This window comes from Burkholderia sp. MS455, from assembly GCF_016899445.1.
Classification (GTDB): domain Bacteria; phylum Pseudomonadota; class Gammaproteobacteria; order Burkholderiales; family Burkholderiaceae; genus Burkholderia; species Burkholderia pyrrocinia_C.
The window spans coordinates 1,753,030-1,868,372 of sequence record NZ_CP041779.1; the positions used below are offsets into that span (position 1 = coordinate 1,753,030).

Annotated in this window: 95 protein-coding genes, 1 pseudogene and 3 riboswitches (2 of these 99 only partly in view); of the genes and pseudogenes, 59 read left to right on the forward strand and 37 right to left on the reverse strand. The window is 69.3% G+C overall.

The window, feature by feature from the left end; all coding sequences use genetic code 11:
• From FPJ27_RS27220 to FPJ27_RS27260, 9 genes are all read left to right on the forward strand, one after another.
• A protein-coding gene (locus tag FPJ27_RS27220) for a non-ribosomal peptide synthetase (protein ID WP_204426320.1) crosses the window boundary here: on the forward strand, nt 1-5,871 show its 3' portion. Its footprint begins 3,795 nt before the window's first position; the window shows 5,871 of its 9,666 coding nt (coding positions 3,796-9,666); its start codon lies beyond the left edge, outside the window; it ends in the stop codon at nt 5,869-5,871.
• 9 nt (nt 5,872-5,880) lie between these two features.
• Nucleotides 5,881-10,875, forward strand: a complete 4,995-nt coding sequence (locus FPJ27_RS27225) for a non-ribosomal peptide synthetase (protein WP_204426321.1) — start codon at nt 5,881-5,883, stop codon at nt 10,873-10,875.
• The gene (locus FPJ27_RS27230) at nt 10,865-11,899 is read left to right on the forward strand and encodes a GNAT family N-acetyltransferase (protein WP_204426322.1); all 1,035 of its coding nucleotides are present in this window, start codon (nt 10,865-10,867) and stop codon (nt 11,897-11,899) included. The genes FPJ27_RS27225 and FPJ27_RS27230 overlap by 11 nt, the downstream gene beginning before the upstream one ends.
• Nucleotides 11,900-11,931: 32 nt before the next feature.
• Complete coding sequence (locus FPJ27_RS27235) at nt 11,932-13,308, forward strand: lysine N(6)-hydroxylase/L-ornithine N(5)-oxygenase family protein (protein WP_204426323.1); 1,377 nt, start codon at nt 11,932-11,934, stop codon at nt 13,306-13,308.
• Between the two features lie 22 nt (nt 13,309-13,330).
• Nucleotides 13,331-15,583 (forward strand): TonB-dependent siderophore receptor, encoded by a 2,253-nt coding sequence (locus tag FPJ27_RS27240; protein ID WP_204426324.1) that lies wholly within the window; start codon nt 13,331-13,333, stop codon nt 15,581-15,583.
• A gap of 87 nt (nt 15,584-15,670) precedes the next feature.
• Nucleotides 15,671-16,510, forward strand: coding sequence for a formyltransferase family protein (locus tag FPJ27_RS27245; RefSeq protein WP_072441434.1), 840 nt, complete (start codon nt 15,671-15,673; stop codon nt 16,508-16,510).
• The gene (locus tag FPJ27_RS27250; protein WP_204423269.1) at nt 16,510-17,526 is read left to right on the forward strand and encodes a GNAT family N-acetyltransferase; all 1,017 of its coding nucleotides are present in this window, start codon (nt 16,510-16,512) and stop codon (nt 17,524-17,526) included. The genes FPJ27_RS27245 and FPJ27_RS27250 overlap by 1 nt, the downstream gene beginning before the upstream one ends.
• 250 nt (nt 17,527-17,776) lie before the next feature.
• Nucleotides 17,777-18,040, forward strand: a complete 264-nt coding sequence (vapB, locus tag FPJ27_RS27255; RefSeq protein ID WP_047901212.1) for a type II toxin-antitoxin system VapB family antitoxin — start codon at nt 17,777-17,779, stop codon at nt 18,038-18,040.
• Nucleotides 18,037-18,453 (forward strand): PIN domain-containing protein, encoded by a 417-nt coding sequence (locus tag FPJ27_RS27260; RefSeq protein WP_027787436.1) that lies wholly within the window; start codon nt 18,037-18,039, stop codon nt 18,451-18,453. Before vapB ends, FPJ27_RS27260 begins: the two co-directional genes overlap by 4 nt.
• Nucleotides 18,454-18,501: 48 nt before the next feature.
• Here FPJ27_RS27260 and FPJ27_RS27265 read toward each other — a convergent pair whose 3' ends face one another.
• Together FPJ27_RS27265 and FPJ27_RS27270 are read right to left on the reverse strand one after the other, a co-directional pair.
• Entirely contained in the window at nt 18,502-19,407 is a 906-nt protein-coding gene (locus FPJ27_RS27265; protein ID WP_204423272.1) for a nucleotidyl transferase AbiEii/AbiGii toxin family protein, read from the reverse strand.
• Nucleotides 19,376-20,449 (reverse strand): type IV toxin-antitoxin system AbiEi family antitoxin, encoded by a 1,074-nt coding sequence (locus FPJ27_RS27270; protein ID WP_204426358.1) that lies wholly within the window; start codon nt 20,447-20,449, stop codon nt 19,376-19,378. The genes FPJ27_RS27265 and FPJ27_RS27270 overlap by 32 nt, the downstream gene beginning before the upstream one ends.
• Nucleotides 20,450-20,791: 342 nt before the next feature.
• Here FPJ27_RS27270 and FPJ27_RS27275 point away from each other — a divergent pair, with 342 nt between their 5' ends.
• Entirely contained in the window at nt 20,792-21,955 is a 1,164-nt protein-coding gene (locus FPJ27_RS27275; protein WP_204423274.1) for a M20 aminoacylase family protein, read from the forward strand.
• Nucleotides 21,956-22,190: 235 nt separating this feature from the next.
• Here the strand turns inward: FPJ27_RS27275 and FPJ27_RS27280 are convergent, their stop codons facing one another.
• On the reverse strand, nt 22,191-23,540 hold the full coding sequence (locus FPJ27_RS27280; RefSeq protein WP_226263835.1) for a transposase family protein: 1,350 nt from the start codon (nt 23,538-23,540) through the stop codon (nt 22,191-22,193).
• A gap of 211 nt (nt 23,541-23,751) precedes the next feature.
• Here FPJ27_RS27280 and bamE point away from each other — a divergent pair, with 211 nt between their 5' ends.
• A complete protein-coding gene (gene bamE / locus FPJ27_RS27285) occupies nt 23,752-24,291 on the forward strand; it encodes an outer membrane protein assembly factor BamE (protein WP_072441363.1) in 540 nt (179 codons plus the stop codon).
• Between the two features lie 36 nt (nt 24,292-24,327).
• Here bamE and FPJ27_RS27290 read toward each other — a convergent pair whose 3' ends face one another.
• The 5 genes from FPJ27_RS27290 to FPJ27_RS27310 form a co-directional block, all read right to left on the reverse strand.
• Nucleotides 24,328-25,632, reverse strand: a complete 1,305-nt coding sequence (locus tag FPJ27_RS27290; protein ID WP_204423276.1) for a cobyrinate a,c-diamide synthase — start codon at nt 25,630-25,632, stop codon at nt 24,328-24,330.
• 2 nt (nt 25,633-25,634) lie between these two features.
• Complete coding sequence (gene cobO / locus FPJ27_RS27295) at nt 25,635-26,237, reverse strand: cob(I)yrinic acid a,c-diamide adenosyltransferase (protein WP_034184156.1); 603 nt, start codon at nt 26,235-26,237, stop codon at nt 25,635-25,637.
• Nucleotides 26,238-26,271: 34 nt separating this feature from the next.
• A complete protein-coding gene (locus FPJ27_RS27300) occupies nt 26,272-26,649 on the reverse strand; it encodes a cobalamin biosynthesis protein (RefSeq protein WP_204423277.1) in 378 nt (125 codons plus the stop codon).
• Nucleotides 26,646-27,395, reverse strand: a complete 750-nt coding sequence (cobA, locus tag FPJ27_RS27305; protein WP_072441366.1) for a uroporphyrinogen-III C-methyltransferase — start codon at nt 27,393-27,395, stop codon at nt 26,646-26,648. The genes FPJ27_RS27300 and cobA overlap by 4 nt, the downstream gene beginning before the upstream one ends.
• Nucleotides 27,396-27,564: 169 nt before the next feature.
• Nucleotides 27,565-27,802, reverse strand: a riboswitch (cobalamin riboswitch).
• 85 nt (nt 27,803-27,887) lie between these two features.
• Nucleotides 27,888-29,750, reverse strand: coding sequence for a DUF3857 domain-containing protein (locus tag FPJ27_RS27310; protein WP_204423278.1), 1,863 nt, complete (start codon nt 29,748-29,750; stop codon nt 27,888-27,890).
• A 1,166-nt stretch (nt 29,751-30,916) separates the two neighbouring features.
• A riboswitch (cobalamin riboswitch) is annotated at nt 30,917-31,181 on the forward strand.
• A gap of 187 nt (nt 31,182-31,368) precedes the next feature.
• On the opposite strand from FPJ27_RS27310, the gene FPJ27_RS27315 reads away from it, so the two are divergent.
• From FPJ27_RS27315 to FPJ27_RS27350, 8 genes are all read left to right on the forward strand, one after another.
• Nucleotides 31,369-32,427: a HoxN/HupN/NixA family nickel/cobalt transporter gene (locus tag FPJ27_RS27315; protein ID WP_072440977.1), complete on the forward strand. Its 1,059-nt coding sequence runs from the start codon at nt 31,369-31,371 to the stop codon at nt 32,425-32,427.
• A gap of 25 nt (nt 32,428-32,452) precedes the next feature.
• A complete protein-coding gene (cobW, locus tag FPJ27_RS27320; protein WP_204423279.1) occupies nt 32,453-33,541 on the forward strand; it encodes a cobalamin biosynthesis protein CobW in 1,089 nt (362 codons plus the stop codon).
• 6 nt (nt 33,542-33,547) lie between these two features.
• Nucleotides 33,548-37,357 carry a cobaltochelatase subunit CobN gene (gene cobN, locus FPJ27_RS27325; protein ID WP_204423281.1) on the forward strand — a complete coding sequence of 1,270 codons (3,810 nt, stop codon included), beginning with the start codon at nt 33,548-33,550 and terminating at the stop codon, nt 37,355-37,357.
• Complete coding sequence (locus tag FPJ27_RS27330; RefSeq protein WP_204423283.1) at nt 37,354-38,439, forward strand: ATP-binding protein; 1,086 nt, start codon at nt 37,354-37,356, stop codon at nt 38,437-38,439. The genes cobN and FPJ27_RS27330 overlap by 4 nt, the downstream gene beginning before the upstream one ends.
• A 68-nt stretch (nt 38,440-38,507) precedes the next feature.
• Nucleotides 38,508-39,116 (forward strand): VWA domain-containing protein, encoded by a 609-nt coding sequence (locus tag FPJ27_RS27335; protein WP_204423287.1) that lies wholly within the window; start codon nt 38,508-38,510, stop codon nt 39,114-39,116.
• A gap of 91 nt (nt 39,117-39,207) precedes the next feature.
• Nucleotides 39,208-39,660, forward strand: a complete 453-nt coding sequence (locus FPJ27_RS27340; RefSeq protein ID WP_034184162.1) for a YaiI/YqxD family protein — start codon at nt 39,208-39,210, stop codon at nt 39,658-39,660.
• A 173-nt stretch (nt 39,661-39,833) separates the two neighbouring features.
• Entirely contained in the window at nt 39,834-40,406 is a 573-nt protein-coding gene (locus FPJ27_RS27345) for a DUF1993 domain-containing protein (protein WP_204423289.1), read from the forward strand.
• A gap of 32 nt (nt 40,407-40,438) precedes the next feature.
• Entirely contained in the window at nt 40,439-40,765 is a 327-nt protein-coding gene (locus FPJ27_RS27350) for a low molecular weight protein tyrosine phosphatase family protein (protein ID WP_204423292.1), read from the forward strand.
• A gap of 21 nt (nt 40,766-40,786) precedes the next feature.
• Here the strand turns inward: FPJ27_RS27350 and FPJ27_RS27355 are convergent, their stop codons facing one another.
• Nucleotides 40,787-41,209 carry an NUDIX hydrolase gene (locus FPJ27_RS27355; RefSeq protein ID WP_072441002.1) on the reverse strand — a complete coding sequence of 141 codons (423 nt, stop codon included), beginning with the start codon at nt 41,207-41,209 and terminating at the stop codon, nt 40,787-40,789.
• A 149-nt stretch (nt 41,210-41,358) separates the two neighbouring features.
• Entirely contained in the window at nt 41,359-41,616 is a 258-nt protein-coding gene (locus FPJ27_RS27360) for a hypothetical protein (protein WP_204423294.1), read from the reverse strand.
• 275 nt (nt 41,617-41,891) lie between these two features.
• On the opposite strand from FPJ27_RS27360, the gene FPJ27_RS27365 reads away from it, so the two are divergent.
• The 4 genes from FPJ27_RS27365 to FPJ27_RS27380 all read left to right on the forward strand — a co-directional run bounded on the left by FPJ27_RS27365 (nt 41,892) and on the right by FPJ27_RS27380 (nt 46,560).
• A complete protein-coding gene (locus tag FPJ27_RS27365) occupies nt 41,892-43,055 on the forward strand; it encodes a CoA transferase (RefSeq protein WP_072441005.1) in 1,164 nt (387 codons plus the stop codon).
• A 127-nt stretch (nt 43,056-43,182) separates the two neighbouring features.
• A complete protein-coding gene (locus FPJ27_RS27370; protein WP_204423297.1) occupies nt 43,183-44,484 on the forward strand; it encodes a citrate:proton symporter in 1,302 nt (433 codons plus the stop codon).
• A 112-nt stretch (nt 44,485-44,596) separates the two neighbouring features.
• Complete coding sequence (locus tag FPJ27_RS27375) at nt 44,597-45,763, forward strand: acyl-CoA dehydrogenase family protein (RefSeq protein ID WP_204423299.1); 1,167 nt, start codon at nt 44,597-44,599, stop codon at nt 45,761-45,763.
• A gap of 53 nt (nt 45,764-45,816) precedes the next feature.
• A complete protein-coding gene (locus tag FPJ27_RS27380; RefSeq protein WP_204423302.1) occupies nt 45,817-46,560 on the forward strand; it encodes an IclR family transcriptional regulator in 744 nt (247 codons plus the stop codon).
• A gap of 177 nt (nt 46,561-46,737) precedes the next feature.
• Here FPJ27_RS27380 and FPJ27_RS27385 read toward each other — a convergent pair whose 3' ends face one another.
• The 5 genes from FPJ27_RS27385 to cobG all read right to left on the reverse strand — a co-directional run bounded on the left by FPJ27_RS27385 (nt 46,738) and on the right by cobG (nt 53,042).
• The gene (locus tag FPJ27_RS27385; RefSeq protein WP_204423303.1) at nt 46,738-48,093 is read right to left on the reverse strand and encodes a chitinase; all 1,356 of its coding nucleotides are present in this window, start codon (nt 48,091-48,093) and stop codon (nt 46,738-46,740) included.
• 519 nt (nt 48,094-48,612) lie between these two features.
• The gene (gene cobJ / locus FPJ27_RS27390; protein ID WP_204423304.1) at nt 48,613-50,322 is read right to left on the reverse strand and encodes a precorrin-3B C(17)-methyltransferase; all 1,710 of its coding nucleotides are present in this window, start codon (nt 50,320-50,322) and stop codon (nt 48,613-48,615) included.
• Entirely contained in the window at nt 50,319-51,053 is a 735-nt protein-coding gene (locus FPJ27_RS27395) for a precorrin-2 C(20)-methyltransferase (RefSeq protein WP_034184173.1), read from the reverse strand. Before FPJ27_RS27395 ends, cobJ begins: the two co-directional genes overlap by 4 nt.
• A complete protein-coding gene (locus tag FPJ27_RS27400) occupies nt 51,050-51,676 on the reverse strand; it encodes a precorrin-8X methylmutase (protein WP_105390176.1) in 627 nt (208 codons plus the stop codon). The genes FPJ27_RS27395 and FPJ27_RS27400 overlap by 4 nt, the downstream gene beginning before the upstream one ends.
• Nucleotides 51,669-53,042 carry a precorrin-3B synthase gene (gene cobG, locus FPJ27_RS27405; protein WP_239483396.1) on the reverse strand — a complete coding sequence of 458 codons (1,374 nt, stop codon included), beginning with the start codon at nt 53,040-53,042 and terminating at the stop codon, nt 51,669-51,671. The genes FPJ27_RS27400 and cobG overlap by 8 nt, the downstream gene beginning before the upstream one ends.
• 107 nt (nt 53,043-53,149) lie before the next feature.
• Nucleotides 53,150-53,341, reverse strand: a riboswitch (cobalamin riboswitch).
• Nucleotides 53,342-53,543: 202 nt separating this feature from the next.
• Here cobG and cbiE point away from each other — a divergent pair.
• From cbiE to cobM, 4 genes are read left to right on the forward strand one after another with little or no spacing between them, the layout of a single operon-like run.
• Nucleotides 53,544-54,779: a precorrin-6y C5,15-methyltransferase (decarboxylating) subunit CbiE gene (gene cbiE, locus FPJ27_RS27410; RefSeq protein WP_204426359.1), complete on the forward strand. Its 1,236-nt coding sequence runs from the start codon at nt 53,544-53,546 to the stop codon at nt 54,777-54,779.
• On the forward strand, nt 54,779-55,867 hold the full coding sequence (locus tag FPJ27_RS27415) for a cobalt-precorrin-5B (C(1))-methyltransferase (RefSeq protein ID WP_204423306.1): 1,089 nt from the start codon (nt 54,779-54,781) through the stop codon (nt 55,865-55,867). Before cbiE ends, FPJ27_RS27415 begins: the two co-directional genes overlap by 1 nt.
• Nucleotides 55,864-56,595: a cobalt-precorrin-6A reductase gene (locus tag FPJ27_RS27420; protein ID WP_204423309.1), complete on the forward strand. Its 732-nt coding sequence runs from the start codon at nt 55,864-55,866 to the stop codon at nt 56,593-56,595. The genes FPJ27_RS27415 and FPJ27_RS27420 overlap by 4 nt, the downstream gene beginning before the upstream one ends.
• Nucleotides 56,596-56,638: 43 nt before the next feature.
• Nucleotides 56,639-57,367, forward strand: coding sequence for a precorrin-4 C(11)-methyltransferase (gene cobM / locus FPJ27_RS27425; RefSeq protein ID WP_204423310.1), 729 nt, complete (start codon nt 56,639-56,641; stop codon nt 57,365-57,367).
• A 286-nt stretch (nt 57,368-57,653) separates the two neighbouring features.
• On the opposite strand, the gene FPJ27_RS27430 is transcribed toward cobM, so the two are convergent.
• Entirely contained in the window at nt 57,654-58,832 is a 1,179-nt protein-coding gene (locus FPJ27_RS27430; protein ID WP_204423311.1) for an MFS transporter, read from the reverse strand.
• Nucleotides 58,833-58,961: 129 nt separating this feature from the next.
• Here FPJ27_RS27430 and FPJ27_RS27435 point away from each other — a divergent pair, with 129 nt between their 5' ends.
• Complete coding sequence (locus tag FPJ27_RS27435) at nt 58,962-59,486, forward strand: MarR family transcriptional regulator (RefSeq protein WP_072441029.1); 525 nt, start codon at nt 58,962-58,964, stop codon at nt 59,484-59,486.
• A gap of 121 nt (nt 59,487-59,607) precedes the next feature.
• On the opposite strand, the gene FPJ27_RS27440 is transcribed toward FPJ27_RS27435, so the two are convergent.
• The 3 genes from FPJ27_RS27440 to FPJ27_RS27450 all read right to left on the reverse strand — a co-directional run bounded on the left by FPJ27_RS27440 (nt 59,608) and on the right by FPJ27_RS27450 (nt 64,683).
• Nucleotides 59,608-60,312: a glutathione S-transferase N-terminal domain-containing protein gene (locus FPJ27_RS27440; protein WP_204423312.1), complete on the reverse strand. Its 705-nt coding sequence runs from the start codon at nt 60,310-60,312 to the stop codon at nt 59,608-59,610.
• A gap of 198 nt (nt 60,313-60,510) precedes the next feature.
• Entirely contained in the window at nt 60,511-61,635 is a 1,125-nt protein-coding gene (locus FPJ27_RS27445; protein WP_204423313.1) for a porin, read from the reverse strand.
• Between the two features lie 354 nt (nt 61,636-61,989).
• Nucleotides 61,990-64,683, reverse strand: coding sequence for a LuxR C-terminal-related transcriptional regulator (locus tag FPJ27_RS27450; RefSeq protein WP_204423314.1), 2,694 nt, complete (start codon nt 64,681-64,683; stop codon nt 61,990-61,992).
• 250 nt (nt 64,684-64,933) lie between these two features.
• Here FPJ27_RS27450 and FPJ27_RS27455 point away from each other — a divergent pair, with 250 nt between their 5' ends.
• From FPJ27_RS27455 to FPJ27_RS27525, 15 genes are all read left to right on the forward strand, one after another.
• Complete coding sequence (locus FPJ27_RS27455) at nt 64,934-65,851, forward strand: universal stress protein (protein WP_204423317.1); 918 nt, start codon at nt 64,934-64,936, stop codon at nt 65,849-65,851.
• An 18-nt stretch (nt 65,852-65,869) separates the two neighbouring features.
• Nucleotides 65,870-66,850: a quinone oxidoreductase gene (locus FPJ27_RS27460; protein WP_204423318.1), complete on the forward strand. Its 981-nt coding sequence runs from the start codon at nt 65,870-65,872 to the stop codon at nt 66,848-66,850.
• Nucleotides 66,851-66,860: 10 nt separating this feature from the next.
• Nucleotides 66,861-67,709 carry a TauD/TfdA family dioxygenase gene (locus FPJ27_RS27465; RefSeq protein WP_204423319.1) on the forward strand — a complete coding sequence of 283 codons (849 nt, stop codon included), beginning with the start codon at nt 66,861-66,863 and terminating at the stop codon, nt 67,707-67,709.
• A gap of 128 nt (nt 67,710-67,837) precedes the next feature.
• Complete coding sequence (locus FPJ27_RS27470) at nt 67,838-68,893, forward strand: 3-keto-5-aminohexanoate cleavage protein (RefSeq protein ID WP_204423320.1); 1,056 nt, start codon at nt 67,838-67,840, stop codon at nt 68,891-68,893.
• Between the two features lie 156 nt (nt 68,894-69,049).
• The gene (locus FPJ27_RS27475; RefSeq protein WP_204423321.1) at nt 69,050-70,378 is read left to right on the forward strand and encodes an MFS transporter; all 1,329 of its coding nucleotides are present in this window, start codon (nt 69,050-69,052) and stop codon (nt 70,376-70,378) included.
• Between the two features lie 17 nt (nt 70,379-70,395).
• Nucleotides 70,396-70,971, forward strand: coding sequence for an alpha/beta hydrolase (locus FPJ27_RS27480; RefSeq protein ID WP_204423322.1), 576 nt, complete (start codon nt 70,396-70,398; stop codon nt 70,969-70,971).
• Nucleotides 70,972-71,278: 307 nt separating this feature from the next.
• The gene (locus FPJ27_RS27485) at nt 71,279-72,454 is read left to right on the forward strand and encodes an extracellular solute-binding protein (protein WP_204423323.1); all 1,176 of its coding nucleotides are present in this window, start codon (nt 71,279-71,281) and stop codon (nt 72,452-72,454) included.
• Between the two features lie 49 nt (nt 72,455-72,503).
• Entirely contained in the window at nt 72,504-73,583 is a 1,080-nt protein-coding gene (locus FPJ27_RS27490) for an ABC transporter ATP-binding protein (protein WP_204423325.1), read from the forward strand.
• 37 nt (nt 73,584-73,620) lie between these two features.
• The gene (locus FPJ27_RS27495) at nt 73,621-74,490 is read left to right on the forward strand and encodes a sugar ABC transporter permease (RefSeq protein WP_072441054.1); all 870 of its coding nucleotides are present in this window, start codon (nt 73,621-73,623) and stop codon (nt 74,488-74,490) included.
• Nucleotides 74,490-75,413, forward strand: coding sequence for an ABC transporter permease (locus tag FPJ27_RS27500; RefSeq protein WP_204423329.1), 924 nt, complete (start codon nt 74,490-74,492; stop codon nt 75,411-75,413). Before FPJ27_RS27495 ends, FPJ27_RS27500 begins: the two co-directional genes overlap by 1 nt.
• A 150-nt stretch (nt 75,414-75,563) precedes the next feature.
• Complete coding sequence (locus tag FPJ27_RS27505; protein WP_034184197.1) at nt 75,564-76,001, forward strand: hypothetical protein; 438 nt, start codon at nt 75,564-75,566, stop codon at nt 75,999-76,001.
• 669 nt (nt 76,002-76,670) lie between these two features.
• Nucleotides 76,671-77,804, forward strand: a complete 1,134-nt coding sequence (locus FPJ27_RS27510) for an ABC transporter substrate-binding protein (protein WP_239483321.1) — start codon at nt 76,671-76,673, stop codon at nt 77,802-77,804.
• A gap of 45 nt (nt 77,805-77,849) precedes the next feature.
• The gene (locus FPJ27_RS27515; RefSeq protein ID WP_204423331.1) at nt 77,850-81,542 is read left to right on the forward strand and encodes a response regulator; all 3,693 of its coding nucleotides are present in this window, start codon (nt 77,850-77,852) and stop codon (nt 81,540-81,542) included.
• Nucleotides 81,543-81,600: 58 nt separating this feature from the next.
• On the forward strand, nt 81,601-84,183 hold the full coding sequence (locus FPJ27_RS27520; RefSeq protein WP_204423332.1) for an EAL domain-containing protein: 2,583 nt from the start codon (nt 81,601-81,603) through the stop codon (nt 84,181-84,183).
• Between the two features lie 167 nt (nt 84,184-84,350).
• A complete protein-coding gene (locus FPJ27_RS27525) occupies nt 84,351-84,563 on the forward strand; it encodes a hypothetical protein (protein WP_031400819.1) in 213 nt (70 codons plus the stop codon).
• A 237-nt stretch (nt 84,564-84,800) separates the two neighbouring features.
• Here the strand turns inward: FPJ27_RS27525 and FPJ27_RS27530 are convergent, their stop codons facing one another.
• Nucleotides 84,801-85,775: a D-2-hydroxyacid dehydrogenase gene (locus FPJ27_RS27530; RefSeq protein WP_204423333.1), complete on the reverse strand. Its 975-nt coding sequence runs from the start codon at nt 85,773-85,775 to the stop codon at nt 84,801-84,803.
• A 269-nt stretch (nt 85,776-86,044) separates the two neighbouring features.
• Here FPJ27_RS27530 and FPJ27_RS27535 point away from each other — a divergent pair, with 269 nt between their 5' ends.
• From FPJ27_RS27535 to FPJ27_RS27555, 5 genes are all read left to right on the forward strand, one after another.
• Nucleotides 86,045-87,235: a CoA transferase gene (locus FPJ27_RS27535; protein ID WP_204423334.1), complete on the forward strand. Its 1,191-nt coding sequence runs from the start codon at nt 86,045-86,047 to the stop codon at nt 87,233-87,235.
• 29 nt (nt 87,236-87,264) lie between these two features.
• Nucleotides 87,265-88,227 carry a hydroxymethylglutaryl-CoA lyase gene (locus FPJ27_RS27540; protein WP_072441073.1) on the forward strand — a complete coding sequence of 321 codons (963 nt, stop codon included), beginning with the start codon at nt 87,265-87,267 and terminating at the stop codon, nt 88,225-88,227.
• Between the two features lie 23 nt (nt 88,228-88,250).
• Nucleotides 88,251-88,634, forward strand: a complete 384-nt coding sequence (locus tag FPJ27_RS27545) for a VOC family protein (RefSeq protein ID WP_034184203.1) — start codon at nt 88,251-88,253, stop codon at nt 88,632-88,634.
• A 255-nt stretch (nt 88,635-88,889) separates the two neighbouring features.
• Nucleotides 88,890-89,717, forward strand: a complete 828-nt coding sequence (locus FPJ27_RS27550) for an alpha/beta hydrolase (protein ID WP_072441075.1) — start codon at nt 88,890-88,892, stop codon at nt 89,715-89,717.
• 95 nt (nt 89,718-89,812) lie between these two features.
• Nucleotides 89,813-90,706 (forward strand): LysR family transcriptional regulator, encoded by an 894-nt coding sequence (locus tag FPJ27_RS27555; protein ID WP_096470941.1) that lies wholly within the window; start codon nt 89,813-89,815, stop codon nt 90,704-90,706.
• Between the two features lie 70 nt (nt 90,707-90,776).
• Here the strand turns inward: FPJ27_RS27555 and FPJ27_RS27560 are convergent, their stop codons facing one another.
• Nucleotides 90,777-92,240, reverse strand: a complete 1,464-nt coding sequence (locus FPJ27_RS27560; RefSeq protein WP_204423335.1) for an MFS transporter — start codon at nt 92,238-92,240, stop codon at nt 90,777-90,779.
• Nucleotides 92,241-92,684: 444 nt separating this feature from the next.
• Here FPJ27_RS27560 and FPJ27_RS27565 point away from each other — a divergent pair, with 444 nt between their 5' ends.
• From FPJ27_RS27565 to FPJ27_RS27575, 4 genes are all read left to right on the forward strand, one after another.
• Nucleotides 92,685-93,785, forward strand: coding sequence for a nitronate monooxygenase (locus FPJ27_RS27565; RefSeq protein WP_204423337.1), 1,101 nt, complete (start codon nt 92,685-92,687; stop codon nt 93,783-93,785).
• A gap of 184 nt (nt 93,786-93,969) precedes the next feature.
• Nucleotides 93,970-94,341 carry a GFA family protein gene (locus tag FPJ27_RS27570; RefSeq protein ID WP_204423340.1) on the forward strand — a complete coding sequence of 124 codons (372 nt, stop codon included), beginning with the start codon at nt 93,970-93,972 and terminating at the stop codon, nt 94,339-94,341.
• A complete protein-coding gene (locus FPJ27_RS36845) occupies nt 94,338-94,466 on the forward strand; it encodes a hypothetical protein (protein ID WP_256260697.1) in 129 nt (42 codons plus the stop codon). The genes FPJ27_RS27570 and FPJ27_RS36845 overlap by 4 nt, the downstream gene beginning before the upstream one ends.
• Nucleotides 94,467-94,594: 128 nt before the next feature.
• On the forward strand, nt 94,595-95,050 hold the full coding sequence (locus FPJ27_RS27575) for a MarR family transcriptional regulator (protein ID WP_072441084.1): 456 nt from the start codon (nt 94,595-94,597) through the stop codon (nt 95,048-95,050).
• A gap of 48 nt (nt 95,051-95,098) precedes the next feature.
• On the opposite strand, the gene FPJ27_RS27580 is transcribed toward FPJ27_RS27575, so the two are convergent.
• From FPJ27_RS27580 to FPJ27_RS27605, 6 genes are all read right to left on the reverse strand, one after another.
• Nucleotides 95,099-95,815: a GNAT family N-acetyltransferase gene (locus FPJ27_RS27580; protein ID WP_204423343.1), complete on the reverse strand. Its 717-nt coding sequence runs from the start codon at nt 95,813-95,815 to the stop codon at nt 95,099-95,101.
• A gap of 246 nt (nt 95,816-96,061) precedes the next feature.
• A complete protein-coding gene (locus FPJ27_RS27585) occupies nt 96,062-96,391 on the reverse strand; it encodes a DUF4148 domain-containing protein (RefSeq protein ID WP_204423346.1) in 330 nt (109 codons plus the stop codon).
• A gap of 74 nt (nt 96,392-96,465) precedes the next feature.
• The gene (locus tag FPJ27_RS27590) at nt 96,466-96,792 is read right to left on the reverse strand and encodes a DUF4148 domain-containing protein (RefSeq protein ID WP_204426361.1); all 327 of its coding nucleotides are present in this window, start codon (nt 96,790-96,792) and stop codon (nt 96,466-96,468) included.
• 58 nt (nt 96,793-96,850) lie between these two features.
• Nucleotides 96,851-97,177: a DUF4148 domain-containing protein gene (locus FPJ27_RS27595; protein ID WP_204423347.1), complete on the reverse strand. Its 327-nt coding sequence runs from the start codon at nt 97,175-97,177 to the stop codon at nt 96,851-96,853.
• Nucleotides 97,178-97,243: 66 nt separating this feature from the next.
• Nucleotides 97,244-97,663: an organic hydroperoxide resistance protein gene (locus FPJ27_RS27600; protein WP_072441379.1), complete on the reverse strand. Its 420-nt coding sequence runs from the start codon at nt 97,661-97,663 to the stop codon at nt 97,244-97,246.
• Between the two features lie 276 nt (nt 97,664-97,939).
• Nucleotides 97,940-98,404, reverse strand: coding sequence for a RidA family protein (locus FPJ27_RS27605; protein WP_204423348.1), 465 nt, complete (start codon nt 98,402-98,404; stop codon nt 97,940-97,942).
• A 213-nt stretch (nt 98,405-98,617) separates the two neighbouring features.
• Here FPJ27_RS27605 and FPJ27_RS27610 point away from each other — a divergent pair.
• Nucleotides 98,618-99,582: pseudogene (locus FPJ27_RS27610) on the forward strand (LysR substrate-binding domain-containing protein).
• 31 nt (nt 99,583-99,613) lie between these two features.
• Here FPJ27_RS27610 and FPJ27_RS27615 read toward each other — a convergent pair.
• The 4 genes from FPJ27_RS27615 to FPJ27_RS27630 form a co-directional block, all read right to left on the reverse strand.
• Nucleotides 99,614-100,321, reverse strand: a complete 708-nt coding sequence (locus FPJ27_RS27615; RefSeq protein WP_204423349.1) for an SDR family NAD(P)-dependent oxidoreductase — start codon at nt 100,319-100,321, stop codon at nt 99,614-99,616.
• Nucleotides 100,322-100,827: 506 nt separating this feature from the next.
• The gene (locus tag FPJ27_RS27620; protein ID WP_204423352.1) at nt 100,828-101,391 is read right to left on the reverse strand and encodes a shikimate kinase; all 564 of its coding nucleotides are present in this window, start codon (nt 101,389-101,391) and stop codon (nt 100,828-100,830) included.
• Complete coding sequence (locus FPJ27_RS27625) at nt 101,388-102,035, reverse strand: hypothetical protein (RefSeq protein ID WP_204423354.1); 648 nt, start codon at nt 102,033-102,035, stop codon at nt 101,388-101,390. Before FPJ27_RS27625 ends, FPJ27_RS27620 begins: the two co-directional genes overlap by 4 nt.
• 28 nt (nt 102,036-102,063) lie before the next feature.
• Complete coding sequence (locus FPJ27_RS27630) at nt 102,064-102,474, reverse strand: acyl-CoA thioesterase (protein ID WP_034184218.1); 411 nt, start codon at nt 102,472-102,474, stop codon at nt 102,064-102,066.
• Between the two features lie 382 nt (nt 102,475-102,856).
• On the opposite strand from FPJ27_RS27630, the gene FPJ27_RS27635 reads away from it, so the two are divergent.
• Nucleotides 102,857-103,969 (forward strand): 3-deoxy-7-phosphoheptulonate synthase, encoded by a 1,113-nt coding sequence (locus FPJ27_RS27635; RefSeq protein ID WP_204423356.1) that lies wholly within the window; start codon nt 102,857-102,859, stop codon nt 103,967-103,969.
• 16 nt (nt 103,970-103,985) lie between these two features.
• On the opposite strand, the gene FPJ27_RS27640 is transcribed toward FPJ27_RS27635, so the two are convergent.
• Together FPJ27_RS27640 and FPJ27_RS27645 are read right to left on the reverse strand one after the other, a co-directional pair.
• Nucleotides 103,986-105,356, reverse strand: a complete 1,371-nt coding sequence (locus tag FPJ27_RS27640) for a glutamate--cysteine ligase (RefSeq protein WP_204423358.1) — start codon at nt 105,354-105,356, stop codon at nt 103,986-103,988.
• Nucleotides 105,357-105,476: 120 nt separating this feature from the next.
• Nucleotides 105,477-106,313, reverse strand: coding sequence for a helix-turn-helix transcriptional regulator (locus tag FPJ27_RS27645; protein ID WP_204423359.1), 837 nt, complete (start codon nt 106,311-106,313; stop codon nt 105,477-105,479).
• Nucleotides 106,314-106,416: 103 nt separating this feature from the next.
• On the opposite strand from FPJ27_RS27645, the gene FPJ27_RS27650 reads away from it, so the two are divergent.
• The 5 genes from FPJ27_RS27650 to FPJ27_RS27670 all read left to right on the forward strand — a co-directional run bounded on the left by FPJ27_RS27650 (nt 106,417) and on the right by FPJ27_RS27670 (nt 112,137).
• On the forward strand, nt 106,417-107,916 hold the full coding sequence (locus tag FPJ27_RS27650) for an efflux transporter outer membrane subunit (protein ID WP_204423360.1): 1,500 nt from the start codon (nt 106,417-106,419) through the stop codon (nt 107,914-107,916).
• A 9-nt stretch (nt 107,917-107,925) separates the two neighbouring features.
• A complete protein-coding gene (locus tag FPJ27_RS27655) occupies nt 107,926-109,293 on the forward strand; it encodes an HlyD family efflux transporter periplasmic adaptor subunit (protein WP_239483322.1) in 1,368 nt (455 codons plus the stop codon).
• Nucleotides 109,290-110,828, forward strand: a complete 1,539-nt coding sequence (locus FPJ27_RS27660) for a DHA2 family efflux MFS transporter permease subunit (RefSeq protein ID WP_072441108.1) — start codon at nt 109,290-109,292, stop codon at nt 110,826-110,828. The genes FPJ27_RS27655 and FPJ27_RS27660 overlap by 4 nt, the downstream gene beginning before the upstream one ends.
• A gap of 59 nt (nt 110,829-110,887) precedes the next feature.
• Nucleotides 110,888-111,316: a hypothetical protein gene (locus FPJ27_RS27665; protein WP_072441384.1), complete on the forward strand. Its 429-nt coding sequence runs from the start codon at nt 110,888-110,890 to the stop codon at nt 111,314-111,316.
• Between the two features lie 86 nt (nt 111,317-111,402).
• Entirely contained in the window at nt 111,403-112,137 is a 735-nt protein-coding gene (locus FPJ27_RS27670) for an autoinducer binding domain-containing protein (RefSeq protein WP_204423361.1), read from the forward strand.
• On the opposite strand, the gene FPJ27_RS27675 is transcribed toward FPJ27_RS27670, so the two are convergent.
• The 4 genes in view from FPJ27_RS27675 to FPJ27_RS27690 are tightly spaced (at most 35 nt apart) and all read right to left on the reverse strand, a layout consistent with a single transcriptional unit that may run on beyond the window.
• Nucleotides 112,060-112,842 carry a glutamine amidotransferase gene (locus FPJ27_RS27675; protein ID WP_204423362.1) on the reverse strand — a complete coding sequence of 261 codons (783 nt, stop codon included), beginning with the start codon at nt 112,840-112,842 and terminating at the stop codon, nt 112,060-112,062. The genes FPJ27_RS27670 and FPJ27_RS27675 overlap by 78 nt on opposite strands.
• Nucleotides 112,843-112,863: 21 nt before the next feature.
• Complete coding sequence (locus FPJ27_RS27680) at nt 112,864-113,508, reverse strand: glutathione S-transferase family protein (RefSeq protein WP_072441112.1); 645 nt, start codon at nt 113,506-113,508, stop codon at nt 112,864-112,866.
• A complete protein-coding gene (metC, locus tag FPJ27_RS27685) occupies nt 113,502-114,695 on the reverse strand; it encodes a cystathionine beta-lyase (protein WP_204423363.1) in 1,194 nt (397 codons plus the stop codon). Before metC ends, FPJ27_RS27680 begins: the two co-directional genes overlap by 7 nt.
• 35 nt (nt 114,696-114,730) lie before the next feature.
• A protein-coding gene (locus FPJ27_RS27690; RefSeq protein ID WP_204423364.1) for a pyridoxal 5'-phosphate synthase crosses the window boundary here: on the reverse strand, nt 114,731-115,343 show its 3' portion. The gene runs 41 nt beyond the window's last position; the window shows 613 of its 654 coding nt (coding positions 42-654); its start codon lies beyond the right edge, outside the window; it ends in the stop codon at nt 114,731-114,733.

Sequence of the window (115,343 nt, forward strand, 5' to 3'; positions counted from 1 at the left end):
GCGATGGTGTCGACCGTCGCCGCCGACCTTGGCCACACGACGCTGTTCGGCGCGCTGTGCGCGGGCCGCACGCTGCACCTGCTGCCGGCCGCGTGTGCGTTCGACCCCGACCTGTTCGCGGACGAGATGCGCGGCCGCGACGTCGGCGTGCTGAAGATCGTGCCGAGCCACCTGCAGGCGCTGCTCGACGCGCGCGTGCCGGCCGACGTGCTGCCGCGCCACGCGCTCGTGACGGGCGGCGAAACGCTCACGTGGGCGCTCGTCGCGCGCCTGGCCGCGCTCGCGCCGGCCTGCCGCGTGATCAACCATTACGGGCCGACCGAAGCGACGGTCGGCGCGATTGCGTGCGACACGGCGTCGATCGCCGCCGATGTGCGTGACCCCGCGAGCGGCGTGCCGCTCGGCCTGCCGCTGCCGAATGCGCGCGCGCTCGTGCTCGATGCGTTCGGCGCATGCGTGCCGCCCGGCGCGACGGGCGAGCTGTATCTGGGCGGCCCGGGCGTCGCGCGCGGCTACCTCGGGCGTCCGGCGCAGACCGCCGAACGCTTCGTGCCCGATCCGTTCACGCCCGGCGCGCGGCTGTATCGCACCGGCGACCGCGTGCGGTTGCGTGCGGACGGCCGTCTCGCGTTCCTCGGCCGCATCGACGACCAGGTGAAGATCCGCGGCTACCGCGTCGAACCGGGCGAGGTGAGTGCAGCCGTGCGCGCGGCCGGCCCGGTCGCGCAAGCCGAAACGCTCGCGATCGAGCACGACGGCCGCCTGCGGCTCGCGACCTTCGTCGTGATGCGCGACGGCGCGGCGTTCGACGAGGCCGCGATGCGCGCGGCGCTCGCCGCGACGCTGCCCGACTACATGGTGCCCGCACAGTTCGTCGTGCTCGCGCGCCTGCCGGTGACCGCGAACGGCAAGATCGATCGCGCGGCGCTGCGCGAACTGGCGGCCGAGCCGGTCGCGATCGCGTCCGGCGACGCGCCGCAGGGCGCCGTCGAAACGGTGCTCGCCGAAGTCTGGCAGGCCGTGCTGAAGGCGCCGCGGGTCGGCCGCGACGACAACTTCTTCGAACTCGGCGGCGATTCGATCCTCGTGCTGCAGGTGATTGCCCGGGCGCGCAAGCGCGGCGTGCGTTTCACGCCGAAGCAACTGTTCGACGGCCCGACGGTCGCCGAACTCGCGCGTATCGCGAAGACCGAGGACGTGACTGTTGCTACGCAGCCTGCAGCCGCAACCTCAGTGGCGACACCGGCTGCCGCGCCAATCCTGACGCCTGCGCAGCAACGCTTCTTCGCGCTCGACGTCCCGCATCGCGGCCACTGGAACCAGTCGGTCGCGTTCGACGTGCGCGGGCCGTTCGACGCGGACGCGTTCGCGCGCGCATTCGATGCGTTGCTGACGCATCACGACGCGTTCCGCCAGCGCTTCGCGCTTGGGGCGGACGGCACGTGGCACGCCAGCGATGCCGCCAAGCCGTATGACTCGCTGCCGTTCGTCGAAGTCGCCGCACGCGACGAAGCCGACGCGCTCGCGCGTTTCGACGCATTGCAGCGCCGTCTCGATCTCGGCCGCGGGCCGCTCGTGTGCGCGTGCGCGGCACGGCTGCCGGACGGCTCGACACGGCTTTATCTGGCGATTCACCACGCGATCGTCGACGGCGTATCGTGGCGCATCCTGCTCGACGACCTCGACTCGGCTTACCGCGCCGCATGCGACCGCACGCCGGTCCGGCTGTCGCCGCCGGGCCTGCGCGCGGATGCATGGGCCGCACGACTCGCGCGCGCCGCGACGGAACCGGCATCGCCTTTTGTAGCCGAGGCCGCGTACTGGGCCAGGATGGCGCAGGGCGATGACCTCGTGCCCGATCATCCGGACGCAGCGGCGACGAATGCCGATGCAGCCGTCGTCGTGCAGACGATCGACGCGGCGCTGACCCGCGCGGCACTGACCGATGCGCATGCGGCCTATCGCACGCAGACGATCGAACTGCTGGGCGCGGCGCTCGCGCTGGCGCTGTCCGGCGCACGCGGCGGCGCCGCATCGTGCCGCGTCGAACTGGAAGGGCACGGTCGCGAGGCGCTGTTCGACGATGCGGACGCGAGCCGCACGATCGGCTGGCTGACGAGCCACTACCCGGTGACGCTGCCGGTCGAGGCGACCGCGAGCGACACGCTGTGCGCGGTCAAGGACACGCTGCGCGCGGTGCCGCACAAGGGGCTCGGCTTCGGCGTGCTCGCGCATTACGGCGATGCGGCGACGCGCGCGGCGCTGGCCGCCGTGCCGCGCCCGCGCGTCACGTTCAACTATCTCGGCCAGTTCGACGCGCCGCGCGACGCGACGCTCGTGCCGCGTTTCGGCGGCACCGGCGTCGAGCGCGACCGTCAAGGGCCGCTCGGCAATACGCTCGCGATCCACGCGTACCTCGATACCGACCGCGACGGCGCACGCACGCTGAAAGTGCACTGGGTCTATGGCGCGCCACAGTTCGAGCGCGCGACGATCGACGCGTTCGCCGAACGCTTCGCGGCCGCGCTGCGGGAACTGGTCGAAGCCTGCGCGTCGCGCGTCGCGCATCGCGGCGGCGGCGCGACGCCGGGCGATTTCCCGCTCGCGCAGGCTGCCGGCCTCACGCAGGCCGCGATCGAACGCACGCCGCTCGACTGGCGCACGATCGACGACGTGTATCCGCTGTCGCCGATGCAGCAGGGCATCCTGTTCCATGCGCTGTTCGCGCCCGGCCACGCGAGCTACGTGAACCAGCTCGTCGCGACCGCGACCGCACTCGATGCCGAACGTCTCATTAATGCGTTCGACGCATCCGTCGCGCGCCACGACATCCTGCGCACGAGCGTGATGCCCGACGAAGCCGCGCCGCTGCAGTGCGTGCATCGCCACGCGCAGATGCCGGTCGAGCAGCTCGACTGGCGCACGCGCGGCGACACGCTCGATGCCGATTTCGATGCGTGGCTCGCCGCCGACCGCGCACGCGGTTTCGACTGGCGCGAGCCGCCGCTGATGCGGCTCACGCTGATTCGCGTGACGGACGACGCGTGGCGCGTCGTGTGGACACGTCACCACGTGCTGCTCGACGGCTGGAGCACCGCGCGCCTGCTCGCGGACGTGCTGCGCGACTATCGCGACCCGGACGCCGTGTCGCCGTTCGCGAGCCGCCCGGCGCTGCGCTATCGCGACTTCATCGCGTGGCTCGGCACGCGCGACCGCGATGCCGACGAACGCTTCTGGACCGAGCGCCTCGCGCGGCTCGACGCGCCGACGCTGATCGCGGAACGCGCGGCCGACCGAGCGGATGCCGACATGGTCACATGGCGAGCAACGATCGATGCGGACGCGATGACGCGCGTCGCGCAGACGGCGCGCGCGCTGAAGCTGACGGTCAACACGCTGGTGCAGGGTGCGTGGGCGCTCGCGCTGCAGCGGATGACGCACCAGCCGGCCGTCGCGTTCGGCGCGACCGTCGCGGGCCGCCCCGATGCGCTCGCGGACATCGACACTGTGCTCGGTCTTTTCATCAACACGCTGCCGGTGATCACCGCACCTGCACCGCAGCAACGCGCGGCCGACTGGCTGCAAACGCTGCAGCGCGAGAATGCGGCGGCCGCCGAGCATGCCCACACGCCGCTCGCCGACATCCAGCGCTGGGCGCGCGGCGCGGGCGGCGCACTGTTCGACACGCTGGTCGTGTTCGAGAACTACCCGGTGGACGACACGGCGCGCGACGCCGATCCGCGCGCGCTTGCGCTGAGCGGCGTGCGCGGCATCGAAGCGACCGATTTCGCGCTGACGCTCGTGATCGAGAGCGGCACCGAACTGACGATCGACTACGGCTACGACACCGCGCGCATCGACGCTCGGCAGGTCGAGACCTGGCACCGTGCGTTCGCGTGCGCGCTCGATGCGCTGGCCCGCACGCCGGATGCGCTGCTCGGCGCGCTGTCGATCGCGGACGACGCAACCCGAGACGCACTGGCGCTTGCGCAGGACACCGCAAAGTCATGGCCGGTCTCGCAACGTCAGCCGCTGCACCTGCAATTCGCCGATGCGGCGCGCGCGACGCCCGACGCGATCGCGCTCGAATACGCGGACGTTCACGGCGGCGTGCATCGCGCGACCTATCGAGAACTCGACGTCGGCACGTCGCGCATCGCGGCCGCTCTGCGCCGGTGCGGCGTGCGGCCCGACACTCCGGTCGCGCTGTGCGTCGAGCGCTCGTTCGACATGGTGATGGCGCTCGTCGGCGTGCTGAAGGCCGGCGCCGCCTACTTGCCGGTCGATCCCGACTATCCGGCCGAGCGCATCGCGTACCTGCTGCGCGACGCGCGGCCGGCCGTCGCGATCACGCAGGCCCATCTGCGCGAGCAGGTCGAGGCCGCGCTTGGCGACGGTTCCGCGACGCAGTTGCTGACGGTTGCTGACCTGCTCGCCAATGAAGCGGAGGAAGGTGAAGAAGCACCTGCGGGCATCGCCATCGACGACGCGCGACTCGCATACCTGATCTACACGTCGGGCTCGACCGGCAAGCCGAAGGGCGCCGGCAACACGCACGGCGCGCTCGCGAACCGGATCGCGTGGATGCAGCACGCATACCGTCTGACGCGCGACGACGTCGTGCTGCACAAGACGCCGTTCGGCTTCGACGTGTCGGTCTGGGAATTCGTGTGGCCGCTGGCGATCGGCGCGAAGCTCGCGATCGCCGCGCCCGGCGACCATCGCGATCCGGCGCGTCTCGCGGCCGCGATCCATGCGCACGGCGTGACGGTGCTGCATTTCGTGCCGTCGATGCTCGCCGCGTTCGCCGCGTATCTCGACGATTTCTCGGCCGCCGCGCAATGCGACAGCGTGCGCCTGATCGTCGCGAGCGGCGAAGCACTCGCGCCCGAACTCGTCGCGAAGATGGCGCGGCTGCTGCCGAACGCGACGCTCGTGAACCTGTACGGGCCGACCGAGGCCGCGATCGATGTGTCGCACTGGACTTGCGGCCCCGGCGACGCGAATGCGGCCGCGGTGCCGATCGGCCATCCGATCGCGAACCTGCAACTGCACGTGCTCGATGCCGCATGGCAGCCGGTGCCGGCCGGCGCGACCGGCGAGCTGTATCTCGCGGGCGCGGGCCTGGCGCGCGGTTATCTCGGCCGCCCGGCGCTGACCGCCGAGCGCTTCGTGCCCGATCCGTTCGTGCCGGGCGCACGCATGTACCGTACGGGCGACCTCGCACGCCGGCGCGCCGACGGTGCGCTCGACTACCTCGGCCGCGTCGACACGCAGGTGAAGCTGCGCGGCCAGCGGATCGAGCCGGGCGAGATCGAGGCGCTGCTGCGCGCGGCGCCCGGCGTGAACGACGCGGTCGTGATCGTGCGCGACGAGCAACTGGTCGGCTATGTCGCGCGCGGCGACGCGGGTCCGCTCGACCGTGCGGCGCTGCTCGACACGTTGCGCGCGCAACTGCCGGCCTACATGGTGCCGTCGCAACTGATCGAGCTCGACGCATTGCCCGTCACGCCGAACGGCAAGTGCGACCGCCATGCATTGCCCGCGCCGGTGCGCGAAGCGGCCGAAGCCGTCGAACTCGCGACCGACACCGAACGCGCGCTCGCGAATATCTGGCAACGCGTGCTGCACGTCGATGCGATCGGCCGCGACGGCGACTTCTTCCTGCTCGGCGGCCACTCGCTGCTCGCGACACAGGCCCACGCGCAGGCGAACCTGCACTGGGGGCTCGCGCTGCCGCTGCGCACGCTGTTCGACACACGCACGCTCGCGCGCTGCGCGCAAGCGATCGACGCGGCCTGCGTGGCGCGCGGCGCGACCGATGCGGCGAGCGCGATCGACGCGCTGCTCGGCGAACTGGAAACCCAATAAGGACGACGGATGACGAAGGTTCAACCCGACTGGCTCGCGCTCGCGACGCGTTTCGCGCAGCTGCCCGACGCGCAGCGCGCGGTCTTCATCGACAAGCTCGGCGCGGCCGGCATCGACTTCCGCGTGCTGCCGATCCCGCCGCGCACGCCGCGCAGCGATTGCGTGCCGGCGTCGTTCGCGCAGACGCGGCTGTGGCTGCATGCACGGCTGATCGATGCGCCCGACGCGTATCACATCACCGAGCGCCTGGCGCTGACGGGTTCGCTCGACACGCATGCGCTGCGTCTTGCCTGCGACGCGCTGATCGCGCGCCATGAAGCGCTGCGCACGACCTTCGACGAAGCGCAGGACGGTGTTGCGCAAACGATCCATGCGCCGCTGCGTTGCCCGTGGCGCGAAACCGATCTCGAAGCGTTGCCGGACGCACAGCGCACCGCGCGAGCGGAGGCCGTCGCGACGGCCGACGAAGCCGAACCGTTCGATCTCGGTGCGGCGCCGCTCGTGCGCGCGCACCTGGTCCGCTTCGACGCGACGCATCACTGGCTCGCGTTGACCGTGCACCACATCGTGTCGGACGGCTGGTCGTCGGGCGTGATGCTGGAAGAGCTCGCGGCGTTCTACCGCGCGTATGCGTCCGACCAGCCGGTGCCGCTCGCGCCGCTGCCGATCCAGTACGCCGACTATGCGCTGTGGCAGCGCCGCTGGCTCGACGCCGGCGAACGCGATCGCCAGCTCGCGTTCTGGCGCGAACGGCTCGATCCGCAGCGCGGCGTGCTGACGCTGCCGGGTGCGGCCGCACGGCCGGCGCGCCGCAGTGCGCGCGGCGCGCGTCATGTGTTTTCGCTCGACGCGCGCGTCGGCGCGCAACTGCGTGCGTTCGCGGCCGTGTCGGGTGCGACGCCGTTCGCGGTGCTGCTCGCCGCGCTCGATGTGCTGCTCGCGCGCGCGACCGGCGATGCGCGGATCTGCGTCGGCGTGCCGGCCGCGAACCGCGAACGCGCGGAAGTCGCCGGCCTGATCGGCTTCTTCGTCAACACGCTGGCAATCGACGTGGACGTGCCCGCACACGGCGATTTCTCGTCGCTGGTCGCGCGCACGCAGCGCGCGCTCGTCGACGCACAGATGCACCAGGACGTGCCGTTCGAGCAGGTGGTCGATGCGCTCGGCGTGCCGCGCAGCGCGAGCCACCATCCGCTGTTCCAGGTGATGGCAGCCTACGGCGAGCGCCGCGCGCTGCCGGCGCTCGGCGCGGCGACGGCCGCGTTGCTGCCGTCCGGCACGCCGTCCGCGAAATTCGATCTCACGCTCTCCGTCGAGGCAACACCCGACGGTACGTTCGACGCCGCGTTCATCTATGCGCTCGACCTGTTCGATGCCGACGCGATCGCGCGGCTGGCCGCGCGCTTCGTCACGCTGCTCGCCGATGCGCTCGCGCGGCCTGACCTGCCGGTCGGCGATCTCGACTGGCTGCCCGCCGGCGAGCGCGCACAGCTCTTTGCGTGGAACGCGCCGGCGGGCGCGACCGAAGCCGAACCGTTCGTGCCCGTGCATGCACGCATCGCCGCGCATGCACACGCGCGGCCCGATGCACGCGGCGTTGCCGATATCGATCGTGCACTGACGCGCGGCGAAGTCGATGCACGCGCGGCGCGCCTCGCGCGTCATCTGGTGGCGGCAGGCGTGCGGCCCGAGATGCGCGTCGGCGTCGCTTTGCAGCGCTCGGTCGACCTGCTCGTGGCGCTGATCGCGGTGCTGAAGTCCGGCGCCGCGTTCGTGCCGCTCGATCCGGCCCATCCGCGCGAACGGCTCGCGCAGATCGTCGGCGACGCGAGCATCGCGCACGTGCTGACCGATGGCTCAAGCGCCGCGTCGTTGCCCGAGCTGCCGGAACTGCGCGTGTGGCGCGCCGATGAAATCGATGCGCTCGACGAAGCCGCGGACGTCGCGCTGCCCGACGTGCTGCCGGGCCATGCGGCCTATGCGATCTACACGTCGGGCTCGACCGGCAAGCCGAAGGGCGTGATCGTCGACCACGCGTCGTTCGCGCTGCACTGCGCGGCGATTGCCGAGCGCTACGGCACGGGCGAGAACGACGTGTTCCTGCTGTTCCAGTCGGTCAACTTCGACGGCGCGCACGAAGGCTGGTTTTCGCAATACATGTCGGGCGCCGCCGTATCCGTGACGGCCGACGTGCTGTGGCCGCCCGCGCAGACCTGCGCGATGATGGTCCGCGACGGCGTGACGATGACCTACGTGCCGCCCGGCTGTGCCGCGCAGCTCGCCGAATGGGCGCTCGCGCACGGCGCACCGCCGACGCTGCGTTCGCTGACCGTCGGCGGCGAAGCGACGTCGCGCGAGGCGTTCGCGATGCTGCGCCGCGCGCTGCCGAACGTGCGCGTGGTCAACGGCTACGGCCCGACCGAGACGGTCATCACGCCGACGCTGTGGATGTTCCGGCCCGGCGACGATCTCGCGAAGCTTGGCGACGCCGCATATCTGCCGATCGGCACGCTGGTCGGCGCGCGCACCGCGCACGTGCTCGACGAGCGGCTGCATCCGCTGCCGGTCGGCGTGATCGGCGAACTGTATCTGGGCGGCGAGGGGATCGGCGTCGCGCGCGGTTATCTCGACCGCCCGGCGCTGACCGCCGAGCGTTTCGTGCCCGATCCGTACGGCGCAGCGGGCGCGCGCCTGTACCGCACCGGCGACCTCGTGCGGCGCCGCGCGGACGGCGTGTTCGACTTCATCGGCCGCGTCGATCATCAGGTGAAGCTGCGCGGATTGCGCATCGAGCTCGGCGAAATCGAGGCGCAACTGGCCGCGCACGATGCGGTGCGCGAAGCGTGCGCGGTGGTGCACGGGCAGGGCGCGCTTGCGCAGCTCGTCGCGTATGTCGAACTGACCGCCGATGCACAGGCGGCCGCGCAGCCCGTCGAAGCCGCGATGCTCGACGCGCACCTGCGCCGCACGCTGCCCGACTACATGGTGCCCGCGCAACTGATCGTGCTCGACGCGTTGCCGCGCAACGCGAACAGCAAGGTCGACCGGGCGAGGCTGCCGGCGCCCGTGCGCGTCGAACGTGCGTACGAGGCGCCGCGCGACGGCGATGAAACCGCGCTCGCGGCGATCTGGTGCGACGTGCTGAATCTCGAGCGCGTCGGCCGCGGCGATCACTTCTTCGATCTCGGCGGTCATTCGCTCGCCGCCGTGCGCGTCGCGACGCGCGTGGCCGAACGGCTCGGCCGCGACGTGCCGGTGCGCGCGCTGTTCGAGGCACCCGTGCTCGCGCAGTACGCGCTGCAGGTGGCCGACGCGCCGCGCGCCGCGCATGCCGGCGCCGCGGCGCCTGGCGTCGCGGTGGCCAAACCCGATGCGAACGGCGTGTGGCCGCTGTCGCCCGCGCAGCTCGGCCTGTGGTTCCTGTGGCGCGCGCAGCCGGACAGCGCCGCGTACAACATTCCGGTCGCGCTGCGCGTGCGCGGCCCGCTCGACATCGATGCGCTGCGAGCCGCGTTTTCGTATACGGCGGCCGTGCATCCGGCGCTGCGCGCGCGGCTCGTCGCTCGCGACGGCGCGCTGCCGGGCCAGCGGATCGACACGACAGCGCCGGTTGCGCTGCCGGTCGTCGACTTGTCGGCGCAACCCGATGCGCTTGCCCGCGCGGCGGCGTTGACCGACGAGGATGCCCTCACGCCATTCGACCTCATCGCCGATACGCCGCTGTGGCGTGCACGCGTGCTGCGGCTCGGTGCGGACGACCACGTGCTGTCGGTGACGATCCATCACATCGTGTCGGATGGCGAATCGATCGAACTGTGGCTCGATGCCGTTCGTGCACGCTACGTCACCCGCGTGCGCGGCGGCGACGTGCCGGTCGACGAAGTCGTCCAACTGGCCGTCCAACTGGTCGTACCGCTCGTGCTGCCCGCACCGTGCCATCCGGCCCGCGTCGCGTACTGGCGTGACGCGCTGGCCGAGCTGCCGTCGCGCGTGCTGCCGCAGCGCGCGGACGCGCCGGCCGTGCCGCAATGGCGCGCGGCACGCATCGCGTTCGAATTCGACGCGTCGCTGATTCGCGCCGCACGCGACGCCGCGTCGGCCGCGCACGCGACGCTGCCGATGCTGCTGCACGCGGCGCTCAACACCGCGCTGTTCCGCGCGACGGGCGCGGCCGACCAGCCGGTCGGCGTGCTCGCGTCGACACGCGAGCTGACGGGCGATGCGGCACGCGCTGCGCTCGGCCTCTTCATCAATTCGGTCGTCGTGCGCACGCGGATCGACCCGGCCGCGAGCCGTGCGGACGTGCTCGCCCAGGTGCGCGACACGGCGCTCGCCGCGTATGCGCATGCCGACGTGCCGTTCGCCGACGTCGTCGCGGCGCTGCGCGCGCCGCGTGCCGCGCAGGCCAATCCGCTGTTCCAGGTGATGTTCAACTACCTGCGCCCGACGGGTGCGGTCGCGCGCGACTGGGCCGGCCTGTCGCTTGCCGAATTCGACGACGTGCGCCATCGCGTCGTGTTCACGCTGGAGCTGGACGTCGTCGAGCATCCGGACGGCCGCGTGAGCGCCGCGTTCTCGTATGCGGACGAACTGCTCGACCGCGGTTTCGTCGATGCGCTCGTCGATGTCTATCACGACGAAGTCGCGCGCTTTGCCGGCGCGTCGGAGGCGGCGCTCGGCACGCCCGATACGCGTGTGGTCGCGGATGCGGCCTTCAGCGTGCAAGCAAGCGGGGAAACACGGACCGACGCGCCGTCGCAGGCGGCTGCCGAGCTCGCGGCGCTGTGGTCGGACACATTCTCGACGGCCGCTCCCGAGCCCGGCGCGGACCTGTTCGAAGCCGGCGCGACGTCGTTCGACGTCGTGCGCTTCGTCGACGCGGCCGGCCGCGCCGGTCACGCGCTGACGGTTGCCGACGTGTTCGCGTCGCCGACGCTCGCCGCACTCGGCGCACGGCTCGATGCACGCGCGGAAACAGGACAGGAGGAACGCCATGCTGGCTGAAGTGCGTCCCGACGGTTTCACGATGCCCGATACGTGCCGCCTCGCATTCGCGGACGGGCTGTTCGCCGCGCGCGACGGCACGGAGATCCGCGTCGCGCAGGGTCACGGCATCGGCGCGCAGTTGCTACGCGCGCAACTCGCCGACGACGGCACGCTGCGCCTCGTCGCATACAACCATCGTGCGGCGCCGGCCGACCAGCGGCGCGCGCTGCTGGCCGCGTTGTCCGCGGCGTTTTCGGACGGCGCGCACCATGCGGCGATCCGGCTCGACCCGGCCGCGTGGCCGGCGGTCGCGCTCGACGCGCTGCGCGCGAGCGGCGTGCTCGCCGACGGCGGCCGCTGCATGCGCGACGGCTGGGCGCAGCAGGCCGATCTGTGGCTCGTCGGTACGCACCTGCCGTGCGCGACGCTGCCGATGCTCACCGACGGCCGGCGTCATCCGCGCCGGCCGCCGGCGCCGCGCGGCGACGTCTACGCGCGCGACCTGCCGGCGCTCGGCGTGCGCTTCACGCTGCGCGGCTGGCAGCCGGCGGAAGACACCGTGCGGCTCGCGCGCTGGTTCGACGAGCCGCGCGTGCGCGACGGCTGGCCGGGCGCGCAGCCCGGCGCGGACAGCGCGCAAGGGGCCGCACCCGACGCCGATCCGCACGTGACGCCGCTCGTCGGCTGCTTCGACGGCGAGCCGTTCGCGTACTTCGAGGCGTTCTGGCTGAAGGAAGACGCGCTCGCGCCGCACGTCGCGGCGCGCGACTACGACCGCGGGCTGCGGATGCTGGTCGGCGAATCGCGCTGGCGCGGCGCGCATTGCGTGGCGGGCTGGCTGCCGTCCGTCGTTCATTACCTGTTTCTCGACGACCCGCGTACCGAAGCGGTCGGCTGTGCCGTTCCGGCCGGCCACGCGCGGGTTGCCGACCATCTCGCGCGGCATGGCTTCGCGCGGCAGCGCCGTCTCGCGCTGGCCGACGCGCAGCCGCTGTGGATGCGCACGCTGCGCGAGACGTTCTTCTCCGGCCGTCACGTCTGACGGGCCGGATTCACCGACAAGGGAGCTGAGACATGCAGAGAGAAACCGTTTTCGACCTGATCGGCGTCGGCTTCGGGCCGTCGAATCTGGCGCTGGCCATTCGCCTCGCGGAGCGCGCCGGCGCACGCACGTTCGCCCATTGCTTCGTCGAGCGCCAGCCGGAATTCGGCTGGCATCGCGGGATGCTGCTCGACGACTGCCGGATGCAGATATCGTTTCTGAAGGATCTCGTCACGATGCGCGATCCGAAAAGCCGCTACACGTTCATCAACTACCTGTTCGAACGCGGCCGCCTGAACGAATTCGTCAACCTGAAGAACTTCTATCCGACCCGCGTCGAATTCCACGACTACCTGAGCTGGGTCGCCGATGCATTCGACGACCGCGTCCATTACAGCGAGACCGTGCTGGCGATCGAGCCGGTGCGCGGCGACGGCGCGCGGATCGACGCGCTGCGCGTGCTGTCGCGCGATGCCGCGGGCCGCGAGCGCCAGCGCGTCACGCGCGCGCTGTCGGTCGGCGTCGGCGGCACGCCCGCGATTCCGGACGCGTTCGCCGCGCTCGGCCGCGACCGCGTGATCCATTCGTCGTCGTATCTGACCGACATCGACCGGCTCGTCGCGTCGCCGGACGGCGAGCGCCGGCGCGTCGCGGTGATCGGCGCGGGGCAGAGCGCGGCCGAGGTGTTCATCGACCTCGCGCGCCGCTTCCCGCACGTCGACGCGAGCCTCGTGATGCGCGCAGGTGCGCTGAAGCCGGCCGACGACAGCCCGTTCGTCAACGAGATCTTCAGCCCCGAGTTCACCGACGTCGTTTATGCGCAGCCGCACGACGCGCGCCGCGCGCTGCTCGAGCGCTATCGCGATACCAACTACGCGGTGGTCGACCGGCCGCTGATCGAGCAGATCTACGAAATGCTGTACCTGCAGCGCATCGAGGGCACGCCGCGTCATGCGCTGCTCGCGAACAGCGCGATCGAGGCCGCGGTGCGCATCGCCGACGGCCGCATCGAGCTGACGCTGCGCGACCGGATGAGCGGCGCCACGCGCGTCGAACGCTTCGATGCGCTCGTGCTCGCGACCGGCTACCGCCGCGATACGCATTCCGCGCTGCTCGAAGGGCTCGCGCCGCACCTGGGCGATGCGCTCACGCGCGGCGACGTGACGCGCGACTACCTGCTCGCGACGCCCGAGCACTTCGCGCCGCGCATCTACCTGCAAGGCTGCTGCGAAGACAGCCACGGATTGTCCGACACGCTGCTGTCGGTACTGGCGCGTCGCGCGGACGAGATCTGCGCGTCGCTCGAAGACGGGATCGCGCCCGGCCATGACGATGGCGCGGCCCGGGAGTCGCACGAAAAACGACACGAAAACGGGGTGAGCGCGGGCCGGATGGCTTTCGCTCTTTGACAAAGGCGCGGTCGGAAACCGCATGAAACAAGTGGAGCAGAGAAAGATGGAGTGGGCAACAGGCACGCGTTTGCGTGCGATCGCAGCCGCGGCGAGCGTGGCGTTCGGTGCGGCTGCGGCGGGGCAGGTTTACGCCCAGACGGCACCCGCCGTAAACGCTGGCGCCGCGGCGTCGGCCAGCAGTGCGCAGAACGGCACGCCGAATAGCACGCCGAATGGCACGCTGCCGGCGATCACCGTCAACGCGGCCTCGGAAGGCGACGGCACGGTCGGGCTCGTCGCGAAGCGCAGCAGGACCGGCACGAAGACCGACACGCCGATCAACGAGATCCCGCAGACGATCAACGTCGTCACCGCGCAGCAGATCGAGATGACCGGCGCGACCGACGTGAACGCGGCGCTGCGCTACGTGCCGGGCTTCTCGTCGTACGGTTCGGACAACCGTTCGGACTGGTACGCGGCGCTGCGCGGCTTCACGCCGACCGCCTACGTGAACGGGCTGCAGGTGCCGAACACGATCAACCTCGCGAGCTGGCGCGTCGATCCGTACATGATCGACAGCATCACCGTGCTGCGCGGGCCGACCTCGGTGCTGTACGGCGCGGGCGACCCCGGCGCGATCATCGACGTGCAGACCAAGCTCGCCGACGGCGAGCGCGTGCGCGAAGCCGGGGTGCAGATCGGCAACTACGCGCGCAAGCAGTTCATGATCGACGTCGGCGACAAGCTCGATGCGGACGGCAAGTACGCGTACCGGTTCGTCGGCGTCGCGCGCGACGGCAATGCGCTGACCGGCCCGAACAACGACCAGCGCGTCGCGCTCGCGCCGTCGTTCCGCTGGCGCCCGAACGCGGATACGTCGCTGACGCTGTCCGCGACCTACCTGCAGGACTGGGGCGACATCTCGTCGAACTTCCTGCCGGCGCAGGGCACGGTGCTGCCGAACCCGAACGGCCAGATCAACAAGGACGTGTACGAAGGCGACCCGAACTTCAACTACTACCGCAAGAAGCAGTGGTCGGTCGGTTACCAGTTCGAGCAGAACCTGAGTTCGGCGTGGAAGTTCCGGCAGAACGTCCGCCTGATGCACCTGTCGCTCGACAACGGCTCGGTGTTCGGCAACGGCTTCGTCGAGGGCAGCACGACCGACGTGTCGCGCTGGGCCGGCGTGTTCCAGATGAACTACAGCCGCTTCGACATCGACAACAACGTGGAAGGCCGCTTCGCGACGGGCCCGCTCCAGCACACGCTGCTGCTCGGCTTCCAGTACAACCGCCAGACCGCGACCGACAGCGAATGGCTCGCCGCGGCGCCGCCGCTGAACATCTACAACCCGGTCTACCTGCCCGTCACGACGGCGGTGTTCACGCCCGACTCGACGATCCGCACCAACACGTACACGACGATGAACACGTTCGGGCTGTACGCGCAGGACCAGATCAAGTGGAACCGCTGGACGCTGACGCTCGGCGGCCGCGAGGACTGGGTCAACATGCGGATGGACGACCGCGCGGGCGGCACGTCGACGAAGGCGGACGTGACGGCGTTCACCGGCCGCGTCGGCCTCACGTACCAGGGCGACTACGGGTTGTCGCCGTACGTCAGCTACGCGACGTCGTTCAATCCGCTGATCGGCGTGAACCTGCTCGGCGGCGGGCTGCCGCAGCCGACCCGCGGCAAGCAGATCGAGGCCGGCCTGCGCTGGCAGCCGCCCGGCAAGAACCTGATGCTGAACGCGGCGATCTACCAGATCAACCAGACCAACGGGATCACGCCGGCGCTGCCGAGTCAGGACACGACCGGTACGAAGTCGGTGCAGACCGGTGAAGTGCGTTCGCGCGGGATCGAGCTGAGCGCGACCGGCAAGGTCACGCGGAACCTGTCGCTGATCGCGTCGTACGTGTACCAGGACGTGAAGAACGTGAAGGCGAACGACGTGTCGCTGAACAACTGGCCGGTCGACATTCCGCGGCCGCGCCAGATGGCGTCGATGTGGGCCGACTGGACGTGGCACACGGGGCCGCTCGCCGGTTTCGGCCTCGGCGGCGGCGTGCGCTACCAGAGCGCGTCGGCCGGTGCGGCCGACAACTCGCTGACGGTGTCGAGCGTCACGCTGTTCGACGCGGGCGTGCATTACGACACGCGTAACTGGCGCTTTGCCGTGAACGGGACGAACCTGGCCAACCGCCACTACATCAGCGGCTGCCAGTCGGCCAACGTCTGCGTTTTCGGCACCGACCGCACGGTGATCGCGACCGCGAAATACAACTGGTGACGTCGCGCGCCGCGGCCCGCCGGCCGGCCTTCGTGGCCGGCGCGGGACGGCCGCGGCGCCTTCGTCCGCTTTTTCCACGACGCATCCATGCCGAAGAAAAATCTCGTCTACATCCAGTCGCTGCGCAACGGCGCGGCCGATCGCGCCGGCCAGCCGGTCGCTTATCAGGGCGGCACGCGCTACATGAAGGCGCCGCTTGAATTCCTCGTCGAGCGCCTGAACGACTCGCCGCTCGGCGAGCGCTACACGCTCAAGGGCGTGATCGTCGACGACGACGACGGTTCGCCGGCCGACCGCGCGAAGGTGGCCGACTACGGCTTCGCGCGCACGCCGGGCCGGCCGTGGATCCTGCCGGAAGGGTTGACGGTGCAGGGCCGGCCGGTCGACGAACTGTTCTGCTCGATTCCGTCGACGTACCGGCGGCTGCCGCGCGACGCGCGCGAACGGGTGGCAGGCAAACAGGCGTTCGAGCGCCGCCTGCTCGAACGCCTGCTCGAACTCGACGCCGACGTCGTCGTGCTCGACGGGCTGCTCGTGATCCTCGACGAACTCGTGCGGCCCGGTGCGCGCTTTCACCGACGCATCGCGAACATCCACCCGGGCATCACGGCCGACGATTCGCCGTACCAGCGGCGCGGCGCGTGGGCGACGCTCGACGCGCTGCACGGCGCGCGCGGCGAACGGGTCGACTGGGCGAGCGGCGCGACGTCGTCGGTCGAACCCGTGACGATGACGGGCGCGTCGTTCCACTACGTCGACAACGGCATCGATTCCGGCGAGGTGATCTGCGACGTGCTCGATACGCCGATCGCGCCGGACGACACGATTCTCGAACTGCGCTGGAACAACTTCCAGCGCAGCCTGTTTCCGGCGCTCGAGCGGGGGCTTCACGTGCTCGCCGACCGCCACGACGCGGGAGCACTGTGATGGAAGACACGCTGACGAAACCGGCCGGCGCCGCGGATGCCGTCGAAGGCGAGGTGGCGGCCGCGCTGGACGGCGCCGCGCATGGCCGGGCGACGCAGGTCGCCGAGCACACGCTCGACGCATGGCATCCCGACGACTCGCCGGACTGGCTGCTCGCGGCGTTCGTCCCGTTGTTCAACACCGACACGCGGTACGACGCGGCAACGATCTCGGTGCCGCTCGGTGGCGCCAGTGCGGCGGCCGTCGCGTCGTACGTGGCGCGCGCGGTGCGCGAGGGCGTGATCGACGGCGCACAGGTCGCCGGCGACACACTGCGCCTGAACGTGTCGCGCACGACGTTCTGGCAGAACCCGCGGCCGTGGCTGAGGGCGCCCGCGTCGAGCGGGATGCCGCTGCGCTACGCGATCACGAACGGCCACCGTCATCCGGTGCGGCCGCCGTCGCCGGCCGGCGAGATCTACGCGCGCACCATGCCGCAGGTCGGGATGACGTTCAGCCTGCGCACCGTCGATATCGATGCGCACGCGGACCTGTTCAGCGGCTGGATGAATCTCGATCGCGTCGCGCAGTTCTGGGACCAGCGCGGTACGCGCGACGAGCATGCGGCGTATCTCGCCGAGCGGCTCGCCGATCCGCACATGCACCCGATGATCGGCTATTTCGACGACACGCCGTTCGGCTATTTCGAGTTCTATTGGGCGAAGGAGGACCGCCTCGCGCCGTTCTACGACGCGCACGACTACGATCGCGGGCTGCACCTGCTGATCGGCGACTCGCGCTTCCAGAGCGCGGGCAAGCTGCATGCGTGGTGGAGCGGGGTGCTGCACTACATGTTCGTCGACGAACCGCGCACGCAGCGGCTCGTCGGCGAGCCGCGCGTCGATCACGTGCGGCACATCGCGTACATGCACCGGCTCGGGTTCCATACGCTGAAGGAATTCGACTTCCCGCACAAGCGCGCGGCGCTCACCGTGATCGAGCGCGATACATTCTTCGACACTTTCCGGTTGCCGTGACGGGGCGGGCGCGCAGCGTCGGCGCGACGCTGCGCGCGGCCGTGCATCGCGCCTGCATTGGCCGTTCGGGATATGGACCGCGCGGCCTGCGTCGTGAAGAATGAATCGCTCTCATCATCGACGACAGGCCGACAGCATGGCAAAAACACCCGCGACAGCATGGGGCGCGACGTCCGATCAGCGCCCCCTGAAATTGACATATGCCGACATATGTCTAAAATGGGCGCATCGTACTCCCATGGAGTGGCTCATGCGCACCGTTTCCATTTTCAAGAACGCCCGTAACCAGGCAATCCGTATCCCGAAGGACATGGAGTTCGAGGGGGTGACGGAACTCGAGATCCGCCGCGAGGGCGACACGCTGCTGCTGCGCCCCGTGCGCCCCACGTGGCTGTCGTTCGCGAACGAACCGCTGGCCGACGCCGACTTCCTCGCCGAACGCCCGGCCGTCATCGAATCCGGTCGCTTCGACCTGTCCGGCGATGCCGGCGCGCCGACGGAGTCCGGCCGGTGACCACGCTCTACATGCTCGATACGAACATTTGTTCGTTCATCATGCGCGAGCGGCCGCCCGTGGTGCTGTCCCGGTTGCAGTCGTGCGTCAACGCTCAGCACCGGATCGTCGTGTCGGCAATCACCTATGCCGAAATGCGGTTCGGGGCCGTGGGCAGGAAGGCGTCGCCGAAGCATGCGGAACTCGTGACGGCGTTTGTTTCGCGGCTGGATGGCGTGCTGTCGTGGGATACGGCGGCCGTCGACGCAACGGCCGCGATTCGCGCGGATCTCGCCGCGCGCGGCACGCCGATCGGCGCGAACGATGCGTCGATCGCTGGGCACGCGATCGCGGCCGGCGCGGTGCTCGTCACGAACAACGGCCGCGAATTCGGCCGTGTTGCCGGGTTGTCGCTCGAAGACTGGGCGGCCTGAGCGCAGTGCGGCGAAAGCGCGATAACGCTGCAGTTTCGCAGCGGCGCGTCACGCGTGCGGCGCGGGAGGATCGACGAGGAACGCGTTGCGGAACGCGTCGAGATACCGGTCGGCGTCATCGATGAATTCGCCCGGCAACTGCGCGAACGCGCGTGCCAGCAGATCCTGGCCGAGCGCCGTGTAAGTCGCTGCGTCGGACAACAGCGCGCGGATGGCGTCGCGCGTGTGCGGCGAAGCAATCCGCTTCGCATCCCGCGCGAGCAGCGCGGCGGCGGCGAGGCCCGGCTGGAACGCATGCGTCTCGAGCAGGTCCGGCGCGGCCTCCCAGATGCGCTCGCGATTGCCGGCGTCGTGATAATTGCGCAGCAGGAACAGCAGGTCGTACGCGTCGCTGTTCTGGCGCGCGCGCCGGTCCTTCCATGCGAGCAACTTCAGCAGCGCGAGCGCCGGCAGGCTGGCCACCGGCACCACGGTGCGCGCGTCGATCGACACCGGCAGCGCCGTGTCGACCGCCTCCTGGAACCCGAGCACGTTCAGCACGAATTCGCCGCCCGGCGGCCACGCGATCTCGCCCGGCGGCGTTTCGAGCGGCCCGAACGGCACGAGATCGAGCTCCGTGCGAAAACCGTGCGTTCCGCTTTCGAACAGCAGTTTCTGCTGCTGCTTCGGCGCGCGCGTGAATTGCCCGGTCGCGACGAGCGCATCGACGAGCTGTTCGTGGAACGGCCAGCTCACCGCGCACACCGCGACGTCGACGTCCCGCGTCGCACGCACCGGCCGGATGCCGTGGACATGCCACATCAGGATGTCGCGCGCGGTTGCGCCGGCGACGACGAACGCCGCGTCGAGGCGCGCGCAGGCGCTGCCGACCGCTTGCAGCAGCGCGACCGCCGCCGGCTCGAGCGGCCGGCGCGCATCGACTTCAAGCGGGCGGATGGGCGAGGTATCGGTCATGGATCCGTTCGGCGGCGGCAAGATTGCGGCTGTCTCCGGACGAGACGAGATCCGCGTAGATCAGGAGCGGCGGCACGAGCGGCACATCCTCCTCGCGCCAGTCGAGCGCAGGCGAGCGCGGCCAGAACGCTTCGAGGATTTCGACGTCGCCGCGCTCATCCGGACGCAGGCGGGCCTGGAGCAGCAGGCGGTTCGACACCGCGCCGTGCGTATAGACGGTGATCGCGGCCGGCTTCAGGTCGTGCGTCAGCAGGTCGGCCGCCGGCTCGCCGCCGAGCCGCGCATCGAACGACGCGAAATCGAAGCCGCGCCACCAGTCGGGTGCGAGGCTGGCAAACCGGCGGCTCGACAGTTTCGCGCGCAAGCGGCTCGGGTACAGCGCGACCCATTCCTGCACGAAGCGCGGCCAGTCGGGAATCAGGCGCTCGCCGTTGCGGCGTTGCCCGACGAGGCCGCGCGCGATCAGATCGTCCATCGCGAGATTGACCGTGCCGAGCGCGACGCCCGACGCGGCGGCAATCGCCCGATACGGCTGCGCGACGAGGTTCGGCTGCGTCGCGAGTGCGAACATGACGGCCAGTCCCTTCGGCGTCGTCGCGCGCGACGCCTGCCGGCGCGGTGCGCGTGCGGGCTTCGGCCGGCCCGCGATCATCACGGTCGCCTCCGGCTGAATCAGGCATGCGTTGCCGGCGGTGTCGAGAAACGGGATGCCCTGGTCGGTCAGGCCGGCGGCCAGTTCGGCCGAAAGATGCGGCGCGATCAGCATCAGCGGCCGTTCGCCGGGCATCGGGGTAGCGCCGCCGCGGCGGCGCAATTCCGCGAGTGCGCCCGGCAGCGATTCGATGCGCAGGATCACGGCGGCCGGCATCTCGAAGGCCTGCCCGGCAACGTCGAAGCGGATCATCGCGTCGGCACGCGCCTTATACGCGGCCGGCACGCGCATGGGCCGCGCCCTGAAGCGCCGGGTCGCGCGTTCGAACGCGGCGCAGGCTTCGTCGAGCACATGCTGTTCCGACATCGGGAGGGGGGCATTCTCGGGCATCAGGGGCGATCGCTTGTTCACTTCTTTGTCAGCGTACACAAAAAATGTACAAACGTCAAAAAGTGAACAAATATCCGTAATGCTTTGATCCATAGGAGTTATTTTTGATGTTTGAACGGTCATCGCCGGATCCTCATGCACGTTAATTCGATGCGGAGCGCACAGTTTCGCGTGTCCGGATCATCTGCGGCAGTCATCCGGATGGCCGGCTTGCGCTTGCCGCGCACCGCGCCCGCTACGGCAACTGCCAGTTGCTACCACGACGACTTTCCGTCTGCCCGGTTGCCGGTGAACCGAATATCCTTGGCTGCACATTCCCCACCGGACACAGGAGACGATACCGTGACGCACAGCGTGATTCCCGCAGGCCTCGCCGACGAAATGATCGAGATCCGGCACCGCATCCATGCTCATCCCGAACTGGGCTTCGAGGAATTCGCGACGAGCGACCTCGTCGCGGAGCAACTGCAGTCGTGGGGCTACACGGTGCATCGCGGGCTCGGCGGCACGGGCGTCGTCGCGCAGTTGAAGGCAGGCAACGGCATGCAGCGCCTCGGCCTGCGCGCGGACATGGACGCGCTGCCGATCCACGAGGCGACGGGCCTGCCGTACCAGAGCACGATCGCCGGCAAGATGCACGCGTGCGGCCACGACGGCCACACGGCGATGCTGCTCGCCGCCGCGAAGCATCTCGCCCGGGAGCGCCGCTTCTCCGGCACGCTGAACCTGATTTTCCAGCCGGCAGAGGAAGGGCTCGGCGGCGCGAAGAAGATGCTCGACGAAGGCTTGTTCGAGCTGTTCCCGTGCGACGCGATCTTCGCGATGCACAACATGCCGGGCTTCCCGACAGGCAAGTTCGGTTTTCTGCCGGGGCCGTTCATGGCGTCGTCGGATACCGTGGTCATCGACGTGCAGGGCCGCGGCGGCCACGGCGCCGTGCCGCACAAGGCGATCGATCCCGTCGTCGTGTGCGCGCAGATCGTGCTGGCGTTGCAGACGATCGTGTCGCGCAACGTGTCGCCGCTCGACATGGCGATCGTCACGGTCGGCGCGATCCACGCGGGCGACGCGCCGAACGTGATCCCCGATCGCGCGCAGATGCGCCTGTCGGTGCGCGCGCTGAAACCGGAGGTGCGCGACTTGCTCGAGACGCGCATCAAGGAAGTCGTGCACGCGCAGGCGGCCGTGTTCGGCGCGACCGCGACGATCGACTACCAGCGCCGCTACCCGGTGCTCGTCAACGATGCGCAGATGACCACGTTCGCACGCAACGTCGCGCGCGAGTGGGTGGGCGATGCGAACCTGATCGACGGGATGGTGCCGCTTACCGGCAGCGAGGATTTCGCATTCCTGCTCGAGAAGCGGCCGGGCTGCTACCTGATCATCGGCAACGGCGACGGGGAGGGCGGCTGCATGGTGCACAACCCCGGTTACGACTTCAACGATGCTGCGTTGCCGACGGGCGCGTCGTACTGGGTCAAGCTGGCCGAGGCGTTCCTGGTTTGACGCAGCGGCGTGGCGACGCGACGGTCACCGCACGGTATGCGCAAGCGCGGCCGCGTCCCCGAAATGGGACGCGCGCGCTCTACAGTACTTTCCAAAACCGAAAGGAGCCTGGAGGGAGCGGAGTACTTGGGGTTGGATGGTCGTTAAAGGGAACTGCATTTTAGGGTATGGGGAGTCTCGGTTGCGAGGGGAAGCTGTGACGGGCATAGCCCATAGCGGCTTGCATCCTTGCGGGCTATGCGCGGCGTGCCCGAGCCAGGCTCCATACATCGGGGTACCGAGGCCGGGTTTGGTCGGCAACCTTGCCCATCAGACGTTCCCGCGCCTGGCGAACCTGACGGGCGACTTCGACATCTGTCTGGCTGCGCGCGTGCTGCTTCAGTTGATCGATCGTGATGTCCTTGCGCAGGAAATCATCCACGTCCGGCAGGCTGGCTAGCTTCTCAAGCGGCGTCATCACATCTTCGGCTCGGTGAACGCGTCGCATGCGGCCCGGCTTCCTGGGATCAGGGACTTCGGTGCCGAAAAGGCAGGGTCGGTGCATGTTCAAAAACGGATTAAGCAGATCTACGCAAAAGGCGTTGAACTGCTTCGCCCACTCGGCCGGTATGTGCGCGTAGCCGAATTGCTTGCGCACGACATTGCCGTTCTTGGATTCGGCCAGGGCGTTGTCGTTACAGCGTCGTGGACGTGAGCGGGTGAACTCGATGAGTTGTTCCTTGAGCATCTTCGCGACCTCGTGATTGATGTACTCCGAACCGCCATCGCTGTGAAAGCCAAGAATACGGAACGGAAACTGGTCAATCATGTCGCGCAGTACCGGCAGCATGTGTTCCCGCTCCAACGATGGCACGGTCGCGACGACTTCCCACTGGGTTACGCAGTCGACGGCGTTGATGTGATACACGCCGCGCTGTTCGTCGATGTTGCCCTGATGAACGCTGTCGATGCGGATGAAGCCGGGGCGGTTCTCTGGCGCGGGAGCCCGGCGCACGGCGATTGCCGCGCCTCTGGGATTGGCCTGAGTCTTCGTGTAGACCGTGTGATGCAGACGATAAGCCTGCGAACGTCGCAGGTTGTACAGGTGAGATGCTGAAAGGTGCTGCAGGCGCTCGTAGCGCTCATCGTTGTAGACCTGATACATCCGGCGCAGCACCACGACCATCGCCGGTCCGGAAAGCCTGCCGTACTCGCGCTCGGTCTGGGCGAGCGTGAAGATGTCCTCATCGGTGTAGCGGCGGGCGAAGGCATTCGCGGGCGTGCCCTTCAGCCACGCGAGCCTTTGCCCTTGCACCCAGCGTTGTACCAGCCGTGTCATGTGAGCTCGGCTGAAGCCGCTAAAGCGGCGCAGATAGCGCAGCACGAGCCCCCGGTGAGTTCGCTTGAGCCGGTCGTAGCGAAAGCGCCGTAGCACGGAGGCGACCCATTCGCGCCGTTCGTGAGGGCACGCGGCGGGTGCGAAGTCGAGCGTCTGTGTGCCGTCGAGGACGGCACGCACTTGGTCCAGGGCGCGGATTTGCGATTCGTTCAAGTTGATGATCATCCGGTAAATGATCATCCACCCCGGTGCTCCGATGTCGGTCAACTCGTGCGTATCGGGCCAACAACAGGCTCATTTGCATTGGAAACGCGCCAAAGGCGCTACACAAGAACCAGCGAAGACCCTCGCCCAGGCTCCTGTTCCATTGGAAAGCGCTCTACACGTTGATTTGACGCTCCTTGACATCGGCGCGACAGGCCGCGTGCTACGCTGCGCGCGACGCCGGATCGGCTCGATGAATACAGGTGTGGACGAAATGCGAAAACAGCTTCTGGCCGTGCTGACGGCCTGTGCGGTCGGCGTTCTGGCGGCCGGGTGCGACGACCAGAAGATCGCCGATGCGGTCAATGCGATCAAGCCCGATCCGATGGCGTTCGGTAACCTGCAGCCGGGCGTCTCGACGACCGAGGACGTGCTCCGTCAGGCGGGCAAGCCCGAGATGGTCAGGCAGGGTGACGACGGCTCGCAGCGGTTCGAGTATCCGCGCGGCCCGTACGGCACGAGCACCTACATGCTCGATTTCGGGCCCGACGGCCGGCTCGTGTCGATCACGCAGGCGCTGACGGCGGCGAACATCGCGAAGGTCGTGCCCGGGATGTCGAAGGACGACGTGCGTCAACTGCTGGGCAAGCCGACCGAGGTCGCGCAATACGCGTTGAGCCATGAAGAGGTGTGGAGCTGGCACTGGGCCGAAGGCGGCGTATCGGGCGATGCGATGTTCAACGCGCATTTCTCGCCCGACGGTACCGTGATCCGGACTTCGCGTTCGGAAGCGCCGGGCCGCGAAAAACCCTGACATCGCGGCGTCGCGGCGCTTCACTGGGTTTTGCCGTCAGAACGCCGTGCCGCCGAACAGCGCCGCTGCCATCTCCGGATTCGACGGCCAGTACATATGCATGTACGTCGCGACGATCGCGCCGCGGCGATAGACGGCTTCGCCGCTGCCCGGCGCGCCGTCGGGGCGCGCGGCGTTCGCGACCGGTTCCAGCGGCGTCGCGAGCCGCGAATAATGAAACGTATGGCCGCGCATCGGGCCGGTGCGCGTATCGAGCTGCTGCATGCCGAGCGCCGCGAACCGGCGCTGCATCGTCGCCTGGCCCGGCAGCAGGCCGAGCATCGGCGTCGTTGCGCCGTCCACGTCGGTCAGCGATTCACACAGATACACCATCCCGCCGCATTCCGCGACGATCGGCCTGCCTGCAGCCGCATGCGCGCGAATCGTCCGCGCGGTTTCGGCATTCGCCGCGAGCGTTACCGCATGCAGTTCCGGATAGCCGCCCGGCAGGAACAGCGCGTCGCAATCGTCCGGCACCGGTTCGCCGGCGAGCGGCGAGAAGAACCGCAGCTGCGCACCGAGCGCATCGAGAAGCGCGAGATTCGCCGGATAGATGAACGAGAACGCCGCATCGCGCGCAACCGCGATCCGTTTGCCGGCGAGCGCACGCGGCAGCGGCGCCGCGATGTCCGGTTCCGCGAACGCGACGGCAGGCGGCAATTCGGCGAGCGAAGTTTGCGCGAGCACGTCGGCCGCGCGTTCGAGCCGCGCCTCGAGATCGTCGATGTCGGCCGGCTGGTGCAGGCCGAGATGCCGCTCCGGCAGCGCGATGCCCGCATCGGCCGGCACGTGGCCGAGCCAGCGCAGGTCGCCGGGCAGTGCCTGTTGCAGCAGCTCCGCATGCCGGGCCGAGCCGACGCGGTTCGCCAGCACGCCGTGAAACGGCAGCCCAGGCCGGAACCGCGCGAGCCCGAACGCGATCGCCGCGAAGGTCTGCGCCATCGCCTTCGCGGAAATCACCGCGACCACCGGCACGCCGAACGCGGCCGCGAGGTCGGCACTGCTCGGCGTGCCGTCGAACAGCCCCATCACACCTTCGATCAGGATCAGGTCCGCATCGCGCGCGGCATCGGCCAGCAGCGCACGGCAGCCGGCCTCGCCGACCATCCCGAGGTCGAGCGCATGTACGGGCGCGCCGCTCGCGCGTTCGAGCAGCATCGGATCGAGAAAATCAGGCCCGGTCTTGAATACGCGCACGCGGCGGCCGAGCCGGCGGTGCAGCCGCGCGAGGCCGGCCGTCACCGACGTCTTGCCCTGGCCGGACGCGGGCGCGCTGACGAACAGCGCGGGGCAGGCCGGCACGCTCAGAACTCCACGCCGCGTTGCGCCTTCACGCCTTGCTCCTTGTACGGATGCTTGACGAGCCGCATTTCGGTGACGAGATCGGCCGCGTCGATCAGCGCGTCGGGCGCGTGCCGCCCGGTGACGACGACATGCACCGACTCCGGACGCGCGACGAGCGTCGCGAGCACTTCGTCGAGCGGCAGGTATTCGTACTTCAGCACGGTGTTCAGCTCGTCGAGGATCACCATCCGGTAGTCGCCGCTTTCGATCATCCGGCGCGCCTCGTCCCAGCCCTTGCGCGCGGTCGCGATGTCGGCGTCGCGATTCTGCGTGTTCCACGTATAGCCGTCGCCCATCGTCACGAAGTCGCATTCCGCGACCGCGCCGAGGAAATCGCGCTCGGACGTGTGCAGCGCGCCCTTGATGAACTGCACGACGCCGAGCCGCATGCCGTGGCCGAGCACGCGCACGGCCATGCCGAACGCAGCGGTGCTCTTGCCCTTGCCGTTGCCGGTGTGGACGATCAGCAGGCCTTTTTCATGGGTGGCGGCGGCCTGCTTCTTCTCGTGGCCGGCACGGCGGCGCTCGGCCATCCGCTGATGGGATTCGGAATCGGTCTTCATCGGGAATCGTCCTGTCGAAAGCGAAACAAAGGGTTCAGAGCGGGCCGGCGAGTGCGACCGTCACGCCGTCCCGGATGGATTTGGGGCCCAGCAGCCGGCCGTGCGGCGCCGCGAGCCGCGCGCACGGCTCGGCCACGCCCGCGACGCCGAAGCGTGCGAGCGCGGCGTCCGACGGGCTGCTCGCGGCCAGTTCGGGACGGCTCGCGAGTTGCGCCGCGTCGAACGCGACGAGCGGCCAGCCGCGTCGCGCGCACAGCGTGCGCAGCGCGCGGGCACGCGCCTTGTCGGCGAGCGTCGCGACGAGCGCCGGTTCGGCGGCCGGGTAGAGCGCCAGCGCCGCGCGGATCGCGGCATCGAGTTGCGCGGCCGTCACGCCCGCGCGGAACCCGACGCCGAGTGCGACGCGCATCATGCGCCGCCGCCGAGCGCCGCACGAACCGACGGATCGTCGGCAAGCGCCGCGACGCGGCCGATCACGACGATCGCCGGCGAACCGATGCCGGTCGCGCCGACGCGTTCGACGACGGTGTCGAGCGTCGCGAGCACGTGCCGCTGTTCGGGGCGGGTCGCGTTCTCGATCGCCGCGCACGGCGTATCGCCGGGCAGGCCGCCGTCGCACAGCGCCGCCGCGATCGCGTCGAGCCGGCGGATGCCCATGTAGATCACGATCGTCATGCGCGTGGCCGCCAGCGCGCGCCAGTCGGGCTCGTCGGCGCCCGCGCCGTGGCCCGTGACGAAGATCACGCCCTGCGCGTCGCCGCGCTGCGTGACCGGAATGCCGAGCGCGGCCGGCGCGGCGATGCCCGCGGTGATGCCGTTCACGACCTCGACCGGAAAACCGGCCGCGCCGAGCGCGGCCAGTTCCTCGCCGCCGCGGCCGAACACGAACGGATCGCCGCCCTTGAGCCGCGCGACGCTGCGACCCGCGCGCAGGTGCGCGAGCATCGCGGCGACGATCGCCTCCTGCGGCGTCGACGCATGGCCGCCGCGCTTGCCGACATGCTCGATGTGCGCGCCGGCGCGCGCATGGCGCAGCACGTCTGGGTTCACGAGATCGTCGACGAGCAGCACGTCCGCCGCGCCGATCGCGCGCACGGCCTTGAGCGTCAGCAGCTCGGCGTCGCCGGGGCCGGCGCCGATGAGCCAGGCGCGGCTCATCGCGTGCGGCACGGCGCGCACCGTGTCGAGACAGTGGAATGGGGAAGGCGGGCGGCACATCGGCGGCCGGCGAACAGGCAATGCATGACGGATCGGACGAAGCCCGCGCGAACGCGGGTGGAATGCGCACCCCATCCGTCCCCCGCGGATCGGGCGTTCGGCGAGCGTCGGGCTCGCCCCTTGCGTCGGCCGGTATCCGGGCTGGCCGCTTGCCAGGCCGCGGCCTTCCCGCCCGGCTGAAGGGCAGTGGCATCGTGGGCGGCATGGGCGCGTGCGCGGGGAAGCGCGTCGCGCGGGCGGCGTACCGTTGCGGGGACAGCACAGGCCGGGCGGTCGTCCGCCTCCTGTTTCCCGTTTAACTGCATGCGCGGAATGCGCATGCGAGCACCGAACGCGGCGCTACGATAGCACAGCGCGCCGGCGCAAACGCATGCGGGGCCGGCACCCGACGGCCGGCGACGGTGCGTGATGCGCAGGCCGTCGCGGCTTCGGTTACCGATACAGGATTTGGCGCTTCAGATCCTTCGAGATGCTGCGCGCGGCGTCCGCCCATTCGGCGAGCTTCGCGCCGCTGCATACGTTGCCGCCGAGGTCGCGATCGAGCACGCGCGTCACGTCGACCGTCCGGCCGTCGCGGCGATAGGTCGAACGGTACGCGATTTCGCCCGCGCGGACGTCGACGTCGGGCGGTATCGCGAGTATCTCGACGTCGGCCGGCAGCGTGATCCGGTAGCGTTCCTCGAGCCGCGTCCCGGCACAGACGCCTTCGAAGCGCTTGTCCTTTTGCCGAAGGACGAAGTCGGCGAACTCGCGGATCCTGCCGAAATTCGGCAGCGACGGCACCGCGAACGCCGCAGGGCCCGGCATCAGCGACAACTGGTTCAGCGTGCCGCGCAGCGCGATCGAGAAGGGCTGGTCGAGTGCGTCAAGATGATGCGGGGTCATCTTCAGTTCGCCGGAGAGGCCGGAACGGCGCAGCATCTCGTCGGCCAGCCGTTTCGGCTGAACGTAGACGAACATCTGCCGCGCATGCTGGACGGCCTGGCCGTCGAGCGCGATGTCGCCCGTCATCGTCGCGTTGCCGTCGCGGTCGAGATCGAGCGCGTAGGCGAGCAGCGAACGGCTGTTGCGGCCGTTTTGCGGCGGCGTGCGGATCACGTTGCCCGTCGCGGTGTCGAGCGCGGGCTTGCCGCTCGCCTCGAACGGCAGCGTGCCGAATGGCAGCACCCCGGCCGTCGTATCGGCAAATGCGTCGAATTCGGGCAGCCACGCGATCGCGTGATTGAACGTCAGCACGTCCGGCGCGTCGGGCAGGCGGTAGCGATCGCCGAGGTTGACCAGTATCGTGCGGCTCTCGATGCCCTTTGCCGCGAGCAGCGCGGACAACAGCGTCACCTGGTCCTTGCAGTCGCCGTAGCGGTTCGCAAGCACGGCGTCGGCTCGATGCGGGACGACGGGCCCGGCGCCGAAGTACACGCCGACATAGCGGATGTTGCGGGCAACCCACGCGTACAGCCGCATCGCCTGTTCGCGACGGTCGTCGACATCCGCGGTGATCTGGTTCGCGAGCGCGCGGATCGCGTCCGCGGGCGCCTGTTTGTCGGCGGCGCGTGCCTGATACGCACGTGCGATGTCCGCATAGCCGGAGAAATTGCTCGCGATGAAGACGGGGCCGACGTCCGTCCACGCGACCGTGTTCGCCTGTTCTTCGATCGGGCCTGGCGCGGGCGTTTCGTAGTGGTAAGCGCGGATCCGGCGCCCGTTGCGCGTCGTATCGGAAGTCGCGCGCATGGCCCTCGCTTCGATCGCGACGGCCATGCCGCCCGGCGTATCGAGCGTGACGTTCGCGGCGCGGTAGTCTTCGGTCGGCGGAAACGCGAGTTGCACGCTGAATTTGCCGGGGAACAGCGTATTCGTGTCGGTCAGCGTATACGAAAGCCGGATCGAGTCGCCTTTCGCGAGCGCGGGAAACGCGACGATGCGCAGGTGTTCGGTGCTGAATTGCGGCGCCGCAGCCGCGACCGGTGCCGGCCGGTCGAAGATGCCGTGCCGGATATCGACCGGTACGGCCGAGCCGTCGGCGTGCACGGTCTGTGCAGTGTCGATGTCGAGCTTCTGGAGCTGCGCGTTGTACGGCAGCACGTACTGGCCGAAGCGGGCGATCGCGGCGTCCGTCAGCAGCTTGATCGACAGATCGACCTGCGCGGTGCGCCTGCCGGATGCGTCGACCTTGATCGTGTTGTCGAGTCGTTCGACCTGGTAGTCGGCGGCGAAAGAAGTGGAGAGCCTGAGCGCCAGCAGTACTGCGATACCGGAGCGGATTATGCGCAAGTAACGAACGTGATGTTGTGTCATTGATTTACTGACGCCTGGAAGCGAGACGACGATCGGCGTAGGGCGCCCGTCGTCGGTCTTTGCGACGCTCGGCGAACATGTCGCCGAGCAAATGAGGGCCATGCCCGGATCCCGCGAAGCGCGGCGGCGCACGGTCGCCGGGTGTTTCAAGCAAGGCTTCAGCAACCGCCCGCGCCGCAGGATCCACCGCCGCCTGAACCTCCGGACGAGCCGGAATTGCCGCCGATGCCGCCGCGATTCGGGCCACAGACCGCCGCACCGGCCAGTGCGCCGACGGCCGATGCAGCTCCGTTTCCGAACCCGAGTGCGCCAACACCGGCGCCAAACAGGCCGCCTATTGCAAGCCCGCAACCGGCAGTACCGCCAGCTGCGGTAGCGCCCCCCATTCCATTTAGCGCACCGCTGGCCGCTGCCGAAATCGCTCCGACGAACCCACCGGCCATGATGCTGCCTCGATTGGCCTGTGCGCCAATGCTCGCGACGTGGACGGCCCCGTCTCCGCCACTTACCCGATTCATTTCACTCACAGTGAGTTTTCGCATGTTGAACCTCCTTGGATTGACGATTACCGATGCCGATTGCGAAACATGTGCGATATACGCGATCGGCTCTTTGTCGCAGCAGGCTACTTCACAAGCACCGCTTCGATTCCCGTAGCGTTTGCAGAATGCAGTACGACCACATCAGTACTTTCGCGACCGTTGCGACGGGGGAATCCATCCCCTTCAGGGCAAACGGAAACAAGAGCGCCATCGACAGCCATACGACGATGGCAACATACAACCGGGCAATATTCATGGTCTGAACGAATGTGTCGCAGTGGTTTATCTCGATCATCGAAAACTGTCTGGATCGGACAATCGAATATCGGCCGCGCAACGTCAATCAACCGAATCTCCGGAGAGAATGAACGTTTCTGCGCGCAACCCCACCCTGCACTTGCGGCGGCGCTAGCCTTGCTATTGCGGACAACGTAAACAACCGTCAATCCTGAAAAACCGCTTCGGATGGCGAGCCGTACTACTTCGCGTTCGATCCCGCACGGGTTGCCGGGCGCGTCAGACAGTCGGACGATGCCCCCGGAATACCCGCGCCGGATCCGGTGCCCGCCGGTTCATCCGGCCGACCTTGCCACTCGCCGCCTTGACGCTCCCGCCCCCGGCGCCTACACTCGCACGCGTTTTGGTGCTCGCGCGCGCCCTCCGGTGCGCGCAGTTAAACGGGAAACAGGGAGCCTGCCTGCGTCGCAGTCGAGCCAACCTGTGCTGCCCCCGCAACGGTAAGCGAACGCATCGTGCCCGCCGCGATGCAGCGCCGCTTCGCCGCATGCCGCGCGCATGCGGACGACCGCCACTGGATGCCCTGCGCATCCGGGAAGGCGAAGCGGCGTGTTCGTCAGCCCGGATACCGGCCTAAACGTTGGGGTTCAGCGCCGCGGGGAGGCGGCGCATCGTCCACGGCCGCAGCGTGCCCGACACCCGAGCGTTTCCCGATTCCCGTCGTCCGACCGCCCGCGCGAGCGCGCATGATCCGGCCCGATGAAGGGCCGGACCGCGCGGGGCCGCGCAGCGACGGCCGTGTTGGCATTCTTCATGTCGACCGTTCGCAAAGGAGCGTCATGCTCGATTCGCTGTTTCGCCTGTTCAACGACAGTCCGTCCGGGCTGCGCGGCAAGATCGTCGCGATCTACGCGCTGCTGATCGCCTTCAACGCAGGTGCGTGGATCTGGGCGTTCGCCGCCTTCCACGGCCAGCCCGTGCTGCTCGGCACCGCGCTGCTCGCGTACGTGTTCGGGCTGCGCCATGCAGTCGACGCCGACCACATCGCGGCCATCGACAACGTCACGCGCAAGCTGATGCAGGAGGGTCGCAGCCCGCTCGGCGCGGGCCTGTTCTTCTCGCTCGGCCACTCGACGGTCGTGATCGTGATGTCGGTCGTGGTCGCGTTCACGGCCGCGTCGCTCGCGCGCTTCGAGAGCATGAAAGCGTGGGGCGGCGTGATCAGCACGAGCGTGTCGGCGTTCTTCCTGCTGGTGCTCGCGATCGCGAACCTGCTGATCCTGATTTCCGTCTACCGGACGTTCCGCGCGGCGCGGCGCGGCGAGCCGATCGTCGACGCCGATCTCGACCTGCTGCTGAACCAGCGCGGCGTGCTCGCGCGCCTGTTCCGTCCGCTGTTCCGGCTCGTGTCGCGCAGCTGGCACCTGTATCCGGTCGGGTTCCTGTTCGGCTTCGGCTTCGATACGGCGACCGAGATCGCGCTGTTCGGCATCTCGGCGGCGCAGGTGCAGGGCGGCCTATCGTTCTGGTCCGTTATGGCGCTGCCGATGCTGTTCACCGCCGGCATGACGCTGGTCGATACGACCGACGGCATCCTGATGATGGGCGCGTATCGCTGGGCGTACGTGCGGCCGATCCGCAAGATCTACTACAACATGACGATCACCTTCGTGTCGGTGCTGGTCGCCGCGCTGATCGGCGGCATCGAGGTGCTCGCGCTGCTCGCGGACAAGCTGTCGCTGCAAGGCCCGGTGTGGGACTTCGCGTCGATGGTGGCGTCGCACTTCGGCATGCTCGGCTACGTCGTGATCGGCCTGTTCCTCGCATGCTGGCTCGTGTCGGCCCTGATCTACCGGTTAAAGCGCTACGACGAGATCGACGTGACGATCTCGGCCTGACTTCCCTTACGACCCTGGATATTCCATGACCCTACGCAAGCTGCCCGTCACGATCGTCACGGGCTTTCTCGGCAGCGGCAAGACGACGCTGATGCGCCACATCCTGCAGCATGCCGAAGGCCGCCGCATCGCGGTGATCGTCAACGAATTCGGCGAACTCGGCATCGACGGCGAAATCCTCAAGGGCTGCGGCATCGGCTGCGAGGATGCCGAAGGCGCGCAGGGCGAAGCGTCGGGCCAGCTTTACGAGCTCGCGAACGGCTGCCTGTGCTGCACCGTGCAGGAAGAGTTCTATCCGGTGATGGAAGCGCTCGTCGAGCGCCGCGCGGACATCGACCACGTGCTGATCGAGACGTCGGGGCTCGCGCTGCCGAAGCCGCTCGTGCAGGCGTTCAACTGGCCGACGATCCGCAACAGCTTCACGGTCGACGCGGTCGTGACCGTCGTCGACGGGCCGGCCGCCGCGAGCGGCCAGTTCGCGGAAAACCCGCAGGCCGTCGACGCGCAGCGCCGCGCCGATCCGAACCTCGACCACGAATCACCGCTGCACGAGCTGTTCGCCGATCAACTATCGTCCGCCGATCTCGTGATCGTGAACAAGGCCGATCTCGTCGGCGACGCGCAGTTCGCGCAGATCGAAACCGCGATCCGCGACGAGATCCCGCCGCAGGTGAAGATCGTGCGCGCGACGCGCGGCGAGCTCGACCTCGCGATGCTGCTCGGGCTCGAATCGGCGTCGGAGGAAACGATCCACCTGCGCCACGACCATCACGGCTCGGCCGACGACGGCGATCACGACCACCATCACGACGACTTCGACTCGGTGGTCGTATCGGGCGACGCGGGCACGCGCGAAGCGACGATCGCGGCGCTGCAGCGCGTCGTCGAAGCGCACACGATCTACCGCGCGAAAGGCTTCGCCGCGCTGCCCGGCGCGCCGATGCGGCTCGTGATCCAGGGCGTCGGCCGCCGCTTCGACAGCTACTTCGACCGTCGCTGGCAGGACGGCGAAACGCGCGCGAGCCGGTTCGTGCTGATCGGCGAGGATCTCGACGCGGCCGCGCTGCAACGCGCGTTCGACGCCGCGTGCGCGGCCGAACCGCAACAGGCGTAACGCACGATGCATCTGCTGCGCACCACGCCGGGCGGCTTCGTCGACGATACACAGGGCGTCGTCCGGATCGACCAGCAGCCGGCCGACATCGTGATCCTGAGTTCGGCCGACACGACGCTGTCGCTGCTCGCGAGCGTCGTGCCGCAATTGTCGGCCGGCTTCCCGAGCGTGCGGCTCGCGAACGTCACGTTCCTGCGGCAGCCGGCGTCCGTCGATTTCTATGTCGACGACGTGCTGCGCCACGCGAAAACCGTCGTGATCGATCATCTCGGCGGCGAAGCGTACTGGCCGTACGGGATCGAGCAGGCCGTGTCGCTCGCGTCGATGCGCGCCCAGCAACTCGCGATGTTCTCGGGCGACCTGCAGGAAGACCCGAACCTCGTCGCGAAAAGCACGGTCGCGCCGGACCTGTGCCGGCTGTGGTGGCGCTACCTGCGCGAAGGCGGTGTGCACAACGCCGAAGCGCTGTTGCGCAGCATCGCGTTCCATACGCTGGGCTTCGGCGACGAACCCGAGCTGCCGCGCCCGCTGCCGGCGGCCGCGCTGTATCACCCGGCGCGCGACCGCGCGAGCGTCGACGACTGGCGGCCGCGCTGGACGCCCGGCGCGCCGGTCGTCGCGATCCTGTTCTATCGCGCGCACTGGCAGGCCGCGAACACGGCCGTGTTCGACGCGCTGGCCGACGCGCTCGTTCGGGAAGGGCTGAATCCGCTGCCGATCGCGGTGACGTCGCTGAAGGACGCGGTGAGCCGCGAGGTCATCACGCAGCTCTGCGACACGCACGGCGTCGCGCTCGTGCTGAACACGACCGCGTTCGCGGCCGGCGCGATCGATGCCGCCGAGCCGGAGGTGCTCGCCGGCGACGCGCCGGTGCTGCAGGTGATCCTGTCCGGCGGCAATCGCGACGCGTGGGTCGCCGACAACCAGGGCTTGCATGCGCGCGACATCGCGATGCACATCGCGCTGCCCGAGGTCGACGGGCGCATCGTCACGCGCGCGGTGAGCTTCAAGGGGCTCGCGTATCGCTGCCCGCACACCGAGGTCGACGTCGTGCGCTACCAGCCGGATACGGAGCGGATCGCGTTCGTCGCGGCGCTCGCGCGCGGCTGGTGCCGGCTGCGCACGCTCGACAACGCGAGCAAGCGCATCGCGCTGATCCTCGCGAACTATCCGCAAAGCGAAGGGCGGATCGGCAACGGCGTCGGGCTCGACACGCCGGCATCCGCGCTGCGCGTGCTCGCTGCGCTGCGCGATGCGGGCTACGCGCTGGCCGACCTGCCGCCCGACGGCGACGCGCTGATCGCGCGGCTCACCGAAGGCGTGACCAACGACGCGGCCGTGCATGCGCTGCGTCCGGCGTTCCAGAGTTTCGCGCTGGCCGACTACGTCGCGCATTTCGCGCGGCTGCCTGCGGCCGTGCGCGATGCGCTGAATGAGCGCTGGGGCCCGCCCCAAGCCGACCCGACGCTGCGCCACGGGCGTTTCACGATCGCGGGCTGGCGCGCGGGCAACGTGTTCGTCGGCATCCAGCCGTCGCGCTCGCGCGGCGAGAACGACTACGCGAGCTACCACGACGCGGATCTCGTGCCGCCGCATGCGTATCTCGCGTTCTATTTCTGGCTGCGCGATGCGTATCGCATCGACGCGATCATCCATCTCGGCAAGCACGGCAACCTCGAATGGCTGCCGGGCAAGAGCGTCGCGCTGTCCGACGCATGCTGGCCCGACCTGACGCTCGGGCCGCTGCCGCACCTGTATCCGTTCATCGTCAACGATCCGGGCGAGGGCAGCCAGGCGAAGCGGCGCGCGCAGGCCGTGATCGTCGATCATCTGATGCCGCCGCTCACGCGCGCGGAAAATTACGGCCCGCTGCAGGATCTCGAGCGGCAGGTCGACGAATACTACGAAGCGCTGATGGTCGATGCGCGGCGCGCGAAGCTGCTGAGGAAGACGATTCTCGCGACGATCGCCGAACACCGGCTGCACGACGAACTGAGCGTATCGCCGCCGCGCGACGCGGGCGACGAGGATGCGCTGCTGACGCGCGTCGACGCGTGGCTGTGCGAATTGAAGGAAGCGCAGATTCGCGACGGGCTGCATGTGTTCGGCGCGTCGCCGGCCGATCGCCAGCGGCGCGACACGCTGCTTGCGCTCGCGCGCTTTCCGGTCGGCGACGGCAAGGGCGCGCGCGCCGGGTTGATCGGTGCGCTCGCACGCGACCTGATGCTCGGCGACGATTTCGATCCGCTGTCGGCCGACTGGGCCGCGCCGTGGGCCGGCCCGCGGCCGGCGATCCTGCAGGCGCTCGACGCGTCGCCGTGGCGTCATGCGGGCGATACGCGCGAGCGGCTCGAACGGCTCGCGCAGCAATGGCTGGACGGGCTGTGCGCGGCCACCGGCGGCAACCCCGGCGCCGATACGACGCCGCCCGGCGAATGGCCGCATACGCTCGCGGTGATCGAACGCGTCCGCTCGACGCTGATGCCCGCGCTCGACGCATGCGGCGGCGAGGAAATGCGCCAGCTGCTGCGCGGGCTCGACGGCCGCTTCGTGCCGCCGGGGCCGAGCGGCTCGCCGTCGCGCGGCCGCCCCGACGTGCTGCCGACCGGGCGCAACTTCTACTCGGTCGACACACGCGCGGTGCCGACGCAGGCCGCGTGGTCGCTCGGCCTGAAATCCGCGCAGCAACTGATCGAGCGCCATCTGCAGGATCACGGCGACTATCCGCGCGCGATCGGCCTGTCCGTGTGGGGCACGGCGACGATGCGCACGGGCGGCGACGACATCGCGCAGGCGTTCGCGCTGCTCGGCGTGCGGCCGAAATGGGCGCACGGCAGCCATCGCGTGACCGATTTCGAGATCCTGCCGATCGAGATTTTCGACCGGCCGCGCATCGACGTAACGCTGCGCGTGTCGGGCTTCTTCCGCGACGCGTTCCCGAACCTGATGCACCTGTTCGACGCGGCCGTGCAGGCCGTCGCCGCGCTCGACGAGCCCGAGGAGCTGAACCCGGTCCGCGCGCGCATCGAGCGCGAACGCGCGAAATGGATCGCGCAGGGCGTGCCGCCCGACGAAGCGCGGCGCCGCGCCGGCTGGCGCGTGTTCGGCGCGCGGCCGGGCAGCTACGGCGCGGGCCTGCAGGACCTGATCGACCAGCGCCGCTGGCAGACCGACGCCGATCTCGCCGATGCGTACCGCCAATGGGGCGGCCATGCGTACGCGCAGAACAGCGCGGGCGACGCCGCGCCCGACGTGTTCGGCGAGCGGCTGGCGACGATCGACGTCGTCGTGCAGAACCAGGACAGCCGCGAGCACGACATCCTCGATTCGAACGACTATTACCAGTTCCAGGGCGGGATGACGGCGGCCGTGCGGCACTTGTCCGGGCAGCAGCCGAGCATTTACCACGGCGACCATGCGAACCCGGCCGCGCCGAAGATGCGCACGCTGCGCGAGGAGATTGCGCGCGTGATCCGCTCGCGCGTCGTCAACCCGAAATGGCTCGACGGCGTGAAGCGCCACGGCTACAAGGGCGCGGCCGAGCTGGCCGCGACCGTCGACTACCTGTACGGCTATGACGCGACCGCGCGCGTGCTGTCCGACCACCAGTACGCACTCGTCGCCGACGCATACCTGTTCGACGACGACACGCGCGCGTTCCTCGAACGGCACAACCCGAAGGCGCTGCACGGCATCTGCGAACGCTTCGTCGAGGCGATGCAGCGTGGCCTGTGGCAGCAGCCGGGCGATTATCGCGAGCGGATCGAAGCGGTCTGGCTCGAAAGCGAACAACTCCAGGAAGGAGGACGGCGATGACCGATCCGACGCTGCACCGCGCGCGCGCGGTCTTTCCGTTTGCGGCGCTCGTCGCGCAGGACGCGTTGCAGCAGGCGCTGCTACTTGCCGCGATCGACCCGTCGCTCGGCGGCGTGCTGGTGAGCGGGCCGCGCGGCACCGCGAAATCGACCGCCGCGCGGGGCCTCGCGGAGCTGCTGCCCGAAGGGCAGTTCGTCACGCTGCCGCTGTCGGCGAGCGACGAACAGGTGACCGGCACGCTCGATCTCGCGCATGCGCTGGCTGAAAACGGCGTCCGCTTCCGGCCTGGCCTGCTGGCGCGCGCGCATCTCGGCGTGCTGTATGTCGACGAAGTGAACCTGCTCGCCGACGGCCTCGTCGATACGCTGCTCGACGTCGCCGCGAGCGGCGTGAATATCGTCGAGCGCGATGGCGTATCGCATGCGCACGACGCGCGCTTCGTGCTGGTCGGCACGATGAATCCGGAGGAAGGCGAGCTACGCCCGCAGTTGCTCGACCGCTTCGGGCTGATGGTCGAACTCGAGAACTGCTTCGATGCCGCGCAGCGCGAGCGGATCGTGAAGGCGCGGCTTGCATTCGATCTCGATCCGGATGCGTTCCGCGCTCGTCATGCAGCCGCGCAGCGCGAACTCGGCGACCGGATTCATGCGGCGCGAGCGCGGCTGGCGATGCTCGATTTCGACGATGCGGTGCATGCGCGCGTCAGCGCGCTGTGCATCGACGCGGCCGTCGACGGGCTGCGCGCCGATCTCGTGATGCTGCGCGCCGCGCGTGCACTCGCCGCGCTGGAACGGGCCGATGCGGTGACGGTGTCGCATGTGGAGCGCGTGGCCGAAGCGGTGCTGCGGCACCGGCGCCATGCGGGTGCGCCACCATCTTCCGGCGCGTCGCAGCCGGACCGCGAACGTGATGAACGTGACGATCGCTCGCCGCCGGATGCGCGCCAGCGGCCGGAGAACCAACCGGGAGCGACGAAGAACGACACGGCCGCATCGCAGGGCGACTGGGGCTACCTGCCGCCCGAACCGGCCGGGCTGCGCGACGTGAAAAGCGTCGTGCCGCTGCCGCTAAAAAAACGCTGAGCCATCGAGCAAGTGCCGCCGCGAACGCCGTTCGCGGTCCTCGATGGCAATCAGGCGCAGCCGCGCGCGTGCCGGGCACGGCGCGCGCCGGCACGGCCGTTGCGTGGCCCGCGACGCTCGCCGCGAAACGCGGCGATTCGCTGCGCCTCGGCCATCTGCGCTTCCGGAAACGGGCCGGCACGCCGCATGCGCTGCATTGCTTCGTGCTCGACTGTTCGGCGTCGATGCTGTCGCACCACCGGCTCGCGCTGGCGAAGGGGCTGATCGTCGCGTATTTCGATCGCGCCGCGCGCGACCGCGTCGAAACCGCGCTGATCTGCTTCGGCGGCAACGGCGCCGCGCGGCGCTTCGGCCCGGCCGTGCCGCGCTGGTGGAACGCGCGTTGGCTCGAACCGGTCGACGGCGGCGGCGGCACGCCGCTCGCGGACGGCATCGCGGCCGCCGCGCAGTTGCTCGCGCGCGAAGCGCGGCGCGAGCCCGGCAAGCAGCGCTGGCTGTGGGTGCTGTCCGACGGGCGCACGCGCGAAGCGCCGGCGAAACCCGCGGCGGCCGATCACGTCGTATTCGTCGACTTCGACGATGCGGCCGTGCGGATCGGGCAGGGTGCACGGCTGGCCGATGCGTGGGGCGCGCAGTGGGTGACGGCCGATGCGCTTTGCGTGGGCCTCGCGGGTTGATCGGGCTGAGCGGGCGGTATGTCGGCCCAGGGCCGCGGCCGGTGGTGCGCTATCATCGCCGCTTCTGCTTCAGCCCATTGGAAAACCCGCCATGCAAGTACTGGTCGATGCCGACGCGTGTCCCGCCGTCATCAAGGACATGCTGTTTCGCGCCGCGCGTCGTGCCGAAATCCGCGTGACGCTGGTCGCGAACCAGTTTCTGCGCACGCCGCCGTCGCCGTTCATCAAGGCGGTGCAGGTACCGGCCGGCTTCGACGTGGCTGACGCGCGCATCGTCGAGCTGGCCGAGGCCGGCGACCTCGTGATCACCGCCGACATCCCGCTGGCTGCCGCCGTGCTCGACAAGGGCGCGCATGCGCTCGACCCGCGCGGCAACTGGTTCAGCCGCGAGAACATCGAGGAACGCCTGTCGACGCGCGCGATGATGGAGCAGTTGCGCAGCACGGGCATCGACACGGGCGGGCCGGCGCCGTTCAGCGCGCGCGACGGCAAGACGTTTGCATCGCAACTCGACCGGTTCCTGGCGCGATACGGCAAGCCGTAAGGCCGCGTTTCGGCCGCGTGGCGCAATCGATCGTTCCGCATACGGAAACGCTCGCACGCGCCACGCGTGCCATGCGCAGGATCCGCATCGGAACGTGTGCTTCGCCCTGGTCCGGATGCAGGTTTTCGCCGACGCTGCTATCGTGGCGCGAACCACTACACAGGAGCGCACACGTGTCGCCGACCCAACTTCTCGTTCCGACGTTTACCCAGATGCTGCGCGCGCAGTCCGCGTGGCTCGACAAGGCTGCCGCACACCGGCAGGCCGCGGGCGGCGAGCCCGATGCGGCGATGACGCTGAAGCTGGCGGCCGACATGTATCCGCTCGCCGCACAGGTGCGCTTCTCGTGCTTCCAGGCAATGGAGCCGGTCTACCGGCTGCGCGGCGAGCCGCTGCCGGCCGCGCTGCTGGCATTGCGCGAAGCCGGATGGAACGCGGATGCGCAGCCCGGCTCGCTGAGCGACGCGCAGGCGATCATCGCGGGCACGCTCGCGTTTCTCGGCGAACTCGCGCCGGATGCGCTCGATGGCGGCGCCGCGCTCCCGATCGCGCTCGAAATGCCGAACGGGATCGCATTCGACATGACGGGCGAACAGTACGCGCGCGACTGGGCGCTGCCGCAGTTCTACTTCCATGCGATCGCCGCGTACGCGATCCTGCGCCATCACGGCGTCGAACTCGGCAAGGCCGACTACGTGCCGCACATGCTCGCGTACGTGCGGCCCGGCACGATTCCGCAAGGGTGATTGGCGAGCGGGCCGGCAGGCAGCGAAGCGGCATGACACGGGCACTGTTCATCTGCAGCCGCAACCGGCTGCGCAGCCCGACGGCCGAAGCGGTATTCGCCGCGTGGCCGGATGTCGAGACCGACTCCGCGGGCCTCGCGCCCGATGCGGATACGCGCCTGTCCGCCGAGCAGCTCGATTGGGCGGACATCGTCGTCGTGATGGAGCGCGCACACAAGGCGAGGCTGTCGGCACAATTCGGCGCTCACCTGAAGCACAAGAAGATCGTCTGCCTCGATATCCCCGACCGTTACGCGTTCATGCAGCCCGAACTCGTCGTGCTGCTCGAACGCAAGGCCGGCCCGTTCCTGCGCGCGTGACCGGCGCGGGCGACATCGACGTCAGCGCGGCGGGCCGTTCGCGATTTCCGAGAAGCAGTCGAGGCGCAGCAGCTCGATGATCTTGCGCGTCGGCACGCTCGCCCGGAGCGATTCGAGCCGGTCGACGGCGAACCACTTGCAGCGGGCGATCTCGTTGCTCGCGCGCGGCGTCAGGTGCGCCGGCACGTCGGCCACGAACACGTGATGCAGCTTCGTCAGTCCGCCGAATTGCACCGCGTAGTCGAGCGCAAGCCCCTCCAGCCGCGTTTCCTCGGCGAGCTCCCGCTGCGCGGCCTCGAGCGGCGTCTCGCCGCGCCGGATCGTGCCGCCCGGCAGCGACCAGCGCGACGCGGTGCGGGCGACCAGCAGCACGCTGCTGCGCTGGCAGCACACGATGGTGGCGCGTTCCTTGATGACGGCGAGGGTGTCCGGCCCGGTACTCATGTTCGGCAAAACAGGTGCTGAATCGTGGAGAAAATGCGTCGGCGGTTCGTTATCCGGCAGCGGGCCGCGACGGGCATGCAGGCAGCCGCAGCGATCATACCGGCCGTTCGTGACAGTTCCGTGCACGGCATCGCGCCGCCTGCGCCAGGTTACGCGTGCGTGTAGATCCCGCTGCGCGTCGGCTTCACGTGGCGCGAATGGCGGCGCGTGTGAACGGCGCGCCGGTGATGGGGCGGCACCGTCACGTGCCGGCGCGCGGGCGCGGGCCGTGCGGCTGGCGCGGCGGCCTGCGGTGCCGCGGCCGGCATCTGCGTCTGTCCTTCGCCGAAATGGAAAGTCCGGGTTTGCGCGTGTCCGACACCGAGCGTCGACGCCAGCATGAAGGCTGCCAGCAGGATCCGTTTCATGAATATTCCGCCTTGCTTTTTCGAGATGAACGTTGCCCGCCAGCTTAACGAAGGGCGGGCTGGTGCCGCAACCGGCGCGGATTCGGTGTCGTCTCCAGTTGCGCCCGGCTGTGTTATCCGCGCTTCGGCCGGATGCATCCGGGCTTGACAACATAATTCCTGAGTGTGAATATAAATTCACATACAAGAATTATTCGCCGAATCCGGAAAGTCGCGCCGCAGGCGCCGGCCGCCGGAACCGGCAGTCCGATCAACCGGAACCAGGAGCGGGACACATGGCGGAACGGGAGCAGCAGGGCGCGCTGGCGGGATTGCGCATCGTCGATCTGTCGCGGGTGCTGGGCGGCCCGTACGCGACGCAGATCCTCGCCGACCACGGCGCGGAGGTGATCAAGGTCGAACCGCCGTCCGGCGACGAGACGCGCACGTGGGGCCCGCCGTTCGACGGCGACACCGCGTCGTACTTCCTCGGCGTGAACCGCAACAAGCTCGGCGTCGCGCTCGACCTGACACAACCGGACGACCGCGAGCGGCTGCTCGGCCTGCTCGAACACGCGGACGCCATCGTCGAGAACTTCAAGATCGGCACGATGGAGCGCTGGGGGCTCGGCTTCGACACGCTGCATGCGCGGTTTCCGCGGCTCGTTTATTGCCGCGTATCGGGCTTCGGCGCGGACGGCCCGCTCGGCGGGCTACCCGGCTACGATGCGGCCGTGCAGGCGCTTGCGGGGCTGATGAGCGTGAACGGAGAAGCGGGCGGCGCGCCGTTGCGCGTCGGTGTTCCGATCGTCGATCTCGTGACCGGACTGAACGCGGCGCTCGGCGTGCTGATGGCGCTGCGCGAGCGCGACGCGAGCGGCCGCGGCCAGTTCGTCGAATCGACGCTGTTCGACTGCGCGCTGTCGATCCTGCATCCGCATACGCCGAACTTCTTCCATTCGGGCAACGCGCCCGTGCGCACCGGCAACGCGCATCCGAACATCACGCCGTACGACAGCTTTCCGACGGCCACCGTCGACATCTTTCTCGCGGTCGGCAACAACGGGCAGTTCGCGGCGCTGTGCGACGTGCTCGGCACGCGCGACTGGCCCGACGATCCGCGTTTCGCGGACAACCGCGCGCGCAGCGCGAACCGCGCCGCGCTGCGCGCGCTCGTCGAAACGGCGCTGGCCGGACACGACGGCGCGGCGCTCGCCGAGCAACTGATGCGCCGCGGCGTGCCATGCGCGCCCGTGCTGGGGCTCGATGCGGCGCTCGACCATCCGCATGTCGCGCATCGGCAGATGAAGGTCGAGCTGGGCCGGCATCGCGGCATCGCGTCGCCGATCAAGCTCGGCCGCACGCCGGCCACGTACCGGCGGCCGCCGCCCGCGCTGAACGAACACGCGGCGCAGGTTTTTGCCGACGCCGATAATGATCGCGCCAACCGCCGGGACTGACCGGCAGCGCGGCCGCCGGCCGTGCCGCGCGCCCGACGGCGGCGCACGGCCGAGCGGGCCGTACGCCCCCAATTCGGACACCACGCCGGCCCGCGCACGTACGCACCGGCTGAAGAGGAGACGCATCATGCTCGCATGGATCGGCGCGATCGCCATCGTCGCGCTGTTCGGCCTGATCATCACGAAGCGGCTGTCGCCGCTCGTGGCGCTGATCGTCGTGCCGGTGGCCGCGTCGCTCGCGGCCGGTTTCGGGCTGACGACCGGCAAGTTCATCGTGCATGGCGTACAGAACATCGGCCCGATCGCCGGGATGTTCGTTTTTGCGATTCTATTTTTCGGCATCCTCACCGATGCGGGGATGCTCGACCCGATCATCGCGGGCGTGCTGCGCGTGATCGGCTGCCATCCGCCGCGCATCGTGATGGGCTCGGCGCTGCTCGCGCTGCTGATCCATCTCGACGGTTCGGGCGCCGTCACGTTTCTCGTCACGCTGCCCGCGATGATGCCGCTCTATACGCGGCTCGGGATGGATCGCCGCATCCTTGCGTGCGTCGCGTCGATGGCGGCCGGCGTCAACTTCCTGCCGTGGGTCGGGCCGATGCTGCGCGCGTCGGCGGCGCTGCACATTCCCGGCTCGGCGATCTTCATGCCGATGATTCCGGTGCAGATCGTCGGGCTCGCGTTCGTGTTCGGCACCGCGTACGTGCTCGGCGCGCGCGAGGCGAAACGGCTCGGGCTCGATCGCGCCGGCGCGGCATCGCTCGCAATCGCGCCGCGCGAGCTGACCGACGCCGAACGCGCGCTGCGCCGGCCTGGGCGCTTTCGCATCAATCTTGCGCTGACGCTCGTCGTGCTCGGCACGCTGGTGTCGGGCATCGTCGACCCGATGGTGATGTTCATGCTCGGCACGGTCGCCGCGCTCGTGATCAACTACCCGGACGTGCAGGCCCAGCGCGAACGGATCGACGCGCATGCGAAGGCCGCGCTGATGATGGCGAGCGTGCTGCTCGCGGCCGGCGCGTTCACCGGCATCATGTCCGGCACCGGGATGCTGAAGGCAATGGCGGAAGTCGTCGTCGCGCACGTGCCGGTCGAGCATGCGCGCCACATGCCGTTCGTGCTCGGGCTGCTGTCGATGCCGCTCAGCCTGCTGTTCGACCCCGATTCGTTTTATTTCGGCGTGCTGCCGGTGCTCGCGGAAAGCGGCAAGGTGCTCGGCGTGCCGCCGATCCAGATGGCGCAGGCCGCGCTGCTCGGCCAGATGACGACGGGCTTTCCGGTGAGCCCGCTCACGCCCGCGACGTTCCTGATCGTCGGGCTGACCGGCGTCGAGCTCGCCGAGCACCAGAAATTCACGATTCCGTTCCTGTTCGCCGCCACCGTGCTGATGGTCTTCGCCGCGGTCGCGACGGGCGTGTTTCCGTTATGAGCGCCCCCGGACCTGTCGCTTCGCGCCAGGTCCCCCGACGGGACTTCCTTCGGGCGGCCCGGCGTTTTCTTGAGAACGGCGCGGCCGTTCACGTTTTCCGGGAGAGCAGTCCATGCAATTCGACCTGACCGACGACCAGCGCGCGATCGAAAGCGCGATCGAGAAAATTTGCGCGCGCTTCGGCGACGACTACTGGCTCGAACGCGACCGCGCGGGCGGGTTTCCGGCCGATTTCCACGCGGCGCTCGCCGAGGCCGGCTGGCTCGGCATCGCGATGGACCCGGCTTACGGCGGCGCCGGGCTCGGGATGACCGAGGCCGCGCTGATGATGCGCACGATCAGTGCGTCGGGCGCCGGCCTGTCCGGCGCGTCGGCCGTCCACATGAACATCTTCGGGCTGAATCCGGTGCAGGTGTTCGGCAACGACGCGCAGAAGGCGCGCTTCCTGCCGCCGCTGATCGCCGGGCGCGACAAGGCGTGCTTCGCGGTGACGGAACCCGACGCGGGCCTCGACACCACGCACCTGACCACGCAGGCGCGCCGCGACGGCGACCACTACGTGCTGAGCGGGCGCAAGATCTGGATCTCGACCGCGCAGGTCGCGAACAAGATGCTGATCATCGCGCGCACGACGCCGCTCGACCAGGTCGCGAAGCCGACCGACGGGCTGAGCCTGTTCTATACCGACCTCGATCGCTCGCGCGTCGAGGTGCGCGAGATCGAGAAGATGGGCCGCAAGGCCGTCGATTCGAACATGCTGTTCATCGACAACCTGCGCGTGTCGCGCGACGACCTGATCGGCAGCGAAGGCGACGGCTTCCGCTATCTGCTGCACGGGCTGAATCCCGAACGGATCCTGATCGCCGCGGAGGCGATCGGGCTCGGGCAGGCCGCGCTGCGCCGCGCGACGCAATATGCATGCGAGCGCGTCGTGTTCGGCCGGCCGATCGGGCAGAACCAGTCGATCCAGCATCCGCTCGCGCTGGCGTGGATGCAACTCGAGGCCGCGTGGTTGATGGTGATGAAGGCCGCGACACGCTACGACGCGGGGCAGTCGTGCGGCGCGGAGGCGAACGCGGCGAAATACCTCGGCGCGGAAGCCGCGTTCCACGCGTGCCAGACGGCGATCGCGACGCACGGCGGAATGGGCTACGCGAAGGAATACCATGTCGAGCGCTACCTGCGCGAGTGTATGATTCCGAGGCTCGCGCCCGTGAGCCCGCAACTGATCCTGTGCTATATCGCGGAGAAGGTGCTCGGGCTGCCGAAGTCGTACTGACGCGCGGCGGCCCGCCCGGCGCGCGGTTTCCCGTTCCGAATCAAGCGCTCGTCATGGACGTCAAACTCGTTGCCCGCACGCTCGACCTGTTCGAGCTGTTCGCCGCCGAACGGCGGCCGCTGCCGCTGACCGAACTCGCGCGCCTGCTCAACGTGCCGGCGTCGAGCTGCCTCGCGATGGCGCGCACGCTCGTGAGCCGCGGCTACCTGTACGAAGTGCGCAAGCGCGGCGGCTACTACCCGACGCGGCGCCTGCAGACGATCGCCGCCGCGATCGACGCGACCGATCCCGTCGTCGACATCGTGCATCCGCATCTCGTCGCGCTGCGCGACGCGAGCCGCGAGACAGCCGTGCTCGGCAAGATCCAGGGCCTGTCGGTCACGTACCTCGACGTCGTCGAATCGGAGCAGGCGATCCGCTATACGCGCCGGCCGGGCGAGCTGCGCCCGCTGCACGCGAACTCGATCGGCAAGGCGATCTTCGCGGAACTCGCCGGCGATGCGCAGCAGGCGCTCGGCGCGCAGTTGCCGTTCGAGCGCTTCACCGACGCGACGGTCGCGGACCTGCCGGCGCTCGTCGCGCAAACCGCACGGTTTCGCGAACTCGGCTGGGCCGAGAACTTCGGCGAAAGCGCGCCCGAGCTGTCGGCGATCGCGGTCGCGCTGACGCTCGACGGCGACTGGTACGGGCTGTCGGTCGTCGGGCCGACCGAGCGGATTCGTCAGCATCGCGACGCGCATGCGGCGCTGCTCGTCGACGCGAAGGCGCGGCTGCTGGCCGAAAACGCGCGCGGGTAGGGTAGCGGCACGCGAGGGCCAGTAGCGGGCCAGCAGTCTGAACTGCACCCCAAGGGTCGAGCACCGATCCAGCCTTTGGGGTGTTTTTCATGGCGAAGCGTGACGAGCCGTTCCGGCATTCGATCCTGCCGCGCCGGAAACGGCCCGCCGCGCATCATGCGCCGGTGCGTTGCGTCATCACGACTTCACCCACACGCCGCCGGCACTCGGGTTGTCGCCCTGGGTCCACCATTTCGCGCAGTACTTCGCGCCCTGGTACATCACGCACGTGCCGCCCTGGTAGGCGGTCGTCGCCGACCACACGGGCGAGCCGCCGCCGACCGGCTTCCACACGGCCGCCTGGCCGGGCACGTCGCCCTGCGTCCACCATTGCGCCTGGTACGTCGTGCCCTGGTAGGTGACCGTCGCGCCGGCCGTATAGACCTGGCCGGCCGCCCAGGGCGCGCCCGGCTGCGGCGTGCCGCCGTCCGAGCCGCCGCCGTAGTTCGGGTCCTGCGTGACGCCCGCGCCCCACTTGCCGTCGAGCTTGCGGAAGATCGCCGCGAACGCGTACGGCTGCTGCGCGACGCCCGAGCAGGTCGGCGACGCATACGCGCCGTTGTTCGGGCACGGCTGGTCGCGGCCGACCGACCAGTTGCCGAAGAACCCGTAGCCGTTGTCGACCGCCGCGTTCAGCACGCTTTGCGCGTTCGCAAGCGTGAAGATCTCGCCCTGCACGTCGTTCACGCCGATCATCGGCGTCACCCCCACCATCTGCCACAGTTGCGCGCCGGTCTTCGGCTGGCCGGCCGACTTGAACGCGGTGTCGAGCTGCGAATACAGCGCCTGCGCGGCGCTGATCGCGGCCGCGCCCATGTCGATGTTCGCGGGGCCGTAGTCCATCGTCATCAGGTTCACGGCATCGAACGTCGTCTTGTTCGCGATCGCCGCGTTGACGACGTTCACGCCGTCCTGCGTGAGCCCGGTCGGCATCGTCGGCAGCGTCAGCGTGACGTGCAGCGGCTTGCCCTTCGCCGCATAGTCGGACTGCAGTTGCGCGACGGCCTGGAAGTTGCGCGCGACCGCGGCGCTGTCCTGCTGCGACGCACCTTCGATGTCGAAGTCGATATGCGTGAGGCCATATGTGTCGATCACCGTCTGGTAGGCGGTCTTCAGCGCGGGAACCGTCGAGCAGGCCTGCATCAGCGGCGTGCCGTTCGCGCCGCCGAACGACACGGCGACTTCGCCGCCTTTCGCGCGGTAGCTCGCGATCGACGTCGACAGCGCGGTGAGCAGGCCGCCGCTCGCGCCGTTGCCGATCGGCTGCACGCCGCCCCACGACGGCGCGCAGCCGCTGCCCGCGACCACGAACGCGAGCGTGAACTGCTGGATGCCTTGCCGGACGCCGATCTGGTCGACGAGCGGCGTCGGATAGAGCGTCACGTCGACAAACGGCGCATAGACGCCGGCGCCGTGGGACACGCTCGCGGCGGCGAGCAGACAGCCCGCGGCAAGCGCACGCGGGATGAAACGCTGCAACACGTTGTTGTTCATTGTGTTCTCCAAGTGGAAGAGGGATACGCTGGCCCGCGTATCGCCGCCGGGCGGACGATCGGGCATGCCCGAGCGGCGGCGTGCCCATCTTGGAGGATTCGCGCCGAATAGTGAATGGTCAGGAGTTCTTTTTGTTATTTGATTCCCGATACGTAACGATCTTGCCGATTCGACACCGTTCCGTAATGCATCGCGCGGGCGATTTTCCCGATCGCATGAAGCCCGATGCGCGGCGCTCACGTCACTCACGTCGCATTACGCCGATGCAGGTTGCACCAGCGAGCGCGCAAGCGCGACGGCGCTCGGCATCTACCTGTCCTGCTATTACTTCGGCGGCAGTTTCGGGGCGATCCTGCCGGTCCCGGCTGGCATCGGTGGGGATGGGCCGGCAGCGTCGCGTTCGCCGTCGTTGCGCGGGCCATCGTCGGCGTGCTCGCGTACCGCTTCTGGCGAACCGGCAGCGCGGCCGGCACCGGGCATGCCGACGTGCGCGGCGCCCGGTTCACGCGCCGACCGCGTTCAGCGATACCAGCGCGGCGTATAGACCCACTCGCGTCCGCCGTCGATCGCGAAACGCCGTGTGGTCGACGAGCCGACGATCACCATCGTGCGCATGTCGACCTGGTCGCTGCGCAGCGCGCCGAGCGTCGTCGTCGCGAGCGTCGCGCCCGGCCGGCCGATGTCGCGCCCGAGCACGACCACCGTATCGGCCGCACGATGCGCGCGCACGACATCGAGCGCGCGATCGAGCTGCCACGGCCGCGCACGCGAGATCGGGTTGTAGAACGCCATCACGAGATCGGCTTGGGCCGCATGCCGCAGGCGCGTCTCGATCACGTCCCACGGCTTCAGGTTGTCGGACAGAGAGATCGCGCAGAAGTCGTGGCCGAGCGGTGCGCCGGCTTGCGCGGCGGTCGCGAGCGACGCCGAGACGCCGGGTTCCACGCGCAGGTCGACCGCGGCCCATTGCGGATCGCGAGACTCGTCGAGCGCTTCGAGCACGGCCGCGGCCATCGCGAACACGCCGGGGTCGCCCGACGACACGACCACGACGCGCCGGCCTTCGGCCGCGAGTTCGAACGCATGACGCGCGCGCTGCATTTCCTCGCGATTGTCGGTGCCGTGCACGCGCTGGTCCGCACGGAACGGGCCGGCCATGTTCACGTAGGTCGTGTAGCCGAGGATGTCGGTCGCCTCCGCGAGCGCGGCGCGCGCGGCCGGCGTGAGCCACACGGCGGCGCCCGGGCCGAGGCCGAGCACCGTCAGGCGGCCGCGCGCACGGCCGAGCGTGGCGGGATCGACCGGATGCGACGCGACCGCGCATGCGAGCCCGTTCGACGCTGCGCGCAGCGTGTGCGCGACACGCAATGCGCGGCCGAGCAGCGTGGCCGCATCGGCTTGCGCGTCACCGTCGACATCGACGAAGCGCAGCGGCACGCCGAGCGTTTGCGCCGCTTCCTCCAGCACGGCTTCGCCGATCGCCGACGCCGGCGCGACGATGGCCGCGAGCGCCAGCCGCGCGAGGCCTTGTGCGTCGAGCGCGGCTTCGATGCGCGCGGCGAGCGCTTCGTTCGCGTGCACGGTTTGCGCATCGACGCCGACCACCACGCTGCGCGGATGGATCACGAGTTCGTCGCGCGTGCCGCGCCATGCATCGGGCGTCACGCGGATCGCATGCGCGGCTGCGTCGTCGCGCGGCAGCGCGACGTCGTCGAGCCACGGCGCCGCGCCGTCGATGCGCGTCGACGCGCCCGCGAGCAGGTCGGACACGAAACGCTTGCCCTGCGCGAGATCGGCGAGCGCATAGCCTTCGGGCGGATTGAGCACGCATGCGCCGAAGCGCAGTTCGCCGCTCGTCGTGATCGCCGGCGCGACGCCGAGCCAATCGGCGATTTCGCGCGCGATCGCGTTGACGCCCGCCAGCCCGCCGAGCAGCGGCACGACGGCCGAGCCGTCCTCCGCGACCGCGAGCACCGGCGGCTCGACGCCCTTGTCGGCCAATGCGGGCGCGAGGCAGCGAATCACGATGCCGGCCGCGCACAGCGCGACGATCGGCAAACCGCGCGCATAGAGTTCGCGCAGGTGCGCGCCGAGTTCGTCGAACGGCTCGCCGGCATCGACGCGCGACGCGAGCCCGTGCACGCGGGCGCCCGGGTAGCGCGCCTGGATCCGCCGTGCGGTGTCGAGCGCACCCGCGCCGAGAATCACGATCGCGGGCGGAGTCGTCATCCTTGCCATTTTTCCCCCGGCACGACGAGCAGCGAGAAATACGGCGACGCCATCGGGTCGACTTCGTCGAGCGGCACGATGCGCTGGCTCGCCATCGTCGCGCGCTCGACATACAGCGCGCGCTTCGCGAGCCCGAGTTCGTCGAGCACGCGCCGCACCTTGTCGAAATTGCGGCCGAGCTTCATCACGACGGCCGCGTCGGCCTGCGCGAGCCGCGCGCGCAGCTCGTGCTCGGGCAGCACGCCCGACAGCACCGACAGGCTCTGGTTGCGATAGACGAGCGGCTGGCCGAGCACGGCCGTGCCGCCGAGCATGGCGCACACGCCCGGGATGACCTCGGTGTCGTAGCGCGGTGCGAGGCGGTCGTGCAGGTACATGTACGAGCCGTAGAAGAACGGGTCGCCTTCGCAGATCACCGCGACGTCGCGGCCCGCGTCGAGGTGCGCCGCGACGATTTCCGCGGCCGTATCGTAGAAGTCGGCGATCACCGTCTCGTAGCAGAGCGGCGGCGGCAATGCCTCGGTCGTCACCGGATAGACGAGCGGCAGCTGCGTTTGCGTGTCGAGCAGGTGCGCTTCGACGATGCCGTAAGCATTGCCTTTCTTGCCCTTCGCGACGAAATACGCGACCACGGGCGCGGCCTGCAGCACGCGCAGCGCCTTGATCGTCATCAGTTCGGGGTCGCCGGGGCCGACGCCGACCCCGAACAGGCGTCCGCGTGCGGTCGTCATTCGACCTCCGTCGCGAGCGCGTTGACCGCGGCGGCCGCCATCGCGCTGCCGCCGCGCCGGCCGAGCAGCGCGACGTACGGCACGCCGCGGCTGTCGGCGTCGAGCATCGCCTTCGATTCGGCCGCGCCGATGAAGCCGACCGGGAATCCGAGGATCAGCGCGGGGCGCGGCGCGCCGGCGTCGATCATGTCGAGCAGGTGGAACAGCGCGGTCGGCGCATTGCCGATCACGACGACGCTGCCCGCGAGATGCGGGCGCCACAGTTCGAGCGCGGCGGCCGAGCGCGTGTTGCCGAGATGGCGCGCGAGGTCGGGCACCTCCGGCTCGCCGAGCGTGCAGATCACGGGATTGCCGGCCGGCAGCCGCGCGCGCGTGATGCCTTCGGCAACCATCTTCGCGTCGCACAGGATCGGCGCGCCGGCCGCGAGCGCGGTGCGGCCCGCGGTGCCGGCGCCGGCCGAGAAGCGCAGGTCGTAGACGACGTCGACCATCCCGCACGCGTGGATCACGCGCACCGCGAGTTTCTCGAGATCGGGCGGAACGTGCGACAGGTCGGCCTCGGCGCGGATCGTCGCGAACGACTGGCGGTAGATTTCCTGCCCGTCGCGAATGTAGTCAAGCATCGGTGTGTCCTGGCTGTGCCGTGCCCGTCAGTCGGGCCGCGGCCTGGTCAATCGTCAGATGGCGCGCGAGCGGGGCGCCGAGGCCCGTGGCGGCGTCGCGCCGGTAAAGGTCGTAGTGCGCGGGCGCGACCGCGACCAGCGTGTACGCAGCGGGATGCGGCAGCGCGCAGTGGCGCCCGCAGCCGGTCAGGTGCACGTCGACCGGATGGCCGATGCGCGCGGCGAGCGCGAGCGCGTCGCGTTTCGTGTCGGCGTGCGCTTTCGCGCAGCCCGCGCTGCCGGTGCACGCGACGAGCGTCGCAAGCGGGTCGGACGATGCGCAGACGAGGCCGAGCGCCGCGAGCGCATCGAGCGTGGCCGGTGCGCGTGCGTGCGACACGCCGTGGATGAACACGCCTTGCCACGGCGTCATCGACAGCGTGCCGTCGCCGTCGGCTTCGGCCAATGCGGCGAGCCGTTCCAGTTGCATTGCATCGAGCCGCCCGAGCACGAATTGCGCGCCGACGCTGCAGCGCGCCGCGTCGAGCGACAAACGCGCGCCGAAACGCAGTGCGGCATCGGAACGCCTGCGCCGCCAGCCGGCGAGCGCGGGATCGGCCGTGAGCGGGAAGGGCAGGTAGTGCTGCGCGCGATCGAGCAACGCGCGTTCGCCGCACGTCGCGAGCAGTGCCCGCATCCGCGTGACGTCGGCCGACGCGAGATCGAGGAACGCGAGCAGCAGCGCGCGGACGAGCGCGACGCTCTGGTCGGGCGACACATCGACCGAAGCAGGCGTGTCGCCGTGCGCGACCGGCGGGCAGCCGGCCAGCCCGGCCGCGATGCGCACCACGCCGTCGCCGCGGCGCCATGCGGCGAGCCAGATGTCGTGCGGATGATCGAGCGCCGCGACCGATTCGCCGCCGTCGAGCTGGATCGCGAATTTCGGCGACAGCTCGCCGCGGCGCGGCTCGCTTGCCAGCATGTCGAGCAGCGGAACGGCGAGCGCGCGGCTGTCGACGAGCGCGGCGGGGTCGTGTCCGGCGAGCGGGCTGAGCATGACATTGCGGACGTCGTCGCTCGCGGCGAGCGCGGCCGCATCGGCGGTTGCGTCCGCGGTCGATTTTGCGGTGACATCGGCGCGCGGGCCGAGCCCCGCGTCGAGCAACGCGCGCGTCAGCGCGTCGGCCGCGCCGTCGCGAATGCCGCGTAGCTGCAGATTCGCACGATTGGTCGCGTCGATCGCGCCGGAGCCGTATGTGCGCGCGGCGGCGGCGATCGCGCGCGCCTGGCGCGCGTCGAGCCGGCCGCCCGGCAGCTTGATCCGGCACAGCCCGCCATCGGCGGCCGCGACGACGCGCACGAGCCCCGGGCAGGCCGACGGGCGCACGACGGGCGACGCAGGAATCGAATCGGGGGCGGAACTCAACGGGGTATCGGGACAGTGTCGCGCCGCGGGCCAACGCATCGGTACACCCCGCCCGACGCCGACTGGCACGCACGCACTTTCTGGCCGGCAGGTCTCCTGGCTGACAGGTCGGCGCCGGCTCCCGGCCTTCCCGGTCGAACCAGTGGCGTGAGGGGGAGATCGGCTCGCTGTCTACAGTTGCGGGGGCAGCCACAGCGGCGCGCGGCGCGCCCTGTGTTCCCTCTTCGGCCCCGAAGGGCACCGGCGAACGAACGGCCGTAGGATACCCGATTTCGACCGCGACTCGCGACCGGAAAGCCGTTCTCGGCGGACGAAACGGGGGTTGGCCCGGCGCCGGCGGGCCGGCAGGTGAAACGCGGGATGGAACACGGTACCATGCCGTCTTTCGCAATGCGGACGGCTGCGCCGGCCTTTTTTCGGCCGCGCGGCGACACGATGGAATCGAACGATGGGGAAGGGTGCATGACGGCGTGGCTGACGGTAGTGGGCATCGGCGACGACGGTTACGCGGGGCTCGGACGCAGCGCGCGGCGCGCGCTGCTCGACGCGACGCTCGTCGTCGGCGCGCAGCGGCATCTCGACATGCTGCCCGCACGGCTGCCGGCCGCGCGCGAAACGTGGCCGTCGCCGTTCGACGTCGCGGGCGTGCTCGCGCGTCGCCTGTCGCCCGTCTGCGTGCTCGCGAGCGGCGACCCGATGCTGTTCGGCGTCGGCGCCACGCTCGCGCGCGAGCTTTCCCCCGACGAATGGCGCGTCCTGCCCGCGCCGTCGTCGCTGTCGCTCGCGGCCGCGCGCCTCGGCTGGGCGCTGCAGGATATCGGCGCGGTGTCGCTCGTCGGGCGTCCGCTCGCGACGCTTGCGCGCCACCTGCTGCCGGGCCGGCGCCTGTTCGTGCTGAGCGCCGACGGCCGCACGCCGGCCGCCGTCGCGGCCGAACTCGCCGCACGCGGCTTCGGGCCGACGCGCATCAGCGTGTTCGAACATCTGGGCGGCCCGCTCGAGCGGCGTCTCGACGGCCTCGCGCAGGACTGGAACGTCGACGAAACGGCCGCGCTCAATCTCGTCGCGCTCGACTGCCAGGCCGGCCCCGACGCGCCGCGCCGCGCGCTCACGCCCGGCCTGCCCGACGATGCGTACCGCCACGACGGTCAGCTCACCAAGCGCGACCTGCGCGCGATGACGCTCGGGCGCCTCGCGCCCGCGCCCGGCGAGCTGCTGTGGGACGTCGGCGCCGGCAGCGGCTCGATCGGCATCGAATGGATGCGTGCGCATCCGTCATGCCAGGCGATTGCGATCGAAGCGCATGCGGAGCGGCAGCGCTACATCGAGCACAACCGCGACGCGCTCGGCGTGCCGGGCCTGCAACTCGTCGCGGGGCGCGCGCCCGATGCGCTCGCCGGGCTCGCCGCGCCGGATGCGATCTTCATCGGCGGCGGTGCGACGGCGCCCGGCGTGCTCGACGCGTGCTGGTCGTCGCTGAAACCCGGCGGCCGGCTGGTCGCGAACGCGGTCACGCTGCAGGGCGAGATGGCGCTCGCCGCGTGGCGCGATGTGCACGGCGGCACGCTCACGCGGGTGTCGCTCGCGCATGCCGAACCGCTCGGCCGCTTCGATACCTGGCGGCAGCCGTTGCCGGTCACGCTGTACGACGTGCGCAAGCCCGACGCGGCCGGACCGTCGAACCCGATGGACGCGTGATGCGCGACGAAACCCCCGAACAGCACGCGCCGCTGCGCTTCGGCTATACGACCGGCAGCTGCGCGACCGCGACGTCGCTCGCGGCCGCGCGCCTGCTGCTCGCGGGCCACGCGGACGATGCGGTCGAGATCGTGCTGCCGAAGGGGCAGCGCGTGATGATGCGGCTCGAGTTCTGCCGGATCACGGCCGACGGCGCCGAAGCCGGCACGATCAAGGATGCCGGCGACGATCCGGACGTCACGCACGGCGCGCTGATCTTCGCGCGCGTCGCGCTCGCGGCGGCGCCCGGCGTGCGTTTTCACGCGGGGCCGGGCGTCGGCACGGTCACGCGTGCGGGGCTGACGCTGCCGGTCGGCGAACCGGCGATCAACCCAGTGCCGCGCCGGATGATGACGACGCACCTCGACGCGCTGGCGGCCGAGCACGGCTACACGGGCGGCTTCGACGTGACGATCGGCGTCGAAGGCGGCGAAGCGCTCGCGCTGAAGACGATGAACCCGCGCCTCGGCATCGTCGGCGGGTTGTCGATTCTCGGCACGACCGGCATCGTGCGGCCGTTCTCGTGCTCGGCCTATATCGCGTCGATCCACCAGGGCATCGACGTCGCGCGCGCGAACGGCATCCAGCATATCGCCGCATGCACGGGCAATACGAGCGAGGACGCGATGCGCGCGCACTACCACCTGCCCGACATGGCGCTGGTCGAGATGGGCGATTTCGCGGGCGCGGTGCTCAAGCATCTGCGGCGCGCGCCGGTCGCGCGGCTGTCGATGTGCGGCGGCTTCGGCAAGCTCAGCAAGCTCGCGGCCGGCCACCTCGACCTGCACAGCCGCCATTCGAGCATCGACCTGCCGCTGCTCGCGCAGTGGGCGGCCGAGGCCGGCGCGAGCGATGCGCTGCAGGCGGCGATGCGCGCCGCGAACACGAGCCAGGAGGCGCTGAAGCTGGCGCTGGCCGCGGGCGTGCCGCTCGGCGATCTCGTCTGCGCGCGGGCGCTGCGCGTCGCGCGCGATATCGTGCCGCCATCGGTCGCCGTCGAGATGTTCGCGATCGACCGGCAGGGCCGCTTCGTCGGGCAGGCGCGATGAGCGCGCGCATCCTGCTGCTCGGCGGCACCGGCGATGCGCTGAAAATCGCGCGTGCACTCGGTCCGCACCACGTGTATAGCCTGGCCGGCCTCGGCAAGGTGCCCGACGACCTGCGCTGCGACGTGCGCGTCGGCGGTTTCGGCGGCGCCGCCGGCTTGGCCGCGTATCTGCGCGGCGCCGGCATCGGCCTCGTGATCGACGCGACGCATCCGTATGCCGCACGAATCAGCGCGAACGCGGCTGCCGCGACGCGCGACGCGGGCGTGCCGCTGTGGGCGCTGCGCCGCGCGCCATGGGTGCCGCAACCCGGCGACGACTGGCGAATGGTCGACGACTGGGCCGGCATCGAGGCCGCGCTCGCGCCGTTCAAGCGGCCGCTGTTCACGCTCGGCCGCGAGCCGCTCGCGCATCTCGACGCGATCCCGCCGCACCAGTTCTGGCTCGTGCGCTGCCTCGACCCGCATCCCGGCAACGCGCGCGCGCAGATCGTCGCCGCGCGCGGGCCGTTCACGCTCGACGGCGAGCGCGCGCTGTTCGCGCTGATGGGGATCGACGTCGTCGTCAGCAAGAACAGCGGCGGTGCGGCCACCGAGGCCAAGCTCGACGTCGCGCGCGAACGCAGGCTGCCGGTCGTGATGCTGCGGCGGCCGCCGCTGCCCGACGCCGACCGCGCGTTCGACTCGGCCGCCGCGCTGCTCGACGCACTCGATCCGGCCGCGCGCGCGTGACGGCGCGCGGCCGATCGTCCAACGAATTGACGGAGATTTTTCGATGACGGTGTATTTCATCGGCGCGGGCCCCGGCGACCCGGAGCTGATCACGGTGAAGGGCCAGCGCCTCGTGCGCACCTGCCCGGTGATCCTGTATGCGGGCTCCCTGGTGCCGGCGGCCGTGCTCGACGGCCATCGCGCGGAGCAGGTCGTCAATACGGCCGAGCTCGACCTCGACGCGATCGTCGCGCTGCTCGCCGCCGCGCATGCGAAAGGGCAGGACGTCGCGCGCGTGCATTCGGGCGATCCGTCGCTGTACGGTGCGATCGGCGAGCAGATCCGCCGGCTGAAGGCGCTCGGGATTCCGTACGAAATCGTGCCGGGCGTGACGGCCACGGCCGCGTGCGCGGCGACGCTCGGCATCGAGCTGACGCTGCCCGGCGTGGCGCAGACGGTGATCCTCACGCGCTTCGCGGGCAAGACGACGATGCCGGAAGGCGAAGCGCTCGGCTCGCTCGCCGCGCACCGCGCGACGCTCGCGATCCATCTCGGCGTGCGCCATCTCGCGCGCATCGTCGACGAAGTGCTGCCGCATTACGGCGCCGATTGCCCGGTCGCGGTGATCTATCGCGCGAGCTGGCCCGACGAAGAGCGCGTGACCGGCACGCTCGCCGACATCGTCGGCAAGGTGCAGGGCACGCGGATCGAGCGTACCGCGCTGATCCTGATCGGGCGCGTGCTCGACGCCGAAGGGTTCGCGGATTCGACGTTGTACGCGAGCGCGGGCTGATCGCACATTGCGCCGGACGGCGTTCGGCACGACGTTCGCGCAGGTGCGCGTCGCACGCGGATCGGCGATCGCGGACGTCACGCGCACGATGACGGTCGAACCGTGTTCGCCACCCATGCCTCATGCCGACCTGAGAACAACTGATCGGCGCACTGGCCGACGACGTGCAGCCCGCGATCCGGGTGCGCCGGCTGTGCGACGAAGACGCGTGCGAGTTGCGGCGATGCGTGCCTATCGACGGTTGCCGTCGGAGCGGGAAACGAGCGGCTGACGTGCGGCTGACCGCCTAAGCACTCGCAACACGCCGCGCGAGCCGCGGCGCAAAACCCGCCGCCAGCGCGAACAGTACGACGCACAGGCACGCCATCGCCACCCACGCGGGAGTCAGGTCCGCGAGATGCTGGCGCACGACGCCGGCCGCGAACGGAAACAACCCGGCGATGAGGTAGCCGACACCCTGCACGAACCCCGTCAGCGATGCGGCGTCGGCGGGCGTCGCCGCATGGTCGACCGTGACGATCAGCGACAGCGGAAACAGCGCACCGATTCCCGCACCGAGCAGCAGCGCGGCCGGCAAGGCGAGCGCTTCTGGCGCGGCCAGCATCGCCAGCAACCCGACGAACAGCGACGCGATCGCCGCATGCAGCGCGGGCCGGCGATCGGGCAGGCGGTCGATCGCCGCCGAGATCGTCAGCCCCGCGACGACTTCCGCGAGCGTCACGCCGCCGAGCAGGCTGCCGGCCGCCGTCGGCGACCAGCCGAGCCGCATGTAGTACGGCGGCAGCCACGCGAGCACGAGCGTGTACGCGCCCGTCGCGATCCCGAAGAACAGCGCGAGCCGCCATGCGCGCGGCGAACGCGACGGCTGCGCAGCCGACGCCGAAGCCGGCCCGGCGGCGAGCGCATCGCCGCCGCGACCGGCCAGCGGCCATGCGAGCGCGGCCACCGCGGCCGGCAGCGCCCAGCCCGCGAGCGCGGCGAGCCAGCCCCAGCGCGCCGCGGCAAACGGCGCGACGACGCTCGCGAGCACCGCGCCGCCCATGATCGACGTCGAATAGACGCCCATCGCGCCGCCGACGCGCGTCGCGAAATGCGCCTTCACGAAACCGGGCAGCAGCGCCTGCACCATCGCGATCCCGACGCCCGCGCAGCAGGCGCTCGCGAGCAGCAGCCACGCGTGCTGCGCGCCGATGCGCGATACGCAGGCCAGCCCGATCAGCGCGACGCCGAGCCATACGCCGCCCGCGATGCCCGTCACGCGCTGCAGGCGCCGCGCACTCAGCGCACCGAGCCCCATCAGCAGGATCGGGATCGTCGTCAACAGGCTGGCCGCGCCGTCGCCGATGCCGGTCTCGCGCTGGATCATGTCGAGCAGCGGGCCGACGGCGGCAAGCGCGGGCCGCAGGTTCAGCCCGACGAGCACGATGGCGGCGAGCCGCCATCCGGGGGAAGTGAAGCGATTCATCGACAGGCCCTCGGTATCGGTGCACGGCATCCGTCCGGGTGCCGTGCGTTTTCATGTAAAGTATCTCGACGTCAAGATAAACGCCGATTTATCTCGACGTCAAGATAACTGGTGAGCCGAGGAGGGTTAATGGATCGAGCCGCGCATGCGCTCGCGCAATGGCGCGCGGAGCGTCCGGATCTCGACGCTTCGTCGATGGTCGTGATGGGCCGATTGCAGGAAGCCGCGCTGGTGATCGCGCGCGACCGTCTCAATCCGCTGTTTGCGCGCTACGGGATGCAGCCGGGCGAATTCGACGTGCTCGCGACGCTGCGGCGCGGTGGCGCGCCGTTCGCGCTGACGCCGACGGCGCTGTACGACGCGCTGATGATGTCGTCGGGCGGGATGACCGCGCGCATCGACCGGCTGCAGAAGGCCGGCTGGGTCGAGCGCCGGCCGAACCCCGCCGACGGGCGCGGCACGCTCGTCGCGCTGACGGAAACCGGCCGCGCGCTGATCGACGAAGCAGTCGTCGCGCATATCGACAATCAGCGTGCGCTGCTGGCCGCGTTGTCGGACGCGGAACAGGCGCAGTTGTCGCAATTGCTGGGAAAGTTGCTGGCGGGGCTGGCCGACGGAGCGCCGGAACGACCGGAAGGGTCGGGTGGGAAGTAGCATCGGCAAACAGCGAACGGCGGCCGCGAACGCGCCGAACGGAAGGAAGCGACACCCGCCGCGCAATGCGGCGGGCTGCGCGGATTATCGCGGACCGCACACGGCGCGCCCGCGTCGCCGGTCAGCTGCGTGCCGGGATATTGAGCCCGCGCGCGACGGCCGGACGCGCGACGAACGCGTCGAGTGCCCGCGCGACGTGCCGGAATTCGCTGAAGCCGACCAGGTCGCCCGCTTCGTAGAAGCCGACGAGGTTGCGCACCCACGGGAAGATCGCGATGTCGGCGATCGTGTACGTGTCGCCCATCATCCACTTGCGGTTCGCGAGATGCGCGTCGAGCACGGCGAGCAGGCGCTTCGACTCGTCGACGTAGCGGTCGCGCGGGCGCTTGTCCTCGTAGTCGCGGCCGGCGAACTTGTGGAAGAAGCCGACCTGGCCGAACATCGGGCCGATGCCGCCCATCTGGAACATCACCCACTGGATCGCCTCGTAGCGGCCGGCGAGATCCTTCGGGATCAGCTGGCCGGTCTTGTCCGCGAGATAGATCAGGATCGCGCCCGATTCGAACAACGGCAGCGGCTTGCCGTCGGGGCCGTTCGGATCGATGATCGCCGGGATCTTGTTGTTCGGGTTCAGCGACAGGAACGCGGGCGACAACTGGTCGTTCGTGTCGAAGCGCACGAGGTGCGGCTCGTACGGCAGGCCGGTTTCCTCGAGCATGATCGACACCTTGACGCCGTTCGGTGTCGGCAGCGAGTAGAGCTGGAGACGGTCGGGATGCTGGGCCGGCCACTTTTGCGTGATCGGGAAGGCGGACAGGTCGGGCATGGAAGTTCGCTCGTCGACGAGGTGGGTGATCCGCGCTCCGCCGTGCCGCCGCGCTCGCGCACGGTCCGCGGCGCGGTGACGACGCCGGAGCGCGCCGAAAAACGCCCACTGTAGCCGATCCCCGGAATCGATGCAGGCGGCGGCCGCGAATCGCACCCGAGCGCCGCCTGGTTCGTTCCGCGTCAGGTCATCGCATCGTCAGAAGTTGTGCCGCAGCCCGACCATCGCGGCCGTCGTGCCGACACCCGGCGCGACCGGCTGCCCGTACACGAGCATCTGGCCCATCGTGCCGCGGTTGTTCACGCGGCCGACCTGCGCATACACCATCGACCGCTTCGACAGGCTGTAGTCGGCCGCGAGCACGACCGCCGTCGAGCGGTTCTCGGAACGGTTGCGGTCCTTCAGGTAGTACACGGCGGAGGTGACCTGCAGCGCAGGCGTGAAGCGGTAGCCGACGCCTGCCGACAGCATGTCGAGGTTCACGCGGTCCGCGTGCGCGGGATTCCTGCCGTTGCCGTACGACGCCGACACCGAGAAATCGCGGATCGTGTATTTCGCGCCGACGTAGACGAAGCGGTTGTTGTCGACGCCGGTCGGTGCGGCGCCCGGCGCGGGGTTCGTGTCGTGGCCGTTGTAGTAGAGCGCGGACGCGTTCAGCCCGTAGTTCGCATACCTGAGCACGACCGATTCGCGCGTGCCTCCCTGGAACTGCCCGGCGACGCCGCCCGGCGCGTATTCGAGCGCGATCGACGCGCCCGCGAACGTCGGCGACTGGTAGACGAGCGCATTGCTGTCGTACAGCGCGCCGATCGCGCCGTTGGTGCTGGTCCCCGGCCAGCCGGCCGCGGTGTTCAGGCCGAGCCACGCGGTCAGCACGCTGCCGAAGAACTGCGCGTTGCGCACGTCGGTGTCGGCCATCGCGTAGATCATCGGCACGATCTGGCGGCCGGCCGTGAACGTGCCGAACGGCCCCGACACGCCGAGCGACGCGACCTGGTTGAAGATCGCGACGGCACCCGGCGTGTCGCTCAGTTGCAGCTTGCCGGTGCCGCTGTCGAACGAACCCTGCAGCTTGAAGTTGATCTTGTAGCCGCCGCCGATGTCCTCGCTTCCCTTGATGCCCCAGAAGCTCGAATAGATGCCGCCGTCCTTCATGCGGAACACCTTGCCGGTATTCGGCGCGGTCGGGCTGAACGACGCGGCCGACGTGCTCTGGTAAAGCAGGCCCGTGTCGACCACGCCGTAGAGCGTGACGGAGGATTGCGCGTGAGCGAGCGCCGAACAGCCGGCAAGCGCCGCGAGCGCGGCCAGTTTCGTCTTCATGAAGTCTCCAGGGTCGTATTGGACCGGCCGGGATCGAGCCCGACCGGGTGAAGCGGGGAAGCATCGGGGCAGGCGGGAAGGCGACACATGCGACGCCGGCGCGAGCCGTGCGGAAAGACTACGCAACGGCGGGCGGCCGCTCCCCCCCATGCGCGGGGGGCAGGGTTGCGGAGAATCGAAGGGCGGTCAGGGCCTGTTCACGCTGAAAACGGGCTGGCGAACATGCCTTTCCGCCCGTCCCTCAACGGGTCTTCCTTTGGGCGCGTGCAAGGCGAGAGGAGGCGCAATGGCCGCAGCTATTGCAACGACGAACGACGCCGCAATGCGGGCGGAACAGGCCGTTTCAGGCCAGCGTCAAGGTGCGCTTTCGAGCAGCCCGAGCACCAGTGCGCGGCGCACCGCATGCTTGCGCGAGCTGGCGTCGAGCTTGCCGAACAGGTTCTTCAGGTGCCACTTCACGGTTTCCTCGCCGACGGCGAGCGCGACCGCGATTTCCTTGTTCGACAGGTTGCGCGCGAGCAGTTCGAGAATCGCGCGCTCCTTCGGCGTCAGCACGACGCTCGGCACCGCGCGCGGGCTGGCGGCGCCGCGCGGCGCGGGCGGCACGATGCGCGGCTGCGGCAGCGCGTGCCGCGCGGGGCCGTCGCCGGCGGCCGCCTCGTCGCCGGCGCGGCGCGCCCAGTCGGCAACGGCCGGATGCGCGTCGGCGAGCGTGCGTGTGAGCCCGAACATGTCCGCGAGGTTCATCGCCTCGTCGAGCAGTGCGCGGCCGCTGCCGCCCGACTGCTCCAGCGCGAACGCGCCGAGCGCCATGATCTCGATGCGCTCGCGCCCCATGCTCATTTCGCGGGCCAGCACGGCCGCTTCGTCGAGCGCCGCGCACGCGTCGTCCCAGCGGCGCGCGGCGAGCGCCGCACCCGCATGCGCGGTCGCCTGCAGCAGCACGACGGGGCGCCGCCACAGCGGCCCGTGCGACGGAAACTCGGCCGCGGCGATCGCGTCGATGCGCTCGACGAGCGCATGGCAGGTCGCCTCGCGATAGCGCGCCGCGTGAATCCGCACCTGCTCGGCGAGACTCGCGACCGACAGGCGCGGCAGCCGGCGCGCAACGCCCATCGCGTCGAGTGCCTCGAGCAGGTCGATCGCGCGGTGCTCGACGCCGCGCAGCAGCGCGATGCGCGCGGCGGTGCGATAGCCGAGCAGCACGGTGTCGGGCGTGCCCGCGTGTTCGAGCACGTCGAGCCGGTTCGCGAGCAGCGCGGCGGCCTGGTCGACGCGGTCGGCCTCGTAGGCGATCGCCGCGCACATGGCCGCGAGCATGCAGGTCAGCGGATGGCGGCGGCCGAGATCGGCTTCCGCGCGCGCCAGCGCCGGCGACAGCGCGTCGTCCGCGAGCCGGATCTGGCCTTCGCGCAGGTAGCTCAGGCCCGTGATCAGCTCGCCCCAGCGCGCGACATAGCCGAACCCGGCCGCCGTCTCGCCGCGCGGCGCGGCCTGCTGGTAGCGGCGCGCCTGCGCCGGTTCGCCGACGATGATCGCGCGCGCCGACAGCCGGTTCGCATGCATCTGCGCGAGCCACGTCGCCGCCGGCGGCGTGAAGTCGGCCCACGGTTCGAACAGTTCGACGAAGCGATCGATTTCATCGGCGTAATACGCGGCCGCGCTGAGGATCAGTGCGCATTCGTAGCGCATCGCGGCCGGCGTGCCGGAGTCGACCAGGATGCCCGCGATCTGGCGCTGCGCCTCGACATGGCGCTCGCCGAGCGCCAGCGCCCATGCGACCGCGATCCGCAGCGTCGGGCGCTTGTCGAGCTCCGCGTCGGGCAGCAGTGCGAGCCAGTCGAGCACGTCGTTGATGCGGCCCTGCTTGATCGCATCCTCGAGGCAGCGCTGCGCGAGCGCATACGCGGTCTCGACCTGGCCGGCCGCATACGCGTGGCGCGCGGCTTCCTCGGTCATCCCGTGCGCGTCGAGCCACGCGGCCGCGCGCGCATGCAGCACGCTGCGCTCCGCGTCCGGGCCCGCGGCCAGGCGGTCGCGCAGCGTGTCGCGCACGAGCGGATGCAGCCGGCACCAGTCCGAATCGTCCGATGCAATGAACAGCGGCGTGTCGCGCGCGAGCCGCGCGAGCCGGTCGGGCGCGCCTGCGTCGTCGAGCAGCGCGGCGCACAGCGACGGATGCAGGCGATCGGCGACGCTCGTGCGCGTCAGGAACGCGGTGTCGTCGGCCGACAGGTTCGCGAGCAGTAGTTCCACGAGCCGGTCGCGCGTGCCGTCCACACGTGCGGCGAGCGCGTCGACCGCCTGGCGCGGATCGGCCGAGCGCGCCATCGCGGCCATCGCGAGTTGCAGCCCGAGCGGCCAGCCGTCGACGCGTTCGAACAGCCGCGCGCACGCATCGGCGTCGACGCGCTGCGCGAAGCGCGCGCCGACCAGCGCGATCGTCTCGTCGAGCGTGAAGCGCAGCCAGTCGGGGCCCGCGAGCGTGCATTGCCCGCCGGCGAGCAGGTCGCCGGCCGCGCGATCGAGCCCGCGCCGCGCCGCGACGACCACACGCAGGTTTTGCGGCGCGTTGTGCAGCACGTAGGTCAGCGCGTCGAGGCCGGCGGCCGGCAGCCGCTCCGCGTCGTCGACGATCAGCAGCGCGTCGATCGACAGTTGCGCGACCTCGGCCAGCCACGCGGTCAGGCCGTCCAGCGCGCGTGCCGCGCCGCCCGGGATCAGGCGCCCGAAGCCGGGCCGCGCGCAGCCGGTGCGCACCGCCTGCACGAGCCCCTGCAGCAGCCGCGGCGCGTCGTCGCGCTCGTCGGCCGACAGCCACACGACCGCGCGGCCGAGCGCAAGGTATTCGCGGCGCCATTGCGCGAGCAGCGACGTCTTGCCGTAGCCGGCCGGCGCCTGCACGAGCGTGACCGGACGGCCGTCGAACGCCGGTGCGGCGAGGCTCAGCCGCGCGCGGGCGAGCAACTGCGCCGGCACGCGCGGCGCGGTCGTCTTCAGGACCAGTTCGGTGGGGGGCGCGTCGGCGCGATCGGGTGGGTGGGCCATCGGGGCAGCAGTCGGAATCCGGCGGTGCCGTGCGGGCCAGCGTCCGGGGTGGGCGTGGGGGGAAGGATCGGCCGAACCGCGTTCGCGCGTCAATCCCCCCCGCGACGAGTGGGGCCGCACCGGCGCCGTGCCGATAGCATGGGTTCCGATGCATGACGAATGACGAACACCACGAGGAGGGCACCCATGAAGATCGTATCGACCGGCGCGCTGTGCAGTGCGTCGACCGCCGGATAAGCGGAGCGGCGCGATGTACCGCCATCTGCTCGTGACGGTCGACGGCGCGCCCGGCGGCATCGACGCGATCGGCCATGCGCTCGAACTGGCCCGTGCGGTCGGCGCGCGGGTCACGTTCGTGCTGCCCGGTGCCGCGCCGGACTCGCGTTTATCCGGAGCGCGGCTGCCGGAACACGGTGCGAAAGTGGAAGCCGCCGCCCGGGCGCAGGGCTTGTCCCATGCGATCGCGGGGGCCGGCCACCCGGCGGCCGGCGACACGTCGCCCGACACGCTCGCCGGCGAGCTCGGCTGCGACCTGATCTGTGTCGCGGCGCTGCCGCACGATGCCGATGCGGCAACCTGCGCGCGGCGGCAGCGCCTGCTGGCGACGAGCGGCGTGCCGGTGCTCGTATGCACGTCGCAGCGTTCGCCGGCCGAGGCGCGCGTGATGGCGCGCTGTCTCGATGCGCATCGCGCGGTCGGCGTGCTGCTGCAAGCGCTGATGGGGTGCGGCGATGCCGCGAACGGGCCGCGGCGGCAAGCAGTCGACGCGCAGGGTGCGCTGGCGTCGCTCGCCGCGCTGCAGCACGCACGTTTCGGCACGGCTGCCGAAGCGCGGCTGTTCGCGGCATTGCGCGCCCGTGCGGAGTGCGTCGCGGCCGAGCTGGACGAACTCGACCGCCAGCGGCAGCGCGACGCGCAAGCGCTCGACGCACTGGCGCGAATCGCCGTGGACGGGCTGCCGTCGGCCGCGTTCGACACAGCGCTCGCGCGCTATGCACACGGCGCGTTCGAGCAGATGGGGCGGATGGAAGGCGTGATTTTCCCGGCCGCGCGGCGCTACCTGGCCGACGCCGACTGGGCCGAACTGGACGAGCCGCAGGCGGCCGGCGCAGCCGCGACGCCGCCGGGCACGAACGAACCCGACGATGCGCGACGCGCATCCGACTGACACCATACGGAGAACACGATGGCACATGCAGTGCGATTCCACGAAACCGGCGGCCCCGACGTGCTGCGCTGGGAAGCAGTCGACGTCGGCGACCCGGGCCCCGGCCAGGTGCGCCTGCGGCACGAGGCGGTCGGCCTGAACTTCGCCGATACCTATTTCCGCAGCGGCCTGTATCCGGTTCCGCTGCCGTCCGGCATCGGCGTCGAGGCGGCCGGCGTGGTCGAGGCCGTCGGCCCCGGCGTGACGAACGTCGCCGCCGGCGATCGCGTGACCTATACGGGCTTCATCAACACGCTCGGCGCGTACGGCACCGAACGGCTGATCCCGGCCGCGCCGCTGATCCGGCTGCCGGCCGGCATCGCGTGCGACACCGCCGCGGCGATGACGATGCGCGGGCTGACGTCGGCGTACCTGCTGCGCCGCATCCACGCGTTCACGCCGGGCGACACGCTGCTGCTGCACGCGGCCGCCGGCGGCGTCGGGCTGATCGTGTCGCAATGGGCGAAGCTGCTCGGGCTCAAGGTGATCGGCACCGTGTCCAGCGCACGCAAGGCCGATATCGCCCGCGCGCACGGCTGCGACCATACGATCGACTACAGCCGCGAGGATGTCGCGAAACGCGTGCGCGAACTGACGGATGGCGCGGGCGTCGACGTCGTGTTCGACAGCGTCGGCAAGGACACCTTCGAAGGCTCGCTCGATTCGCTGAAGCGGCGCGGACTGATGGTGTGCGTCGGCACCGCGTCGGGCCCGATCCCGCCGTTCGATCCGCAACGCCTCGCGATGAAGGGCTCGCTGTACCTGACGCGCCCGGCGCTGGCCGACTACATCGCCGATCCTGCCGAGAAGAACGACCTGGCCGGCGAACTGTTCGCGCATGTCGCGGCCGGCCGCATCCGGATCGAGATCAACCAGCGCTATGCGCTGCAGGATGCCGCGCAGGCGCACCGCGATCTCGAATCGCGCAAGACGACCGGTTCGTCGGTGTTCATCGTCTGAGGAGGCGCGCATGCGAGTCGAACCCTTGACCTGCGCGATCGGCGCGGAACTGCTGGATGTGAGCCTCGCCGACGCCGTGCACGACGACGGCCTGTTCGCGGAGATCCGCGCGCAGCTGCTCCGGCATCGCGTGCTGTTCCTGCGCGACCAGGACATCACGCGCGCCGAGCACGTCGCGTTCGCGCGGCGCTTCGGCGAACTCGAGGATCATCCGGTCGCCGGCAGCGATCCCGAGCACCCGGGGCTCGTGCGGATCTACAAGTCGCCCGACCAGCCGAACGACCGCTACGAGAATGCGTGGCACAGCGATGCGAGCTGGCGCGTGGCGCCGCCGTTCGGCTGCGTGCTGCGCTGCATCGAGGGTCCGCCGGTCGGCGGCGACACGATGTGGGCGAACATGGTGCTCGCGTACGAGCGCCTGCCGGAACACGTGAAGCAGCAGATCGACGACTTGCGCGCGCGCCACAGCATCGAGGCGAGCTTCGGCGCGGCGATGCCGATCGACAAGCGCCTCGCGCTGAAGGCGCAGTATCCGGACGCCGAGCATCCGGTCGTGCGCACGCATCCCGAAACCGGCGAGAAGGTGCTGTACGTGAATGCGTTCACGACGCATTTCACGAACTTCCACACGCCGGCGCGCGTGCGCTTCGGGCAGGACGCGAACCCAGGCGCAGGCCAGTTGCTGCAATACCTGATCAGCCAGGCCGCTATCCCCGAATACCAGGTGCGCTGGCGCTGGAAGAAAAACAGCGTCGCGATCTGGGACAACCGCAGCACCCAGCATTACGCGGTGATGGACTACCCGCCGTGCGTTCGCAGGATGGAGCGCGCGGGCATCGTCGGCGACGTGCCGTTCTGAGCGCGCCCGCACCGTAACCGATTCGCAACCCCATGCAACGCGCCGGGCCCGCCGCCCGACGCGGCGGGATACGCACGCCCGTACGCCCGGACACAACCCGAATACAACGATTTCCACTGGAGGACGACATGCAATTTCTCGACGATTCGCTGCACCCGGAAAACCAGGACAAGGTAGTCATCACGGTCGCGCCGTACGGCCCCGAATGGATGCCCGCCGATTTTCCGGAAGACATTCCGGTGACGATGGACGAGCACGTGCAGAAGGCCGTCGACTGCTACAACGCGGGCGCGACGGTGCTGCACCTGCATGTGCGCGAGCTCGACGGCAAGGGCAGCAAGCGGCTGTCGAAGTTCAACGAACTGCTCGGCCGGCTGCGCGAAGCCGTGCCCGACATGATCCTGCAGGTGGGCGGCTCGATCTCGTTCGCGCCGGAAGGCGACGGCGCGGAAGCGAAATGGCTGTCCGACGACACGCGGCACATGCTCGCCGAGCTGAGCCCGAAGCCCGACCAGGTGACGGTCGCGATCAACACCGTGCAGATGAACATCACCGAGCTGATGAACCGCGAGGACATCGCCGGCACGTCGCTGAACGAAACCGCGTACTGGGACGCGTACCGCGAGATGACCGTGCCGGCCGGCCCCGGCTGGGTCGACGAACACCTGCACCGCCTGCAGGCGGCCGGCATCCAGCCGCATTTCCAGCTCACCGGCATGCACGCGCTCGAAACGCTCGAACGGATCATCCGCCGCGGCGTCTATCGCGGCCCGCTGAACGTCACGTGGGTCGGCATCGGCGGCGGCTTCGACGGCCCGAATCCGTACAACTTCATGGAATTCGTGCGGCGCTGCCCGGACGGTGCGTGCATCACGCTCGAATCGCTGATGAAGAACGTGCTGCCGATCAACACGATCGCGATGGCGCTGGGCCTGCATCCGCGCTGCGGGATCGAGGACACGATCATCGACCAGAAGGGCAACCGGATGACGTCGGTGCAGCAGGTCGAGCAGTGCGCGCGCATCGCGCGCGAACTCGGCCGCGACATCGCGACCGGCAAGGAAGCGAAGGCGATCTACCGGATCGGCGTGCAGTACGACGGTATCGACGAAACGCTCGCGCAGCTCGGGATGGCGCCGAACCGCCGGCCGGGCCAGGTGAGCGTGCCGCTGCGCGCGGCCTGACGCGCGGCGCATCCGGGCGGCCCGCGAGCGCCGCCCGCCGATCGATGTGGTGCGGCACCCACCCTCGCGCAGCGCGCGAGGCAAGCTCCGCCGAACGGAGCGGGGCCGCGCAAGCCGCGCCGGCGCGTTATCGCGCCGGTGCCGGAGGAGACACGCATGTTGATTCATCATGTCGAGCCGTCGCTGCAGAGTCTGACGGCCACCGAGCGGCGCGCGCCTGCGTACGCGTGGCTCGTGTTCGGGCTGACCGTCGGCCTGCTGCTGTCGGACTACATGTCGCGGCAGGTGCTCAACGCGGTGTTTCCGCTGCTCAAGCATGCGTGGAACCTGTCGGACACGCAGCTCGGTTCGCTGTCCGGCGTCGTCGCGCTGCTGGTCGGCCTGCTGACGTTTCCGCTGTCGGTGCTCGCCGATCGCTTCGGCCGCGTGCGCAGCATCGTGCTGATGGCCTCGTTGTGGAGCATCGCGACGCTCGGCTGCGCGCTGTCGACCAACTACGCCGAAATGCTCGTGGCGCGCGGCCTCGTCGGGCTCGGCGAAGCCGCGTACGGCAGCGTCGGCGTTGCGCTGATCCTCAGCATCTTTCCGGCCCGCCTGCGCGCGACGCTGACCGGCGCGTTCATGGCCGGCGGCGCGTTCGGCTCCGTGTTCGGGATGGCGCTCGGCGGGCTGGTCGGCGCGCATCTCGGCTGGCGCTGGTCGTTCGGCGTGATGGCCGCGCTCGGCATCGTGCTGCTCGCCGCGTATCGCTGCGCGGTGACCGAACGGAGGCTTGCTGCCTGCCGCGTCGAGCCGTGCCGGCGCGATGCCGATGCGCCGCGCGACCTGCGCGGCAGCGTGCGTGCGCTGGTGTCCGGGTTGTTCGCGTCGCGCTCGGTGATCTGCGCGTATCTCGGCAGCGGGCTGCACCTGTTCGTGCCGGGCGCGCTGTTCGCATGGCTGCCGAGCTACCTGAACCGCTACTACGCGATGGCGCCCGACCGTGCCGCCGTGCTCGCGGCCGGCTTCGTGCTGCTCGCGGGTGTCGGGATGGTCGGCTGTGGCATCGTCACCGACCGCGTCGGCCGCGCCGACGGTTCGCGCAAATGGCTGACCGCGATCGCGTATTGCGTGCTGACGGGCATCTGCCTCGCGGTCGCGTTCCGGCTGCCGCCCGGGCCGCTGCAGCTCGCGCTGATCTGCGCGGGCATGCTGGTCGGCGCGGGCGCGTCCGGCGCATCGGGCGCGATGGTCGCGAACCTGACGCCGGCCGCGATCCACGCGTCGGCATTCGCGACGCTCACGCTCGCCAACAACCTGCTCGGCATGGCGCCGGGCCCGCTGCTGACGGGGTGGGTCGCCGATCGCGCCGGGCTCGTCGGCGCACTGCAATGGATTCCCGTCGTGCCGCTCGCGGCCGCCGTGCTGTTCGCGATCGGACGCGCGCGCTACGCGGCCGATCTCGCGCGCGTCGAACGCGAACGGCGCGCGACACACCTTTCCTGAACCCTCCCGGAGGCTGCATGACCCTGGCGACCACGCCCACCATCCTGATCGTGCCCGGCTTGCGCGATCACGTCGAAGACCACTGGCAGACGCACCTCGAACGGCGCCTGCCGAACGCACGCTCCGTCGCGCCGCTGGAAGCCGACAAACTGAGCCGCGCCGCGCGCGTCGCGGCGCTCGACGCGGCGCTGGCCGAGATCGACGGCCCCGTGATCCTCGTCGCGCACAGCGCGGGCGTGATGATCGCCGTGCACTGGGCACGGCAGGCCACGCGCGCGATCCACGGCGCGCTGCTCGCTGCGCCGGCCGATCTCGATACGCCGATGCCCGACGGCTATCCAACCCCTGAAGCGATCGATGCGCACGGCTGGACGCCCGTGCCGACCGCACGGCTGCCGTTCCCGAGCCTCGTCGCCGCGAGCCGCAACGATCCGCTCGCGCGCTTCGAACGCGTCGAGGCGCTGGCGGCCGGGTGGGGTAGCAAGCTCGTCGATCTCGGCGACGTCGGGCACTTGAACCCGGCGTCCGGCTATGGGGAGTGGCGTGACGCGGAACGGCTGATCGGCGAGGTCGTGGCGCTCGGCGCTTCCTGAGTATCGATCCGCAACGCGCCGGGCCTGATCCGGTTCCGGCGCGAACACCCGTTACCGTCGGGCCGCCGCGCGGCTCTGAACCGATTCCATTTCTCAGCCCACTGATATACGACGTCCTAACACAATGCGTAATCGATGCCGCGGCGTTTCACAAAAATCGGTCAGCGCGCAAATCGTCAACCAGCGGAAGGTTTTTGTCAGGGAAAGTCCCGCCCCGCGCGTCATGGTTTTTTGTTGACCGACATCGTATAACGCCGTCATGATTTCCCGAAAGAAAGGTCCCATCCACCGACCGAAGCGAGGAGACATGAACACAACCACGATCGCGCGCCGTGCCCGCCGGATTGCCGTCGCGCTGGGCTTCACGCTGACGGCGGCAGGGGCCGCGACGGCCGTTGCCGCGCCCGTGTCGCTGAACATCGTCGACGTCGCGGGCAACCTGCAGCTCACGCAGAAGGCCATCGAAGCCTTCAGGGACAAGAACCCGAACCTCGTATCGAACGTCACGTTCACGAACGCGCCGGCGCCGCAGTTGCCGGGCAAGATCAAGGCGATGCAGGCGGCCGGGCGCTCCGACATCGACCTCGTGCTGACGGGCACCGACGCGCTGGCCGCCGGCATCGAACAGAACCTGTGGCAGAAACTGCTGCCCGACGATGCGGCCGCGTTCCCCGGCGTGCTCGACAAATACGCGCCCGGCCCGCGCAAGATGCAGGATCTTGCGCAAGGCTTCGGCCTCGCCGTCACCTACATGCCGGCCGGCCCGCTGCTCGAATACAACCCGGCGAAGGTGAGCAACCCGCCGAAGACGCCCGACCAGCTGCTCGCGTGGTGCAAGGCGCACCCGAACAAGCTGATCTACGCGCGCCCGGCGAACTCGGGCCCCGGCCGCACGTTCCTGATGGGGCTGCCGTACGTGCTCGGCGACAAGAATCCGCAGGACCCGATCAACGGCTGGGACAAGACCTGGGCGTTCCTGAAGGCGTTGAACGACTGCGTCCCGTACTACCCGGGCGGCACGTCGGCCGTGATGAAGGAACTCGGCGAGGGCACCCGCGACATGACCGTGACCGTTACCGGCTGGGATCTCAACCCGCGCGCGCTCGGCATCGTGCCGGCCGAGTTCCGGGTCCAGGCGTTCGACAACATGACGTGGGTCAACGACGCGCACTACATGGTGATCCCGAAGGGCGTGCCGAAGGAAAAGCTCGACGTGCTGTTCAAGCTGATGAACTTCCTGCTCGAACCGGCGCAGCAGGCGATGACCTACGACGACGGCTACTTCTATCCGGGCCCGGCGGTGAAGGGCGTGACGCTCGAGATGGCGCCCGCGCACAGCCAGGAGGTGATCCGCAAGTTCGGCCGACCCGAATACGCGAAGCTGCTCGCCGATCGTCCGCACGTACAGCCGCTCAGCGCGCAGGCGATGGTCGCCGCGTTCCAGAAGTGGGATCGCGAGATCGGTTCGCAGAAATCGAAATGACGCTTGAACCGGCGGGCGCCGCGGCGCCCGCGTGCATGGAGTTCGCGCAATGAAGCACAGTTTCGAACGCTTGCGGCTCGACGGCGTGTCCCGCAGCTTCACCAACGCGGAAGGCGCGCAGGTCGCCGCGCTGGACGGGCTCGACCTCGAGATCCGGCGCGGCGAGTTCATCGCGCTGCTCGGCCCGTCGGGCTGCGGCAAGTCGACGGCGCTGAACTGCATCGCGGGGCTGCAGCCGCTCACGAGCGGCGGCATCTGGCTCGACGACACGCGCATCGACGTGCTGCCGCCCGAGCGCCGCGGCTTCGGGATGGTGTTCCAGAACTACGCGCTGTTTCCGCACATGTCGGTGCTCGACAACGTCGGCTTCGGCCTCAAGATGCGCGGCATGGCGAAGCAGGAAACGCAGCGGCGCGCGCAGCAGGCGCTCGAACTCGTGCAGCTCGTCGGCCATGAAGGCAAGCTGCCCGGGCAGTTGTCGGGCGGGCAGCAGCAGCGCGTCGCGATCGCGCGCGCGATCGTCATCGAGCCGCCGCTCGTGCTGATGGACGAGCCGCTGTCGAACCTCGACACGAAGCTGCGCATCGAGATGCGCGCGGAGATCCGCCGTATCCACACGCAGCTCGAACGCGCGACGATCTACGTGACGCACGACCAGGACGAGGCGCTGTCGATGGCCGACCGCATCGTCGTGATGAAGGAGGGCGTCGTGCAGCAGGTCGCGTCGCCGAAGGACGTCTACACGCGCCCGCACAACCTGCATGTCGCGCGCTTCATGGGCTATCGCAACGTGCTGCCGTTCACGCTCGAAGGGATGGCCGGCGACTACGTGAACGTCGCAGCCGGCGGCGTGCGCCTAACGGGCGTGCCGATGGCCGGCTTCGACGCGAAGGACGTCGTGGTCGCGCTGCGCCCCGACGACATCGAGCGCGCGGACGACGCCGGCAACAACGCGTTCGACGCGACGGTCGAAACGGTCGAGTACGGCGGCCGCGACTCGCTGATTCGCGCGATCGCGCCGTTCGGTTCGATCTGGGCGCGCGTCGCCGGCGAATTCTCGGAAGGCGAACGGTTGCGGCTGCGCGTCGCGCCGTCGCGCACGCTCGTCTATGCGGGAGACGCGACATGAGCCGCCCGACCGCGGCGCTGTCCCGCCGGGAGGCTGCATGAGCACGCTTGCGGCCGGCACGCCGCGCGACGCGAAGGCCTGGCTCGTCACGCCCGCGCTCGGGTTCATCGTCGCGCTGTTCATCTATCCGTTCGCGTACGGCCTCGTGCTGTCGTTCCAGCCGACGAACGGCGGCGGCGCGCTCGCGAACTACGTGCAGTTCTTCACCGATACCGCGATGTGGCCGACCGTGCTCGTCACGCTGAAGCTCGCGGTGCCGGCCACGCTGCTCAACGTCGGCGTGTCGGTGCCCGTCGCGTTCGCGCTGCGCCGCCATTCGCCGTACCAGAAGTTCGTCACGACGCTGCTCGTGATTCCCGTCACGCTCGGCACGGTGCTCGTCGCCGACGGGATGCTCACGTACTTCGGGCCGAACGGCTGGTTTCCGCAGGCGCTGCAGGGGCTGCACCTGTACACCGACGAAGTGCGCCTCACGCACAACTACTGGGGCGTGCTGCTGTCGCTGATCGTGTCGGGCTTTCCGTTCGCATTCCTGCTGATGCTGTCGTACATCAGCGGCATCGACCCGACGCTCGCGCGCGCGGCGGCGACGCTCGGCGCGAACCCGTGGCAGCAGTTCCGGCAGATCTACCTGCCGCTGCTCGTGCCGGGGCTCACGATGGCTGCGTGCCTGTCGTTCGTGCAGGCGTTCTCGGTGTTCCCGTCGGCCGTGCTGCTCGGCGCGCCGGCCGGGCCGACGCGCGTGATCTCGATCGCGGCGGCCGAGGCCGCGTTCGAGAGCTACGACTATTCGCTCGCGTCGGCGATCGCGATCGTGATGGGCTTCGTGCAGTTGCTGGTGGTCGCATCGATGCTCGGCGCGCGCCGCTTCTTCTACACGGGGCCGGTGGCGGGGGGCAAGGGCTGATGGCGACCGACAATCATGCCGCGCCGGCCTGGCCGCCGAAGCAGGGTTCGCCCGATGCACGGCCCGTCGATGCGAGGCAGCCGCAAAAGATGAGAAGCAACCTCGCCGGCCGTGCCTGGAAGGCGCTCGTCTGGGGGCTGATGGCGTTCTTCCTGCTGAACGTGATGCTGCTGATCGCGACCGTCGCGGTGAACTCGGTCGCGACGCGCTGGTTCGGCACGCCGCTGCCGCAGGGCTTCACGCTGCGCTGGTATGCGAAGGCGTGGGAGGACTTCCAGCTCGCGAGCGTGCTGTGGGTGACGGTCGAGGTCGTCGGCGCGGTCGTGCTGCTGTCGATCGCGCTCGGCGTGCCGGCCGCCTATGCGCTCGCGCGCGTGCGGTTTCGCGGCAAGCGCTTCGCGCTGCTGGTGTTCCTGCTGCCGCTGATGGTGCCGCCCGTCACGTACGGGATTCCGATGGCGACCGTGATGTACAAGGTCGGGCTCGCGGGCACGCTGCCGGGCGTGATCCTCGCGAACCTCGTGCCGGCGCTGCCGTTCGTGATCCTCGTGATGACGCCGTTCATCGAACAGATCGACCCGAATCTCGAAGCCGCCGCGCGCATCTTCGGCGCGAACACGTGGCGCTATTTCCGCTACGTGCTGCTGCCGCTGCTCGTGCCGGGCATGCTTGCGGCGGGGCTGCTCGTGCTGGTGCGCACGATCGGGATGTTCGAGCTGACGTTCTTCACCGCGGGCCCGAGCACGCAGACGCTCGTCGTCGCGCTGTATTACGCGGTGTTCTCGACCGGCGTGCGCGCGCCGCAGTCGATCGACGCAATGGCGATGATCTACATGACCATCACGCTCGTATGGGTCGTGATCGCACTGCAGTTCGTGAGCCCGACGCAGCTCGTCAGCCGCGTGAAGCAGGAGCGGCAGTAGGCGCGGGCGCGGCAGCGGGCGATCGCGTCCGTGCAATTGGTTACAAATGGATACCGCGAACGACACGCGGACGTTGCAGACTACGCGGCATACCGGTCCGGCGAACGTGTTCCCGCGCGCCACCCGACGCTTACTCGACAACGGATATCCATGAAGTTTCAAACGCTGCTGACACTCGGCTGTGCCTCGACGCTGCTGGCCGCCTGCAACCTGCTCCACGACGGTCCCGGATCGAACGACGTCGACGCCGCGGTGCGCCGCGCGCTCGAAGCGGAAAACCACGGCGGCCTGAACGCGCTGTTCGGCCAGCCGCTGCCGGTGTCGGCCGATGTCGTGTCGGCGAAGCCCGACGGCGACTGCAAGAAGCTCGGCGATCGCACGTACTCGTGCGACGTCGTCGTCACGTGGCGCAATGCCGATTACTCGCCGTCGCGCGCGAACCTGACCTTCGTGAAGGCCGCCGACGGCTCGTGGCAGACCTCGGGCGTCGACGCGGCGCTCGCGACCGGCACCGCGAAATCGCTGATCGACCAGATCGGCAAGGCGTGGCATGGCGACGCGGCGAGCGGCGCGTCGGCGCCGAAGTGACGCAGCCGCGACGTCGTTCGCCGTCTGTTCCGGCGCGCCGCGAACTCCAGTTTTCCATCGAGAGATCACGGCATTCGGGCCGTGCAGGCGAGCTTCCCGCCGCGTTGCAGATCGGCGGCCGGTTCCGTTTTAGAATCGGGACCGGATCGCGCCACCACGGCGCGCATTCATCGCGATTCGAATGAGCGAATTTAAGCAAAAGAATGGCGCATTAAAAATCGAATCGAAATTCCGAAAGCAAAACAAAATGCAGCCTTCGCGCGATGACGTTCCCGTGCGGGAAGTGCAATGCCGTCGATAATCCGCGTTTAATCGCCTCCGGCTTGCAGTCGCATTTGATGCAACCTATATATATGACTAATCGCATCATGCCGCGTCGGTAGTTCGGCATGCGGCGGGCATGACCAGATATCAAGAATCAAGAAACCGGGTGCGGAAGGGGAACCCAGCATGGGCAATGGCGTGTGTGTCGCACGAATGTGTTCGGGTACCCGGTTTCCGCATGTATTGCGCGCGCTTGCTCGTGCCGGCCGCCTGCCGTTCGCGCCGATCGTTCGATCCCTTGGCCGGCGCAGCCCGGGATGGACGGCGTCTTCCGTCGGGCCTGAACACGGCCTCGCGGTCCGCCAGCACGCTCGAAGCGCGACGTTGCACCGGACAGTGACGCTGATGGCCTGCGTTGCCGCGATGACAGGCCCCGGCGCCTGCCTTGCGGCAGAGCCCGGCGTGACCGACGGCGCGATCCGCCTTGGGATGGTCAACGCGCAATCGGGCAATTCGGCAGGCCTCGGGCGCGGGCTGCTGGCGGGCGCGCAAGCCGTGTTCGACGACGTGAACGCGCGCGGCGGCGTGCATGGCAGGAAGATCGACCTCGTGGTCGGCGACGATCGCTACGAGCCCGACAGGACCGTCGACAGCACGCTGGAGATGATCGAACGGGGCAACGTGTTCGCGCTGTTCGGCTATGTCGGCACGCCGACGACCACGGCGGTGCTGCCGATCATCCGGGAGGCCGGCATTCCGCTCGTCGGCCCGTTCACCGGCGCGATGGCGCTGCGCAAGCCGGTCGTGCCGGAGGTATTCAACATCCGCGCCAGCTATGAAGACGAGACCCGCGCGCTGGTCGACCATTTCATCGCGCACGACGGCGCGAAACGGTTCGCGGTGTTCTATCAGGACGACGGCTTCGGGCTCGCGGTGCTGGCGGGCACGCGGCTGGCGCTGCAGCGCCATGGCCTGGAGGTCGTCGCGACCGGCACGTTCCGCCGCGGGACCACGGCGGTCGACACGGGCCTCGCGTCGCTGCTGGACAGCCAGCCTGACGTCGTGGTCATGGCCGGCCCCTATACGCCGATTGCCGCGTTCATCCGCGCGGCACGTCGCGAAGGCCTGAAGGCCCGGCTCGCATCGGTATCGTTCGTCGGCACCGACGACCTGCTGCGCCTGGTCGGCGACGAAGGGGACGGCACGCTGATCTCGCAGGTCGTGCCGCTTCCCCAGAACGACCGGGACGTGATCCGCGACTGCGTACGGCTGATCGAGCGGCGCTTTCCGGGAGAACACGCGGGCGTGGTGCACATCGAGGGCTGCATCGACGCGAAGATCATGCTGATCGGCCTCGAACGCGCCGGCCCGTCGCCGAGCCGGGCGACGCTGAAGCAGGCGCTCGAATCGATCCGGCATCTCGACCTGGGCGGTCTGGTCGCCGATCTGGGCGCGGACAATCATCAGGCGCTGAATGCGGTGTTCCTCTCGAAAATCGCGCACGGCCGCATCGCTCCCGTGGACGCGCCGGCCAGATAACCAGCCGGATGGCCGCGCGCGGGCCGTCCAGATCCCGGAGGCTGCATGGACATCAAGGCCAAGCTTGTCACCGGCACCAGCCTGATGCTGCTGGGCGCGCTGGCGATTTCCGCGACCAGCCTGATCGCGGTGCGCGGCATTGCGTCCGGCGTGCACACGCTGACGACCGAATCGTTGCCGCTGCAGGTGCGCAGCAACGAACTCCAGCGCGCGTACGCGGAGCTCGCGGTGGATTTCGGCCGGCTCGAGCGGGCGCAGGACGCGTCCGAGCAGGAGCAGGCCACGGCGGAGATCGAAACGCAATTGCAGCGGACTGCCGCTCTCATGGCCGCCGTGCGCGCGATCGACGGGCACGGCGTCGACGCGCCGTCCACCGACCTGCGCACGATGCTGCGGTCGATGAGCGAAGGCGTCGGCCAGCGTCTGCGGGACGAGGCGCGGCTGGGCGCCGAAACCCGTCTGATCGAGCGCATCCAGGCACGGGGCGACGTATTTATGGGCACGATCCGCGCCGAAACCGAACGGCTGGACAGCCAGGCCAACGCGGCAGTGAGCGACGCGCTGGCGGCCAACACTGCGTACAACCGGACGATTCACGCGCTCGACCAGGTTCGCATGAACGTCAAGGACATCGTCAGCGTTGCCGATCATGTCGACGCCGCGCCGAGCCGATACCGGCTCGCTCCGCTGCGGGATCGCATGCAGGCGGCCATCGGCGGTGCGCGCAATGCGCTGGCGATCGCGGCGCCGAGCCTCGAGGCCGCCACGACGCAGGACGTCGCGAATGCGCTCGGGCGCGTGGCGGCCGACATCCTCGACGGCAACGACAGCCTTGTCGCGCTGCGCGGCAGGATGTTCGTGGAGCCGTCCGTCGCGACGCGCTACCACGCGAGGGAGGACAAGGTCCTGCAGTCCCTCGATGCGCTGGACACGAAGCTGGCGGAAATCGCCGACCCGTTCGCGCTGCGGATCGTCAAGGCGCGACAGCGTCTCGACGAAACGATCGCGCTCCAGCGGCAGGCGGCCCGGATCAGGTACCTGTCGACCGTCGTCAACGGCGGCATCAAGGAACTGGCGGCCGACCTTCGCATGGTCGCGCAAAGCAAAAGCACGGAACATCTCCAGCGTGCCGACGCCGACGCACGGGAGAATCTCGGCAAGCTCGCCGCCGCCGCGAGCGCGCTGCGCGATGCGCTCGTCGCGAGCGGGCAGCGCGAGTCGAGCCGCGCGCAGGATGTGGTTCCGCTGGCCGCTGAACTGGCCGGATCCGCACGCCGCATCCTCGCGGTGCGGTCGAACATGTTGTCCAACGACGCGAGCATGCAGCGCATCATCGCGGACGTGGAGACGACCGCGAATCGCCTCGCGGCCTATACGGAGCAGGAGGCCGTGCGCGTCGATCTGCAGCAGCGCAGCATCGTGTCGCAGGTCAATCGCGCGGTGACGAGCGCCATCGCGATGATCGTCGCCGTGTCGTATTTGCTCGCGATCGGCAGCCTCGTGATCAGTCATCGCCTCGGCACGTCGATCTCCCGCCCGCTGGGGAATCTGACGCGCACCATGGCCCGCATCCGCAACGGCAGCGACCTGTCCCTGCGCATGTCCCACAAGGGCCGCGACGAAGTCGCGACCCTGATCGCCGGCTTCAACACGATGCTCGACGAAATCGAACGTCGCGACATCGACCTGCAGGCGGCAATCGCCGCGGCCGAAACCGCGAATTCGGCGAAATCGGAATTTCTCGCGAGGATGAGTCACGAGATCCGCACGCCGATGAACGGCGTGCTGGGCATGACCGAGTTGCTGCAACGCACGCGCCTGACGTCGAAGCAGCGCAAGTTCGTCGACACCGTGTATCGATCCGGTCAGACGCTGCTCATCATCATCGACGACATACTCGATTTTTCGAAGATCGAGGCCGGCAAGCTGACGCTGGAGCACATCGATTTCAACCTGCACCAATTGCTCGACGATGTCGTCGCGCTGCTGGAACCCAATGCGCAGCGCAAGGAGCTTGCACTGGTATTCCGCAAGGCGGATACCGTGCCGCAATGGATGCGAGGCGACCCGGTCCGGCTGCGCCAGATCCTGACGAACCTGATCGGCAATGCAATCAAGTTCACCGAGCGCGGGCAGGTCGAGCTGGCCGTGTCGTATACGGACGACGGCCGCGTCGTGTTCGCGGTCGCCGACAGCGGCATCGGCATCGCGCCGGACGTGGCCGCGCAGTTGTTCCGGCCGTTCCAGCAGGCCGACAGCTCGACCGCGCGCAAATACGGCGGAACCGGGCTGGGGCTCGTGATTTCCCGCCAGCTGGCCGAGATGATGGGCGGCAAGCTCACGCTCGAATCGACGCCCGGCAAGGGCTCGGTGTTCACCGTGACCGCGCGGCTCGAGCCGGTGTCCGGCGTGATCGACGTCGCGGCGGGCGCAAGGTCGTCGCTGGCGGGATTGAAGGTGCTGATCGTGGACGACAGCGAGACCGATCGCAGCGTGCTCGTCGAACATGCGATCGAATGGCAGCTGTGCGTCGCGACGGCCATCGGCGGCGACGATGCGCTGTCGCAGTTGCGGGCGGCCGTCACCGACGGGGCGCCGTTCGATCTGGCCATCGTCGACGTGCGGATGCCGGGCATGGACGGTATCTCGCTCGTGCAGCACATCCGCCACGACCCGTCGCTGCGTGCGCTCAGGATCGTCACGCTGACCGCGTTCGAGATGATGGACAGCATCCAGGTCGCGCGCGAACTCGACATCGACGCCCGGCTGACGAAGCCGCTCCATGGCGCGGAGCTTTATACGGCCATCGCATCGGCGATGCATATGAGGCCGCCGCCGCTGCCTTCGGCCGCGCCGGTGTCCGACGAAGCCGGGGCGGACGCGGCGCTGCCGCCCGACGCCGGATCGGCGCGCGTGCTGCTGGTCGAGGACAACGTGGTCAACCAGCAGATCGCGCTGGCGATGCTGGAGGACACCGGCTATCGGGTGGCCGTGGCCGAAGACGGCCGGCAGGCGCTGAAGATGCTGGCGGACGAAGCGTTCGACGTGGTCCTGATGGATTGCCAGATGCCGCTGCTGGACGGCTTCGAGGCGACGCGGCTGCTGCGTCGGCACGAAGCGGCAGCCGGCGCGCCGCGTGTGCCGGTCATCGCGTTGACGGCCAACGCGCTCAGCGGCGACCGGGAGCGCTGCCTGGCCGCCGGCATGGACGACTACCTGGGAAAACCGTTCCGTCGCGATGCGCTGCTGCAGATGCTCGCGCGCCATGCCCGCGGCGCGGCGTCCGGGCCGGCCGTCGCGAGCGGCGACGCGGGAACCCAAGCCGGCATCGAAGCGGGCACCGAAGCCGGCGGAGCGGCCACCGCCGATCGGGACGGTGATGCCGACGTGATCGACCGCAAGGCGCTCGACGCATTGCGCGCGCTCCAGCGGCCGGGCCGCCCCGATATCCTGACCCGCATCATCGATCAGTTCACGCTCGATGCGCCGCGGCTGATCCGCGACATGCGCGCGGCCGTCGAAGCGGGCGATGCCGATGCGCTGAGGCTGGCCGCCCATACGCTGAAGTCGAGCAGTGCGAACGTCGGCGCGCACGTGCTGTCGGCCCGCTGCAAGGAGATCGAGCAACGGGCGCGCGCCGCCGACGTCGCCGCGGCAGCCGACCTCGTCGCCGGCACGGACGCCGAATTCGGGCACGCGCAGGCCGCATTGACAGCGGAACGCATGGTGGAGGATTGAGCGGTCCGCCGGACGATCGCGGTGGCGATCGCGGCGGGTCGAAAACAGGAGAACGGTCGTGAACGAGGAAAATGTCGATGCACCGGTGATTCTGATCGTCGACGACGATGCGATGACGCGCCTGCTGGTCGTGGAAACCCTCGAGCCGGAGGGTTTTCGCGTCGAGGAAGCGACCGGGCCGCAGGAGGGCATCGACGCGTTCCTGCGTCATCGTCCTGCCGTGGTGCTGCTCGACGTCGAGATGCCCGGCGGCGACGGCTTCGCCTGCTGCCGTCGGCTGCGCGCGCTGCCGGAAGGTCGCCGTGTGCCGATCGTCATGCTCACGGGCAACGACGACGACGCGTCGATCGCCAGTGCCTTCGACGCCGGCGCGACCGATTTCGTCTCCAAGCCGATGCGCTGGAAGCTGCTCGGCTACCGGCTCCGCTACCTGCTGCGCGCGGCCGCGACGCTCGAAAAGCTCGCGAGCGCCGAGATCAGCCTGACGCACGCGCAGGCGCTCGCGCATCTGGGCAACTGGGAGTATCAGGCCGGCCGGACCGACGGCAGCTGGTCGCCGGAGCTGTTCCGGATCCTCGGCCTCGACCCCGAGTGCACGCCGCCGACCTTCGATCGGCTGCTGCAAGCCGTTCCGGTCGACGAGCAGCCGCTTTTGATCCAGTCGTTCACGAGCCTGCGCACCGAGGGCACCCCGTTCTCGCTCGAGCATCGGCTGCTTCACCCGGACGGCACCGAGCGCCACGTGCTGCACCACGCGGAGGCGGGGCGCGACCTGAACCACGCGATCATCCTGCGCGGCATCGTGCAGGACATCACCGAGCGCAAGATGCAGCAGGGGCGCATCGAATACCTCGCCAACCACGATGCGCTGACCGGCCTGCCCAATCGCAACCTGCTGAGCGACCGCATGGAGCAGGCGATGTCGCACGCGCGGCGCACGGGACACCTGATCGCGGTGATGGTGCTCGACCTGGACCGCTTCAAGCACGTCAACGACACCTTCGGCCATTCGGTCGGCGACGGCCTGCTGCGAGCCGTCTCGGCCCGGCTCAAGGCAGCCGTGCGCGACGGCGACACGGTCGCGCGGCTCGGCGGCGACGAGTTCGTCGTGATGCTGGTCAACCTGTCGACCGCGACGGATGCGGACGCGGTCGCCCGCAAGGTCCTGAGCACCTTCGGCGCGCCGTTCATGCTCGACGGACACGACCTGCACGTGACGACGAGCATCGGCGTCAGCGTTTGTCCGACCGACGGCGCCGACGCGGAGACGCTGCTGAAGACGGCCGACGCCGCGCTGTATTGCGCGAAGGAACGCGGGCGAAACGGCTACAGCTTCTACACGCGCGAGCTGGGCGCCCGCGTGGAAGAACAGGCCGAACTCGAAAACGCGCTGCACGAGGCCGCCGCGAACGGCGAACTGGAGCTGTACTACCAGCCGAAGGTCGATCTCAAGACCGGCCGGATCAGCGGCGTCGAGGCGCTGATTCGCTGGCGCCGCCCCGGCATCGGCGTGATTCCGCCCGACCGCTTCATCCCGATCGCCGAGGAAACCGGGCTGATTCTGCCGATCGGCGAATGGGTGTTGCGCACGGCCTGCGCGCAGGCCGTCGCGTGGCGTCAGGACGGGCATGCGCCGCTACGGATCGCCGTCAACCTGTCGGCACGCCAGTTCCGGCAGCAGAACATGGCCGACGTGGTGCGCCGGACGCTGCGGGATACCGGCCTCGAGCCGGCCTGGCTCGAACTCGAGTTGACCGAAAGCGTGCTGATGCAGGACCGCAACGCGATCGCGCACACGCTGCGCGAACTGAAGGCGCTCGGCGTCGTGCTGTCGCTGGACGACTTCGGCACCGGCTATTCCAGCCTGTCGTACTTGAAGGACCTGCCCATCGATGTCGTCAAGATCGACAAGTCGTTCCTCAGCGACGTCACCACGAGCGCGGAAGGCGCGTCGCTGACGCGCTCGATCATCGCGATGGCGGAGTCGCTGCACATGGAGACGGTGGCCGAGGGCGTGGAGACGGAAGCGCAGCTTTCGTTCCTGAACCGGCACCGCTGCCATGCGATGCAGGGCTATTACTTCAGCCATCCGGTCACCGGGGCGGAAATCGCCGACATGCTCTCCGCCGGCTCGGAGCTTCCCGAGCATTGCCGGCAGCGCGAGTTGCTGCACCGGACGCTGCTGCTGGTCGACCACGACCCGGCCGTCCTGCAGACGCTCAGGCAGGCGCTGGGCCGCGACGGCTACGAGATTCTCGGCACGACCGATCCCGCCGACGCGCTCGACCTGCTCGCGCAACATCGCGTCGGCGTGATCGTGTCGGACTTCCGCATGCCCAGCCTGTCCGGGATCGACCTGTTGCAGCGCGTCAAGGCACTCTATCCGGACATCGTGCGCATCCTGCTGTCCGGCTATGGCGAAGGGCAGTCGATTGCCGCCGCGCCCGGCGACGGATCGGTCCAGAAGCTCCTGATCAAACCGTGGGATGTCGAGCTGTTGCGCACGCACATTGCCGAGTCGTTCAAGCGATTCGAGCGCAGCACGTTGCACAACCGGATAGGTCCCGACGCCGCCCGCATCGGCATGCGCCCGTCCTCCGTCAGGCCCGTCGAAGCGGCCGACTCCCGCGATCGCGCTTGAGCGACGCTGCGACGCTCGCGCGTCCCGCCCGGTGCCCGGGCGCGAACGGGCGGGCGAAACGACGACGAAAAAGGGGGGCGATCACGGCGATCCCCGGCATGCGTCCGGCGATATAGGGAAAACCCTTATCTCGGGGTATAATTGCTGGCTGAGAGAAAGGTCGAACCATGCCAGAACGTTTCCAAACCCTTGAAAAGTTTGTGTTTTCCCTCGTCGTGATGTCCGCGGTCGTGTGCTCGGCATTCCTCGCGTACGAGCGTCACCCCGAGATCAAGATCGCGCTGCACGAAGGCGAAGCGCTGATGCGCGAGAGCGCCAGGTATTCGGTCATCTGCTCGCCGTCCAAGGTCGATCCTTGCGTCGAGATGTCCGCCTACTGAAATTAGCGGCGGGCTCGGCGCGCCGAGCGGTACGCTGCAGCGTTGGCGGTTCGAATTCCTTGAAGTAATGCCCATCGGGCGTTCAGAAACCGGCCGCAGGACAGGGCGGATGCACGAACCCGTCACGTGCCGAGTCGCTGGCGTAAGCAGCCCCCGGATTGAGTCGGCCCCGCTTCGAGCAATCGAGCGGGGCCGTTCTGTTTGCGCGGTTGCAACGTTCGCACGCACCGGCAAGCCTCACACGAGTCGCACGACATGCCGCGGCTCGCCGCCCGCAAACGCGGCGACGTTGTCGACGAGCTGATCGGCGAGCGCCTGCATCGCCTCGTCGCTCGCCCATGCGACGTGCGGCGTCAGGATGAACGCCGGATGCGACAGGATCGCGTGGAACGGATGCGCGGCCGGCAGCGGTTCCTGCGTGACCACATCGAACCCGGCGCCCGCGATCTGCCCCGACTGCAATGCGTCGACGAGCGCGCTTTCGTCCACGAGCCCGCCGCGTGCGGTATTGATCAGCAGCGGCCGGCGCGCCATCCGCGCGAATGCGGCGGCATCGATCAGGTGCCGCGTCGCGGGCGTGAGCGGGCAGTGCAGCGTGATCACGTCGCTGTCGCGCAGCAGCGTGTCGAGCGGCGCGTAGTCGTCACCGGCGGCACCGCCGTGCGCCGCGAACAGCACGCGCATGTCGAGCGCGCGCGCGATGCCGGCCACCGCGCGCCCGAGCACGCCGTCGCCGACGATCCCGAGCGTCGAGCCGGCCAGGTCGCGGATCGGATGATCGAAGAAGCAGAACTGCCCGCTGCCGAGCCAGCGTCCCGCGCGCACCGCGTCGCGGTAAGCCACGAGACTGCGGCGCAGCGCGAAGATCAGCGCGAACGTATGCTCGGGCACCGAGCGGACCGCATACCCGCGTATGTTGCTCACGACGATCCCGCGCGACGCGCACGCGCCGAGATCGACGATGTCGGTACCGGTCGCGGCGATCGCGATCATTCGCACGCGCCGCGAACCGGCGAGTGTCGCCGCGTCGAGCCGCACCTTGTTGGTCACGACGATATCGGCGTCGGCAATGCGCGACGCGACTTCGTGCGCGCTCGTCCGTTCGAACGCATGCAATTCGTGCGGAAACGGGAACGGCTTCAGCGCGGTTTGCGGCGACAGCGTCGCGCGGTCGAGAAACACGATCTTCGCGGGAGAGGAAACGGAAAACATGGCGGGTCTCGCTGGCAGTGACAAGCGCCCTGCGGGCGCGGAACGGGATCGATTCTGCCGGCGGCGCGCACGGCGCCGCTTGACCGTTGCGCGAGCGCGCTTTCCCGGATGGAAAGGCTGACGCACGCCGTGCGGGAACGAACGCAGCGATCGCGCCGACGCGCGCCTTTCCGTTTCGGAAAGGCTGGTTGAGCATCGATCGATTTTCGTGATGCGCGAACGCCGTCATGATCGCCGTCATCGACAACGCGATTTCATCGGAGACAGCCATGACGCGCCCCCTGGACGGCATCCGCGTGCTGGAACTCGGCCAACTGATCGCCGGGCCGTTCGCGGGCCGGATGCTCGCCGAATTCGGCGCGGACGTGATCAAGATCGAGCCGCCCGGCCTCGGCGACCCGCTGCGCAAATGGCGGCTGCTGCACGACGGCACGTCGGTCTGGTGGGCCGCGCAGTCGCGCAACAAGACCTCGCTCACGCTCGACCTGCGCACGCCCGAAGGGCAGGACGTCGTGCGCCGGCTCGTCGCCGGGACCGACGTGCTGATCGAGAACTTCCGGCCCGGCACGCTCGAAGGCTGGGGGCTCGGCTGGGACGCGCTGTCCGCGATCAATCCGGGGCTCGTGATGCTGCGCGTGTCGGGCTTCGGGCAAACGGGCCCGTACCGCGACCGTCCCGGCTTCGGCGTGATCGCCGAGGCGATGGGCGGCCTGCGGCACCTGACCGGCGAGCCCGGCCGCACGCCGGTGCGCGTCGGCATCTCGCTCGGCGATTCGCTGTCGGCATTGCATGGCGTGATCGGCGTGCTGCTCGCGCTGCGGCATCGCGAGCAGCAGGGCGGCAACGGGCAGGTCGTCGACGTCGCGCTGTACGAATCGGTGTTCAACATGATGGAAAGCCTGCTGCCCGAATACTCGGCGTTCGGCGCGGTGCGCGAGGCGGCCGGCAGCAGCCTGCCCGGCATCGCGCCGACCAACGCGTACCGCTGCCGCGACGGCAGGTACGCGCTGATCGCCGGCAACGGCGACAGCATCTTCCGGCGCCTGATGGAGCTGATCGGGCGGCCCGATCTCGGCAGCGATCCCGCGCTCGCGCACAACGACGGCCGCGTCGCGCAGGTCGAGCGCATCGACGCGGCGATCGGCGCGTGGAGCGCGCGCCACGATCTCGACGACGTGCTGGCCGCGCTGAACGAAGCACGCATCCCGTCCGGGCGCATCTACGACGTGGCCGACATCGCGGCCGATCCTCATTACCGCGCGCGCGACATGATCGTCGACGCCGCGCTGCCCGACGGCACGCCCGTGCAGGTGCCGGGCGTCGTGCCGAAACTCGGCGCGACGCCCGGGCGTATCGAACGCGCGGCGCCCGCGCTCGGCGCGGATACCGATGCGGTACTCGAATCGATCGGCATCGATGCCGCGACGCGCCGCGACTGGCGCACGCGCGGCGTGATCTGAACCGGCAACGGGAGACAAGAGGCGACATCATGAGCACTCGACACAAACGGCTCTACATCCACGAAGTCGCGACGCGCGACGGTTTCCAGAACGAAGCGGCGTTCGTCGATACCGACGACAAGATCGCGCTCGTCGATGCATTGAGCGCATGCGGCTACGCGAAGATCGAAGTCACGTCGTTCACGTCGCCGAAGGCGATCCCCGCATTGCGCGACGCGGAGGCCGTGATGCACGGCATCGTGCGCGCGCCCGGCGTCGTCTATACGGTGCTCGTGCCGAACGTGCGCGGCGCCGAGCGCGCGCTGTCGTGCGGCGTCGACGAAGTGAATCTCGTGATGTCGATGAGCGAGAGCCACAACCGCGCGAACCTGCGGATGACGCGCGAGCAGTCGTTCGCGCAGCTGCGCGACGTGATCGACGCGGTGCGCGGTTCGGGTGTCGCGATCAACGTGTCGCTGTCGACCGCGATGGGCTGCCCGATGGAAGGCGACGTGCCGGCCGAAGCCGTGCTCGCGTGGATGCAGCGCTTCGCGGATCTCGGCGTGCACGGCTTCACGCTGTGCGACACGACGGGCATGGCGTTTCCGTCGCAGGTGCGCGATCTTTCCGGGCGCGCCCGCGAGCGCTTCGGCGCGCTGCAGCTCACGCTGCATTTTCACAACACGCGCGGGATGGCGCTCGCGAATACGCTCGCGGCGCTCGACGCGGGCATCGACCGCTTCGACGCGTCGCTCGGCGGGCTCGGCGGCTGCCCGTATGCGCCGGGCGCGACCGGCAACGCGTGCACCGAGGAACTCGTGCACATGCTCGAACTGGACGGCTACGATACGGGCATCGACCTCGCGTGCGTGCTGGCCGCGTCGGCACGGCTGCCCGCGTTGATCGGGCATGACGTGCCGAGCCAGATCCTGAAGGCCGGGCGCCGCTCGGATCTTCATCCGCCACCGCGCGCCGACGCCGGCGACATGCCTGCGCAGCGCGCATTCTCATGAACAGGAACACAGGAGCGATTCCCATGGCGCTGATCGATCACCTGGACCATCTCGTGCTGACCTGCGTCGATCCCGACCGGACGAAGCATTTCTACACCGAGGTGCTGCAGATGCAGCTCGAAACCTTCGGCGCCGGACGGCTTGCGTTCCGCTTCGGCAACCAGAAGATCAACCTGCACGTGCGCGGCGCGGAGTTCGAACCGAAAGCGCATGTGCCGGTGCCCGGCGCGCTCGACCTGTGCTTCATCGCGTCGGTGCCGCTCGACGACGTGATCGCGCACCTGAAGCGCGTCGAATGGCCGATCGTCGAAGGGCCCGTCGAACGCACGGGTGCGACGCAGAAGATCCGTTCGGTCTACGTGCGCGACCCCGACCTGAACCTGATCGAGATCTCCGAGTTGATCTGACCGGCGGCGGCCGGCCTGCCGCGCGGTTTCGGCGCATCGATCCGTCCGGGCGCGCGGGCACCGGCACGATGCGCGCGCGGCGTCGCAGTCTTTCGCCGAAAGCGGACAGGCCCGCGCCGCACCCGCCGAATCCGGATAGCCGGACCCGGCCGCGCTGCGGATAATGGTGCGAAGGCGTCGGTTCGGCCGACGCCTTCGCAGCGGGCATGACGAACCTGCCCCGCACCTCCGCAACCCGCCCCGGACACTCCCCGAATGACGATCCTCTATCGCGGCATGGACCGCGCGGCGCTCGACGCCGCCTACCTGAACACGAAGGCTGTTCCCGATTTCCCGGCATTGCTCGCGTCGTGCCAGGCGCGTAGCGCAGCGCTTTACGACGCGACACCCGGCCGCCGCGACCTGCGTTACGGCGCGCAACCGGCGCAGCGCTTCGACTGGCTGCCGTGCGGGCAGCCCGACGCACCGCTGTTCGTGTTCATTCATGGCGGCTACTGGCAACACTGCACGAAAGAGGATTTCGCGTACGCGGCGAGCGGGCCGCTCGCGCGCGGCTTCGACGTCGTGCTTGCCGAATACACACTTGCGCCGGTCGCGACGATGACCGACATCGTCGGCGAGATCGGCGCGCTGCTCGACCATCTCGCCAGCGATCCCGACGGCCTCGGCACCGCGCGGCGGCCGATCCACCTGAGCGGCCATTCGGCGGGCGGCCACCTGACTGCCGTGCATCGCGCGCATCCGGCCGTCGTTTCAGCGCTCGCGATCAGCCCGCTCGTCGATCTCGAACCGATCTCGCTGTGCTGCCTGAACGACAAGCTGCAGCTCACCGCGCAGGAGGTCGAAGCGTACAGCCCGCTACGTCACATCGGGCCCGGCGCGCCGACGGTCGTCGCGGTCGGCGACGCCGAACTGCCCGAACTTATCCGGCAAGCACATGAATACGCATCGGCGTGCGAAGCGGCCGGCGAACGGATCGCGCGCACCTGGCTGCCCGGCATGCAGCACTTCGCGGTGCTCGACGATCTCGCGAAGCCGGACGGTGCGATGCTCGCCGCGTTGCAGGCGATCGCGCCGCGCTAGCCGCGCCGTGTCGCGCATGCACGGCCGGGCGTATGATCGGCGTCAGGCCGCCGCGACGATGGCGCGCGCCGTACGGCCTTCCCAGGATCCACGACATGGTGAACCCGCTTCATTTCGATCTGCAGTCGCTGCGCGTGTTCGCGCTCGTCGCCGAACACGGCAGCCTGACGAAGGCGGCCGAACACGGCCAGCTCACGCTGTCCGCGGTCAGCAAGCGCATCGCCGAACTCGAAAGCGTGACCGGCAGCGCACTGTTCGTCCGGCATGCGCGCGGCGTCGAACTGACACCCGCGGGCCGCGCGCTGCTCGACCATGCGGCAAAGGTGATCGAGCAGGTCAACCGGATGGCGCACGAGATGAGCGACTACGTCGCCGGCGTGCGCGGCCATATCCACGTGTGGACCAATACGTCCGCGATCGTCCAGTTCCTGCCCGCCGATCTCGCCGCGTTCCTCACCGACAACCCGGGCATCAAGGTGAGTCTCGAGGAGCGGCTGAGCCACGAGATCGTCGATGCGCTCGGGTCCGGCAAGGCCGATCTCGGCGTGTTCGCCGACAACGTGCCGGCGCCCGGCATCGAACGGCGGCTGTACCGGCGCGACGAGCTCGTGCTGCTCGTGCCGCGCGCGCATCGCTTCGCCGCACGCGACAGCATCCGCTTCGCGGATACGCTCGACGAGGATTACGTCGGCTTGAGCGACGGCAGTTCGCTGCTCGCGCGCATGACCGACGCCGCGTTCGCGGCCGAGCGCTCGCTGAAAGTGCGGATCCAGGTATCGAATTTCGACGGCGTGAGCCGGATGATCGAGGCCGGGCTCGGCATCGGCGTGCTGCCGCGCGATGCGGTGACCGGCGAGCGCGCCGCGCGGCTCGGGGTCGTGAAGCTCGACGACGCGTGGGCGACGCGCACGCTGTGGGTCGGCGTCAAGGCCGGCACCGTGCTGACGACCGACATCGCGAAGCTGTTCGATTTCATGTCGGCGCGCTGACTGCGGAAACGGCGACGCACGGAGCACGCCTGCGTGCGTCCCGTGCCGGTCGCCGCATTGCATCACTGGATTACACCGGATTGATTTCGTCCTGGCTGCGCCGTGTGGTCAGCGGCCCGAGCACGCGCAGCGTGACGGCGACGATGCCGAGCGCAACCGAGATCACGCCGAACATCGCGCCCGCGCCGTAGCTGCCGAGCACCGGCAGCAGCACGAACGGCAGCCCGCCGCTGACGATGCGCGACAGCGAATACGTACTGCCGATCGCCGTCGAGCGCACGCGCGCCGGGAAAATCTCGGCCTGGTACACGTGATACGCGTTGCTGAACACGTTCGACGCGCAGGTCGTCAGCAATCCGAATCCGACGATCAGCGCGGTATTGCCCGAGTACGCGAAGCACAGCCCGAATACGGCGATCGACAGGATCGACGCGATCACGAGCGTGCGGCGTTCGATCCAGTTGAGCAGCGGGATCGACAGCAGCGAGCCGATCGGATAGCCGACGAACGACAGCGCGATGAACAGCGTGCTGTCCGTCACGTCGAAGCCGCGGCTCTTCACGACCGTGCCGGCCAGCGTGCCGAAGCCGTAATAACCGAAGCCCTGGAACAGGTGAAAGATCGCGAGCATCAGGTAGCGCGCGCCGTAGGGCTCGCGACGCAGCAGCGCGATGCGCTCGCCGAGCCCGAGCGGCCGTTGCGGTTCGGCCGATTCCGCGAAGTGCTCGGGCACCCGCACGCCGGTGCCTTCCGCGAAGCGCCGCAGCGCCGCGTGCGCGTCGGCGGTGCGGCCTTGCGCGAGCAGCCAGCGCGGGCTCTCCGGCAGGCGGTGCTGGACGAACAGCACGTATACGGCGCCGAGGCTGCCGATCGCGAGAATGATGCGCCAGCCGGCCACGCCGGCCACATGCAGCGGGTTCAGCCACAGCGCGAGGAAGCCGACGAGCGGCACCGCGACATAGGAAGTCGTATAGGCCCACGCGGCGAGCCGCCCGCGCTTTTCCTTCGGCAGGATTTCGGACAGGAAGCTGTCGGCGACCGGATAGATCGCGCCGACGCCGATGCCGGTCAGGAAGCGGCACGCGACGAGCATGTCGGCATTCACCGAGAACGCGCCGACCAGCGAGAACGCGCTGTACCACACGAGCGTCAGCAGGAACGCCTTGCGCCGGCCGATGCGGTCGGCGAGGCTGCCGAGGCACATCGCGCCGACGAACATCCCGATGAATGCCGATGCCAGCAGCAGCTTGAAATCGGTGCTCTGCCGGCTCAACCCGTATTCGTTCTGCAACGCGGAGCCGATCGTGCTGACGAGGAAGATCTCGTACATGTCGAAGAACAGCCCGATGCCGATCACCCACACGACGAACCGGTGCAACGCACCGACCGGCAGGTCGTCCATGAAATCGCCGAGCGTGACGCGGCGGGCGGGGAAGGCCGCTGCATCGGCGCCGACGCCGGCGGAAGCGGCCGGCGGCCGTGCGGACGCGGGGCCGCCCGCGTTGCCGCCCAGATCGAGGGATTGGCTGTTCATCGTGTCTCCTGATTATCGATATGCCGTGGCGCACGGCCCGGCCGTTCGCGGCCGGCATGATGCGTCCGGCCGCACGATATGGCGGCACGCACCGCAACGCCCGTGAAAGGGCCGGCTGCGCGGGCTGCGCCGATCGTCCGACACATGGTGGGCGAATCGGCGTCACGCGATAATTGCGGATGTTTCAAGCGTCCTTTCCCGCTCAGAAAGGGTACGAACGCGCGGCGGGCGTCATTCGCGGGGGAAGGCCGGTGCGGCCTGCGCGGCGCGCGGTTGCGCACCGGATCCGGTTCGCTCCCGTGCAACCGGGCGGGCCGGGAAAACCATGAGGCGCGTTGCGCGGGCACCGGCACGAACGCCGCCCCATGAAACACATGCACGGGGTTATCGTGCTCTGCCGACGCGGCATGTTCGCGATTCGACCGCCACCAGGAGGTAACCGACATGAATCACCCGACCGATAACCGGACGCTGTTGCGCGCGCTCGGCATTCGCACACCGATCGTCCAGGCGCCGATGGCCGGCGTCAGCACGCCGGCGCTGGCTGCCGCCGTGTCGAACGCGGGCGGGCTCGGCTCGCTCGGCGTCGGCGCGACGAACGCCGACGGCGCGCGCAAGATGATCCGCGACACGCGCGCGCTCACCGACCGGCCGTTCAACGTCAACGTGTTCTGCCATCGTCCGGCCCGCGCCGACGCAGCCGTCGAACGCGCGTGGCTCGACTGGCTCGCGCCGGCGTTCCGCGCATACGGTGCGACGCCGCCCGCATCGCTGTCGGATATCTATACGAGCTTCGTCGCGGACGAAGCGATGCAGGCGATGCTCGCCGAAGAAAAGCCGGCCGTCGTCAGCTTCCATTTCGGGCTGCCGTCCGCGGACGCGATCGCCGCGCTGAAGCGCTCGGGCATCACGCTGTTCGCAACCGCGACGAATCCCGACGAAGCGCGGCAGATCGCCGCCGCCGGCATCGACGCGATCGTCGCGCAGGGCATCGAAGCCGGCGGGCACCGCGGCGTGTTCGATTCGACCGCCCACGACGACCGCCTCGGCACGTTCGCGCTGACGCGCCTGATCGTGCGCGAATGTGCGCTGCCCGTGATCGCTGCCGGCGGCATCATGGATGGCGAAGGCATCGCCGCCGCGCTGGCGCTCGGCGCGCAGGCCGCGCAGCTCGGCACCGCGTTCGTCGCATGCCGGGAGACGTCGATCGACGACGGTTATCGCCGCGCGATCCTCGGCGACGCGGCGCGCCGCACGACGTTGACCTCCGCGATTTCGGGCCGGATCGCGCGCGGCATCGCGAACCGGCTGACCGCGCTCGGCGACGACCCGCACGCGCCGGCCACGCCCGCGTATCCGATCGCGTACGACGCGGGCAAGGCGCTGCATGCGGCCGCGAAGGCGCAGGGCGAATTCGGCTACGGCGCGCAGTGGGCCGGGCAGGCGGCGACGCTCGTCCGCTCGTTGCCAGCCGCCGAGCTGTTCGCGACGCTCGAGCGTGAAACGCGGGCCGCGATCGAGCGCCTGCAGCACGCGCTGGACTGATCGCGCTCGGCCGGCAAACCGCACGCATGTGCCGGCGATCGCACCGTGGATCGCCGCGCCGAACGTGCACCGCCCACCGTCGATTTGCAATGCTCTGTATCTGCGCGGACCGTGGATACAGTGCGATACAACGCAAGTTCGGGCGTCCGCTATAAAGCAGGCATGACCTCTTCGAGAGCACATCATGTCTGCAACCTGGTTCAAAGGATCCTGCCATTGCGGGGCCGTCAAATTCGAAGTGAACGCGGCCATTGCGCCGGCGGTTCGCTGCAACTGCAGCCTGTGCCGCCGGCGCGGCGCGCTGATGAGCCCGATGTTTCCCGCTGACCACCTGAAGATCGTCGAAGGCGCGGGCGCACTGACGTGCTACCGCTTCAACACACACACGGCCCGCCACTATTTCTGTCGCCATTGCGGCATCTATCCGTTCCATCAGACACGCATGGACCCCGCATGCTGGCGCGTCAATCTCGGCTGCCTCGACAGCGTCGATCCTTACGCGCTCGACGCAACCGTCGCAAACGGCGCGAGCCTGTCGGTCGTGGAGGACGCATGAAACGCTGGCTGATGATCCTGCTGTTTGCCGCAGGCGGGCTCGCGACCGAAATCGCGCATCCGGTGCAATGCTCGCTGCTGTCGGAAAGCCGGTTGCAATCCGGCAAGCGCCGCAGGCAGGACTGACGGCGGCGATCCGGCCGCGTTGCATCATTCCGTCGGTTCATCGACACCGATTTATCATGCTTCCGATAAGATCGCACACGATATATAATGTGTCTATCTGCAGCCATCCGCGTCGCCGGAGGAAGTTCATGAAACCGACCGAAGCACCATCGCCCGCCGCGCCGAAGCTGTCCGATTTCCTGTGTTTTGCGATCTACTCGGCGAACCTCGCGTTCGGCAAGGCGTACAAGCCGATCCTCGAAGAGCTCGGCCTCACCTATACGCAATACATCACGATCATTGCGCTGTGGGAGCAGGACAACCAGACGGTCGGCCAGCTCGGCGAGAAGCTGTTCCTCGAATCCAATACGTTGACGCCGATCCTGAAGAAGCTCGAGGCGATGGGTTACCTGGAGCGGCACCGCGATCCGTCGGACGAGCGCCAGGTGCTCGTCAGCCTGACGAAGAGCGGCCGGCGCGTGCGCGAGAAGGGGCTCGACATGAACCTGGTCGAAGCCACCGGGTTGAAGCCGGACGAATTCGCGAAGGTGCAGAAGGCAATCGTCACGCTGCGCGGCAACCTGATCCGGTCGACCGAAGACTAAACACGCAGGCAACAAGCGGCCGATGCGCGTATCGCGTCGGCCGCGTTGTCATGCGTGTTCGTCGCCCAGCACCAGCAGGTTCATTTCGCGACGGACGACAAAACCAAGCGCGAGATAGCGTTCGATCGCGACCTGGTTCGACGTGAGGACGTGCAGGAACGGTGTTTCCGCGCGCGCACCGATCGCCTCGATCAACGACCGGATCAGCCGCGCCGCAAGCCCTTGCCGCCGAAACGCGGCATCCACGCAGACGGCGCTGATCTCGGTATATCCGTCGACCTGCATCCGCTCGCCGGCCATCGCCGCCAGCCGGCCTTCGCTGCGTACGCCGATATAGTCGCCAAGCTCGATCGTGCGCGGGCCGAACGGGCCGGGCTGCGCGGCCGTGGTCAGCGCGAGCATGTCCGGCACGTCGGCTTCGGCGAGCGTGACATGCTCCGATGCATGCGCCGGGTCGGGCGTCCCTTGCCAGATCATTTGAAGCAACGCCGCGCGCCGGATCACCGGCAATCCCGCCGGCGGCGGCATCTCGTCCGGCGTGACCAGCGCGGCCGGCCCGTGCGCGGCGATCAGTTCGCGCAACGCATCGAACGATGCCTGGCTCGTGTCGGCGATCGCGGCGAACGGCGCAATGGCCGCCGGAAACCGCAGCGCGCGGTCGCTACCGAGCGCAAAGCGGCGCTGTTTGCCCGCGAGCGCGTTCCAGACGACATGGTCGAGCGGGTGTGCGTCGCCCGTCGTGTTTCCGGTCGTGGCTTCCGGCATCGGCTGCTCCTCGATTGAAGATTTCGTGCCGCACAGAATAGACCGGATCGACCGGGCAGGTCGCCCCGCAACGACATGGATCGCGTCATTGGCCTGACACGCGTGCGCTGGCCTTCTTCGTTCTCGGTGATCCATCTCCGGAAGACGTCGATGCAAATCCGGACGCCCCAAATATAAAAGCGCACGCGATTACATCGCATGCGCTTTATGTGACGGACGGGGACGGCCGATTCCGTCGTGCAATGCTCAATGACCGAAATAGATCGAGCGCTCGGCCGTGCGAGCCGCGCTGCGGCTGCCGGACTGCGTCACGCCGTCGGCGTCATTGCCGTAACCGGACGCCATCGTATCGGCCGCGGCTACGCCGTTGTCGCGAATCCGGCTCAGCGCCGCCTGGAGATTGTCCGGGTAGTTCGGGTCGTTGGGGCGGTTCGGCAGGTAGCCGGCCTGCTGCAACGCGGCCAGTTCCGCACGCACCTGCGCGCGCGTCACGGTACTTTCGCTCGCGTTCGCCGGCGCGACGACGGCGGCCGACACGGCCACGAGGAGGGCGGCAATCAGTTGGGTTTTCATCATTCACCTCGACAAGAAAAAAGGAATTCAGCGGTTGCGCACCGCACGCCGGCAACCGGCGCCGTTCGCGGTTTCGTTCAATGACCGAAGTAGATCGAGCGCTCGGCGATGCGCGTCGCGGGCCGGCTGCCCGACTGCGTGGCGGCCACGGCTTCGCGGCCGTAACCGGATGCCGATGCATCGGCCGTCACGGCGTCGTTCGCATGAACGCGTGTCAGTGCCGCCTGCAGGTCGTCCGGATAGTGCGGATCGTTCGCGCGGCCCGGCCGATAGCCGGCTTGTTCGAGCTGCACGAGTTCGGCACGCACTTGCGCACGGGACACGACGGCTTCATCGGCAAACGCCGGGGCGGCAACGGCAGCCGAAACGGCGACGAGAAGGGCAGCGACCAGTTGGGTTTTCATCATTCACCTCGGAACAGGAATAAAAAGAATTCAGGGGTCACGTATCGGCGCACGGCGTTCAATGACCGAAATACACCGAGCGTTCGGCCACGCTGACGGCATGCAGGCGGCCAGATTGCGTCACGGCCTCGCCGTTGCTGCCGTAGCCGGATGCCTGCTCGTTGGCCGCGACGGCATCGGCCGCATGGATCTGCGTCAGCGCGGCCTGCAGATCGCTCGGATAGGTCGCGTCGGTGGCGCGATTCAGCGGATAACCGGCCGTTTGAAGCTGCACGAGTTCGGCTCGCACCTTCGCACGCGTCACGGCGGTTTCATTTGCAAACGCCGGGGCGGCAACGGCAGCCGAAACGGCGACGAGAACGGCGGAGATCAATCGGGTATTCATCATTTGCCTCGATAGGAAAAGAGTCGGGAATTCGGCAGGGCGGCGCCCGGCCGCCCGATGCAACGTTCAAGCGATACGGATTTCGACGTCGATGTTGCCGCGCGTCGCCTTCGAATACGGGCAGGTCTGGTGCGCGGCATCGACGATGCGCTGCGCGACGTCGCGATCGAGCCCCGGCACGCTCACGTTCAGCCGGGCCTGCAGGAAGTACGCGTTGCCGGCCGTGCCGAGATCCACTTCGGCGTCGACGGCGAGATCGGCCGGCAGCGTCACCTTCGCGGCGCGCGCCGCAAGCTGCATCGCACCGATGAAGCAGGCCGACCAGCCGGCCGCGAACAGTTGTTCCGGGTTGGTGCCGGTGCCGGCGCTGCCCGGCGACGACAACTGGATGTCGAGGCGGCCGTCGGAACTGCGTGCCGAGCCGTCGCGGCCGCCCGAAGTCGTATGCGTCTTGCCCGTGTACAGCACTTTTTCGATCTTGCTCATCATTTGCTCCGTCAGTTGGCAGGTTTTTCTCAGATGCGATTCGATCGCATGCGATGGAGTTTCGTCGAGGCAGTCGCCCATGTCAAGCGTATTCGATTAAATCGCATGCGATATTTTGTATTTCAATGTGTCCGGATACGTGTCGGGCTTTGCCGGACAAGGCTTTCGGCCGATCGAGCCCTGATATGCAAGGTAACGGGGCAGGCGACGAATGCCGGGCAGGGTGGGCGGAAACGCTCGCGGAGTGGATGGCCGCCCCGCGGCGCAGCCGATACGTCAGGCCGGGTCGATCTCGGCGATCACGACGAGGATGACGGCCGCGTCGGCCGGCAACTGGCGCTGGGAGAACGCCGAACGCGCGTGTCCCGCCTTGCCGCCCAGCGCGGCGCCGAACAGGTCGGACGCGCCGTCGATCACGGCCGGCTGTCCGTAAAAACCGTCGGCCGAGCTCACATGCCCCTCGACGCGCACGATCTTGCGCAGGCGGTCGAACCCGCCCAGATGCCTGCGGATCTGCGCGAGCACGTTCAGCGCCGCAAGCCGCGCGGCATGGCGGCCTTCGTCGACGCTCAATTGCTCGCCGACGCGGCCGGTATAGGCGATCCTGCCGTCGACGAGCGGCAATTGTCCCGATACGAACAGCAGGTTGCCGGCTTCGCTGACAGCCGTATAGCTGCCGAGCGGGTTCGGCGGTTCGGGTAATGCAAGGCCGAGTTCGGCCAGCTTCTGTTCGACGGTCATGTCGTTCTCCTTGCGGGAAAATGGATCGGGCGATCGGTGTTGCCTGTCAGTCACTCTAGTCATGCGGCCGAAGCCGGTAAATGTTAGCGGCGCAATTGATTCGGGACACGATGTAACGAATCGCGCCACGCGCGCTCGCTGGTTTCCCGCGCGATATTCATGCACACTCGTTGCTTCATCACGCCCCACACCGGAGACGGCAGGAACGGCACCATGCAACGCAAATTCGACGACTTGCTGCTGGGCAGCATCGAGCTGTTCTGTCTCGCCGCCGAACTCGGCAGCTTCACGCTGGCGGCAACCGCGGCGAGCGTCACGCCGGCCGCGGTCAGCCGGTCGGTGGCGCGGCTCGAGGAGCGTCTCGGCGTGCGGCTGTTCGTGCGCACGACACGACAGATCCGCCTGACCGATTCCGGCCGGCGCTATTTCGAGCAATGCCGCGATGCGCTGTCGCAGCTCGTCGACGCGGAACGCGAAGCGACCGGCCAGCAGGCAACGCCCGCCGGCGTACTCCGGATCAGCATGCCGACGCCGTACGGGCACTATCGCGTGCTGCCGCTGCTGCCTGCATTTCGCGAGCGCTATCCGGACGTACGCGTCGAAACCCACCTGAGCAACCGCAACATCGACTTTGCCGAAGAGGGCTTCGATCTCGCGATCCGCGGCCGCGCGCCCGCCGATTCGAACCTGGTCGCGCGCAAGCTGGAGGACGCCGAACTCGTGATCGTCGCGACACCCGGCTACCTGAAGCACGCGGGCACGCCGACCGCCATCGACGATCTGCATGCGCACGAATGCATCCAGTTCGAACTGCCGAGCAGCGGGCGGCCGATTCCCTGGCTGTTCGACGACGGATCGGACGAGATCGATATCGCGACGACCGGCAACTACAGTACGTCGGGCGACGTGCTCGCCGGCGTGACGCTCGCGCGCAGCGGTGCGGGCCTGTTCCAGACCTACCGCTTCATCGTCGAACAGGATCTGCTCGCCGGTACGCTCGTGGAGGTGCTGCCGGCCTTGGCGGCCGGTCGCGGCCGTTCATGCTGCTGTATCCGCATGCGCGTTTTCTGTCGTCGCGCGTGCGCGTGTTCGTGGACTTTCTCGTCGAGCATCTGGAGCGCGCGCCCGCCGGGCAGGCGCGCGGTACGCGCACCAAACGAGCCGCCGCATCGCGATAGGCACGCCGGCTCGTTCTTTCGATGCCGATGCTCAGTGCCCGGCGCTCTGGCCGCCGTCGACATGCAGGATCTCGCCGGTGACGAACGGTGCCGAGTCGAGATACAGGATCGCGTCGACGATGTCGCTCATCTCGCCCATGCGGCCGACCGGATGCAGCGACGCGAGCGTCGCATGCGTTTCGGATGCATGCATCGGCGACTTGATGATGCCCGGCGACACGGCATTGACGCGGATGCCGGCCTTCGCGTACTCGATCGCGAGCGATTTCGTCGCCGCATTCAATCCGCCTTTCGTCAACGACGCGAGCACCGACGGCACGTTGCTGTTCGCGTGATCGACGAGGCTCGTCGTGATGCTGACCACGTGCCCGCTGCCGTGCTGCTGCATCGCGGCGATCGCGCGCTGCGTAACGTAAAAGAAACCGTTCAGGTTGACGCTGGTGACCTGTGCGTAGTCGTCCGCGGTGTACTGCGTGAACGGCTTCGCGATGAACACGCCGGCGTTGTTGACGAGCGTGTCGACGCGGCCGAAGCGTTCGATCGCGGCATCGACCACGCGGCGCGCGACGGCCGGATCGCCGATGTCGCCCGCGACGGTGACGAGATCGCGATCGTTCGACGGCCCGATCGAACGGGAAGTCGCGACGACGCGATGGCCGCGTGCGCGGAACGCGTTGACCGTTTCCGCGCCGATGCCTTGCGATGCGCCGGTGACGATGATGACTTTGGATGTGCTCATGACATACCTCGACAGGTGAATGGTGTTCGGCTTCAGCGCCGACCGGATCGATGAATCCGATGGGCGAACTGTAGGCGCGCCGATCGCGATTTCGAACACCCACCGTGGAGCAACAGTCTTGCGTCGCGGGAACAAATGCGGGGAGGGCCGGTTTTCTCGGGTCAGAGCGGCCGGTCGACATGCGGATGCAGGCGAAACGTCGCGCGCAAGCGCGTCGATGCGCTTGAAGCATGGCGCAACCTCACCGGGAAACCGGCTTTCCCGCCGCTTGACGAGCCGATTTGTCTGTCACGGCACACGCAGTTGGATAAATCGATGCATCCATCCGGATAACTTTTCTTATCACAACAGCATTGTTATTAATCAAAACTCGCCGTTTCAGAAACGTGCCTGACGTCACCATCCAGACCATTCCGATGCGACGCTCCATCGATTCGACGGCAGGGAAGCGGTCGCCAAGGCGCGGCCGTCCCGGCCGGCGACGGTCTTGAAAGGAATGCACGCATTCAACCCGGTGCGCGCATCCGCTCCTGCAACACCGACGACATTTCGGCCGTCGCACGCGCGACACCCTGCGCGGTCGTATCGACGAACGCATGCGCGCATTCGCGATACAGCGGGTCGCGCATGCGGTACAGCGCAGCAAGCGTTTGCCGCGGCTCGGCCACCCGCAGCAGCGGCCGCCGTGCGTCGTCGCGCGTACGGCGCCACAGCGTGTCCGGATCCGCATGCAGATAGATCACGCAGCCGCGCTCGCTCAATCGCGCGCGGGTGCGCGGATCCAGCACCGCGCCCCCGCCGGTCGCCACGATGACGTTCGGGCGCTGCGTCAGCTCGTCGACGATATGCGTTTCGAGCAGCCGGAAGCCGACTTCGCCGACCATGTCGAACAGCACGGCGACCGAACGGCCGGTACGCCGCTCGATCTCGTCGTCGCTGTCGGCGAACGTCCAGCCGAGCGATGCGGCGAGCGCGCGGCCGAGCGTCGATTTGCCCGCGCCCATCATGCCGACCAGAAAGGCGCGCGCGGGCAGCGCGCGCGCCTCGGCCGCCGCGACGACGGCGCTCATAGCCGCCGGCCGAGCGGCCAGCCGGCCCGCGTCGCCAGGCAGATCCGCCGCGCGCGCACCGCGTCCGACAGCGTGTCGAGCGCCGCGCCGGTCGACGCGTCGTCGGCGTCGAGCAGCGCGCCGAGCACCTGCCCGTCCGGATCGCCGGTCGCGATGTGCTCGGCCGCATCCGCCGCGATGCCCCGCGGCGTACGCTCAGGCAGTCCGTCGCGCTCGGGCCGCCGCCCCCCGTTGCGCTGATCGAGCCAGCGCACGACGAGGCCGCAGAACAGCATGCCGCTCGGCACGGCTGCGTCGGCGCGCGGCTCCGCCGTGTCGCCGGGCGCCGCGCACCGCGTGATCCAGCTCGCGAACTCGAGCAGCGACGCCTCGTGCGCGAGCGTCGCCGCGTCGAGCGCGACGGTCACGCCGGCGTCCCGCAACCGGCCGAGCAGCGGCCGCACGCCGTCGTGCGCGCCACCGCACGGCTGCAGCAACACTTCCAGCTCGTCCTCATGGCGGCTTGCGAGCGCACGGTGCCGGTCGAGCGCGGCCGGTTCGAGCAATGCATGCGCGGCATGCCGGACGATGACGATCGCGCGATCGTCGCGCCGCTCAACGATCGCGCCGATCCGGCGCCGCGCGCGCGCCACCGCGCAGCTCACGTGTCGCTCCCGACATGGCGCGCGCGCATCACAGCGAACCCTGGAATTCGAGCACGCGCGTCTTGAATTCGTCGGGCACGGCCAGCGTCGTGTTGTTCGCGTAATCGAACATCACGTGCGTCGACATGCCGCGCGCGACGATCGTCTGGTCGTCGCGCTCCATCAGGTGCTCGAGATCGAAGCTCTTGCTGCCGAAGCGCACGATGCTCGACCGGATCGTCAGGTTGTCGCCGAACTGCGCCGGTGCCAGGTACTCGCACTGCGTCTTCACCATGATGTGCGGCAGCTTCTCGCTCCGCGGCAAGCCGAGGAGATCGAACATGTAGCAGAGATACGAATGCTGCAGATAGTCGTAATAGACGGGACTGCTCACATGCCCCATCGAATCCGTATCGCGATACTTGACGTGAATGGGCGTTTCGTAATGACGCTTCGACATGGTGACTCTCCGGAATAACTTGGTTGATTTATATATTCGAACCTGACTGGCCTGTCAGGCACCAGAAAATTAATCGAACGCCTATCTGGCCGCCACTATCAGAACGGATAGCGGCCCGCCGCCGAAGGCCATGCGATACGGCTCTCCGTTTCTGTCAAAGCGCTGCCATATTTCCATGCAAAACCGAATGTCCGACCCGACCCGCATTGCAAAAACAGGCATGACCCGTACCGGAAATATCGGATAACCCGCTTATTCCCGTCATTCATAAGGTTATGAATTGGAAACTGATAAATATGTTAGTTGCGCGCGAAAAGAACCATTCAATAAAGTCGCGTTGTAGTAAAAAATCCACCGAATTATCGACAGGAGGGCAGTCCCCATGCATGCAAACGCCTGGACGACCGACCGTGACGCCGTGCTGCGCTTGCCGACCCCCGCGGATCTGGCAGACACGCTGCAGCCGGCGTTGCGCGCGGCGCGCACCGTTCATACGACCCGCCGCGCGATCGCCGACGTGCTGAACGGTGCGGACGACCGTCTCGTGGTCATCGCCGGCCCGTACTCGGTGCACGACCCGGCCGCCGCGCGCGACTATGCGGCGCGGCTCGCGCTGCAACGCGCGCGGTTTGCGGACGAGCTGGAAATCGTGATGCGCGTGTACTTCGAGAAGCCGCGCACGACGGTCGGCTGGAAAGGGCTCATCAACGATCCGCTGCTGGACGGCAGCGAGCGGATCGACGCCGGGCTGCATGCCGCCCGCGCGCTGCTGTGCGACATCAACGGCGCGGAGATGCCGGCGGCGACCGAATTCCTCGATCCGCTGTCGCCGCGCTACCTGGCCGATCTGGTCGCATGGGGCGCGATCGGCGCGCGCACGGTGGAATCGCAGGTGCATCGCGAACTGGCGTCGTCGCTGCCGATCCCGATCGGCTTCAAGAACGGGACCGACGGCAACGTCCAGGTGGCCGTCGATGCGATGTGCGCGGCCGCGCGCGCGCACCGTTTCCTGTCGGTCGATGCCTGCGGCCGGCTGTGCGCGACGGCGTCGTCCGGCAATCCGCATACGCATGTCGTGCTGCGTGGCGGACGCGAACCGAATTTCGACGCGGCCGCCGTGAATGCCGCATGCGAGCGCATGGCGGCCGCGCAATTCGCGCCGCGCGTGATCATCGACGTCAGTCACGGCAACAGCCGCCGCCAGTTCCGGAACCAGTTGGGCGTCGGCGCGGACGTCGCCGCGCAGGTCGCGGCCGGCGATACGCGCATCGTCGGCGTGCTGATCGAGTCGAACCTGATCGAAGGACGGCAGGACCTGGTGCCCGGCGTTCCGCTGCGCTACGGGCAGAGCATCACCGACGCGTGCCTGTCGTTCGCCGACACCGCCGGGCTCTTCGAGACGCTCGCGCACGCGGTTCGGGCACGGCGGCGGGGCCATGCGCCGATGCCCGGCATCGAGTTCGCGCACGAGCCGCTACTCGCATGCTGCGCATGAGCGGCCCGGCGCGACGTCATCGGATTTCGGCTTCGTCGTAGATCCGCGTCGCGTCGCCGGCCCACGCGTCGCGATAGCGCGCGAGCCAGTGTTCGGCCTGGGTCGGCGCGCCGGCGACGATCTCGTCGAGCGGCGCGAGATACACGGATTCGTCGCGGCCGGCCGCATCCAGGCGCGCCCGCGCGCGCAGGCCGCGATGCGCGATGGCGAGCGCATCGGCCGCGAGCGCACGCAACGGGCGGCCGTCGACCGGTGTATCGAGCCCGAGACGCGGCACGTCGCGACGCAATGCCAGCAGCGCGCCGCGATCGATCGCGGCGGCCAGCGTCTCGGCCTCCGACAGCGCGGCCGGATCGTACAGCAGGCCGGTCCAGAATGCGGACAGCGCGATCATCATGTCGGGCGAGCCGGCATCGGCGCCGCGCATCTCGAGATAACGCTTCAGCCGCACCTCGGTGAATACCGTCGTCAGGTGGTCCGCGAAATCGCCGAGCGTCGGCGTGTCGCCTTCGAGATGCGGAATGCGCCGTCGCATGAAATCGCGGAACGTCCGCCCGGTCGCATCCGCGTAGCGGTCGCCGCGCCGCACGAAATACATCGGCACGTTGTCGAGCAGCCAGCTCACGTAGCGCTCGAAGCCGAAGCTGCGCGACAGGAACAATGCCGGCGCGCCGCAGCGATCCTCGTCGGTATCGAGCCACGTATGTGCGCGCGTCGACAGCAGGCCGGACGGGCGGCCTTCGCAGAAAGGCGAATTCGCGAACAGCGCGGTTGCGACCGGCTGCAACGCGAGCGACACGCGCATCTTGCGCGCCATGTCGCTTTCCGATGCGAAATCGAGATTGACCTGCACGGTGCAGGTACGCTGCATCATGTCGAGCCCGCGCGTGCCGACGCGCGGCATATAGCGTCGCATGATCCCGTAGCGCTGCTTCGGCATCCACGGCAGCGCCGCGCGCGACAGGTGAGGGTGAAAGCCGAGCGGCGCGCAGCGCAGGCCGAGCGGATCGCACGCCGCGCGAGCCGCGGCGAGGTGCGCATGCAATTCGGCATGCGTGTCGTGCAGCGTATCGAGCGGCGCGCCCGACAGTTCGAGCTGGCCGGCCGGTTCGAGCGAGATCGCCGCGCCATCGCGCTGGATCACGCCGACGATCCGCCCGGCATCGACGATCGGCGCCCCGTCGCCGCGCAGCCGCTCGAGCACCGCGGCGATGCCGGACGGCCCGTCGTAGGGTGCGGCCGCGTGCGTCGCGCGAGCGACGACGAACTTCTCGTGCTCGGTGCCGATACGGAACTGCGCGGCCGGCTTGCAGCCGGCAGCCAGATGATCGGCGAGTTGCTGCTCTGAGACGATCGGCGTGTTGTCCGATCCGACGGCATTCGACATCGACACCCTCCACATGGCGTATTGAGCAACCGACCGGCCGGTCGCACGGCGACTATAGCGGCGTCGATGCAGGCGCAGTACTGGCAGGGGTGATAGGGGGCGACGCGCAGCCGCGTCGCACTACGGCTGTTTGCGCTTCGCGAAGTAATGCGCAGGCGAATCGCCGAACGCGCGGCGAAACATCGCGATGAAATTGCTCGGCGTCGCGTAGCCGAGCGCGTCCGCGATGTTGGCGACGCTGTCGCCGTTCGCGAGACGTTCGAGCGCGTGCGTGAGACGCGCCTGCTGCCGCCATTGCGCGAAGCTCGTGCCGGTTTCCGCGACGAACAGCCGGCTCAACGTGCGCGCGGACAAGCCGGCCCATTCTGCCCACGCTTCGAGCGTGCGGCTGTCGTGCGGCTGCCCGAGGATCGCGTTGGCGATCCGCAGCAGCCGCCGGTCGTGCGGCATCGGCAAGTGCAGCGGTTCGTGCGGCGCGCGACGCATCTCGTCGAGCAGCACGACGCTGATGCGCGCCTGCTCGATGTCGAGCCGGTCCTGGTCGGCCCACGACACCGCGCGCCGCACGAGCGCGCGCATCAGGTCGGTAATCGCGATCACGCAGGGCTGGCCCGGCATCCGCCGGCTCGCGGCCGGGGCGATCACGACGCTCCAGCCGCTCAACGCACCGCTGATGCTGACCTTGTGCTGCTCGCCCGGCGGAATCCAGCCCGCGCGATGCGGCGGCAGCAGCCACGAACCGTGCGGCGTGCGCACGTGCGCGAAGCCGCTTTCCACGCAGAACACCTGGCCGCGCAGATGACTGTGCCAGTCGACCTCGCGGGTGCCGAGCTGATACGCGTTGCTGCCGTCGTCTTCGCCCCAGACGGCGATCAGCGACGGGCCGTCCGCACGTTCGCTCGGATCGATGTCGGCGCGCTGTATGGCGCGCGGCGGAGAAGCATCACGGATGGGCATGGCCGGAATTCATTATTTTTTGTCTAAACAACATTATCAGCTTTGTCAGGGTGCGTCCAACAATGCATGTCGTGTTCAAACCGATACGAAGCAGAGGAATGCGATGCATGCAGCACTTGCTCCCTGGACACGCGATGCCGGCGCGCTGCGCGTCGTGTCGCGGATGGCCGTCGCCGCGGCGCTCGTCGTGCTCGGCGCGTGTGCGAGCCGCGACGGGCTCGCGCCCGCCGGCACGCTGCGCGGCGCCGATACGCTTGCCGCGTCGCGCAGCCTCGCGCATGCGCCGGCTGCCGACTGGCCGACCGCCGACTGGTGGCGCGCGCTGAACGATGCGCAACTGAATGCGCTGATCGACGAAGCGCTCGCCGGCAATCCCGATCTCGCAACCGCCGATGCGCGCGCACGCGAAGCGCAGGCGCTGGTGATCGAAGCGCAGGCCGCGCGCGTGCCGCACGTCGTCGGCCGCGCGAGCGCGAAGGGCGAACGGATGTCCGGCACCCAGTTCTCGGCGGGCGAAGGCGGCGGCTTCTTCAGCCACACGCGCGAGATGAATCTCGGCTTCAGTTGGGATCTCGATCTGTGGGGCGGCCGCCGCGCCGCATGGGAAGCCGCGCTCGGCGAAGCGCGTGCCGCGCGGATCGATGCGCGGGCCGCGCGCGTTTTGCTGTCCGTCAACGTCGCTCGCGCGTACGTGAACCTCGCGTACGCGTTCGATCAGCAGGACGTCGCGCGCGCCGAATACGAGCGCGCCGACGAGGCGCTCACGCTGACGCGCCAGCGCGTATCGAAAGGCATCGACAACGTCGCGCAACAGCGCCAGGCGGAAAGCGAGGTTGCGGCCGCGACGCGCGAGCAGGCGCGCGCGGCGCAGACGATCGACAGTGCGCGCATCGCGCTCGCGATCCTGCTCGGTGCGGGCCCCGATCGCGGGCTCGAACTCGTGCGTCCCGCGCCGCTGCCGGCCGCCGCGCTGGCGGTGCCGGCCGATCTGCCGGCCGCGCTGCTCGGCCGGCGCGCCGACCTCGTCGCCGCGCGCTGGCGGGTCGAGGCGGCGAGCCGCAACGTCGCAGCCGCCCGCGCGGAGTTCCTGCCGAACGTGAGTCTCACCGCGCTGATCGGGCTCGCGACACGCGGCGGCGCATCGCTGTTCCAGGCCGCGTCGCGCACCTACAACGTCAGTCCGGCCGTGAGCCTGCCGATCTTCGACGGCGGCGAGCGGCGCGGCGTGCTGCGCAGGCGCGATGCGCAATACGACCTCGCGGTCGCCGGCTACAACAAGACGCTGATCGGTGCGATCGGCGAGGTGGCCGACGATCTGCACCGCCTGCGCTCGCTCGCCGTGCAGGCCGACGCGCAGCAGCTTGCGTTCGACTCCGCCACCGATGCGTGGCGGCTCGCGGACGCGCGCTACCGGGCCGGCGTCGGCAGCTACCTCGACGCGCTCGTCGTGCGCCAGCAACTGCTGATCGCGAGCCGCGAGGTCGCCGCACTGCGCGCGCAGCGCGCGGACCAGTCGCTGCAGCTCGTCGCCGCGCTCGGCGGCGGCTTCCGCGCCGAGCCGGACGACGCCGCGCTCGCCGCCACTCCTTCCCACCGTCCTTGACATCGAACCATGAGCAGCGACAACACCATGCAGACTCCCGCGCGGCCCGCCGCCGCCGATCCCGCCAGCGCCCGCCAGAACCCGGCGGCCGACCACACCGGTGCGCCGCGCGCACCGGGCGGCCCGGACGCGCGCACGCAACCGGCACCGGGCGGCGCCGCACCCGCGACACCGCCGCCGCCCGCGCGACGCAAGCACCTCGTGCGCGCGCTCGTCGCCGTGTTCGCGCTCGGCATCGTCGGCTGGGGCATCTGGTACGTGCTCGTCGGCCGCTGGTACGAAGCCACCGACAACGCATACGCGCAAGGCAACGTCGTCGAGCTGTCGCCGCAGGTGACGGGCACCGTCGTGTCGATCGACGCGGACGACGGCAACCTCGTGCGCGCCGGCACGCCGCTCGTCCGTCTCGACGCGAGCGACGCGCAGATCGCGCTCGCAGCCGCGCAGGCCGACCTCGCGGCAACGGTACGCAAGGTGCGCGGCCTGTACAGCAACGAGCGCGGGCTCGCGAACAGCATCGACGGCGCGCGCGCCGAACTCGACGCGCGGCGCATCGCGCTCGACAAGGCGAAGGCCGACTACAGCCGCCGCGAGGATCTCGGCCGCTCCGGCGCGATCTCGCGCGAGGAGCTCGCGCATGCGCGCGATACGCTGACGTCCGCGCAAAGCGCGTACGCGGCCGCGCAAAGCGCGCTCGCGACGTTGAGCGAGCAGCATCAGACGAGCAAGGCGCTCGTCGACGACACCGCGGTCGCGTCGCATCCCGACGTGCAGGCCGCGGCCGCACGGCTGCGCGCCGCATACCTCGCGCGCGCGCGCACCGACATCGTCGCGCCCGTGACCGGTTATGTCGCGAAGCGCACGGTGCAGGTCGGGCAGCGCGTGTCGCCCGGCATGCCGCTGCTCGCGGTCGTGCCGCTGCGCGAACTGTGGGTCGACGCGAACTTCACCGAGAAGCAGCTCGAGCACATGCGCATCGGGCAACCGGTCGAACTGACCGCCGACCTGTACGGCGACGCGGTGCGTTACAGCGGCCGCGTGCAGAGCCTCGGCGTCGGCACCGGCAGCGCGTTCTCGCTGCTGCCCGCGCAAAACGCGACCGGCAACTGGATCAAGATCGTGCAGCGGCTGCCGGTGCGCATCGAACTGACGGACCCGGCCCAGCTCGACGCGCATCCGCTGCGGATCGGCCTGTCGATGCACGCACGCGTCGACCAGCACGACCGCAGCGGTGCGATGCTGTCGCATCGCGAGCAACGCGCACCCGTGTTCCGCACCGACGTGTACCGCGACGAGCTCGCGCGCGCCGACAGCCTGATCGCCGACGTCGTGCATGCGAACCAGCCCGCGGCGGTGCGCACGGAGCGTGTGCGATGAGCGGCCCGATGGCGGCCGCCGATGCCGGCTTTCGTCCGTCGAGCGTCGCGCTGACGACCTTCGGCCTCGCGCTCGCGGTCTTCATGCAGGTGCTCGACGGCACCGTCGCGAACGTGTCGCTGCCGACGATCGCCGGCAACTTCGGCGTGAGCACGACGCAAAGCGCATGGGTCGTCACGACGTTCTCGGTCAGCAATGCGATCGCGCTGCCGCTGACCGGGTTTCTCGTCAAGCGCATCGGGCAGGTCAGGCTGTTCGTGTGGGCGACGCTCGCGTTCACGTTTGCGTCGCTGCTGTGCGGCCTCGCGCAAAACCTGCCGCAACTCGTCGCGTTCCGCGCGCTGCAGGGCCTGGTGGCCGGGCCGATGATCCCGACCACGCAGGCGCTGATGCTGTCGATCTACCCGCCGCAACGGCGCGGCTTCGCGCTGTCGATGATCGCGATGGTCACCGTCGTCGCGCCGATCGCGGGCCCCGTGTTCGGCGGCTGGGTCACCGAGCATTACTCGTGGCGTTGGGCGTTCCTGATCAATTTGCCGATCGGCGTGTTCGCCGCGATGTGCGTATTCGCGCAGATGCGTGCGCGCGTCGAGACGACCGTCGCCGCGCGCGTCGACTACGTCGGCCTCGCCGCGCTCGTGGTCGGCGTCGGCGCGCTGCAGATCGTGCTCGACAAGGGCAACGAAGCCGACTGGTTCAACTCGACGTTCATCGTCGTGATGTCGGTGGTCGCCGCGTTCGGCATCGCGCTGTTCCTGATCTGGGAGCTCAACGAACCGAACCCGATCGTGAACCTGCGGCTGTTCGCACATCGCAACTTCGCGGCCGGCACGCTGACGCTCGTGCTCGCGTATTCGGCGTTCTTCGCGGTCAACGTGATCGTGCCGCAGTGGCTGCAGCGCACGCTCGGCTACACCGCGTTCTGGGCCGGGCTCGCGGTAGCGCCGATGGGCGTGATCCCCGTGCTGATGACGCCGTTCATGGGCAAGTACGCGCCGCGCTTCAACATGCGCGTGCTCGTGTGCTGCGCGTTCGCGATCCTCGGCACGTCGTCGTTCCTGCGCGCGGGCTTCGTGCCGGACATCGACTTCACGCACATCGCGCTGATCCAGCTGCTGCAGGGCCTCGGCCTCGCGCTGTTCATCATGCCGATCAACAGCATCCTGCTGTCCGACCTGAAGCCGGACGAAATCGCCGCCGGCTCCGGCCTGTCGACGTTCCTGCGCACGCTCGGCGCGAGCTTCGCCGTGTCGATCACGTCGTTCCTGTGGGACCGGCGCGCGATCCTGCATCACGCGCAGCTCAGCGAGCACGTGAGCGCGTTCGATCCGGCCGTGCGGGCCGAAGTCGCGCGGCTTGGCGGCGGCGATCCGCAGCGCGCGGCGACGCTGCTGAGCAACCTGGTCGATGCACAGGCCTACCAGATTTCGTTCAACGACGTTTCGTTCGCGCTCGGCTGCGTGTATCTCGCCGTGATCGCGGTGGTGTGGCTCGCCCGCCCGCCGTTCGGCCCCGGCGCCGCCGCGAAACGATGAAGCGGGCGCTGCGCGGCCCGTTCCGACCCATGCTGTTCAATTCGATGGAGGTTGACCCGATGCATACCCACCACGCTGGAGAAACGCCGTCCGACCTGGCGACGCTTGCGGTGTTCGACGTCACGGAATTTCCGCTCGTCGTCGTGCGCAACGATGCGATCGCGGCCGGCTACGCGCAGCGCTGGCTCGACGACATGCACACGCTGATGCGGCACGGCGAGCCGTTTGTCATGATCTTTCCGCCGGCCCGCCCGGACGAACCGCACGACGACCGCAAGGAGCGCGGCATGTGGCTCAAGCAGAACCGCGCCGCGCTCGCCGAGGTCTGCCGCGCGCTCGTCACGATCGAACCGGACCCGAAGGAACGCGCCGCGGCCATCGCGAACGCGGCCGGCATCGAAAAGGCGTTCGGGATTCCGCTCGACGTGACGGCTTCGCTCGAAGACGCGAAGCAGGCGGGCCGGCGACGCCTGACCGAGGCGCTCTAGCGCGGTCCGTTCGCGCGCAACGCCTCGAACCGGTTGCGCAAGTCCGCCTGAATGCAGATTCCAACTAGATAAACGGGGTGGCTTGTATGAATGGACTGGATTGTCTGAAATGGTTGGTACCCGGCGACACGGACGCGTCATGGCAGCGGATGACCGACGCGGCCGCCGGGATGGGGTTCGACAAGGTCGTGCTGATCGTGTTGCCGTTTACCGGCGCGTCGTTCGATCTCGCGCGCAAGTGGAGCAGCGGCGTGCCTGGATGGACGGCGCTGTACCGGCAGCGCCAGTTCGACCGCGTCGACCCGATGCTGCGGCATTGCTTCCGCTCGGCGCTGCCGCTCGTCTGGGACGACGCGCTGTTCGCGCTGCCCGAGCAGCGGCCGTGCTACGAAGCGGCGTCCGCGTACGGCATGCGCAGCGGCGTCGTGCTGCCGGTGCGCGGCGCGAAAGGGGAGGTCGGCATGCTGTCGTGCGCAAGCGCGGACGACCTCGGCCGTACGCGCGAGCGCTGCGACCGCCATCTCGCGGCGCTGACGCTGCTGCGCGACATCGCGTGCGAAGCGATCGCCGACACGCGTTGCCATGCACCGCCCGACAGCGTGCCGCGGCTCAGCCGGCGGGAAGTCGAATGCCTGCGCTGGCACGCGGCCGGCAAGACGTCGTGGGAAATCGGCCATATCCTGAACGTGACCGAGTCGTGCATCAATTTCCACTTCATGAATATCCGCCGCAAGTTCAACGTGTCACGTCGGCACGAAGCCGTGCTGCGCGCGGTCGAGTGGGGGCTGATCAGCATCTCCGACGTGACGGTGCCCACCTGATGCGGGTGCGCCCGCGAGCCAGCGATCGAGAAACGCGCTGAGCCATGCCGCCGTCGCGCGGTCGTGCCGCAGGCCCTCATTTGCCTGCGTCGCGAGATCCTGCGCGCCGGGCGCCGACAGCTTGTGCGCGGCGGCCGTGCTCCAGCGCCGCATCATCGGATAGCTCACTTCCGGATGAAACTGGACGCCGTACGCGCGCGGCCCGTAACGAACGGCCTGGTTCTCGAAATGCTCGCCGGTCGCGAGGATCTCGAGCCCGGCGACGCGCTCGAAGCCCTCGCGATGCCACTGGTAGACATGCGACGGCCATGAACCGAGCCGTCGGCCGGCGGGCGTCGCGGCGATCGGCCAATAGCCGATTTCCGCACGCCCGTCCCGATGCGCGCTCACACGGCCTCCCAGATGGCGGATCATCATCTGCGCGCCGAGGCAGACGCCGAGAAAGGGCGCGGCCTCGCGCAGCGGCACCCCGATCCAGTCGATCTCGTCGCGCATCCAGCGATCGCCGTCATTCGCGCTCATCGGGCCGCCGAACACCACGGCGCCCGCATGATCGGCGAGCGTCGCCGGCAACGGATCGCCGAGCGGCGGGCGCCGAATGTCGAGCGGATGGCCGCGGGCCGCGAGCAGCCGCCCGATCCGGCCGGGGCTCGACTGTTCGCGATGCAGGACGATCAGGATCGGACGAAGTGCAGAGTGCGTCATGTCGTGTGATTGAGTAGGAAGTCAGCCCGGCTGGCCGCGCAGCGCGTCGAACGACACCATCACCTGTTCGCGGTAGGCGGGCCGTCGGCACAGGCGGGCGTACCAGGCCTCGACGTGCGGCAACGGCGGCCGCTCGACGTCGAGCGAGAAATAGCGGAACAGCGTCGCGCCGGCCGGAATGTCGGCCAGGCCCGGCGTTGCGCCGCCCAGAAAAGGCTGCGTCGACAACAGCCGGTCGAGCAGCCGGTAGTGCGTGGCGCTGCGCTCGGCCTTGTCGCGCACGATCGCGTCGTCGCGCCGCTCCCGCGGCGTTCGCACCAGCGCCCAGAACAACCCGGTCATCACGTCGGGCTCGAGCGAAGTCTGCGACCAGTCCATCCAGCGCTCCGCGCGCGAACGTGCGAACGTGTCGCGGCACCAGAACGGATTGTTCGGCACGCGCGCGGCGAGATAACGCAGGATCGTGTGCGACTCCCAGACGACGTCGCCGTCCCAGTCGATCACCGGGATCCGGCAGGTCGGGTTCAGCGCCGCGAACGCGGGGGTCTGCAGCGAGCCGTGCTCGCCGCCGGCCGGGATGTGCCGGTACGGCAATCCCAGCTCGCCGATGAGCCACAACACCTTCTGCACGTTGAACGACGTGCGGCGGCCCCAGACGGTCAGCATCGCGCGGCATCCCCGCAGGCACCGGCATCCGCGCACGCCGCATAGCGGTCGAGACCGGCGGCGAGATCGGCGATCAGGTCGTCGGCATCCTCGAGCCCGATGTGCAGGCGCACGCCGCGGCTGCCGGGCGGCCAGCGCTCCGCGAGGCCGTGCGCGCCCAGCTCGAACGGCAGCGCAAGGCTCTCGTAGCCGCCCCACGAATAACCGAGACCGAACAGCGTCAGGTGGTCGAGAAACGCTTCGATCGCGTGCCGAGGCGCAGGCCGCAGCACGATCGAGAACAGCCCCGATGCGCCGCCGAAATCGCGGCGCCACAGCGTGTGGCCGTCGTCGCCGGGCAGCGCCGGATACAGCACGCGCTGCACCTCGGCGCGCGACGCGAGCCAGCTCGCGACCGCGAGCGCGTTGCGCTGGTGCTGCCGCAGCCGCACGCCGAGCGTGCGCAACCCGCGCAGCGCGAGGTAGACGTCGTCGGGGCCCGCGCACAGACCGAGATCGCCGTGCAGTTGCTTCAGCGCGGGCCATGCGCGCTCGTTGGCCGATACCGTGCCGAGCATCGCATCCGAATGCCCGACCAGGTACTTGGTGCCGGCCTGGATCGACAGGTCGATGCCGAACGCATGCGGCCGGAAGAAGAGCGGCGTGGCCCAGCTGTTGTCCGTGATCACCAGTGCGCCGTGCGCATGCGCGAGCCGGACAAGCGCGGGGATATCGTGCATGTCGAACGTATAGGATCCCGGAACTTCGACGTACAGTGCCCGCGTGTTCGCGCGGAATGCGGCTGCGACGGGCGTGCCGGCGTCGTACCAGGTCGTCTCGACGCCGAGCCGCGCGAGCACGCCTTCGCACGCATGACGCACCGGGCCGTAGACCGATGCGGTCATCAGCAGGTGATCACCGGGTTTCAGGCAGGACAGCAGCGCAAGCGTGCATGCGGACAACCCCGACGGACACAGCACCGCGCCGGCGCCGCCTTCGAGGCTCGTCACCGCGCGCTCGAGCGCGTCCGTCGTCGGTGTGCCGCGGCGGCCGTAGATATACGGCTGCGTACGGTTCAGCAGATCCGACACCGTCGGGCTGAGCACGGTCGACGCATGGTAGACGGGCGGATTGACGAAACCGTGCCACGCGGCGCTATCGCGGCCCGCGTGCGCGAGCCGCGTGTCTTCGTGCAGTCGGTCATGCATGACGTCGCGCGGCTGCGACGCGTGTGCGGCGGACTTCACGGCCATAGCGCGCACCGTTCCCAGCGCTGACCGGCGCGACGGTAGGCCTGCCGCGCGAAGCGCCGCGCGCTGTCTGCGCGCCAGAATTCGGCTTCGTCCGGCGCCAGTGCGTACAGGTGCCAGTCGTCCGATGCGAGGGTCGGGTCGGCGGCCAGCCGCGCGAGCTGCGCGTCGATCGCGCGCGTCAGGTCGGCGGGATCGTCGAGCCGTTCGCTTTGCCGTCCGGCCAGGATGCTCGCGCGCGACCGCTCGGGGCGGCCCGCGAAATCGGCGCGGCCTTCGGCGGCCGGCAGCCGTTCGACCGGGCCGCTCAGCCGGACCTGGCTCGCGATCGCCGGCCAATAGAACGTCAGTGCGGCGTACGGCCGATTTTCGAGCTGGCGCCCCTTGGGGCTGCGCGTGCTCGCCGCGAAATGCCAGCCGCGCGCGTCGACGTTCAGCAGCACGACGGAGCGCGCGTCGGGCCGTCCGTCCGGGCGGACCGTCGACAGCGTCATCACCTGCGGTTCGAGTGCCCCGGCGGCGACGGCCTCGTCGAGCCAGCGCTCGAACTGCGCGTGCGGCGTGTCGGGCCAGTCTTGGGCGGGCACGTGGGGCGCCGCGTGCGCG

Bases quoted from the DNA above. Each gene is read 5' to 3' on its own strand.
- FPJ27_RS27225 (WP_204426321.1), top strand. From the start codon at position 5,881: ATGACGAAGGTTCAACCCGACTGGCTCGCGCTCGCGACGCGTTTCGCG.
- FPJ27_RS27230 (WP_204426322.1), top strand. From the start codon at position 10,865: ATGCTGGCTGAAGTGCGTCCCGACGGTTTCACGATGCCCGATACGTGC.
- FPJ27_RS27235 (WP_204426323.1), top strand. From the start codon at position 11,932: ATGCAGAGAGAAACCGTTTTCGACCTGATCGGCGTCGGCTTCGGGCCG.
- FPJ27_RS27240 (WP_204426324.1), top strand. From the start codon at position 13,331: ATGAAACAAGTGGAGCAGAGAAAGATGGAGTGGGCAACAGGCACGCGT.
- FPJ27_RS27245 (WP_072441434.1), top strand. From the start codon at position 15,671: ATGCCGAAGAAAAATCTCGTCTACATCCAGTCGCTGCGCAACGGCGCG.
- FPJ27_RS27250 (WP_204423269.1), top strand. From the start codon at position 16,510: ATGGAAGACACGCTGACGAAACCGGCCGGCGCCGCGGATGCCGTCGAA.
- vapB (WP_047901212.1), top strand. From the start codon at position 17,777: ATGCGCACCGTTTCCATTTTCAAGAACGCCCGTAACCAGGCAATCCGT.
- FPJ27_RS27265 (WP_204423272.1), bottom strand. From the start codon at position 19,407: ATGACCGATACCTCGCCCATCCGCCCGCTTGAAGTCGATGCGCGCCGG.
- FPJ27_RS27270 (WP_204426358.1), bottom strand. From the start codon at position 20,449: ATGCCCGAGAATGCCCCCCTCCCGATGTCGGAACAGCATGTGCTCGAC.
- bamE (WP_072441363.1), top strand. From the start codon at position 23,752: ATGCGAAAACAGCTTCTGGCCGTGCTGACGGCCTGTGCGGTCGGCGTT.
- cobO (WP_034184156.1), bottom strand. From the start codon at position 26,237: ATGAAGACCGATTCCGAATCCCATCAGCGGATGGCCGAGCGCCGCCGT.
- FPJ27_RS27300 (WP_204423277.1), bottom strand. From the start codon at position 26,649: ATGATGCGCGTCGCACTCGGCGTCGGGTTCCGCGCGGGCGTGACGGCC.
- cobA (WP_072441366.1), bottom strand. From the start codon at position 27,395: ATGAGCCGCGCCTGGCTCATCGGCGCCGGCCCCGGCGACGCCGAGCTG.
- FPJ27_RS27310 (WP_204423278.1), bottom strand. From the start codon at position 29,750: ATGACACAACATCACGTTCGTTACTTGCGCATAATCCGCTCCGGTATC.
- FPJ27_RS27315 (WP_072440977.1), top strand. From the start codon at position 31,369: ATGCTCGATTCGCTGTTTCGCCTGTTCAACGACAGTCCGTCCGGGCTG.
- cobW (WP_204423279.1), top strand. From the start codon at position 32,453: ATGACCCTACGCAAGCTGCCCGTCACGATCGTCACGGGCTTTCTCGGC.
- cobN (WP_204423281.1), top strand. From the start codon at position 33,548: ATGCATCTGCTGCGCACCACGCCGGGCGGCTTCGTCGACGATACACAG.
- FPJ27_RS27330 (WP_204423283.1), top strand. From the start codon at position 37,354: ATGACCGATCCGACGCTGCACCGCGCGCGCGCGGTCTTTCCGTTTGCG.
- FPJ27_RS27340 (WP_034184162.1), top strand. From the start codon at position 39,208: ATGCAAGTACTGGTCGATGCCGACGCGTGTCCCGCCGTCATCAAGGAC.
- FPJ27_RS27350 (WP_204423292.1), top strand. From the start codon at position 40,439: ATGACACGGGCACTGTTCATCTGCAGCCGCAACCGGCTGCGCAGCCCG.
- FPJ27_RS27355 (WP_072441002.1), bottom strand. From the start codon at position 41,209: ATGAGTACCGGGCCGGACACCCTCGCCGTCATCAAGGAACGCGCCACC.
- FPJ27_RS27360 (WP_204423294.1), bottom strand. From the start codon at position 41,616: ATGAAACGGATCCTGCTGGCAGCCTTCATGCTGGCGTCGACGCTCGGT.
- FPJ27_RS27365 (WP_072441005.1), top strand. From the start codon at position 41,892: ATGGCGGAACGGGAGCAGCAGGGCGCGCTGGCGGGATTGCGCATCGTC.
- FPJ27_RS27370 (WP_204423297.1), top strand. From the start codon at position 43,183: ATGCTCGCATGGATCGGCGCGATCGCCATCGTCGCGCTGTTCGGCCTG.
- FPJ27_RS27375 (WP_204423299.1), top strand. From the start codon at position 44,597: ATGCAATTCGACCTGACCGACGACCAGCGCGCGATCGAAAGCGCGATC.
- FPJ27_RS27380 (WP_204423302.1), top strand. From the start codon at position 45,817: ATGGACGTCAAACTCGTTGCCCGCACGCTCGACCTGTTCGAGCTGTTC.
- FPJ27_RS27385 (WP_204423303.1), bottom strand. From the start codon at position 48,093: ATGAACAACAACGTGTTGCAGCGTTTCATCCCGCGTGCGCTTGCCGCG.
- cobJ (WP_204423304.1), bottom strand. From the start codon at position 50,322: ATGACGACTCCGCCCGCGATCGTGATTCTCGGCGCGGGTGCGCTCGAC.
- FPJ27_RS27395 (WP_034184173.1), bottom strand. From the start codon at position 51,053: ATGACGACCGCACGCGGACGCCTGTTCGGGGTCGGCGTCGGCCCCGGC.
- FPJ27_RS27400 (WP_105390176.1), bottom strand. From the start codon at position 51,676: ATGCTTGACTACATTCGCGACGGGCAGGAAATCTACCGCCAGTCGTTC.
- cbiE (WP_204426359.1), top strand. From the start codon at position 53,544: ATGACGGCGTGGCTGACGGTAGTGGGCATCGGCGACGACGGTTACGCG.
- FPJ27_RS27415 (WP_204423306.1), top strand. From the start codon at position 54,779: ATGCGCGACGAAACCCCCGAACAGCACGCGCCGCTGCGCTTCGGCTAT.
- FPJ27_RS27420 (WP_204423309.1), top strand. From the start codon at position 55,864: ATGAGCGCGCGCATCCTGCTGCTCGGCGGCACCGGCGATGCGCTGAAA.
- cobM (WP_204423310.1), top strand. From the start codon at position 56,639: ATGACGGTGTATTTCATCGGCGCGGGCCCCGGCGACCCGGAGCTGATC.
- FPJ27_RS27430 (WP_204423311.1), bottom strand. From the start codon at position 58,832: ATGAATCGCTTCACTTCCCCCGGATGGCGGCTCGCCGCCATCGTGCTC.
- FPJ27_RS27435 (WP_072441029.1), top strand. From the start codon at position 58,962: ATGGATCGAGCCGCGCATGCGCTCGCGCAATGGCGCGCGGAGCGTCCG.
- FPJ27_RS27440 (WP_204423312.1), bottom strand. From the start codon at position 60,312: ATGCCCGACCTGTCCGCCTTCCCGATCACGCAAAAGTGGCCGGCCCAG.
- FPJ27_RS27445 (WP_204423313.1), bottom strand. From the start codon at position 61,635: ATGAAGACGAAACTGGCCGCGCTCGCGGCGCTTGCCGGCTGTTCGGCG.
- FPJ27_RS27450 (WP_204423314.1), bottom strand. From the start codon at position 64,683: ATGGCCCACCCACCCGATCGCGCCGACGCGCCCCCCACCGAACTGGTC.
- FPJ27_RS27455 (WP_204423317.1), top strand. From the start codon at position 64,934: ATGTACCGCCATCTGCTCGTGACGGTCGACGGCGCGCCCGGCGGCATC.
- FPJ27_RS27460 (WP_204423318.1), top strand. From the start codon at position 65,870: ATGGCACATGCAGTGCGATTCCACGAAACCGGCGGCCCCGACGTGCTG.
- FPJ27_RS27465 (WP_204423319.1), top strand. From the start codon at position 66,861: ATGCGAGTCGAACCCTTGACCTGCGCGATCGGCGCGGAACTGCTGGAT.
- FPJ27_RS27470 (WP_204423320.1), top strand. From the start codon at position 67,838: ATGCAATTTCTCGACGATTCGCTGCACCCGGAAAACCAGGACAAGGTA.
- FPJ27_RS27475 (WP_204423321.1), top strand. From the start codon at position 69,050: ATGTTGATTCATCATGTCGAGCCGTCGCTGCAGAGTCTGACGGCCACC.
- FPJ27_RS27480 (WP_204423322.1), top strand. From the start codon at position 70,396: ATGACCCTGGCGACCACGCCCACCATCCTGATCGTGCCCGGCTTGCGC.
- FPJ27_RS27485 (WP_204423323.1), top strand. From the start codon at position 71,279: ATGAACACAACCACGATCGCGCGCCGTGCCCGCCGGATTGCCGTCGCG.
- FPJ27_RS27490 (WP_204423325.1), top strand. From the start codon at position 72,504: ATGAAGCACAGTTTCGAACGCTTGCGGCTCGACGGCGTGTCCCGCAGC.
- FPJ27_RS27495 (WP_072441054.1), top strand. From the start codon at position 73,621: ATGAGCACGCTTGCGGCCGGCACGCCGCGCGACGCGAAGGCCTGGCTC.
- FPJ27_RS27500 (WP_204423329.1), top strand. From the start codon at position 74,490: ATGGCGACCGACAATCATGCCGCGCCGGCCTGGCCGCCGAAGCAGGGT.
- FPJ27_RS27505 (WP_034184197.1), top strand. From the start codon at position 75,564: ATGAAGTTTCAAACGCTGCTGACACTCGGCTGTGCCTCGACGCTGCTG.
- FPJ27_RS27510 (WP_239483321.1), top strand. From the start codon at position 76,671: ATGGCCTGCGTTGCCGCGATGACAGGCCCCGGCGCCTGCCTTGCGGCA.
- FPJ27_RS27515 (WP_204423331.1), top strand. From the start codon at position 77,850: ATGGACATCAAGGCCAAGCTTGTCACCGGCACCAGCCTGATGCTGCTG.
- FPJ27_RS27525 (WP_031400819.1), top strand. From the start codon at position 84,351: ATGCCAGAACGTTTCCAAACCCTTGAAAAGTTTGTGTTTTCCCTCGTC.
- FPJ27_RS27530 (WP_204423333.1), bottom strand. From the start codon at position 85,775: ATGTTTTCCGTTTCCTCTCCCGCGAAGATCGTGTTTCTCGACCGCGCG.
- FPJ27_RS27535 (WP_204423334.1), top strand. From the start codon at position 86,045: ATGACGCGCCCCCTGGACGGCATCCGCGTGCTGGAACTCGGCCAACTG.
- FPJ27_RS27540 (WP_072441073.1), top strand. From the start codon at position 87,265: ATGAGCACTCGACACAAACGGCTCTACATCCACGAAGTCGCGACGCGC.
- FPJ27_RS27545 (WP_034184203.1), top strand. From the start codon at position 88,251: ATGGCGCTGATCGATCACCTGGACCATCTCGTGCTGACCTGCGTCGAT.
- FPJ27_RS27550 (WP_072441075.1), top strand. From the start codon at position 88,890: ATGACGATCCTCTATCGCGGCATGGACCGCGCGGCGCTCGACGCCGCC.
- FPJ27_RS27555 (WP_096470941.1), top strand. From the start codon at position 89,813: ATGGTGAACCCGCTTCATTTCGATCTGCAGTCGCTGCGCGTGTTCGCG.
- FPJ27_RS27560 (WP_204423335.1), bottom strand. From the start codon at position 92,240: ATGAACAGCCAATCCCTCGATCTGGGCGGCAACGCGGGCGGCCCCGCG.
- FPJ27_RS27565 (WP_204423337.1), top strand. From the start codon at position 92,685: ATGAATCACCCGACCGATAACCGGACGCTGTTGCGCGCGCTCGGCATT.
- FPJ27_RS27570 (WP_204423340.1), top strand. From the start codon at position 93,970: ATGTCTGCAACCTGGTTCAAAGGATCCTGCCATTGCGGGGCCGTCAAA.
- FPJ27_RS36845 (WP_256260697.1), top strand. From the start codon at position 94,338: ATGAAACGCTGGCTGATGATCCTGCTGTTTGCCGCAGGCGGGCTCGCG.
- FPJ27_RS27575 (WP_072441084.1), top strand. From the start codon at position 94,595: ATGAAACCGACCGAAGCACCATCGCCCGCCGCGCCGAAGCTGTCCGAT.
- FPJ27_RS27580 (WP_204423343.1), bottom strand. From the start codon at position 95,815: ATGCCGGAAGCCACGACCGGAAACACGACGGGCGACGCACACCCGCTC.
- FPJ27_RS27585 (WP_204423346.1), bottom strand. From the start codon at position 96,391: ATGATGAAAACCCAACTGATTGCCGCCCTCCTCGTGGCCGTGTCGGCC.
- FPJ27_RS27590 (WP_204426361.1), bottom strand. From the start codon at position 96,792: ATGAAAACCCAACTGGTCGCTGCCCTTCTCGTCGCCGTTTCGGCTGCC.
- FPJ27_RS27595 (WP_204423347.1), bottom strand. From the start codon at position 97,177: ATGAATACCCGATTGATCTCCGCCGTTCTCGTCGCCGTTTCGGCTGCC.
- FPJ27_RS27600 (WP_072441379.1), bottom strand. From the start codon at position 97,663: ATGAGCAAGATCGAAAAAGTGCTGTACACGGGCAAGACGCATACGACT.
- FPJ27_RS27605 (WP_204423348.1), bottom strand. From the start codon at position 98,404: ATGACCGTCGAACAGAAGCTGGCCGAACTCGGCCTTGCATTACCCGAA.
- FPJ27_RS27615 (WP_204423349.1), bottom strand. From the start codon at position 100,321: ATGAGCACATCCAAAGTCATCATCGTCACCGGCGCATCGCAAGGCATC.
- FPJ27_RS27620 (WP_204423352.1), bottom strand. From the start codon at position 101,391: ATGAGCGCCGTCGTCGCGGCGGCCGAGGCGCGCGCGCTGCCCGCGCGC.
- FPJ27_RS27630 (WP_034184218.1), bottom strand. From the start codon at position 102,474: ATGTCGAAGCGTCATTACGAAACGCCCATTCACGTCAAGTATCGCGAT.
- FPJ27_RS27635 (WP_204423356.1), top strand. From the start codon at position 102,857: ATGCATGCAAACGCCTGGACGACCGACCGTGACGCCGTGCTGCGCTTG.
- FPJ27_RS27640 (WP_204423358.1), bottom strand. From the start codon at position 105,356: ATGTCGAATGCCGTCGGATCGGACAACACGCCGATCGTCTCAGAGCAG.
- FPJ27_RS27645 (WP_204423359.1), bottom strand. From the start codon at position 106,313: ATGCCCATCCGTGATGCTTCTCCGCCGCGCGCCATACAGCGCGCCGAC.
- FPJ27_RS27650 (WP_204423360.1), top strand. From the start codon at position 106,417: ATGCATGCAGCACTTGCTCCCTGGACACGCGATGCCGGCGCGCTGCGC.
- FPJ27_RS27655 (WP_239483322.1), top strand. From the start codon at position 107,926: ATGAGCAGCGACAACACCATGCAGACTCCCGCGCGGCCCGCCGCCGCC.
- FPJ27_RS27660 (WP_072441108.1), top strand. From the start codon at position 109,290: ATGAGCGGCCCGATGGCGGCCGCCGATGCCGGCTTTCGTCCGTCGAGC.
- FPJ27_RS27665 (WP_072441384.1), top strand. From the start codon at position 110,888: ATGCATACCCACCACGCTGGAGAAACGCCGTCCGACCTGGCGACGCTT.
- FPJ27_RS27670 (WP_204423361.1), top strand. From the start codon at position 111,403: ATGAATGGACTGGATTGTCTGAAATGGTTGGTACCCGGCGACACGGAC.
- FPJ27_RS27675 (WP_204423362.1), bottom strand. From the start codon at position 112,842: ATGACGCACTCTGCACTTCGTCCGATCCTGATCGTCCTGCATCGCGAA.
- FPJ27_RS27680 (WP_072441112.1), bottom strand. From the start codon at position 113,508: ATGCTGACCGTCTGGGGCCGCCGCACGTCGTTCAACGTGCAGAAGGTG.
- metC (WP_204423363.1), bottom strand. From the start codon at position 114,695: ATGCATGACCGACTGCACGAAGACACGCGGCTCGCGCACGCGGGCCGC.